94 protein-coding genes and 7 pseudogenes (1 of these 101 only partly in view) are annotated in these 110056 nt (G+C 68.4%); 46 read left to right on the forward strand and 55 right to left on the reverse strand.

Annotation, left to right across the window (positions count from 1 at the left end):
- The 9 genes in view from ACIOHP_RS41780 to ACIOHP_RS41820 are tightly spaced (at most 56 nt apart) and all read left to right on the forward strand, a layout consistent with a single transcriptional unit that may run on beyond the window.
- On the forward strand, positions 1-635 hold the 3' portion of the coding sequence (locus ACIOHP_RS41780; protein WP_401895716.1) for an oligopeptide/dipeptide ABC transporter ATP-binding protein. Its footprint begins 364 nt before the window's first position; the window shows 635 of its 999 coding nt (coding positions 365-999); the start codon falls outside the window, past its left edge; its stop codon occupies positions 633-635.
- Positions 636-684: 49 nt separating this feature from the next.
- A complete protein-coding gene (locus ACIOHP_RS41785) occupies positions 685-3114 on the forward strand; it encodes a beta-glucosidase (RefSeq protein WP_401895717.1) in 2430 nt (809 codons plus the stop codon).
- Positions 3111-5786 carry a family 78 glycoside hydrolase catalytic domain gene (locus ACIOHP_RS41790; RefSeq protein WP_401895719.1) on the forward strand — a complete coding sequence of 892 codons (2676 nt, stop codon included), beginning with the start codon at positions 3111-3113 and terminating at the stop codon, positions 5784-5786. The genes ACIOHP_RS41785 and ACIOHP_RS41790 overlap by 4 nt, the downstream gene beginning before the upstream one ends.
- Positions 5783-6703 (forward strand): alpha/beta hydrolase fold domain-containing protein, encoded by a 921-nt coding sequence (locus ACIOHP_RS41795; RefSeq protein WP_401895721.1) that lies wholly within the window; start codon positions 5783-5785, stop codon positions 6701-6703. Before ACIOHP_RS41790 ends, ACIOHP_RS41795 begins: the two co-directional genes overlap by 4 nt.
- The gene (locus ACIOHP_RS41800) at positions 6700-7629 is read left to right on the forward strand and encodes an alpha/beta hydrolase fold domain-containing protein (protein WP_401895724.1); all 930 of its coding nucleotides are present in this window, start codon (positions 6700-6702) and stop codon (positions 7627-7629) included. Before ACIOHP_RS41795 ends, ACIOHP_RS41800 begins: the two co-directional genes overlap by 4 nt.
- Entirely contained in the window at positions 7626-8519 is an 894-nt protein-coding gene (locus tag ACIOHP_RS41805) for a dioxygenase (RefSeq protein WP_401895725.1), read from the forward strand. The genes ACIOHP_RS41800 and ACIOHP_RS41805 overlap by 4 nt, the downstream gene beginning before the upstream one ends.
- The gene (locus ACIOHP_RS41810; protein ID WP_401895726.1) at positions 8516-9373 is read left to right on the forward strand and encodes a fumarylacetoacetate hydrolase family protein; all 858 of its coding nucleotides are present in this window, start codon (positions 8516-8518) and stop codon (positions 9371-9373) included. The genes ACIOHP_RS41805 and ACIOHP_RS41810 overlap by 4 nt, the downstream gene beginning before the upstream one ends.
- Positions 9370-10977: an FAD-dependent monooxygenase gene (locus ACIOHP_RS41815; RefSeq protein WP_401895729.1), complete on the forward strand. Its 1608-nt coding sequence runs from the start codon at positions 9370-9372 to the stop codon at positions 10975-10977. Before ACIOHP_RS41810 ends, ACIOHP_RS41815 begins: the two co-directional genes overlap by 4 nt.
- A 56-nt stretch (positions 10978-11033) precedes the next feature.
- Positions 11034-12245, forward strand: coding sequence for a glycoside hydrolase family 1 protein (locus tag ACIOHP_RS41820; protein ID WP_401895731.1), 1212 nt, complete (start codon positions 11034-11036; stop codon positions 12243-12245).
- A 287-nt stretch (positions 12246-12532) separates the two neighbouring features.
- On the opposite strand, the gene ACIOHP_RS41825 is transcribed toward ACIOHP_RS41820, so the two are convergent.
- From ACIOHP_RS41825 to ACIOHP_RS41880, 12 genes are all read right to left on the reverse strand, one after another.
- Positions 12533-13105 carry a DUF6069 family protein gene (locus tag ACIOHP_RS41825; RefSeq protein WP_401895734.1) on the reverse strand — a complete coding sequence of 191 codons (573 nt, stop codon included), beginning with the start codon at positions 13103-13105 and terminating at the stop codon, positions 12533-12535.
- Between the two features lie 182 nt (positions 13106-13287).
- A complete protein-coding gene (locus tag ACIOHP_RS41830) occupies positions 13288-13956 on the reverse strand; it encodes a response regulator (protein WP_401895736.1) in 669 nt (222 codons plus the stop codon).
- On the reverse strand, positions 13953-15314 hold the full coding sequence (locus tag ACIOHP_RS41835; RefSeq protein WP_401895737.1) for a sensor histidine kinase: 1362 nt from the start codon (positions 15312-15314) through the stop codon (positions 13953-13955). The genes ACIOHP_RS41830 and ACIOHP_RS41835 overlap by 4 nt, the downstream gene beginning before the upstream one ends.
- Before the next feature lie 25 nt (positions 15315-15339).
- Positions 15340-16218: an ABC transporter permease gene (locus ACIOHP_RS41840; RefSeq protein ID WP_401895740.1), complete on the reverse strand. Its 879-nt coding sequence runs from the start codon at positions 16216-16218 to the stop codon at positions 15340-15342.
- The gene (locus ACIOHP_RS41845) at positions 16218-17147 is read right to left on the reverse strand and encodes an ABC transporter ATP-binding protein (protein ID WP_401895742.1); all 930 of its coding nucleotides are present in this window, start codon (positions 17145-17147) and stop codon (positions 16218-16220) included. Before ACIOHP_RS41845 ends, ACIOHP_RS41840 begins: the two co-directional genes overlap by 1 nt.
- A gap of 480 nt (positions 17148-17627) precedes the next feature.
- Positions 17628-19187, reverse strand: a complete 1560-nt coding sequence (locus ACIOHP_RS41850; RefSeq protein ID WP_401895745.1) for a carotenoid oxygenase family protein — start codon at positions 19185-19187, stop codon at positions 17628-17630.
- 84 nt (positions 19188-19271) lie between these two features.
- Positions 19272-20735 carry an aldehyde dehydrogenase family protein gene (locus ACIOHP_RS41855; protein WP_401895747.1) on the reverse strand — a complete coding sequence of 488 codons (1464 nt, stop codon included), beginning with the start codon at positions 20733-20735 and terminating at the stop codon, positions 19272-19274.
- Between the two features lie 826 nt (positions 20736-21561).
- Complete coding sequence (locus ACIOHP_RS41860; RefSeq protein WP_401895748.1) at positions 21562-22350, reverse strand: IclR family transcriptional regulator; 789 nt, start codon at positions 22348-22350, stop codon at positions 21562-21564.
- A gap of 44 nt (positions 22351-22394) precedes the next feature.
- Positions 22395-23237, reverse strand: a complete 843-nt coding sequence (locus tag ACIOHP_RS41865) for a fumarylacetoacetate hydrolase family protein (protein ID WP_401895751.1) — start codon at positions 23235-23237, stop codon at positions 22395-22397.
- Complete coding sequence (locus ACIOHP_RS41870) at positions 23234-25006, reverse strand: bifunctional 3-(3-hydroxy-phenyl)propionate/3-hydroxycinnamic acid hydroxylase (RefSeq protein ID WP_401895753.1); 1773 nt, start codon at positions 25004-25006, stop codon at positions 23234-23236. The genes ACIOHP_RS41865 and ACIOHP_RS41870 overlap by 4 nt, the downstream gene beginning before the upstream one ends.
- 43 nt (positions 25007-25049) lie before the next feature.
- Positions 25050-25544: a VOC family protein gene (locus ACIOHP_RS41875; RefSeq protein WP_401895755.1), complete on the reverse strand. Its 495-nt coding sequence runs from the start codon at positions 25542-25544 to the stop codon at positions 25050-25052.
- 536 nt (positions 25545-26080) lie between these two features.
- A complete protein-coding gene (locus tag ACIOHP_RS41880) occupies positions 26081-27022 on the reverse strand; it encodes a PDR/VanB family oxidoreductase (protein WP_401895757.1) in 942 nt (313 codons plus the stop codon).
- 1352 nt (positions 27023-28374) lie between these two features.
- Between ACIOHP_RS41880 and ACIOHP_RS41885 the strand changes: the two are divergent.
- Together ACIOHP_RS41885 and ACIOHP_RS41890 are read left to right on the forward strand one after the other, a co-directional pair.
- A pseudogene (locus ACIOHP_RS41885) lies at positions 28375-28781 on the forward strand (TetR-like C-terminal domain-containing protein).
- Positions 28782-28902: 121 nt separating this feature from the next.
- Positions 28903-31137: an MMPL family transporter gene (locus ACIOHP_RS41890; RefSeq protein WP_401895760.1), complete on the forward strand. Its 2235-nt coding sequence runs from the start codon at positions 28903-28905 to the stop codon at positions 31135-31137.
- 119 nt (positions 31138-31256) lie between these two features.
- Here the strand turns inward: ACIOHP_RS41890 and ACIOHP_RS41895 are convergent, their stop codons facing one another.
- The 8 genes from ACIOHP_RS41895 to ACIOHP_RS41930 all read right to left on the reverse strand — a co-directional run bounded on the left by ACIOHP_RS41895 (position 31257) and on the right by ACIOHP_RS41930 (position 41273).
- On the reverse strand, positions 31257-31412 hold the full coding sequence (locus ACIOHP_RS41895) for a hypothetical protein (RefSeq protein ID WP_401895763.1): 156 nt from the start codon (positions 31410-31412) through the stop codon (positions 31257-31259).
- Positions 31413-31649: 237 nt separating this feature from the next.
- The gene (locus ACIOHP_RS41900; RefSeq protein ID WP_401895765.1) at positions 31650-32459 is read right to left on the reverse strand and encodes an IclR family transcriptional regulator; all 810 of its coding nucleotides are present in this window, start codon (positions 32457-32459) and stop codon (positions 31650-31652) included.
- Between the two features lie 971 nt (positions 32460-33430).
- A complete protein-coding gene (locus tag ACIOHP_RS41905; RefSeq protein WP_401895767.1) occupies positions 33431-34633 on the reverse strand; it encodes a hypothetical protein in 1203 nt (400 codons plus the stop codon).
- A 915-nt stretch (positions 34634-35548) separates the two neighbouring features.
- A complete protein-coding gene (locus ACIOHP_RS41910) occupies positions 35549-36964 on the reverse strand; it encodes an aldehyde dehydrogenase family protein (RefSeq protein WP_401895769.1) in 1416 nt (471 codons plus the stop codon).
- Positions 36965-37064: 100 nt separating this feature from the next.
- Positions 37065-38300, reverse strand: coding sequence for a M24 family metallopeptidase (locus tag ACIOHP_RS41915; protein ID WP_401895772.1), 1236 nt, complete (start codon positions 38298-38300; stop codon positions 37065-37067).
- On the reverse strand, positions 38297-39646 hold the full coding sequence (locus ACIOHP_RS41920; RefSeq protein WP_401895775.1) for a Rieske 2Fe-2S domain-containing protein: 1350 nt from the start codon (positions 39644-39646) through the stop codon (positions 38297-38299). The genes ACIOHP_RS41915 and ACIOHP_RS41920 overlap by 4 nt, the downstream gene beginning before the upstream one ends.
- A gap of 41 nt (positions 39647-39687) precedes the next feature.
- Positions 39688-40041, reverse strand: coding sequence for a hypothetical protein (locus ACIOHP_RS41925; protein ID WP_401895777.1), 354 nt, complete (start codon positions 40039-40041; stop codon positions 39688-39690).
- A complete protein-coding gene (locus ACIOHP_RS41930; protein WP_401895779.1) occupies positions 40041-41273 on the reverse strand; it encodes an aromatic ring-hydroxylating dioxygenase subunit alpha in 1233 nt (410 codons plus the stop codon). Before ACIOHP_RS41930 ends, ACIOHP_RS41925 begins: the two co-directional genes overlap by 1 nt.
- Before the next feature lie 253 nt (positions 41274-41526).
- On the opposite strand from ACIOHP_RS41930, the gene ACIOHP_RS41935 reads away from it, so the two are divergent.
- The 3 genes from ACIOHP_RS41935 (at position 41527) to ACIOHP_RS41945 (ending at position 44882) form a co-directional block, all read left to right on the forward strand.
- Positions 41527-42966: a carotenoid oxygenase family protein gene (locus ACIOHP_RS41935; RefSeq protein ID WP_401895781.1), complete on the forward strand. Its 1440-nt coding sequence runs from the start codon at positions 41527-41529 to the stop codon at positions 42964-42966.
- 808 nt (positions 42967-43774) lie between these two features.
- Positions 43775-44608 carry a sensor histidine kinase gene (locus ACIOHP_RS41940; RefSeq protein WP_401895784.1) on the forward strand — a complete coding sequence of 278 codons (834 nt, stop codon included), beginning with the start codon at positions 43775-43777 and terminating at the stop codon, positions 44606-44608.
- 4 nt (positions 44609-44612) lie between these two features.
- Entirely contained in the window at positions 44613-44882 is a 270-nt protein-coding gene (locus ACIOHP_RS41945; protein WP_401895786.1) for a sensor histidine kinase, read from the forward strand.
- A gap of 79 nt (positions 44883-44961) precedes the next feature.
- Here ACIOHP_RS41945 and ACIOHP_RS41950 read toward each other — a convergent pair whose 3' ends face one another.
- Together ACIOHP_RS41950 and ACIOHP_RS41955 are read right to left on the reverse strand one after the other, a co-directional pair.
- The gene (locus ACIOHP_RS41950; protein ID WP_401895788.1) at positions 44962-46641 is read right to left on the reverse strand and encodes a hypothetical protein; all 1680 of its coding nucleotides are present in this window, start codon (positions 46639-46641) and stop codon (positions 44962-44964) included.
- Positions 46638-47078, reverse strand: coding sequence for a hypothetical protein (locus tag ACIOHP_RS41955; protein ID WP_401895789.1), 441 nt, complete (start codon positions 47076-47078; stop codon positions 46638-46640). Before ACIOHP_RS41955 ends, ACIOHP_RS41950 begins: the two co-directional genes overlap by 4 nt.
- A gap of 514 nt (positions 47079-47592) precedes the next feature.
- Here ACIOHP_RS41955 and ACIOHP_RS41960 point away from each other — a divergent pair.
- Positions 47593-48657 (forward strand): alpha/beta hydrolase, encoded by a 1065-nt coding sequence (locus ACIOHP_RS41960; RefSeq protein ID WP_401895792.1) that lies wholly within the window; start codon positions 47593-47595, stop codon positions 48655-48657.
- Positions 48658-48994: 337 nt separating this feature from the next.
- The gene (locus ACIOHP_RS41965) at positions 48995-49666 is read left to right on the forward strand and encodes an alpha/beta hydrolase (RefSeq protein WP_401895793.1); all 672 of its coding nucleotides are present in this window, start codon (positions 48995-48997) and stop codon (positions 49664-49666) included.
- A gap of 590 nt (positions 49667-50256) precedes the next feature.
- On the opposite strand, the pseudogene ACIOHP_RS41970 reads toward ACIOHP_RS41965, so the two are convergent.
- A pseudogene (locus ACIOHP_RS41970) lies at positions 50257-50832 on the reverse strand (transposase); the annotation flags it as partial.
- A gap of 885 nt (positions 50833-51717) precedes the next feature.
- On the opposite strand from ACIOHP_RS41970, the gene ACIOHP_RS41975 reads away from it, so the two are divergent.
- The 6 genes and pseudogenes from ACIOHP_RS41975 to ACIOHP_RS42000 form a co-directional block, all read left to right on the forward strand.
- On the forward strand, positions 51718-52620 hold the full coding sequence (locus tag ACIOHP_RS41975; RefSeq protein WP_401895795.1) for an SDR family oxidoreductase: 903 nt from the start codon (positions 51718-51720) through the stop codon (positions 52618-52620).
- A gap of 1 nt (position 52621) precedes the next feature.
- The gene (locus ACIOHP_RS41980) at positions 52622-53518 is read left to right on the forward strand and encodes an SDR family NAD(P)-dependent oxidoreductase (RefSeq protein WP_401895798.1); all 897 of its coding nucleotides are present in this window, start codon (positions 52622-52624) and stop codon (positions 53516-53518) included.
- Between the two features lie 94 nt (positions 53519-53612).
- Positions 53613-54710: an LLM class flavin-dependent oxidoreductase gene (locus tag ACIOHP_RS41985; protein WP_401895800.1), complete on the forward strand. Its 1098-nt coding sequence runs from the start codon at positions 53613-53615 to the stop codon at positions 54708-54710.
- The gene (locus ACIOHP_RS41990) at positions 54707-55714 is read left to right on the forward strand and encodes an alpha/beta hydrolase (protein WP_401895801.1); all 1008 of its coding nucleotides are present in this window, start codon (positions 54707-54709) and stop codon (positions 55712-55714) included. The genes ACIOHP_RS41985 and ACIOHP_RS41990 overlap by 4 nt, the downstream gene beginning before the upstream one ends.
- Positions 55683-56204, forward strand: coding sequence for a flavin reductase family protein (locus ACIOHP_RS41995; RefSeq protein ID WP_401895804.1), 522 nt, complete (start codon positions 55683-55685; stop codon positions 56202-56204). The genes ACIOHP_RS41990 and ACIOHP_RS41995 overlap by 32 nt, the downstream gene beginning before the upstream one ends.
- 305 nt (positions 56205-56509) lie before the next feature.
- A pseudogene (locus ACIOHP_RS42000) lies at positions 56510-56650 on the forward strand (S-(hydroxymethyl)mycothiol dehydrogenase); the annotation flags it as partial.
- On the opposite strand, the pseudogene ACIOHP_RS42005 reads toward ACIOHP_RS42000, so the two are convergent.
- A pseudogene (locus ACIOHP_RS42005) lies at positions 56644-57443 on the reverse strand (transposase family protein). The pseudogenes ACIOHP_RS42000 and ACIOHP_RS42005 sit on opposite strands and share 7 nt — an antisense overlap.
- A gap of 168 nt (positions 57444-57611) precedes the next feature.
- On the opposite strand from ACIOHP_RS42005, the gene ACIOHP_RS42010 reads away from it, so the two are divergent.
- From ACIOHP_RS42010 to ACIOHP_RS42025, 4 genes and pseudogenes are all read left to right on the forward strand, one after another.
- Entirely contained in the window at positions 57612-58793 is a 1182-nt protein-coding gene (locus ACIOHP_RS42010; RefSeq protein WP_401895805.1) for a hypothetical protein, read from the forward strand.
- Between the two features lie 104 nt (positions 58794-58897).
- A pseudogene (locus ACIOHP_RS42015) lies at positions 58898-59617 on the forward strand (transposase); the annotation flags it as partial.
- Positions 59611-60124: pseudogene (locus ACIOHP_RS42020) on the forward strand (transposase family protein); the annotation flags it as partial. The pseudogenes ACIOHP_RS42015 and ACIOHP_RS42020, both read left to right, overlap by 7 nt.
- Before the next feature lie 243 nt (positions 60125-60367).
- A pseudogene (locus ACIOHP_RS42025) lies at positions 60368-61558 on the forward strand (IS110 family transposase).
- Between the two features lie 136 nt (positions 61559-61694).
- On the opposite strand, the gene ACIOHP_RS42030 reads toward ACIOHP_RS42025, so the two are convergent.
- Complete coding sequence (locus tag ACIOHP_RS42030; RefSeq protein ID WP_401895806.1) at positions 61695-62108, reverse strand: hypothetical protein; 414 nt, start codon at positions 62106-62108, stop codon at positions 61695-61697.
- Positions 62105-67420 carry a DUF6531 domain-containing protein gene (locus ACIOHP_RS42035; protein ID WP_401895807.1) on the reverse strand — a complete coding sequence of 1772 codons (5316 nt, stop codon included), beginning with the start codon at positions 67418-67420 and terminating at the stop codon, positions 62105-62107. Before ACIOHP_RS42035 ends, ACIOHP_RS42030 begins: the two co-directional genes overlap by 4 nt.
- Positions 67421-67856: 436 nt before the next feature.
- Here ACIOHP_RS42035 and ACIOHP_RS42040 point away from each other — a divergent pair, with 436 nt between their 5' ends.
- The gene (locus tag ACIOHP_RS42040) at positions 67857-70169 is read left to right on the forward strand and encodes an FG-GAP-like repeat-containing protein (protein ID WP_401895810.1); all 2313 of its coding nucleotides are present in this window, start codon (positions 67857-67859) and stop codon (positions 70167-70169) included.
- A 532-nt stretch (positions 70170-70701) separates the two neighbouring features.
- On the opposite strand, the gene ACIOHP_RS42045 is transcribed toward ACIOHP_RS42040, so the two are convergent.
- Positions 70702-71616 carry a replication-relaxation family protein gene (locus tag ACIOHP_RS42045; protein ID WP_401895812.1) on the reverse strand — a complete coding sequence of 305 codons (915 nt, stop codon included), beginning with the start codon at positions 71614-71616 and terminating at the stop codon, positions 70702-70704.
- A gap of 321 nt (positions 71617-71937) precedes the next feature.
- On the opposite strand from ACIOHP_RS42045, the gene ACIOHP_RS42050 reads away from it, so the two are divergent.
- Entirely contained in the window at positions 71938-72390 is a 453-nt protein-coding gene (locus ACIOHP_RS42050; RefSeq protein WP_401895814.1) for a DUF6188 family protein, read from the forward strand.
- Positions 72391-72681: 291 nt separating this feature from the next.
- On the opposite strand, the gene ACIOHP_RS42055 is transcribed toward ACIOHP_RS42050, so the two are convergent.
- Positions 72682-73395: a hypothetical protein gene (locus ACIOHP_RS42055; protein WP_401895816.1), complete on the reverse strand. Its 714-nt coding sequence runs from the start codon at positions 73393-73395 to the stop codon at positions 72682-72684.
- Between the two features lie 136 nt (positions 73396-73531).
- Positions 73532-73876, reverse strand: coding sequence for a hypothetical protein (locus tag ACIOHP_RS42060; protein WP_401895819.1), 345 nt, complete (start codon positions 73874-73876; stop codon positions 73532-73534).
- Positions 73877-74203: 327 nt separating this feature from the next.
- Here ACIOHP_RS42060 and ACIOHP_RS42065 point away from each other — a divergent pair, with 327 nt between their 5' ends.
- Positions 74204-74902: a Clp protease N-terminal domain-containing protein gene (locus ACIOHP_RS42065; RefSeq protein WP_401895822.1), complete on the forward strand. Its 699-nt coding sequence runs from the start codon at positions 74204-74206 to the stop codon at positions 74900-74902.
- Positions 74903-75198: 296 nt separating this feature from the next.
- Here ACIOHP_RS42065 and ACIOHP_RS42070 read toward each other — a convergent pair whose 3' ends face one another.
- Together ACIOHP_RS42070 and ACIOHP_RS42075 are read right to left on the reverse strand one after the other, a co-directional pair.
- On the reverse strand, positions 75199-75852 hold the full coding sequence (locus ACIOHP_RS42070) for a hypothetical protein (protein WP_401895823.1): 654 nt from the start codon (positions 75850-75852) through the stop codon (positions 75199-75201).
- Positions 75853-76355: 503 nt separating this feature from the next.
- A complete protein-coding gene (locus ACIOHP_RS42075; protein WP_401895914.1) occupies positions 76356-77003 on the reverse strand; it encodes a TSUP family transporter in 648 nt (215 codons plus the stop codon).
- Positions 77004-77170: 167 nt separating this feature from the next.
- On the opposite strand from ACIOHP_RS42075, the gene ACIOHP_RS42080 reads away from it, so the two are divergent.
- Positions 77171-77503 (forward strand): DUF6233 domain-containing protein, encoded by a 333-nt coding sequence (locus tag ACIOHP_RS42080; protein ID WP_401895825.1) that lies wholly within the window; start codon positions 77171-77173, stop codon positions 77501-77503.
- 204 nt (positions 77504-77707) lie between these two features.
- Here the strand turns inward: ACIOHP_RS42080 and ACIOHP_RS42085 are convergent, their stop codons facing one another.
- Positions 77708-78139 carry a spore germination protein GerW family protein gene (locus ACIOHP_RS42085; RefSeq protein WP_401895826.1) on the reverse strand — a complete coding sequence of 144 codons (432 nt, stop codon included), beginning with the start codon at positions 78137-78139 and terminating at the stop codon, positions 77708-77710.
- A complete protein-coding gene (locus ACIOHP_RS42090) occupies positions 78136-78798 on the reverse strand; it encodes a class I SAM-dependent methyltransferase (RefSeq protein ID WP_401895829.1) in 663 nt (220 codons plus the stop codon). Before ACIOHP_RS42090 ends, ACIOHP_RS42085 begins: the two co-directional genes overlap by 4 nt.
- 74 nt (positions 78799-78872) lie before the next feature.
- On the opposite strand from ACIOHP_RS42090, the gene ACIOHP_RS42095 reads away from it, so the two are divergent.
- Positions 78873-79343, forward strand: coding sequence for a MarR family winged helix-turn-helix transcriptional regulator (locus tag ACIOHP_RS42095; RefSeq protein WP_401895831.1), 471 nt, complete (start codon positions 78873-78875; stop codon positions 79341-79343).
- Between the two features lie 285 nt (positions 79344-79628).
- On the opposite strand, the gene ACIOHP_RS42100 is transcribed toward ACIOHP_RS42095, so the two are convergent.
- Positions 79629-80909 carry an MFS transporter gene (locus ACIOHP_RS42100; protein ID WP_401895834.1) on the reverse strand — a complete coding sequence of 427 codons (1281 nt, stop codon included), beginning with the start codon at positions 80907-80909 and terminating at the stop codon, positions 79629-79631.
- A complete protein-coding gene (locus ACIOHP_RS42105; protein ID WP_401895836.1) occupies positions 80906-82285 on the reverse strand; it encodes a rhodanese-like domain-containing protein in 1380 nt (459 codons plus the stop codon). The genes ACIOHP_RS42100 and ACIOHP_RS42105 overlap by 4 nt, the downstream gene beginning before the upstream one ends.
- Before the next feature lie 87 nt (positions 82286-82372).
- On the opposite strand from ACIOHP_RS42105, the gene ACIOHP_RS42110 reads away from it, so the two are divergent.
- The 6 genes from ACIOHP_RS42110 (at position 82373) to ACIOHP_RS42135 (ending at position 87720) form a co-directional block, all read left to right on the forward strand.
- The gene (locus tag ACIOHP_RS42110; RefSeq protein ID WP_401895838.1) at positions 82373-83050 is read left to right on the forward strand and encodes an ArsR/SmtB family transcription factor; all 678 of its coding nucleotides are present in this window, start codon (positions 82373-82375) and stop codon (positions 83048-83050) included.
- Entirely contained in the window at positions 83047-84228 is a 1182-nt protein-coding gene (locus tag ACIOHP_RS42115; protein WP_401895841.1) for a cysteine desulfurase family protein, read from the forward strand. Before ACIOHP_RS42110 ends, ACIOHP_RS42115 begins: the two co-directional genes overlap by 4 nt.
- Before the next feature lie 49 nt (positions 84229-84277).
- A complete protein-coding gene (locus tag ACIOHP_RS42120) occupies positions 84278-85462 on the forward strand; it encodes a trans-sulfuration enzyme family protein (RefSeq protein WP_401895843.1) in 1185 nt (394 codons plus the stop codon).
- A 78-nt stretch (positions 85463-85540) separates the two neighbouring features.
- Complete coding sequence (locus ACIOHP_RS42125) at positions 85541-86113, forward strand: carboxymuconolactone decarboxylase family protein (protein ID WP_401895846.1); 573 nt, start codon at positions 85541-85543, stop codon at positions 86111-86113.
- A 36-nt stretch (positions 86114-86149) separates the two neighbouring features.
- Entirely contained in the window at positions 86150-87412 is a 1263-nt protein-coding gene (locus ACIOHP_RS42130) for an MFS transporter (RefSeq protein ID WP_401895847.1), read from the forward strand.
- Positions 87409-87720 (forward strand): sulfurtransferase TusA family protein, encoded by a 312-nt coding sequence (locus ACIOHP_RS42135; RefSeq protein ID WP_401895849.1) that lies wholly within the window; start codon positions 87409-87411, stop codon positions 87718-87720. The genes ACIOHP_RS42130 and ACIOHP_RS42135 overlap by 4 nt, the downstream gene beginning before the upstream one ends.
- Before the next feature lie 288 nt (positions 87721-88008).
- On the opposite strand, the gene ACIOHP_RS42140 is transcribed toward ACIOHP_RS42135, so the two are convergent.
- The 4 genes from ACIOHP_RS42140 to ACIOHP_RS42155 form a co-directional block, all read right to left on the reverse strand.
- Positions 88009-88455, reverse strand: coding sequence for a single-stranded DNA-binding protein (locus ACIOHP_RS42140; protein WP_401895851.1), 447 nt, complete (start codon positions 88453-88455; stop codon positions 88009-88011).
- Between the two features lie 17 nt (positions 88456-88472).
- Positions 88473-88871 carry a hypothetical protein gene (locus ACIOHP_RS42145; RefSeq protein WP_401895853.1) on the reverse strand — a complete coding sequence of 133 codons (399 nt, stop codon included), beginning with the start codon at positions 88869-88871 and terminating at the stop codon, positions 88473-88475.
- A 179-nt stretch (positions 88872-89050) separates the two neighbouring features.
- On the reverse strand, positions 89051-89794 hold the full coding sequence (locus ACIOHP_RS42150; RefSeq protein ID WP_401895855.1) for a hypothetical protein: 744 nt from the start codon (positions 89792-89794) through the stop codon (positions 89051-89053).
- 189 nt (positions 89795-89983) lie between these two features.
- Positions 89984-91510, reverse strand: a complete 1527-nt coding sequence (locus ACIOHP_RS42155) for a hypothetical protein (RefSeq protein WP_401895916.1) — start codon at positions 91508-91510, stop codon at positions 89984-89986.
- A gap of 226 nt (positions 91511-91736) precedes the next feature.
- Between ACIOHP_RS42155 and ACIOHP_RS42160 the strand changes: the two genes are divergently transcribed.
- Complete coding sequence (locus tag ACIOHP_RS42160) at positions 91737-92123, forward strand: DUF4440 domain-containing protein (protein WP_401895858.1); 387 nt, start codon at positions 91737-91739, stop codon at positions 92121-92123.
- Between the two features lie 378 nt (positions 92124-92501).
- On the opposite strand, the gene ACIOHP_RS42165 is transcribed toward ACIOHP_RS42160, so the two are convergent.
- From ACIOHP_RS42165 to ACIOHP_RS42180, 4 genes are all read right to left on the reverse strand, one after another.
- Positions 92502-92654, reverse strand: coding sequence for a hypothetical protein (locus tag ACIOHP_RS42165; RefSeq protein WP_401895860.1), 153 nt, complete (start codon positions 92652-92654; stop codon positions 92502-92504).
- 56 nt (positions 92655-92710) lie between these two features.
- Positions 92711-92911: a hypothetical protein gene (locus ACIOHP_RS42170; protein WP_401895862.1), complete on the reverse strand. Its 201-nt coding sequence runs from the start codon at positions 92909-92911 to the stop codon at positions 92711-92713.
- Between the two features lie 202 nt (positions 92912-93113).
- The gene (locus ACIOHP_RS42175; RefSeq protein ID WP_401895865.1) at positions 93114-93371 is read right to left on the reverse strand and encodes a hypothetical protein; all 258 of its coding nucleotides are present in this window, start codon (positions 93369-93371) and stop codon (positions 93114-93116) included.
- A 133-nt stretch (positions 93372-93504) separates the two neighbouring features.
- The gene (locus ACIOHP_RS42180; RefSeq protein ID WP_401895867.1) at positions 93505-93780 is read right to left on the reverse strand and encodes a hypothetical protein; all 276 of its coding nucleotides are present in this window, start codon (positions 93778-93780) and stop codon (positions 93505-93507) included.
- Between the two features lie 234 nt (positions 93781-94014).
- Between ACIOHP_RS42180 and ACIOHP_RS42185 the strand changes: the two genes are divergently transcribed.
- Complete coding sequence (locus ACIOHP_RS42185; RefSeq protein ID WP_401895870.1) at positions 94015-94719, forward strand: PE-PGRS family protein; 705 nt, start codon at positions 94015-94017, stop codon at positions 94717-94719.
- Positions 94720-94863: 144 nt separating this feature from the next.
- Here the strand turns inward: ACIOHP_RS42185 and ACIOHP_RS42190 are convergent, their stop codons facing one another.
- The gene (locus ACIOHP_RS42190) at positions 94864-95229 is read right to left on the reverse strand and encodes a hypothetical protein (RefSeq protein WP_401895872.1); all 366 of its coding nucleotides are present in this window, start codon (positions 95227-95229) and stop codon (positions 94864-94866) included.
- A complete protein-coding gene (locus ACIOHP_RS42195) occupies positions 95226-95489 on the reverse strand; it encodes a hypothetical protein (protein ID WP_401895874.1) in 264 nt (87 codons plus the stop codon). The genes ACIOHP_RS42190 and ACIOHP_RS42195 overlap by 4 nt, the downstream gene beginning before the upstream one ends.
- Positions 95490-96016: 527 nt before the next feature.
- On the opposite strand from ACIOHP_RS42195, the gene ACIOHP_RS42200 reads away from it, so the two are divergent.
- The 5 genes from ACIOHP_RS42200 to ACIOHP_RS42220 all read left to right on the forward strand — a co-directional run bounded on the left by ACIOHP_RS42200 (position 96017) and on the right by ACIOHP_RS42220 (position 99771).
- On the forward strand, positions 96017-96559 hold the full coding sequence (locus ACIOHP_RS42200; RefSeq protein ID WP_401895918.1) for a GNAT family N-acetyltransferase: 543 nt from the start codon (positions 96017-96019) through the stop codon (positions 96557-96559).
- A 184-nt stretch (positions 96560-96743) separates the two neighbouring features.
- On the forward strand, positions 96744-97865 hold the full coding sequence (locus ACIOHP_RS42205; protein WP_401895876.1) for a DUF4037 domain-containing protein: 1122 nt from the start codon (positions 96744-96746) through the stop codon (positions 97863-97865).
- Positions 97866-98092: 227 nt separating this feature from the next.
- Positions 98093-98479 carry a DUF4440 domain-containing protein gene (locus tag ACIOHP_RS42210; RefSeq protein ID WP_401895879.1) on the forward strand — a complete coding sequence of 129 codons (387 nt, stop codon included), beginning with the start codon at positions 98093-98095 and terminating at the stop codon, positions 98477-98479.
- Positions 98480-98705: 226 nt separating this feature from the next.
- Positions 98706-99023: a hypothetical protein gene (locus tag ACIOHP_RS42215; RefSeq protein WP_401895881.1), complete on the forward strand. Its 318-nt coding sequence runs from the start codon at positions 98706-98708 to the stop codon at positions 99021-99023.
- 220 nt (positions 99024-99243) lie between these two features.
- Positions 99244-99771 (forward strand): hypothetical protein, encoded by a 528-nt coding sequence (locus ACIOHP_RS42220; RefSeq protein ID WP_401895883.1) that lies wholly within the window; start codon positions 99244-99246, stop codon positions 99769-99771.
- 367 nt (positions 99772-100138) lie between these two features.
- On the opposite strand, the gene ACIOHP_RS42225 is transcribed toward ACIOHP_RS42220, so the two are convergent.
- The 3 genes from ACIOHP_RS42225 to ACIOHP_RS42235 form a co-directional block, all read right to left on the reverse strand.
- Positions 100139-100282, reverse strand: coding sequence for a hypothetical protein (locus tag ACIOHP_RS42225; protein WP_401895886.1), 144 nt, complete (start codon positions 100280-100282; stop codon positions 100139-100141).
- A 252-nt stretch (positions 100283-100534) separates the two neighbouring features.
- Positions 100535-100786 (reverse strand): hypothetical protein, encoded by a 252-nt coding sequence (locus tag ACIOHP_RS42230; protein WP_401895888.1) that lies wholly within the window; start codon positions 100784-100786, stop codon positions 100535-100537.
- A gap of 131 nt (positions 100787-100917) precedes the next feature.
- Complete coding sequence (locus ACIOHP_RS42235; RefSeq protein ID WP_401895890.1) at positions 100918-101415, reverse strand: hypothetical protein; 498 nt, start codon at positions 101413-101415, stop codon at positions 100918-100920.
- Between the two features lie 314 nt (positions 101416-101729).
- On the opposite strand from ACIOHP_RS42235, the gene ACIOHP_RS42240 reads away from it, so the two are divergent.
- Both ACIOHP_RS42240 and ACIOHP_RS42245 read left to right on the forward strand, forming a co-directional pair.
- Positions 101730-102824 carry a hypothetical protein gene (locus tag ACIOHP_RS42240; protein ID WP_401895892.1) on the forward strand — a complete coding sequence of 365 codons (1095 nt, stop codon included), beginning with the start codon at positions 101730-101732 and terminating at the stop codon, positions 102822-102824.
- A 781-nt stretch (positions 102825-103605) separates the two neighbouring features.
- Positions 103606-104121: a putative immunity protein gene (locus ACIOHP_RS42245; protein ID WP_401895894.1), complete on the forward strand. Its 516-nt coding sequence runs from the start codon at positions 103606-103608 to the stop codon at positions 104119-104121.
- Between the two features lie 192 nt (positions 104122-104313).
- Here ACIOHP_RS42245 and ACIOHP_RS42250 read toward each other — a convergent pair whose 3' ends face one another.
- From ACIOHP_RS42250 to ACIOHP_RS42280, 7 genes are all read right to left on the reverse strand, one after another.
- Positions 104314-104520, reverse strand: coding sequence for a hypothetical protein (locus ACIOHP_RS42250; RefSeq protein ID WP_401895897.1), 207 nt, complete (start codon positions 104518-104520; stop codon positions 104314-104316).
- Positions 104517-104981, reverse strand: a complete 465-nt coding sequence (locus ACIOHP_RS42255) for a hypothetical protein (RefSeq protein WP_401895899.1) — start codon at positions 104979-104981, stop codon at positions 104517-104519. Before ACIOHP_RS42255 ends, ACIOHP_RS42250 begins: the two co-directional genes overlap by 4 nt.
- Positions 104974-105462 (reverse strand): hypothetical protein, encoded by a 489-nt coding sequence (locus ACIOHP_RS42260; protein WP_401895901.1) that lies wholly within the window; start codon positions 105460-105462, stop codon positions 104974-104976. The genes ACIOHP_RS42255 and ACIOHP_RS42260 overlap by 8 nt, the downstream gene beginning before the upstream one ends.
- Before the next feature lie 252 nt (positions 105463-105714).
- Positions 105715-106890, reverse strand: coding sequence for a DUF932 domain-containing protein (locus tag ACIOHP_RS42265; RefSeq protein ID WP_401895903.1), 1176 nt, complete (start codon positions 106888-106890; stop codon positions 105715-105717).
- 117 nt (positions 106891-107007) lie between these two features.
- On the reverse strand, positions 107008-107571 hold the full coding sequence (locus tag ACIOHP_RS42270) for a hypothetical protein (protein WP_401895905.1): 564 nt from the start codon (positions 107569-107571) through the stop codon (positions 107008-107010).
- A 66-nt stretch (positions 107572-107637) separates the two neighbouring features.
- A complete protein-coding gene (locus tag ACIOHP_RS42275) occupies positions 107638-108009 on the reverse strand; it encodes a hypothetical protein (RefSeq protein WP_401895907.1) in 372 nt (123 codons plus the stop codon).
- 961 nt (positions 108010-108970) lie between these two features.
- Positions 108971-109474 carry a hypothetical protein gene (locus ACIOHP_RS42280; RefSeq protein WP_401895909.1) on the reverse strand — a complete coding sequence of 168 codons (504 nt, stop codon included), beginning with the start codon at positions 109472-109474 and terminating at the stop codon, positions 108971-108973.
- Positions 109475-110056 lie beyond the last annotated feature (582 nt).

Below are 110056 nucleotides of genomic sequence, written 5' to 3' on the forward strand. Positions count from 1 at the left end.
TCGCCGAGCCGCTTCGACTGATGGGCGTCGGCAAGGCGGAGGCGGCTAGGCGGGCGCGTACCGCCCTGGAGCGGGTGGGGCTGCCCGGCTCCGCCGCCGAGCGCCGGCCCCGCCAGTTCTCCGGCGGCCAACGACAGCGCATCGCGGTGGCCCGTGCCCTGGTGTGCGACCCGAAGGTCGTGGTGTGCGACGAGCCGGTGAGCGCACTGGACCTGTCCACCCAGGCGCAGGTGCTCAACCTGCTCGCCGACCTGCGTGACGAGCGGAGTCTGTCGTATCTGTTCGTCGCCCACGATCTCGCGGTGGTTCGTTTCCTCGCCCAGCGAGTGGTCGTCCTCTACCGCGGCCAGGTGATGGAGACCGGTGCCGCGGCGGCCGTGGTCGAACACCCCCGTCACCCCTACACCCAGGCCCTCACCGCGGCTGCGCCGGTGCCCCGCCCCGCCGAACAGGCGGCCCGGCGCGCGGCGCGCGAGGCGATGGGTATCGGAGCGGCGGGACTCGGAACTCCCTCGACCGCCGGCTGCCCCTTCGCGTCGCGCTGTCCCCTCGTCACCGGAGTGTGCCGCACCGAGCGGCCCGCACTGCGCAGGGTCGGTGACAGCGATGTCGCCTGCCATCACGCCACCGACTGACCTCCTCCACGACGACTGCCCCACGCTCACGACCCCAGGAGCTGTTCCCATGGACCCCACACTCGACGATCTCGTACGCAAGCTCGACCTGGAGACCAAGCTCCGGCTGATTTCCGGCGCGGGAACCTGGACCACGCAGGCCTGCGAGGAGATCGGTCTGCGGCCGGTCAGCGTCTCCGACGGGCCGGTCGGCGTCCGCGGCCCGATCGAGGACGAGCGGGACTGGTCGGCCACCATGCCCTCATCGAGCGCTCTGGCCGCCACCTGGGACGAGGAACTGGTCCACCGGGTGGGCGGCCTGCTGGCCGCGGAAGCGGTGCGCAAGGACGTCGACGTGGCGCTCGGCCCCACGGTCAACCTGCACCGTTCCCCGCTGGGCGGCCGGCACTTCGAGTGCTTCTCGGAGGACCCGTTGCTGACCGGCCGGATGGCCGCCGCCTACGTCCGGGGCCTCCAGGACAACGGGGTCGGCGCCTGCCCGAAGCACTTCGTCGCCAACGACTCCGAGACCGACCGCACCTCGGTCGACATCCGGGTGGACGAACGCACCTTGCGCGAGCTCTACCTCGCCCCCTTCGACCATCTGGTCGCCGAGGCCGGTCCCTGGACCGTGATGGCCGCCTACAACGGCGTCGACGGCGCGCCCATGACGGAGAGCCCGCTGCTGCGCGACGTCCTGAAGGACGAGTGGGGCTGGGACGGACTGGTCGTCTCCGACTGGGGTGCCGTTTACGGCACCGAGGAGTCCGCCTCCGCCGCGCTCGACCTGGCCATGCCGGGACCGTCGCAGCACTGGGGCGAGCCGCTGCTCGCCGCGGTGCGCGAGGGCCGCGTCCCGGAAGCCGCCATCGACGACAAGGTGCGCAGGCTGCTGCGGCTGGCGGCCCGCGTCGGCGCCCTCGACGGATACCCGGCCGTCGCCGGACGCCCGACCCCTGGCACGGTCGAGCAGGGCGCGGCGCTGGCCCGTGAGGCCGCCACCGCCGCCATGGTGCTCGTCCGCAACCACGGGGACCTGCTGCCTCTCGCGACCGACAACCTGTCCCGCGTCGCCCTGCTGGGCCCCGGCGCTGTGGAAGCCCGGCCACTCGGTGGCGGCAGCGCGACCGTCTTCCCGCCGTATGTCGTGAGCCCTCTGGAAGGACTGCGCTCGGCACTCGGCGACCGCGTCGAACTGGTCACCGCACCGGGGGCCTCCCTCAGCGACGACCTGCGCACTCCCCGGGCCCGCGAACTCTCCCAGCCCGGCACGCTCCGGTGGCTCGACGCGACCGGAGGGTGCCTCAAAGAGGAGCCGACGGAGGGCACCCACTTCGTGCGCGACCTGAAATCCGTCGAGGAGGGCAGCGTCTCGCTGGAACTGCGGACCGTTTTTACCGCCGAATCCACCGGCGACTGGCAGCTCGGCGTGAGCGGTGTCGGCGGGTTCGTCCTCGACCTGGACGGTGAGACCGTCATCGACACGCTCATCGTCCGCGACCCGCTCGACATCGGCTCGGTGGTCGGCGCCGCGCCCCAGGAGCACATCACACGGCGGCTGACGGAAGGCCAGAAGGTCGACGTGCGGCTGCGGTTCACCTGGGGGCAGGACATCATGCTGTTCTGGGTCGGCCTGGTGGTCGGCGAACCCAGGTTGCCCGCCGACCAGCAGCTAGCCCGCGCCGTCGAACTGGCCGCAGCCTCCGACGTCGCCGTCGTCGTCGTGGGCACCACCGAGGCCGTCGAGAGCGAGGGCTTCGACCGTACGACCCTGCGGCTGCCCGGCGACCAGGACGCCCTGGTCCACGCCGTGGCCGCCGCCAACCCGCGCACCGTCGTCGTGGTCAACTCCGGTGCTCCCGTGGAGATGCCCTGGCGGGACGAGGTCGCCGCCGTGCTGCTGGCCTGGTTCCCCGGCATGGAACTGGGCAACGCGCTGGCGGACGTACTGCTCGGCGCAGTGGAGCCCGCAGGCCGGCTGCCCACCACCTGGCCCGCCTGCGACCACGACGTCCCGGTGTGGAACACCACTCCCCGGGACGGAGTGCTGGAGTACACCGAGGGCCTGCACATCGGCCACCGCGCCTACCTGCGCGAGGGCACCGAACCCGCGTACTGGTTCGGCCACGGCCTGGGCTACACCACCTGGGAGTACGAAGCCTTCGACGTACCCGCCCACGTGCGTCCCGGCGAGGACCTGACCGTCACCGTGCGGGTGCGCAACAGCGGGGAGCGGCACGGCAAGGAGGTCGTACAGGTCTATGCCGCTCGGCCCGACTCGGCGGTCGAACGCCCCGAACTGTGGCTGGCCGGCTTCGCCGTCGCCAAGGCCGGCCCCGGCGAGACCGTGGACGTCCCCGTACACATCGCCGCGCGAGCCCTCCAGCACTGGTCGGTGACAGGTCATCAGTGGCAGACCGAGAGCGGCGCGTTCCTGCTCTCCGCCGGCCGATCGGCCTGCTGCCCGCTCCTCACGGACGAAGCGGTGGTCTCCGCATGAACGCGCCCACCTGTCTGCGCGCCGAACAGCTGGAACACGCCCTGGGCATCGGCACGCGTCGACCCCGGCTCTCCTGGTGGCTTCCGGCCGACTCCGGCGTGCAGCTGGCCCATCGGATCAGAACCGGTGAGGGCTGGGACTCTGGCCGCGTCGCGGGGGCCGACAGCCTCCATGTGCCGTACGGCGGTCCTCCGCCCGGCTCTGGTGAACGCATTACCTGGCAGGTTAAGGTCTGGACCGACGCCGGCGAGAGCGACTGGTCCGAGTGGGCCTGGTTCGAGACCGGGCTGCTGGACCCCTCCGACTGGCAGGCCCTGTGGATCGAGCCCGTCGAGACCGAGGTGCCGCCCGCCGGACACCGCCCGGCCCATCTGTTGCGTACCCCGTTCTCGACGACGTCCCCGGTCCGCCGAGCCCGCCTACACGCCACCGCGCAGGGGTTGTACGAGGCGTACCTCAACGGTGAGCGGATCGGCGAGGCCGAACTGACGCCGGGCTTCACGCAGTACGACGCACGGCTCCAGGTCCAGACGTACGACGTGACCGCACTGGTGCGGGAAGGCGACAACGTCCTCGGGGCAGTCCTGTCCGACGGCTGGTTCCGCGGCCAGATCGGCATCACCCGCGCCCACGACCAGTGGGGGGAGCGGGTGTCCTTCCTGGCGCAGCTGCACCTTGATCACGAGGACGGCACCACGACCGTCGTGTGCACGGGGAAGCACTGGCGTTCGGCCACCGCCCACATCGTCGAAGCCGACCTCATCGCTGGCCAGTTCAGCGACCTGCGCCGGACACGCACGGGATGGGACGTCCCCGGGTACGACGGCCAGGGCTGGGAGACGGTCGATGTCGCCGACCACGGCTACGCCGGACTGGTCACCTCACCGGCCCCGCCCGTGCGGCGCGTCGAGGAACTCGTTCCCGTGTCGGTGACCCGGCCGCGCCCCGACCGGCAGGTCTTCGATCTCGGCCAGAACGTCAACGGCTGGGTACGGCTGCGCGACCTCGGCCCGAGGGACACCCGCCTCACCCTCACGCACGGCGAATCACTCGGCCACGACGGCGACGTGACAACGGATCACCTCCGCGTCGACATGCCCTTCCTGCCCGAGCCCCTCCCGGCCGGCCAGGTCGACCACGTCGTTTCGGCGGGCCGCCCGGGCGAGGCCTTCGAGCCCCGGCACACGACCCACGGCTTCCGCTACGTCCGTGTCGAAGGCCACCCCGGCGAGCTGACCGCCGACGACCTGCGGGGCGTGGTGGTCCACACCGACCTGCGGCGCACCGGCTGGTTCGAGTGCGGGGACGAGCGGATCAACCGGCTGCACGAAGCCGCCGTATGGAGCATGCGCGGCAACGTCTGCGACATCCCCACGGACTGCCCCACCCGCGAACGCGCGGGCTGGACGGGGGACTGGCAGCTGTTCGCCCCGACCGCCGCGTTCCTCTACGACGTCGCCGGGTTCTCGGCCAAGTGGCTGCGCGACGTCGCCGCCGACCAGTGGCCGGACGGCACGGTCTCCAACATCTCACCCGCCTGCCGCACCGAAGGCCCGAACGGCCCGGTGGCCCACCTCAACGGCTCGGCAGGCTGGGGCGACGCCGCGGTCATCGTGCCCTGGCAGATGTACCGCGCCTACGGTGACCGGGCCGTGCTGGAGGAGCTGTGGCCGACCATGACCGCTTGGCTCGGGCGGACCGAACGCGCGGCCCGCGAAGGACGCCACCCGGACCGGGTCCTGCGCTCCGCAGAACCCGCCCCGCACGAGCGGTATCTGTGGGACACCGGGTTCCACTGGGGCGAATGGCTCGTGCCCGGCGAGCACATCGGCGACGACCTTCCCCAGTACGCGCAGCTCGACAAGGCCGACATCGCCACCGCGTACTACGCCCACTCCACCCGGCTGGCGGCGCGGATCGCGCGGCTGATCGGCCGGGACGAACAGGCGGCGGCCTACGAAGAGCTGAGCGAGCGGATACGCGACGCCTGGCGAACCGAGTTCATCGCGCCCGACGGCTCACTGCGCCCGGACACCCAGGCCAACCACGTGCGCGCCCTCGCCTTCGACCTGGTGCCGAAGGAGCTGCGAGCCCTGACCGCGGAGCGGCTCGTCCAGCTCGTACGGGACACCGGAACGCATCTGGGCACCGGCTTCCTCGCGACCCCGGACCTGCTCCCTGTGCTCGCCGACACCGGGCACCTCGACGTGGCGTACGAACTGCTGCTCCAGAACAGCGCCCCGTCCTGGCTGCACATGATTGACCGAGGCGCGACCACGATCTGGGAGAGCTGGGAGGGTGTGGCCGACGACGGCACACCCCGCGACTCCCTCAACCACTACTCCAAGGGCGCTGTCGTCTCCTTCCTACATCGCTACACCGCCGGAATCGAACCGGACGCGGACTTCCCGGGCTATCAGCGGTTCACCGTGGCACCGCGCCCGGGCGGCGGCCTTGCTTCGGCACGAGCGGAACACCACTGCCCGTACGGACGGATCGCGTCCGCCTGGGAAGTCGACGGCGACCGTTTCCGGCTCGACGTCACCGTGCCGCCCGGCACCACCGCCGTGGTCGTCCTGCCGGACGGCACCCGGCGCACCGCACTTCCGGGTACGCACACCTACCTGTGCGTCGCGCCCGCTGCCCTGACGACGACGGGAGCCATCGGATGACCCCCAGCACCGAGCGGGAACGAACCGGCTCTCCGCCCGACTTCCTGCCACCTGTCGACCCCGTGGTGCGCGAGGACGGCTCGTTGCACTATTCCGGGATCAGCTATGCCCTCCTGCCCGGCTTCCGCCCGCTCCAGTTGGACCTGTGGGTCCCGGCGGGAGGGGGCACGTATCCGGTGGTGGTGTGGATTCACGGCGGGGCGTGGCAGTTCGGTGATCGTCGCTATCTGCCACCGACCCTGGAGACCGACGCGGTTTACGACGCGCTGCTGGAGGTCGGGATGGCGGTGGCCTCGATCGACTACCGCTTCGCGGGTGAGGCCGTCTTCCCCGCGCAACTGCACGACGCCAAGTCCGCCGTCCGCTATCTCCGCCGGCACGCCGCTCAACTCGGCCTGGACGTCGCGCGGTTCGGTGTGTGGGGCGAATCGGCCGGTGGACACCTCGCGGCACTTGTCGCCCTCACCGCGGGTCGCACCACGCAGGAGGGCGAACCTGTCGTCGCCGAGCCCGTCGACTCGGTGCGGGCCGTAGTGGACTGGTACGGAGTCAGCGACCTGACCACCATGCCCAGGCTGGAGGTCCCCCCGGACGTGTCCTTGCCGCCGGGTACGGCCGACCCGATCGAGCAATTCCTGGGCGGCACCACCCCGGAGCGGGCCAGAGCGGCGAGCCCCATCACCCATGTGAGCGCCGACGCACCGCCCTTCCTGCTCATCCACGGCACCGACGACGTTCCCGTACCACCGGAACAAAGCAGTCTGCTGCACGCGGCGCTGCTCGCGGCGGGAGCGCAGTCCGAACTGGTGACGGTCGAGGGCGCGGGCCACATCTTCGCCGGCGCAGCCGACATCCCCGCTCTGATCGCCCGCTCGGTGGCCTTTCTGGCCATGCACCTGAGGGAGGGCGCGCGATGACAGAACAGCACCAGGACCAGCCGCAGGCGTGGACCCCGCCTCGCTTCCTGCCTCCGGCGGAACCCCTCCGCCGCGCGGACGGTTCGCGGCACCATCCGGGAGTCAGCTATGCCACCCCGCCCGGCTACCGCCCGCTCAAGCTCGACCTGTGGGTGCCCGAGGGCGACGGACCTCGCCCGGTCGTCGTCTTCGTCCACGGTGGTGCCTGGGCGCTCGGAGACCGCGGCGACCTGCTGCCCGCGCAGGACACCTCCGCCGTGATCGACCTGCTGCTGGCAGCCGATCTGGCCGTCGCGTCCATCGACTACCGGCTCTCGCGCGAGGCGACCTTCCCCGCGCAGCTCCACGACACCAAGTCCGCAGTGCGCTACCTGCGCCGTCATGCGGATCAACTCGGCCTGGACAGCGGCCGGATGGCGGTGTGGGGAGAGTCGGCCGGCGCGCACCTCGCCGCGCTTCTCGCCCTCACCGTGGGCCGTGCGGAACTGGAGGGCGACATCGGTGTCACCGGGCCTGACAGCACTGTCGTGGCCGTCGTCGGCTGGTACGGCATCTACGATCTCGCCGCCCTGCCCAAGCTTGTGCTCCCCCCGGACATCACCCTGCCCCCGGACATGGCACAGGACTTGATCGAGCAACTGCTCGGTGGCGTCGCCGACCCCGAACTGGCCGTCCCGGCGAGCCCTGTCACCCATGTCACCGCCGACGCGCCGCCCTTCCTGCTGATCCACGGCACAGCCGACGGGCTGGTGCCCTTCGAGCAGAGTCTTCTCTTGGAGAAGGCCCTGCTGACCCACGGCGTCGAAGTCCAGTTGGTACCCGTCGAGGACGCCGACCACGGACTGTTCGGGGCACCGGAACTCCCCACGCTGCTCCGGCAGACCGTCGCCTTCCTCGCCACCCGCCTATGGGAGGGAAACCGATGACGACCACGTCCCCCGACGGGCAGCTCGACAAGCTGTTGGCCCAGGTACTTGGATCCCTCCAGGGCGAGGACCCACGGCTGCGCGAGCTGGCCGGTGCCTTGGTCACCCACCTGCACGCCTTCGTACGGGAAACCCGGCTGACCGAAGCCGAGTGGCAGCAGGCCATGGACTTCTTGGTCCGCACCGGAGCCGCCTGCACTGACCGCCGCAACGAGTTCATCCTGCTCTCCGACATGCTGGGCCTCACCTCCGCAGTGGATGAGGTCAACCATGCCGGGCCGCCCACCATGACACCCAGCTCCGTCGAGGGACCCTTCCATTCACCGGCGCCGCCACGCCCCATGGGTGCCTGGATCGCGCAGGGTCCCGAGCGGGAACGCGGCGAGGCCGCGGTCGTGCACGGCAGGGTCACCGACTGCGACGGAGTGCCCCTCGCCGGGGCGGTGCTGGACATCTGGCAGGCCAACGACACGGGCCTGTACGACAGTCAGGACGTCGAGCAACCCGACGGCAATCTGCGGGCCCTGCTCACCACCGGCCCCGACGGCGTTTACTGGTTCCGCACGGTCAGACCCAGCAGCTACCCGGTGCCGACCGACGGCCCGGTAGGTGAGTTGCTCCGTGCGCTCGGCCGGCACCCGATGCGCCCCGCTCACGTCCATCTCAGGGTCGAGGCGCCCGGCCACCGGCCGCTCACCACCCACGTGTTCGTCGACGTGGACCCCTATCTCGGCTCCGACGCGGCCTTCGCCGTCAAGGACGCCCTCGTCGTGCCCTTCGTACCGTGCACCGAACCGGCAATGGCCGACCGGTTCGGCATGGATGACCAGGCTGTGTTCCTGGAGGCCCGGTTCGATATCCGGCTCGTGGCGGAAGGACCCGTCCAGTGAAGCTCATCGGATTGCGTCCGCCGTCGGCACGGCGCGGCAGACAGCAGGTCATGGTCGGTGTCGTGGTGGACGACCGGGTGTCTCCGCTCGTGGACGCCGTCGACTTCTACGAGGACCTGCCGCGCTGGCTGGAGCGGGCGCGCAGGGTCCGTCGTGGCTCGGTCCGGCTCGCGGACGTGGTGCCGGAGCCGCCGGTGCCGCCGTCGGCACGGGTCCTGTGCATCGGGCTCAACTACCGCGCGCACGCTGCCGAGGGTGCGTTCCAGGTGCCCGAGCATCCGACCGTCTTCGGGCGCTGGACGGCCTCGCTCTCGGTGAGCGGACGTCCGGTGCCGGTGCCCGCGAACGAACCAGGGCTGGACTGGGAGGGCGAAGTCGCCGCCGTCGTCGGCGCCCGGCTCAGCGATGCGGACGAGAGCGAGGCGGAGGCAGGAGTGCTGGGGTACGCCGCCTTCAACGACCTCACCGCCCGTACGGCGCAGAAGCTCACCGCCCAGTGGACTCTCGGCAAGAACGCCGACTTCAGCGGCCCGCTCGGGCCCATCGTCACGGCCGACGAGACGGGCAGCCTCACCGACGGTCTGCGCCTGGTCACCCGGGTCAACGGCGAGGTCATGCAGGACGGGAACACCCGCGACATGATCTTCCTCGTGCCGGAGCTGCTCTCCCGGATCAGCCGCACCATGACACTCCATCCCGGCGACATCATCGCCACGGGTACACCGGAAGGAGTCGGCTATGTCCGGAGGCCGCCGCGTCTCCTGACTCCCGGTGACGTCGTCGAGGTCGAGATCGACCGGCTCGGCCTGCTGCGAACCCCGGTCACCGACGCCTCGGCGAGGTCCGGCGCGTGACGGACACGAGAGCACAGGTGCTGATAGCGGGTGGCGGGCCGGCCGGACTCGCGGCCGCCATCGAACTCGGCCGGCGCGGGGTGCGCACCTGCCTGGTGGAACCGCGCATCACCGTCGATGACAGCAGGCCCCGCGCCAAGACGACCAGCATCCGGACCATGGAACATCTGCGCCGGTGGGGCCTGGCCGACCGGCTGCGTGCCGCAGCGCCGATGCCCGTCGCCTGGTCCCAGGACGTCATCTTCTGCACCTCCCTGCTCGGCACCGAACTGACCCGCTTCAGCAACGCCTTCGGCCTCCATGAGGGTCGTAGCGAACACTGGGCGGAGGCCGGTCAGCAGGTGCCCCAGCCGATCGTCGAGCGGGTGTTGCGCAAGGCGGTCTCCGAACTGGCCACGGTGGACGTGCTCATCGGTCACACCGTCACCTCCGTCGATCACGACATGGCAGGGGTGCGCGCCACCGTTTCCTCGGGTGACGGATCGTCGAGCGTCGTCGAAGCCGACTACCTGCTGGGGTGCGACGGCGCGGGCGGGATCAGCCGCGCGGCGATCGGCGCCACGTACACCGGGGCGTCCGGTGAACGCCCGAACCTCAACATCGTCTTCCGCGCACCGGGATTGGCCCGGCGGATCAGCCTGGATCCAGCCGTGCAGTACTGGATTGTCAGCCCCGAGGCGTCCGGGCTGATGGGCCGGCTCGATCTGGAGGACCAATGGTGGGCGATCGTCCAACACGCCGACACTCGGGCATCCGCACCTGCCCCCGAGGCGCTGGTGCGTTCGCTCATCGGAGGCCCCGCGGAAGATCTGGAGGTACAGGTCGTCGCCACTGACCGCTGGGTCGCCCGGATGATGCTCGTCGACCGTTACCAGTCCGGGCGGGTCTTCCTGGTCGGCGACGCGGCCCATCTCAACCCGCCGTGGGGAGGTCACGGTTACAACACCTGCGTGGGCGACGCGGTGAACATCGCCTGGAAACTCGCCGCCGTCATCCATGGCTGGGGCGGCCCCCAGCTCCTACGGAGTTACGAACCCGAGCGTCGGCCGGTCGCCGCGCAGACCATCGCCGACAGCGCGGCCCAGGAGCGGCTGCTCGCCCCGTCCTTCACGGACGCCGACGACGCCCAGCTGGCCACCGCAGTGCAGGCCAAGCGCAGTGAATTCCACAGCGAAGGCCTCGTACTCGGCTACCACTACGCCGATTCCCCCGTCATCGTCGACGACGGCTCACCGACACCGGCCCACCAGCTCACCACGTACCACCCCTCAGCACGCCCCGGCACCCGCCTTCCCCACACCTGGCTCCCCGACGGACGCTCCCTCTACGACATGCTTGGCGAGGGCTTCACCCTGCTGCGCCTGTCCGAGAACGCCGACCCTGCCTCGCTGCAACGGGCGGCCCATATCCGCGGGGTACCGCTGACGCTCCTGGATCTCCCGGAACTCGACCCGGCCGATCGGTACGGCGCACCACTGCTCCTGATCCGCCCCGACCAGCACATCGCCTGGCGCGGCGACGCCACGGCGGACGCCATCCGCGTGATCGACACGGCACGCGGGGCACTTCCCAGGCGCTCGCCTGCTCGCGGCCGCAGGCCGTGAGAGAACTCGTCACCTGCTCGCCCTCGCGGGCGGCGCACCCTCTGAAAGGACCATCCATGATTCCCCCTTCCGACGCTCTTCCCTTCCCCGACGGCTTCCTGTGGGGAGCCTCCACAGCCGCCCACCAGATCGAGGGCAACAACACCAACAGCGACTGGTGGGAGTTCGAACAGAGCGTTGGTTCCGCCGCCTTGCGCGTCACCGAGCCGAGTGGTGACGCCGCCGACAGCTACCACCGGTGGCGCGAGGACATGGATCTGCTCGCCGGACTCGGCTTCACCGACTACCGCTTCAGTATCGAATGGGCCCGCATCGAGCCCGCCGAGGGACAGTTCTCCCGCGCGGCGCTCGCGCACTACCGGCGGATGGTCGACGGCGCCCTCGACCGCGGCCTGCGCCCCATGGTCACCTTGCTCCACTTCACCGTACCCCGCTGGTTCGCCGAGCGCGGCGGCTGGACGGCGGACGGTGCCGCCGCGCTATTCGAGCGGTACGTCACCGCGACCGCGCCCGTCATCGGCACCGGCGTCCGGCATGTGTGCACGATAAACGAGCCCAACATCGCCGCGGTCTTCGGTGGCGTTCCGGAGTCGGGTGCCGAGGCACCCGCCGCGGGTCTCCCGCTGCCCGACAAGGCCATCGGCGACGCCCTGATCGAGGCTCACCACCTCGCCAGGGTCGCCGTTAAGGCGATCTCCGCCGACATCCAGGTCGGCTGGTCCGTCGCCAACCTGTCCTACCAGGCTCTGCCCGGCGCCGAGGAGGTGGCAGCGGCCTACCGCCACCCCCGCGAGGACGTGTTCCTGGAGGCCGCCCGCGGCGACGACTGGATCGGCGTCCAGTCCTACACTCGCACCAGGGTCGGCCCGGACGGCCCCCTCCCCGTGCCCGACGACGCCGAACACACCCTCACCGGCTGGGAGTACTACCCGCGAGCCGTCGGCCACGCGCTGCGGCACACCGCCGAGATCGTCGGCTCCGTCCCGTTGATCGTCACCGAGAACGGCATCGCCACCGACGACGACAGCCGCCGCATCGACTACACCACCGGCGCGCTCCGGGAAGTCACGGCGGCTCTGGAGGACGGCCTCGACGTGCGCGGCTACCTGCACTGGAGCGCCCTCGACAACTACGAGTGGGGCTCCTACAAGCCCACCTTCGGCCTCATCGCCGTAGACCCCCACACCTTCGAGCGCACCCCCAAACCGTCAGCTGCCTGGCTTGGCGGCCTCGGCCGCAGCCGGATGCTGCCGCGGGCCGGCTCGTAGGGCGGTACAACGGACACGGATAGCGCAGTGCGACCGGTGCGTACCTCCGGATCGGGCCCTCGGGCGCCGACCCACCAACAGGGTCGCGGGCTGCTGTCGGTCCGCCGCCCTGGACGCCTCGACCGCACCGTCTGCCTGGACGAACTCACCTACCGACTGGCCAGCACATAGCTGGCCGAGCGGCATCGATGGTGGCCCACCAGCGCCAACCGCTACCTGTTCGTAACGGCGCGCACCACGGTCGACGACTCCCACCCCAGAGTCTCCGCGCAGGCTGTCAATCCTGCTTATGACAGGGCCGACGGCTGCTTCGTCCGTGGATGACCTGACGGTTCACGGCTCGGTGGTCCAGTGAGAAGGTTCCCGGTGCGTGACGGCGGAGCGGCTGTGAGTCGGCTTCGGGGCTTGTCGTTCAGGGGCAGGGCGCGGTGGTAGGCGGCGACGGCCACTGCGGCGACCGCGACGTGCATGAGCACCAGTCCGATGATCCCGGCGGCATCGGCGTGCGGAATGTAGTCGCTGACGAACATCAGCAGGTCGGGGACGAGGGAGATGACCACGACGGCGGGGACCAGCCAGTACACCAGGGTGCGCGGCTGGGCCGACCGCCGGCGGATCACCGCCCATCCGGCTGCGCCGACAAGGATGCCCAGGACGGTGAAGGTGACGTATGGCCCGGGCTGGAGGGGCTCGAAGTCGTCGGAGGCTCCGGCCGCGCGGGAGACCAGGGCGATCAGCGCGTCGAAGATGATCGCGGCCACGGTGCCCGCGATCAGCCATCCCGCGGCGGCGGCCCGGCTGGGCTCGGGGCGTATGGACTGCGCCGGTGCAGCGGTGGCGGAGGAAGGCGGGGTGGACATGGGAAGACTCCTTCGGCGACGGGTGGTCGGCCGCTTGGGCCCCTGGTGTTCCGCCCGGGGGTCAGCGGTTTTCGGAAGTGTCTGTCTGGGTCAGTTGCCGAGTGCGTCGGAGAGGGTCGTACGCGGCGGGGTGGGGCCGGCCGGAGAGGCTGGTGTTGCGCGTGCAAGTGGTCATCCCCTGGCTATGGCTTGGCCCTGACCAGCCCGACGTCGTATGCCATGATCACGGCCTGGATGCGGTCGCGGGCCCCGATCGTGGCGAGGACGCGGCCGACGTGCTTCTTGACGGTGGACTCGGTGAGGACGAGCCGTTCGGCGATCTCCGTATTCGTCCAGCCCTGGCCGATGGCGATCAGGACCTCGCGTTCGCGGTCGCTGAGGGTCTGCAGGCGGGGATCCTCCAGGGCCGGGGCGCCGACCGGTGCGAGAACCTGGTGGGCGTAGGCGTCCAGTAGACGGCGGGTCAGGCGGGGGGCCACAACGGCGTCGCCCGTCGCGACCGCGCGGATACCCGCGACGATTTCCTCCGGGCGGGCGTCCTTGAGCAGGAAGCCGCTGGCGCCGGCCCGCAGGCCTTCGTAGGCGTACTCGTCGAGGTCGAAGGTGGTGACGATGAGGACGCGGGTGCGGCCGCCGGTGGCGATGATGCGGCGAGTGGCCTCGATGCCGTCCGTTCCGGGCATGCGGATGTCCATGAGAACGACGTCGGGGCGCAACTCCGCGGCCAGGCGGACGGCTTCCGCACCGTGCTCGGCCTCGCCGACCACGTGCAGGCCCAGGGTGCCCTCAAGGAGCATGCGCACGCCCATGCGCTGCAGGGGCTGGTCGTCGGCGATCAGCACGGTGGTCATCGCAGGAGTTCTCCCGATACTTCCGGCACGGACGTTGCCTCAAGTAGGACGTCCACGAGCCAGCCGTGGCCTGTGTCGCGTGGTCCGATGATGACGGTGCCGCCATACATGGCGGCGCGTTGGCGGATGCCGACCAGGCCGTGGCCCGAGTAGTGGTCCGGTGCTGCCGGCTTCGGCAGCCGCGGTGCCCCGGGGGGTATGCCTGTGTCGGTGACTCGGATCCGTACCTCTCCCGCCTCTGCTGTGATGTCGACCTCGGCGGCTGTGCCGGTCCCCGTGTGCTTGAGCGTGTTGGTCAGTGACTCCTGGACGATGCGGTACACGGTGAGCTGTACGCCGCTGCCCAGCGAGTCGAGATCGCCCACCGTCCGGAAGGCCACGCGCAGGCCTGCTGCGCGCACACGTGCCAGTAGGGGGTCCAGATCCCGGATGCCGGGCTGCGGGCTGAGCGTCCCTTCTTCGTCCTGTTCCGCGCGCAGGACTCCCAGGACCCGGCGCAGTTCGCTCATGGCCTGGCGGCCGGTGTCGGCGAGGATGCGCAGGGCTTCGGTGGACTGCTCGTTCCGGTTGGCGGCGAGGGTCGCGGCGCCGTCTGCGAGGCTGACCATGACGGAGAGGTTGTGACCGACGATGTCGTGCATCTCGCGGGCGACTCGAGAGCGTTCGGCGGCCGCGGTGAGTTGCATGCGTTGGTCCTGCTCGATCTCCAGCCGTCGGGCGCGGTCCTCCAGGGCAGCCAGGTACATCCGTCGGATGCGGAGTGTCAGGCCGACGGCGATGGCCGCCGTGACCGTGCCCAGCAGGAAGAAGCTGCCGACGAATGGGTGTTCGGTCGGCGCCAGCACGAAGACGACCAGGATCGCCTGGACGAGTGTCAGAGCGGCTGCCCAGCCCAGCACCCGCAACGTACCGTCCCGGGCCAGGGTGTACAGGGCGATGAGTGCGCCGGCGCTCGCCGGCAGCCAGACACCCATCGTCCATTGGGCGAGGGAGACCCCCGCGATCACGAAGTACGTGAGCGCCGGGGCCTTGCGGCGCCACCACAGCGGAGCGACGAGGGCGGCGAGGCAACCGAACAGTGCGCCGGAGGTCAGCTGGTCACGGGTGGTGGTGTCACCGAAAGGGGCGTTGCCGTCGCCCCGGAGCAGAACCGGCAGGCTGATCAGGGTGACGACCAGCACCACCGTGGTGTCGAGCAGCCACGGATGTCGGCGGTCCAGCCGCTGTCGGCGGCTCTGGTCGCGCAGCAGCCGGCCAAGCAGCGGGTGCGCCCAGGCGGCGTCGAACCCGGGGGACGGCGGGACTGCTGCCGTCCCCCGGGCGCCAGCCGCGGCGACTGTCGAAGCGTGCGGACTCATGGATACCATTGCCCTCGTACGCAGGTCAGGCGTCGGTCTTGACGAGGCGGTAGGCCGCCCCGGCGAGTGTCAAGGCCACCCAGCCGGCGAAGACCGCGATGCCCGCCCCTGGTGAGAGTGAGTCCGAGGACTGGTGCAGGGCGTAGACGGCCTGGCCCGCGTTGCCGGGGAAGTAGGGGTTGATGCTGTCGTAGAGCGAGTCGGGCAGCAGCGAGGCCAGGCCAGGCAGGATGAGCAGGATGCCGACCAGGGCCGCGATTGCTCCGGCGGAGGAACGGATCAGTACGCCCAGGGCCACACCGAACACGGCGACCAGGCCGAGGTAGACGCCGGCGCCGGCCAGGCTGCGCAGGACGCCGTCGTCGCCCAGGGACAGGGCGATCTTCTCGCCGTCCAGGCCCGGGGTGCCCAGCAGGAACGCAGCCAGGGCGCCGATGCTGGTGAGGGCCAGGGCGATCGGGCCGATCACGGCGGCCTTCGACCACAGGACGGGCAGTCGCCGCGGTACAGCGGCGAGGGTGGAGCGGATCATGCCGGTGCTGTACTCGCCCGCCGACAGCAGCACCCCGAGTACACCGACGGCCAGCGAGGCGAACGTGACACCGGTCAGGGCCAGGCTCACCGCGGTGCTGTCGCCGCTGCCCCCGCCCGGCGGCCCGCCGGGCGCGGTGGCGTCGGGACTGTAGGTATAGGAGGCGATGGTCCCGAAGAGGACCAGCAGGAACACTGCCACGCCCAGGGTGATCCAACTGGAGCGCAATGACCAGAACTTGGCCCATTCCGAGCGCAGCACCCGCAGGCCAGTCACCTTGTAGGCAGTAGCGGACGTGGGGGCGTCGGGTGCTGCGGCGATGTTGGCGCGCTTGCCGGGGCGTCGGCCGGGGCGGAGTGCGGTGGTGGGCATCAGGCGGCCTCTCGTTCGGTGTCGGCCGGAGCACTCTGGTACTCCACGGCGTCGCGGGTGAGTTCCATGAAAGCCGCCTCCAACGAGGCGGACTGCGGGGTGAGTTCGAACAGCGCCACCCCGTGCCGGGCGGCGATCGCTCCGATCTCACGGGCGTCGCGCCCCAGCACCAGCAGCTCCTCGGCTGAGGAGGAGGTGATCGTGACATCCGGGCCGGACAGCAGCGAGCGCAGCTTCGCGGTCTCGGCGGTGGCGACCTTCACACCGCCGCCGCTTGCCTCCCGGGTGAAGTCGTCGACGGTGGTGTCCGCGAGGAGGCGCCCGCGGCCGATGATCACCAGATGATCGGCGATCAGCGCGGTCTCGCTCATCAGGTGCGAAGAGAGCATGACGGCGCGGCCCTCGTCGGCCAAGGAGCGCAGCAGGTTGCGCACCCACAACACGCCTTCCGGGTCGAGGCCGTTGACCGGTTCGTCGAGCATGACGATCGCGGGGTCGCCGAGTAGGGCGGCCGCGATGCCGAGGCGCTGGCCCATGCCGAGCGAGAAGGCCCCCACCCGCTTGCCGGCCACGCTGGTCAGACCGGCCAGCTCGATGACCTCGTCGACCCGGCGGCGCGGAATGCCGTGGGTGTAGGCGAGCGCCATGAGGTGGTTGAACGCGCTGCGTCCGGGGTGGACGGACTTGGCCTCCAGGAGGGTGCCGATCTCGTGCAGTGGTGCGGGCTGCTTGGCATAGGGCCGGCCGCCAACGGTGACCGAGCCTTTGGTGGGGGAGTCCAGGCCGACGATCATGCGCATGGTCGTGGACTTGCCCGCGCCGTTGGGGCCTAGGAAGCCGGTTACCTCACCGGGCTTGACAGTGAAGCTCAGGTTGTCGACGACCGTCTTGTCGCCGTACCGCTTCGTCAGTTCGCATACTTCGATCATGGGAAGGGGCCTTTCCTGCCGCGAACTCGGCCGCGGATGGGCCGCGGCGTCTGCATTCGAAACTACGAGCGCGGCAAGGCCGAACCCTGGGACCACGGGGGAATCTTCGGCAGCCCAGTGGTACCTGAGTACCACTCGGCAGCCCAGTGGTACCTGAGTACCACTCGGCAGCCCAGTGGTACCTGAGTACCACTGGGCATCCCCCGTGCCATGGCGAGCCTCGAAGGGCGTGCGGGGCTGTCTCATCGCTCAGGTCCGGGGACAGGTTGGCGGACCCACGCGCACCGCGCCCACGTTCGGCCGGCGAGTGCCCCTAGCACAGTGGGGATCACGGCACGTGGCGGGTGGCCGATTTTACGTGACGTTGGGCGTGCAACTCTCCTTCACGCCGATTGTCCAGAGCGTCACCGTGGCCGGGCCGTGTCGTTCCCCAGACGCCGAGCGCCCGCCGACAGTTCTTTTTTGCCGCTTTCCAGAGTCTCAGCCGGCGCCGCCGCGCGAGGCCGAGACGGCACGGTCCAGGGTCCCGTGATCGGCCCAGTTGCCATGGAAGCCGAAGGGGACGCGGCTAGGGAGCTTGACCCTTGCCAGAGGAGTGCGGCGCAGGTCGGCGGCGTCATGGACGAGCAGCTCTGACAACCCTGTGAGGCGGTTCCACCACAGCGTCAGCAGGTAACCATCGTCCTCGGAGGTGGCGTTCTCGCGGGCAACGAAGACGGGTTCACCGGGGCTGGTCAGAGCCTCGGGGCCCTCGATCACGGTCGTGGCGTCGCTCAGGAAGTCGTGCTTGGCCAGGCCATCGCTCATGGTGTCCTCGGCCAGTGAGCGCGTGGTGACGAAGTAGCCGTAGCGGTGCTTCCGGCCGGTGTACGCGTCGTTGATCCGCGGGAACTCGCCGGCCACACCGCTGGTCATCTCCTCCGTCGCCGAGCCGGTGGCCAGGTCGACGCGCCAGCGGTGGGGCAGGGACGGCGGGAACCAGGAGTGGGAGGTGACGGGGGTGTCGAGCCGGTCGGCCGGGGTGCCCAGGCGGGTGATGCGGTGGCCGTCGACGATGACCTGTCCGTCGTGCTCGTAGGCGTTGTAGAAGTGGGTGTTGGCCCAGTGGCCGCCTACTTCGTGCCAGGTGACGGTGTGGGTGCGGCGGTCCATGAGCACGATCTGTACGCCGTGCGGGAGCGATGCCTCGTCCCAGACGACCCCGGGCTTTCCCTGCATGATGTGGTCCAGCCGGAACTGGGCCGGGGTGACGAAGAAGATCGCGTAATGGTTGCTGACGGCGAAGTCGTGCATCAGCACGTGCACTTTGATGTCGATGCTGTGGCTTTCCACGACGTGCCCGGTCTCCACGTCCGCCCGATACCAGGTGATGACCGGCCCGGTCGCGGCGAAGAAGAGCATGTCGCCGCTGTCAGGGTCGATCTTGTAGTGGGCGGTGCACAGGACGTCGATGCCGCCGTGGAAATCGTGGGTGCCGTACGTCTCCAGGGTCTCGGGGTGCATCGCGTACGGCAGACCGCCCTCGTAGTAGACGAGCAGGTGGTCACCGAAGACACCGACGTTGGTGTTCGCCACGTTCTTCGCGGGTGGAGCGTCCTGGGGGAGCGGGCCGGGGGTGCCGCCGTTGGCGAATCCGCTGTAGACGGCCTTGCCCTGCTCGACCTCGAACTTCATGGAATCGGTCATCACCCAGCGGGTGCGGAACGCGGCCCGGCCCTCGCGCAGATAGATTCCGCACACCATGCCGTCGCCCTCCCACCAGTGATAGCGGCCGGGATCGCGAGGCTGGAAACGGGGGTTGGACGAGACCCGGAACAGGGCTCCTGCGAGGTCGGCCGGGATCTCTCCTTCCACGTCCAAGTCGTAGGCCTCGGTCTCCTCCGTCCAGGGGGTGAAGGGGCCGTCGAGGAACTTGTTGTGGTGCGCCCAGCCGAAGGCGTCCTGCGCCAGCCGTGGGACCGACGGCCGGACCGCGGCACGCGGCGCGATCGTCATGGGGTCGGGCGGGACCAGACCCGGGCCGGAGGTGACTGAGGTCATCGGAGTGCTCCAAGTGCGGGTGGGAGAGTCGGTCTGCGGGAGCGGGGTTGCCTGGGACGGGACGTCTTGCCGATTAGGCCATGGTCAGAACGGGTAGGAGGGGATCTCCTGGCGGACAGTGACCCACTGCTGCTCGGTGAATGCCTCGAGGTTGGCAGCGGCGCCTCCGTGGCGGGAGCCGTTGCCTGAGTCGCCGACGCCGCCGAACGGGATGGTCGACTCGTCGTTCACGGTCTGGTCGTTGATGTGCACGAGGCCGGTCGGGATGCGGTCGGCCAGCGCCAGGCCCTTGGCCACATCGCGGGTCAGGATGCCGAGCGAGAGCCCGTACTCGCTGTCGGAGGCCAGCCTGGCGGCCTCGTCGAGATCCTGGAAGGTCACCACGGGTGCGACAGGGCCGAAGATCTCCTCCGCGTAGGCGCGGGCGGTGAGCGGGACGTCGGCCAGGACGGTGGGCCGGTAGAACAGGCCTTCATGGGTACCACCGGCAGCGAGCCGTGCTCCCGCGGTGACACTGTCGGAGACCACGGTGTGGGTGGCCCGCAGCTGACCCTCGTCGATCATGGGGCCCATGAGGACGGTGCCGGTCATCGGATCACCCACGGGTGTGGCGTCGGCGCGCTCGGCGAGGCGGGCTGTGTACTCCTCGGCGATCGAGGAGTGCACGAGGTGACGGCTGGCGGCCATGCAGACCTGCCCGGCGTTGAAGAAGGAGCCGAAAGCGCCTGCGGACACGGCCTTGTCGAGGTCGGCGTCGTCCAGGACGACCAGTGCCGAATTGCCGCCCAGTTCCAGGTGCACCCGCTTGAGTCGCTGCGCGGCTGCCGCCGCGATGGCCTTCCCCGCCCGGGTGGACCCGGTGAAGGCGATGACGGGCACGCGAGGGTGGTCCACCAGCGCCGCGCCGACGGCGGTGCCGCCGGGCAGGACGTGCAGGACGCCCTCGGGAAGCCCTGCCTCCTCGAAGACCCGCGCGATGGTGACACCGCCGCAGATCGCGGTGCGCGGATCGGGCTTGAGGACGACCGCGTTGCCCAGGGCCAGCGCCGGGGCCACCGCACGCATGGCCAGCAACATCGGCGCGTTGAACGGGGAGATGACACCGACCACGCCCACCGGGCGTCGCCGCGAGAACGACAGACGGTCCTGGGCTGAGCGGAGCACTTCACCATAGGGAGCCGCAGCGAGTGCGGCGGCCTCGTAGCACTCCTCGGCCCCACCATCGGTCGCCTGGGTGTCCGCGAACAGGCGCGGGGCGCCCGACTCGCGCACGATCCACTCCGCTATCTCCGCCTGGTGCTTCTCGAACAGGGCCGCGGCGCGTCGCAGTACCTGCGCACGCTCCAGGTACGGGACCGCCGCCCATGCGCGTTGGGCCTGCTGCGCGTGCGCCACGGCCCGGCCCAGATCGGCGGGAGAGGCTGCTCCGACGCGGCCCAGCGTCTTTCCGGTCGCCGGCTCGGTGGAGTCGTACGGCTCACCCGAGCCCTTGACCCATCCGCCCGAGAAGATCCGCTCCTGCCAGTCGGCTGCATCGAGAAGGGTCATGGTGTTCCGTTCTGCGTAGGTTGCGTAGGGAGGCACGCCGGCTGCGCCGCCCCTCGGTCCCGGAGGTGTCGCGCCAGGTGGCGCTGGTCGCTCGGTTGGAACCGGGCATCGGTCCGCCCGGGAAGGCTAGAATGTCCCGCTAGGCAGGACACACATCTTGATTAACAGGACATTGCTGCGGAATGTCAAGCGGTATGTCGAAGGTGGCGGCGACGGGGCGTCGTGTCGGCATGCCAGGGGTGCTGCAATGTCGGCTTCGGAAGAGCGCCGGAAAGCGCAAGCTTGCAGCAGGCACAGTATTTGCATGAAATGTGGCAAATTGCACAATGTTGAAGGTGAGTCAGGGGCCGGCCTCATCCGCTGATCCGGAGATCGAGGGAGGACGGTTCCTGGGATGCCCATGGCCAACGACGCATTGTGCCCGCGCTTCGGGCTCCCCCCGCTACGTGGCACTCGACTGTCACACCGGCGTGGTCCAGTGCATCGAGGCGTCCGGCGGCTGTTCACCCCGGCTCGCTTCTTCAACGCCTACCAGAGGTGACAGGTTGCCCAGCGTCATGGGACGACGGCCCGCGACTGCGGCCTGGACCGGGCCTCTCCGAGCGTGACCTCGGTCGAGGCCTCGGCCGGGGGCAACCGCCGGTACCGGGACCGCTGGTGGCGGCCCCGGTATCCGCCGTGGGCGAGCCACTTCGTTCAGCGACGGGAGGAGGCCGCCGCGCCTGGGAGGAGTCCATCGCCGACGACGCAATGACCCCCGTTGGTTCCTGCGCACGAGCCCGAACCTCCGCAGCGTCCGTCCCCCTCGTTCGGCACCACCCAGGTGTCAGCCCCCGACGGCAGTCAGCCGCTCGCTGATCTCCCGTGCCGTCTCCTGAACCTTCCGGGCCAGCTCCGCCTCCGCCTCGGGGAACACGCGAGAGGCCAAGGCCGCAATGCTCACCGCTGCCACTACCTGCTGTTGCTCGTCGCGGATGGGAGCGGCGACACCCATCACGTCGGCGTCGAGTTCGCCACGAGTGACCGAGTATCCGGCGCGCCGGATGTGGGCCAGTCGCTGCATGAGAGTGTCGACGTCCGTGAGGGTAGAGGGAGTGAAACGGCGCAGGTCTGCTGATTCAAGGAGCCGTCGGGCTTCCTCATCGGGGATCCAGGCCAGCAGGACGAGTGCCGCGGCACCCGCGTTGAGGGGGAGAGTGCTGCCCCTCTCGTAGGAGATGCGCACCGCGCCCGTCCCCACTTCGGCCCGATCGACGCACACGACCAGCTCTCCGGTCCGCCGGGTGAGCAGGACCGTCTCCTGCACGCCCTCGGCGAGCGTCGTCATCGCCGGGAGGGCGACTTCGGACAGGCCATAACTGCGGCGTGCCAGCCGTGCGATCTCCATGACGCGCAGCCCCAGCCGGAAGCCCCCACCCGGTGCCTCTTCGAGGAAGCGGCTGCTCACGAGGCTCTGGAGGTACCGGTACGCGGTCGAGCGAGCCACGCCGAGCCGCTCGGCTACTGCGGTGCCGGAGACGACGAGGTGGGTGTCGGTGAACATGAGCAGGATGTCCAGGGCCCGGTCGGCCGTGGAGTTACGCTCGCGATAGCTGGTGGACGCTGTTCCTGACATGCGAGACATCGTAACGGGTGTCGGGGCGTCATGGGCGCCAGGCGTCACAATCTGTCCTTGACCACTGCATTGCGCAGTTCGCCGATCCCCTCGACGACCGTGACGAGTTCCTGCCCTGGTCGGAGAAAGACCTTGGGGTCGCGGCCGGCACCCACGCCTCCCGGCGTACCCGTGGCGATCAGGTCGCCCGGCAGCAGCGTGATGATGGTGCTGACGTACGCGATGATCGCGGCGACATCGAAGAGCAGGTCCGCTGTGTTGGACTGCTGCATGGTGGTGCCGTCCACGAGACAGCTGATCGTCAGCCCGGACGCGCCGCGCGGCAGTTCGTCCGGTGTGACGAGCGAGGGTCCTACAGGAGTGGTGGCCTCGAAGGTCTTGCCGGACAGGAACTCACGGGTGCGATGCTGCCAGTCCCGGACGGTCACGTCGTTGAGGACGGTGTAGCCCGCGACATGCGACAGCGCCCGGTCCGGTGATACGTGACGTGCGCGGTGTCCGATCACCACACCGAGCTCAGCCTCCCAGTCCAGGTCGTCGCTCACCGGCGGGATGTGCACGTCGTCGTAGGGTCCGACCAGGGAGCCGTCGTACTTGGCGAACAGTGTCGGATGGGCCGGGGTCGCGCGGCCCATCTCCTTGATGTGTGTGGCGTAGTTGAGGCCCAGACACACGATCTTGTTCGGGTGAGGGACGACGGGAGCGAGGGACGCGGTCGACAGCGGGATGCGGTCGCCGTCCTCGGCGGCCGCGCGTTGAGGCCAGTCGTCGCCGCTCGACAGCAGATCGCCGACGTCGGAGTAGGACAGCAGAACGAGCTCGTCCCCTTCCTGGCGGGCAGCGGCTGTGCCGCGCTCGTCGTACAGCCGGACGGTGCTGAGCCTCATCGGGGCCCTCCTTGGGTCTTGGAAGCGCTCTTGGTGACGGGGTGCGCGGTCGGTGCGGGCCGCGGTCGGACGACCTCGTGACTGATCTCGGCCGGGCCATCTGATGCGGCAGGGCAGACATCGCGCCCTGCATCGGGCGCGAAGCGACGCAGGCTGTGTGAGACGCGCTCTGCTTGGGCGGCTGGGAACACGGCCGCGATCAGCCGGTCAGGGCGCACCAGCAGGAAGAGTCCCGTGAGCCCGCCGAACAGCGCCTGGAGTCGGCCGTCGGCGTCGGCTACGGCGGTGCGCCCCGGGCGGTCGCGGGGGGTGCGGTCGTCGAGGACGACTGACACCCGCTTGCCTGCGGGCAGACCGGCGTGTGCCGCAGTGTTCCAGTCGGCGTCGGTGACGCCTACGCCCAGCAGGCTCCAGCCACGGCCGAGCACGTTGTCGAGCCGGGTCACCTGGAGGTGCGGACCGTGCAGGACGCGTGGCTGCGGAAGAAAGGTGCCCACCCGTGACCCGTTTTTGGCGTCGAAGGGGACGACGGCGCCCGATCGAACGCGGGTGTTCGGCCGGTAGCGCATCTCGGTGAGGTACCGGCGCCCTTGCGGGGTGTGCATGGCGATGCGCACCAGCAGGTCTCGCAGCCGCGCGCGGCTGCGGCTGGTCGTCATGACGATGCGGCCGAGCCGGACCGAGAAGTCGATGACTGCCTGGGCATGTGGGCGGCGCTCGGTGTCATAGGTGTCGAGGAGGATGTCTCCCGACCGTCCGGCGAGGACGTCGGCGAGCTTCCAGCAGAGGTTGGCCGCGTCTCGCACGCCGGAGTTGAGTCCCTGGCCTGCGAAAGGCGGCATCATGTGGGCGGCGTCGCCCAGAAGAAAGCAGCGTCCGTCGCGCAGGCGGTCGGCCAGCAGTGCGTGGAACGTGTACGTCACGGCGCGCTCGACCTGGTCCGGGGTGATCTCGCGATACGGCCGCAACAGGTCGCGTACCAGTTCAAACGGTGGGGGATCTCCGGGCAGGCCCTCCCCGGCGTGCAGCAGGAACTCGTAGCGGCACCGGCCGTCGCGCCCCGGAACGATGACCGTGGGGCGGCTGGGGTCTCCCATGTGCATGCCGTAGCGCTGGTCGTGGGGATCTCCCACGGTGTCGGCGACCAGCCACACGTCGGGAAAGCTGCGCCCCTGCATGGGGATGGACAGCAGTTCCCGGACGGTGCTGCGTCCGCCGTCGCATCCGAGGACGTACGAGACGGCGAAGTGCTCGACCGGTTCCGTGCCATCGCTCGGTCCGACTCCGACCCGTACCCGGTCGGAGTGCTGTTCCAGCGAGAACAGCCGGGTGCGGAAACGGGTTTCGACGCCGGGGCGGTGGCGCAATTCCTCGATCAGTACCCGCTCCAGGTCGGGTTGGGCGAAGGGGTTCTTGAACGGGTGCCCGAACCGCTGGTCGCCGAGGCCGCGCGCGTGCACCAGGGGTCGGGCACCGGCGTCGAAGTACTTCGTCCCCGTGCCGGGCACGATGATCGGGTAGACCGCCTCGTCGATGCCGGCCGACTGCAGCGTGCGCAACGACTCGTCGTCCAGACTGATCGCTTTGGCGTCGTTGCTCGTTGTCGGATTGCGCTCGACGAGCAGGACGCGTACGCCGAGTGAGCCGAGCAAATGGGCGGCCGTGAGCCCCGTCGGACCGGCGCCGACCACGAGTACGTCGGCTTGCACCTTGGATGCCGAAGCGAATCTTCGCCGCGGTTCCGGATGCGGTGGCTGGGGATTGCTCATGGGCGGGACTCCATCGATCGGCTGCGTGTGAGGGTGCGGTGGACTACTGGACCGGCTGGTATGCCGGGCCGCCCTCGGTCAGCAGCCGCTCCACGTCGGCCATCACGTCGGCGGGCTCCTGGTCGAGGTTGAGGGTCTTGCGGAACGGCTGTCGCACGTCGCGCTGCACCCGCAGATACACCTCGTTGCGGTTGCCCTCGGGGTCGAAGAAGTAGATACCGATCGCGTTGCCGTGGGTGACTTCCTGCTGCACCTCGATGCCCTCGGCGCGGAACCGGTGGTGGAACTCGATGACCGACTCCAGAGAGTCGACCCGCCAGGACACCTGATGCGTGAGCTTGGCGCCGTCGTGGGCGGTTCGTCCGCGCTGCAGGACGAACTCGTGGTGCTCCTCCTCAGGGCAGGAGGAGAGGAAGACGATGCCCAGCTCCTCGTCCTCGTCGGTCACGGTCAGGCCGAGGACCCGCGTGTAGAAGTCGCGCATCGTGTCGAGGTCATGAACCCAGAAACCGGTGTGACCGAGACCTGTAATCGCCACGGTGTGTCTCCTTTTTCAGGATTACAGTCTTGTTTTACAGGACAATAGGTGGATGCTGAGCCAGACGTCAACTGCCGGCTGCGGGACGTGCTCGGCGTGTGGCGCTGATGCCACGGACGGGACGGACTGGTCGGGCGCGTGGCGCTGAACCTCGTCCGACAGGCCTTCGGCCGGTGGTGGGTTCTTCCGAGGCGTGGGCTTGGGGCTGGCGACACAGGGTGTTGATGGCCAGTCTCGACCGGCGGCTCGCGGCTCAGGCCGTGGTCCAGGAGGCCGCGCACGGCTGCGTGCCGCTGCACGGACCGGGGCGTGGGTCGTCATCCAAGGGAGGCGGGTGGACTCGTCACCTCGGGCGCCGCTTTCGGAGCCGGCTCAGGTACCGAAGACACACGTCCATCGCCGCTGATCAGACACTTCACGGCCGTGTCCGGTTGTGGCCCGGCGTCCACGATCTCGGTCAACACGTCCGATGCCACGGCGGGAACACACCCAGGCTGAAGGCTGCCGCGATCGTTTGCAGCGAGTCTTCTCCGTCGTCACAGGTCGAGCAGCAGCCTGGGACAGGCAGCCCGGGACACGCAGATGAACATGGTGTCGTTGCTCGCCTGCTCGGACGGATTCATCAATGAGTCACGATGGTCGACTTCGCCCGCGAGAACACGTGTCTCGCAGGTGCCGCATATCCCTTCCCGGCACGAGGCGAGGACAGGAATCCCGGCCTCCTCGACAACTTCCAGGACGGACTTCTCCGGAGGCACGGTGAGGGTGACACCGGCCGCGGCAAGCTCCACTTCGAATGTTTCGGTGAGCACAGGCTCGCTGACATCTCTCGGGTTGAACCGCTCCAGGTGCAGTGTCCCCTCGGGCCAGTTGGCGCAGTGCTGTTCGACCGCCCTGAGCAGAGGCTCGGGGCCACAGCTGTACACGAGCGTGTCCGGTTGAGGGGTCCCGAGGATCCGATGCAGGTCGATGAGACCGACTTCATCCTGCGGATACGGTGTCACCCTGTGCCCGCTGGCGTCTTCGAGCGCTTGAAGGAACGTCATGGACCGTCGGCTGCGTCCGCCGTAGTGCAGTTCCCAGTCCGCGCTGGCCGCGTCAGCGGCGCGGAGCATCGGCGCGATCGGAGTGATGCCGATTCCGCCGGCGATGAACACGTACCGCGGTGACCGCACGAGTGGGAAGTGATTGCGCGGCCCGCGGAGGCTAACCTCTGCGCCCTCGGTGAGCGTCTCGTGCACATGCCGAGATCCGCCGCGGCCCGTCGGCTCCCGGAGCACGGCGATCCGCCAGGACGACCGGTCTGAGGGGTCGCCGCACAGGGAGTACTGACGCGTCATGCCATCGGCCAGTTCAACGTCCACGTGCGCACCGGGTGCCCACTCCGGCAGGTCGGCGCCGGACGGATCGGCCAATTCGAGGACGATCACGTCGTCTGCGCCGTCCCAACGGGCGGTCACCCGTAGGTCGAGTTCCACTTCGTCATGAGTACTGGACATAAGTTGACTTCCATGAGGAGGGCATTGCGGAGAGATCCGAGCGTTGGCGAGGGGGGTGTCCCGTCGAGTGGTGTAGCGGCGCGGGGTCCGTGACTCCGCAGGTCAGTTGGCCGACGCAGTCGCCTCCGTGCCGCATCGGGGTGCTTACGCCTGCGAGCAGCACGCGCTGCGGCCGGGTGAGCCAGCCGACTATCGCCACCTCGGCCCTGAGGAGCCACACGGCCGGTACGGCTACATCACTTGGTGGGACGCCACCTTGGCGAGGGCTGTCGCGACGCCAGGGGCGCCGCATGCTCCCGGAAGTACGGCCGCTGGATTATGCGTTGAGTGAGAGGGGCAGTGCGGCGAAGCCGCGAGGCATGTTGCCGAGGTGGGGGAGGGGCTCTCCGCCCAATCGGATCCTCTGCGACTTCGGCGAGCGTGAGCGCGACCGCCTCGCAGTCCAGGCGCCCCACCATCTGCCCGACGCGGCCATGTGCGCCGGTCCCGCAACCTACGCGGCCCACGGTCAGGCGGCCCAGGTCGGTGGGTACTGGGTGGGTCTCGGGCCCGCACCGGTAGAGCGTGCCGTTGAGCGTCTCGGGCGCGGCGCCTTGGATGGGCTGCAGGTCCTGGACGTCGACCTCACCAGGCACTGGTTCGTTCAGGCCTCGGGGAGGGTGCGATCGCGGGGCGACGTGTCAGTTACGGCATGGCTGCCTCACGCGACGGCAAGTACAACATATTTCGATGTCCCATTCCTTTGCCTTCGGTGAGCCCGTGGTCCAATGTGCGCCACGCCACGGAATCGCCGGCGTCGTCCGGGCTGGGCGCCCTGGCGCTGGAACGGGCAGGCGTCCACCCAGTCCTACCGCTGCGCACCCCAGACCGACCGCGATCGCGACGCCTCCTTACTGCAGGTCACCGGGGCAGTCCATGGGTGGAACCAGTTACGCGTCAACCGCCATTGCCCCCGAGCGGTCCCTTTCGCATCGGGCGCGGGGCATAGGTGTGAGCGTCCCTGATCCGATTCGGCACTGCGTGGACACCGGCTTTTGCATCGCTGGAGTGGCGCGGCTCCAGGTGTGATGGGCCTTGTGCTCGTCCGCGGCACCGTCCCAGTGACGGCAATCTGCGACGCACGTCAGACGCGATGCGGCAAGGTGCTGAGGTTCGAGTCCGCTCCGGCACGGCGAGCCTTTGGCCCTGCGGTCGATCGGGAGGGGGCGCCATGGCCGGCGAAAGCTCGGACACGTGATGTGACGTACGAAACGGTTTCGTTTTGATTCTGATTGACGTATGGTCATGGGTGCGGTGATCCGTACGAAACCGTTTCGTTCATAGGGGGTGTGATGGCCGAGATTGCAACGCCGCGTCGCGGTCGGATCACACCCGAGCGTGAGGCCGAGCTGTACGCGGCTGTGCTCGATCTGCTTCGTGAGGTCGGCTATGGCTCGCTGACCATGGACGCCGTGGCCGCACGCACCGTCACCTCGGGCGGGCCTTCCGCGAATTGCTCATCGAACCGGAACAGGCCGAATTCAACCGGGTGTTGCAGCGTGCCGTCGACCGAGGCGAGATCCGTGCGGACAAACCTGCGTCGGATTTTGTGCCGCACATGCTCATCGGCTGCTACTTCGCCCGCACTCTGATCGACGAGCGCCCGCCGACGCGGGCGTTCCTGGCTGAGTATGCCGACGCCGTGTTTCTCCCCGCCCTCGGCGTCGGACCCTCCCCATCTCCCAGTCCCCAGCAGTAAGCCGCTCTCCAGCCGTACCTGGCACAACCTCCCCCCTGTCTCCAGGGCATGGGAGGGTCCCCATCGTCGTCGGGCCTGCCCTCTGCCCTGAACCATCCACGACTGACCCGGAGCACGTCCCGTGGCTACCTTCCTGTACAAACTCGGCCGATTCGCCTTCAGGCGACGGCACTACATCGCCCTGTTCTGGGCCGCCCTGCTGGCCGCCGCCTGCGTCGCGGCCTTCAACGCGCCCGCCGCAGGCTCATCGTCCTTCTCGATCCCCGGCATCGAGTCCCAGAAGGCCTACGACCTGCTGGCGCAGCGTTCGCCTGGCTCGAGCGCCGACGGAGGGAGCGCCAACGTCGTCTTCAAGGCTCCCGCGGGCGAGAAGATGACAGACGCCGACAACAAGGCCGTCGTCGAGCAGACCGTCAAGGACCTCGGCAAGGGGCCCGAGGTCGATTCCGTCACCGACCCGTTCACGCAGCGCAACGCGGTGAGCAAGGACGGGACGATCGCCTACGCGCAGGTGAAGTACACCGCCCCGGCCAAGGAACTGACGGACTCCGCCAAGGACTTCCTGGAGAAGACGGTGGAGGAGTCCCGGCACTCCGAGGTGACCGTCGAGATCGGCGGTGACGTGCTCGACGCGTCGCCCGAGACCGGTATCGGAGAGGTCATCGGTGTCGCCGTCGCCGCGGTCGTCCTCGTCGTCACACTGGGCTCGCTCGTCGCCGCCGGACTGCCGCTGCTGACCGCCCTCATCGGGGTCGGTATCGGAGTCGCGGGCATCACGGCCCTCGCCAACGCACTCGACCTCGGCGACACCACCTCCATCCTGGCCATGATGATCGGCCTCGCCGTCGGTATCGACTACGCCCTGTTCATCCTTTCCCGCTACCGGGGTGAACTGGCCGAGGGCCGCGAACGCGAGGACGCGGTCGGACGGGCCACGGGTACGGCGGGCTCGGCGGTGGTCTTCGCCGGGCTGACGGTCGTGATCGCACTCGTCGGCCTCTCGGTCGTCGACGTCCCGGTGCTGACCAAGATGGGTATCGCGGCGGCGTGCACAGTCGTGCTTGCGGTGCTGATCGCCCTCACGATGATCCCCGCGATGATCGGCTACGTGGGCCGGAAGATCGAGCCGACAGGCAAGAAGAGCAAGCGGTTCGGTGGCAGGAAGGCGCAGGAGAACGCCGAGGGCAAGCCCAACATGGGCACCCGCTGGGGAAGCTTCGTCGTCCGCCGGCCCGTCGCCGTCCTGGTGCTGGGCGTGGTCGCCCTGGGGGCCATGGCCATCCCGGTGACCCAGCTGCAACTCGGGCTGGGCGACGACAGCACGAAGCCGGAGTCCACGACGCAGCGAAAGGCCTATGACCTCCTCTCGGAAGGCTTCGGCCCCGGCTTCAACGGCCCGCTGATGGTCGTCGTCGACACGAAGGAAAGCAGTGACCCGAAGGCGGCCGCCAATACGGTGACCGACGAAATCAAGGGCCTGAAGGACGTCGCGACGGTCACGCCCGCGTTGTTCAACAAGGCCGGCGACACGGCGACGATCACCGTCATACCGGACTCCAAGCCATCCTCGACGCAGACCGAGGACCTGGTGCACGCCATCCGTGACAAGGCCGACGGCGTCAAGACCGACACAGACGCCCGGGTGCTGGTCACCGGCACGACTGCGATGAACATCGACTTCTCGCAGAAACTGACCAACGCGCTGATCCCCTACCTGGCGTTGGTGGTCGGCCTTGCCTTCCTGCTCCTGATGGTCGTCTTCCGCTCGATCCTCGTCCCGCTGAAGGCGGCCCTCGGTTTCCTGCTGTCGGTGCTGGCGGCGCTGGGCGCTGTGGTCGCGGTCTTCCAGTGGGGCTGGCTGGCCGGTCTGCTCGGTGTCGAGGAATCCGGCCCGATCATGTCGCTGGTGCCGATCTTCATGATCGGCGTGATCTTCGGCCTGGCGATGGACTACGAGGTGTTCCTCGTGACCCGGATGCGCGAGGCATACGTCCACGGCGAGGAGCCCAAGCAGGCGGTGGTCACCGGCTTCAAGCACAGTGCCCGCGTGGTCACGGCCGCCGCGATCATCATGATGGCTGTCTTCGCCGGCTTCATCAGCTCCAGCGAGTCCATGATCAAAATGATGGGCCTCGGGCTGGCGTCCGCGGTCTTCTTCGACGCGTTCATCGTCCGCATGGCCATCGTCCCGGCCGTCCTCTCGCTGCTCGGGAAGAGCGCCTGGTGGCTCCCCAAGTGGCTGGATCGCGCCCTGCCCAATGTGGACGTCGAGGGCGAGCGTCTCCGCGCACAGGACGAGAACCAGAGCGGGAACACGCAGGCCCCGTCCACCGGGCGGCAGCCAGTGCCACGCTGACACTGACCTCCATGACCGGACGTCAGCTTGGCCGGACCGCCACTTGGTCCGACGGCCGGTACTCGATGCCGACGCCGGGCTCCGGCTCGTACGTCCTGACTACGGGGGGCCGACGGCCATCAACCGCGGCCCGCCACCTTGGAGGTGGGCGAGGAGTCGCTGGCGCACGACATGCTGGGCGGGACCAGCGGGCCGGACGACGAGGGCCTGTCGAGGGCGCGTTGATTGTTGTCACCGATGTGCGCGCAGGCGTGCCGACGACGGTCAGGTCCCATGCCTAGAGTGTCTGCTCCGTCGGCGAACCGCCGGCAGTGACCCCACCGCACGCCACTTGCTGATCGTCAAAAAAGTCACTTCGCCCGGGGGACCGGTCCCCCGGGCGAAGTGACTTACAGCTGGACCTCGCTGCATCACTGGGATTGCGGGCACGATGAGGAAGAACCTGCTCGTCGGCATCGTGCACTTCAGCAGGAGGGCACCCGCGCTGTTCGTCGTGAGGGAGGCCGTGCGTCCTATGTGTCGGATTCGGGCAGCGCGTCGACTGACCGCACCGACGAGACCTGCTCCCGTGCCGTGTTGAGTGCGGCGACGATGTCTTGCTCGCGGCCATGAAAGCGAATGGCGGGGATCGGCACGGAGAGCGCCGCCAGTGTGCCGTAGGTGTCCTGGACGGCGATGGCGATGGCACACACGCCGGGAGTGCTCTCCTCCAGATCGAAGGCAACGCCGGTCCGTCGAACCTGCGTGAGTTCCTCCACGAGGGCGGCCCGTTGCGTGATCGTGGAGGGGGTGAGCCGAGTCAGTCGTGCCGGAAGCAGGCGCGCGATCTCGGCATCGTTCAACTTTGCGAGGACGGCTTTGCCGTTGGCCGTGCAGTGCAGCGGCAAGCTGCTTCCCACCACCGATACGGCACGCAGTGTGTGCTGCCCCTGTATCGAATCGGTGATTCTCAGTCGGCCGGATTCCAGGACCGCGAGGTCAACGGTTTCCTCGAGAGTCTGGGCAAGGTGCTCCATCGTCGGCCTGAGCAGGGCGCGAATCTCCGGCCGGCCGGCCTCGGCCAGCCGCACCAATTCGGGGCCGATGCGGACGCGACCCGCAGCAGAGGCTGCGACCAGCACGCCCTCGACCTCCAGGGCGGAGACCAGCCGGTGAATTGTCGAGCGCGGGAGCCCGGTGCGTTCAGCGAGCTGGGAGAGGCTGAGCCCCTCCCGCTCGCCGGCGAGGGCGCGGAGCACCGCGACAGCCCTCCCGATGATCTTGATTCCGGCGTCGCCACCGTCCTGTGTGGCGGCTTCTGCGTGTGTAGCGTCAGGTGTCACTCGCCCAGTATGCGACTGCTGCGCGGGACAACATCGTCCCGCGTACCGGGCATTCCTGGGTGACGGACTTCCTCTACTCCGTGCACCTGTCCCGTATGGCAGCGCTCTGGTCCGACAATTCCGGACACAGGCGGGCCTGGAGAGGAGGCCCTGCGCGACGAGAGGCCGCGGGCAAGGCCGCGTTCATTTCTGGACCGGTCGCCGGTGGCATCGGTCTTGGGGGTGATGGAAACGCGATGAAGGTCGTCGTCGCCGACGCCAGCACGGCTCACCCGACCAGCGCCAGTGCGTTCGAACATGCTCACGTCCCGGCGAAAATGCGGGGATCAGGGTGCTCAGGCGGATCGCGGATGCGGACCATCGAGACCGGGATCGGACTCTCGACCTCGGCCTGGGCGATGTGGCGATCCCGTGCGACGAGTCCGTACGAAGGTCCTGTTCAGCGCGGGTTCGGGCTGACGTGGCCGTGCACACTCGGAGGCGAGGTGATGACCGACTTCCACGACGAAGGACACTGATTCCGGCTACCTGTCGGGGACGGTCAGCACGTTCTCGCCTCTGAACCGGATGAACGACCTGTAGAGGTTGTCCGTTGGTGGCCGGTTCGAGGCCACCGTTTCGGGTCTTGTGAGTGGGGCTGATTGGCTACGGGGTTGAGAAGCCGCTCGGTGCTGCTCACTGCCGGGCAACCCTCGATCAAGGCCAGGACGCTGGCTGCCTCGCTCCCGATCCAATGTGGGCACCTGCCCTGCCGGGATACGGGGCGCCCTGCTTTGTCGGGAGTCCGTGCTCCGGCCCGCCGGGTCGTGTCGACGAACTCGAATCCGCCCCGCCCGTCGGGCTCAGTCAGGACAACGCGTCATGAGCACAAGTCGCCGCCTTCGAGGACCTCCCGGCGCTCCTCCCGTGGCTTCAACACACAAGGCGGGTCTCGCTACGGCCGCGCGGCACTGAGGGGGCACCTGCAAGTCCTATGGCAGGTTCGGGTGGGGCGACGTCGTGAACTCGCCGTCACATTTCGGGCCCGGGTGAAACGGTGGTGGCAGCGGGGTGATGTGCCGGACGTCCGCGTTGGTGCCGACGCGCTCCTGAAGGGCGCGGTGGGGGAGGGCATCGAGTACGCGCGGTGCCGCGCAGAGCGTCAGCGACCGAAGGTAGCCGTCGGCGATCCACACACCGATCAGCGGCATGACGAAGGAGAGGGGCTGGCCTGCGAGGAGGCTCAGCACCACAGCCGCGGTCAGTACGGTGACCGGCGGATAGAGCAGGATGAAAGCCATGGTGGCCCGGGCGGTCCTCGAGCGGGAGGTGGACGTCTCGTTCCGATGGATCGCGATGCACGCCACGACGAAGATCGCCACGACCGCGCCCGCGCTGAGCGCGGCGTTGAAGCGAAGGTCGACGGAGGCGAGTCCCGTGAGGCCTGACCAGGCGATCAGGTTCGCTCCGACCACGAGGGCGCCCGTCCCAACGATGACCCGCCGGCTTGGCTTGCGGTGTCCGTCCTGGCCAGGGTCCAGGATGGACACGTCAGTGCCGCGCGGCAGTAGCCACAGGCACAGGGCAACGGCGATGATTCCCAGGCCCGCTCCCATGGCTGTGATCAGACGCCACGCGTTCTCGACCGGCAGCGCGCCCGCCGTGTTCTGGGCGACGAATCCCGCGGTGGGTATTCCCAGCGGAACTATGGCGAGTGAACGCCTGGCTCGGGTGGCCGCGTCCGCGCGGGCGCGCCTGCCCTTGGGGGCGGCGTCTTGGCGCGCGGCCCCAATCCTCGTGGCGGAGTCCTTGACGAGACTCAGGGTAAGTGGGAACGCGACGCCTGTGCCGATTCCGGCGAGCATGCTGAGAAGTCCCAGTTGCCAAGGGGCGGTTGCGAGTGCGCAAGCCCCTGACCAGAGCGTGAGCCACAGGAGTGCGGCGAGCGTCGCCTGCCGGAGCCCGAGGCGCCGGGCCAGCACCACTGCGGTGTGGACGCCTGCCAGAACGCCCAGAAAAGCAGTGCTCCCGATCAGTCCCGCAGTCCTCGGTGACAGGTGCCAGCCGGGCTCGGCCTGCAGGGAATCGAGGAAGTTGGGGAACGCGACGAGCTGGTAACTCTGTACGGCCAGGAGAAACAGTCCGAGTGGAACCAGACTGCGGCCAACAGGGGGTGTGACGGTGTCGGACGGCATGCCGGCCTCCAGATGGGGAACGGAAGAAAGGGACCAGCGCCCGGGATGGAACCGGGGCCGCGGTTGCGGGGATCTCGCGGTCGGAGGTTCTGCCGAATGCCGGGAGCGCGCCGGCCATGATTCTGCGGCGTCGAATCATGCGGGTTGATACAGGAGCAGAGCGCGCCGCCGGGGAACTGTGTGCCTCATCCACCAGGGAGTTCGCTGGGGAACGAGAGAGAGTCAGGTGCCGCGCACGGCGGCGTGGAGTTCGGTCGCGGCCGGCGGACGAGGGGCGTGCCGGTGAAGTCCTGGGCTTCGAGGATGATGACCTCGCTGCGATCGGACGCGGGTTCGCCGGGAGCTCAGTACTCCGTCGAGCGTCTGCATCGACGTCTTGCCCGTGACGTGGTTGTGCTCGACCAGGCCGGTTCACTGATCTGGCTGTCCTGCGTCATGTTGTCGGGGTCCCACATGAGCACCCTTCCTTGACGCCATCATTGAGTCCTAATAAGCAGGACAGTAGTCTGCAAGTTGGGACTAAATTAGACCGTATAACCGTACTCGGAGGGGGGTCAAGTCGTGCGAGGGCTGAAGGTGTGAGCTGCTGCAGGGTCTGCTTCTGACGGGATGGGCCACGGGGGGTGACTCTCGAGGCAGGCACATGCGCCTCTTCTTGAGTCCCCTATAGTAGGATTGCTGTCCTACTTATTGTGGGCATTGATGACTGGGTTGCTCCGCAGTCGGCATCCCCGTGTGCCACACCGACGGGGCGACGCCGGCCGTCTACTGCTCGCGGCGTCGCCCCTGGTGAATTCAGCCTGCCTGATCACGACCGTTGCCGCGATCGGTTGCCGATGCTGCGGCTGTCATGAGGACAGGCAGGCGCGGAGTAACAAGTGAATGCGGTACGGGGTGTCCCCGCCGTTCCGGGGCTCAGCTGCCGCGGACGACGTGCAGCACCTTGGTGTCGGTGTAGGACAGCAGGCCGGGCAGTCCGCCGGCCACGCCAAGGCCACTCCACTTGTGCCCGCTGATAGGCACGCCCGGTGCCGGCACGCCGTGCGTGTTGACCCAGGAGGTCCCGCATTCCAGCCGGGCCGCCACCGCCGCGGCCCGCTCCGGGTCCGCGCTCCACACCGAGCCGTCGAGCCCGAAGTGCGTACTGTTGGCCCGGGCCACTGCGTCTTCGATGTCGTCGTACGGGATCACCGGCAGGACGGGCCCGAACTGTTCCTCGTCGACGACGCGCACGCCGTCCCCGACATCCCTCAGGATGGTCGGCGCGAAGAAGTAGCCGTCACCGTCCAGGCGCCGACCTCCGGCGACCGCGGTGGCACCGCTGGCCAGCGCGTCCGACACCAGCTCCTGGATCCTGGCGAACTGCGGCGCTGTGGCGAGCGGTCCCATCTGGACGCCGGGGAGCATGCCGTCACCCACTTCGACCGCCCGCGCCCGGTCCGCCAGGGCGTCGACCACCTCGGTGTACCGGGCGCGTGGAACGTAAAGACGTTTCATCGCCGCGCATATCTGTCCGCAGTTGACGAACGCGCCCCAGAACAACTTGTCGGCCATGGCGTCGAGGTCGACGTCGTCGAGCAGGATGCCCGCGTCGTTGCCGCCCAGTTCCAGGGTGATGCGCTTGAGGTCGGGCGCAGCCGACGCCGCCACGTGCTTCCCGGCGGCGACCGAACCCGTGAACGACACCTTGCGAACCACGGGGTGTTCGGCGAGCTGTGCACCCAGCGGGTCCTGGCCGCTGATGACGTTCAGGACGCCCGGCGGCAGCGCGTCACGCAGGACGACTCCGAGTGCGAGCGAGGAAAGCGGCGTGAAGGGAGACGGTTTCAGTACCACGGTGTTGCCCGCCAGCAGGGCCGGCGCGTACTTCAACGCGGCGAGGATCAGGGGGACGTTCCACGGAGTGATCGCCGCGACCACGCCCATGGGCTGGTGCAGCACTTCGATCCGCTCCTGGCCGTCGTCCCGGATCACCTCCCGGGGCAGGTCGAGGGCGGCCGTGCCCCGCAGGGTCAGCGCGGTCACCATTACCTCGAAATGGGCGTCGGCCAGAGGCTTGCCCTGCTCCATAGTGAGCAAGGTGGCGAGCTCCTCGGCACTCTCCTCAACGCGTGTGGCCGCGGCCAGCAACGCGCTGCGGCGAGCGCCTATGTCGTCGCGCCACAGCGGGAAGGCGTCGGCGGCCGCTTGCACCGCTTCGTCCAGCTGAGCCGGTGAGCAGTCGGGCGCCTGGGCGAACACCCGGCCGGTGGCGGGGTTGCGCACCCCGAAGGTATCGACAGTGTGGACGTCCTTGCCGCCCGCTGTCATCGGGTGGTTTTGCTCGGACACGGTGTCTCCTGGGGTGCGGGGCGGCCGGTGCCGTCAGGAAGGTGAGTAGCGTGGGGGTGAGATCAGCGGATACCGCGGGCGGAACGGGGTCTCGGTTCCGTCAGGACACGACGTGCATGCGGCAGGGCACGGTGTTGAGCTCGTCCGGTCCGTTCTCGCCCACGACGACGGTGCCGCCGATGTTGACACGGTGCTGTCCCGTACAGGCGTTGGGTTCGAAAGCGAACGCCATGCCTGGGACGAGTTCCAGGTCGGAGATCGGCTCGACGGTACGGAAGACACGGTGGCTGTCCTGGCCGGGGATCTGGTCGGCGTTCAGCGCGATGTGTCCCGCGAAGGCCGCGGGAGTGAGACTGTGCACCAGAGGGGTCATGTTGTAGTGGCCGGCCTTCAGGAGGGGCTCGCTCATGGCCCGGGCGACGTCGAGGAAGGCGGCTCCCGGACGCAGGGCTCGAAGGCCCGCGTCGTAGCAGTCACGTGCGACGTCGTGGAGCGTGTGCAGCACCTTCGGTACTGGCTCGACCGCGACGGACATCTGGACCTGTGTCTCGAATCCGCCGTAGCAGGACATGATCTCGGCCTGGACCAGGTCGCCGGGCTGAACTGTCCGGGAGGGGCCGCCTGCGTAGGTCCAGTAGGGCGGCGCCCAACCCGGGTCGTCCGCGCCAACGCTCATGATGACGTGGGGGTAGGTGGTGGTGCACGAGTTGCGGTGGAGGACCTCCACGGCTGCCGCGTAGATCTCGGCCTCGCGCACGCCGGGCCGGATCATCTCCAGCATGGTCTGGCAGGCTTCCTCGGCCGCCTGGGCGGCGAAGCGGACCAGTTTCAGTTCCTGCGGCGTCTTGGGCAGCATGGTCTGGGCGAAGTCGAGGGACATGTCCTCGAATTCGGCCTCGGGCAGGTTGTTGAGGACGTAGTCCCACATCATGTGGGTGATGAGGCCCTCCATTTCCCCTGCCGAGCTCCCGGTCATGCCGACCACGCCGATACGACTGGACGTCAGTCCCTCTTCGGTGAGTGCCTCGACCACCCCGCGGCCGAACGGGCCGACGCGTACATCGTCGATCCAGAAGCGCACATCCCGCATGTTCGCGGCCAGGCGGCGGGTGTAGCGGTGGTGGGTCCAGGTGAGGTGGACGGGGTCGCGGTCGGCGAAGAAGACGACCACGCCGTCGAGGACCTCGTTGGCGAGGTAACCCTCGTACCGTTCGCGGCCCTTGAGCCCGAAGACGAGCAGGCAGTCAAGGTCCTTGTCCCGCATGAAGTCACGCGTGCGCTGCCAGCGCAGCTCGCGGGCGTCGAAGGGAAGGACGGGATACTGCTTCGCGGTCATGCCCCTACCCCCTCGGTCGCCTCGACGAGATCGCTCTCCAGGATCCTCGGATCGGCGCCCGCCGCCTCTGCCACGTCCCGGTAGTACTGCAACCAGTCGGTGCAATCGGGGACGTGACCGCCGCCGGCCATGAGGCCGCGGGTGAGGTCGGTGTCGTCCAGGGTGGCCGGGAGGTCCCCGGTTGTTGCGTACGTGTCGACGGCCTTCAGGAGGCGCCGCCGCGTCCGGCTGACCATCAGGTCCGAGGCGGACAGGTGCTCGTAGGTTCGGTCCACGACTGGTCCCATGCTTTCAGTGATCATCTTGTCCTGGATCTGGATACCTTGCACTCCGGTGTAGTTGCCCTTCGCCTGGGCGCTCCGGTCGAGGAAGTAGTTGTTCTCCTCGGACGGGGTGAGCCGCCACCTGCCGTACCAGTCCTGGTCGTTGTTGGGTTGGAGCAGGTCAGCCATGCGGACCTTGACACCCGGCAGCTCCCCGACGGTGGAGTGGAACGCCGACCTGCCGTCCATCAGCGCCCGAGGCCGGCTGAGCTGGAAAATCATGGAGTGGGTGTCGTCCATCGGCAGCCAGAACCGCACCACGGGTTCCTCGACCTTGAAGGGGTTCTGGCCGGGGATGGTCCAGGACGGCAGCAGCTGCTGGGTGTAGTGCCAGTAGTCGGGGGCGAAGCTCTCCGGTCTGCGGTGGGCCTCCATGGTGCCCCCGACCGTGTTGACGACTTTGGTCTCCACGGCCCTGCCACTGGTGACCCACTTGAGGACGAAGTGCTCGCCGACGTCCTCGGGGTCATGGCCGCCGTGGTGGAGGAAGGCGAGATGGGCCGCGTCGATGTCCCCCTCCATGCCCTGGAGCCAGTTGCACTCGCGCAGCCACATCTGGATCTCCAGCTCCTCGTCATCGGCGACCACGCTGATCGCGGGCAGCGGCGGCGGGGTCGCGCGCGCCCCCATGTAGATCCAGACGAGGCCGTTGCGTTCCTGCACCGAGTAGGCCTTGGCGTGCACACGGGTGGGCACGCGTCCTCCCGCACTGCTCGGAATGTCGGTGACGCGGCCCTCCACGTCGAACATCCAGCCGTGGTAGGAGCAGCGCAGGCCCCCGTTCTCGTTGCGGCCGAAGAACAGGGAGGCGCAGCGGTGCGGACAGCGGTGGTCGAAGATGCCCATCCGACCGCCGCTGTCGCGGAAGCCGACAAGGCGCTCGCCCAGCGCCATCAGGCGGATCGGCGCACCATCGGCCTCGAACTCGGAGGACCGGGCTATCGGCAGCCAGAACTGGCGGAAGAACTCTCCGGTCGCACTGCCGGGGCCGACCTGTGTCAGCTTGGCGAAGGGGTCAGTCATGGAGCGATCCATCTCTGTACAAGGTCGATGGTTCATCTGAATCACCAGGCGCGTGCGGGCCCGACCAGGTTCATCCCGTCCAGCGGATACAGGTCGCTGACCTCTGGCGTGGCCCACCCGAGGTCGACGGGGTGGGTGACCTCGGAGAAGGTCAGGGCGAGCTCGAAGAGGGCCTGCTCCCGCGGGGGCATGTCGCCGAGGGGGAAGGCGTTGAGATGGTTCACCACCGCTTCGATACGGGGGAGCATGGCGGCGCACAGGTCACGCAGCTCCTCGATGTCGGCAGCGACCATCGCCTCCATCCGCTCCTGTGCGTCGCGCAGGCGCCACCGCTCCAGGAAGCGCTCCAGATCGGCAAATCCTTCGGGAAGTCCGGCTTCTGCGGAGGGCTCCATCACTTGGCTCCGATCAGTTCGTCGATGAGTCCGTAGCGGTGCTGGAGCGCGAACTCCTGCAGGGAGAGGTACAGGTCACTGATGGCACCCGACTCGAGGCCGCGTTGCACGTCTTCCATGGCGGCCAGGTCCTCCCGGGCCACCGTGTACTGCAGGGCCCGCGAGTACGCCTGGGCCAGGCGGTCGCCGGCGTGGCGGGCCTTGCGGGCGTAGACGTCGAAGACGACGCGCGTGTGGTTGCGGTCGATCGGCCAGACCGTGACCGTGCTGTACCAGTGCGAGCCGTTGAGGATGGCCACGTTGGGGAACTGCCACACGATGTCGAAGAACCAGGGGTGGTAGCGGGTGCGGTTCACCGCCGGCGGCAGCATGGAGAAGTCGGTCTCGACCGCCGGTGTCTGCTTGCGACCGAGGTCGTACAGGGCACCCTCGACGGGTGGGCTGACGTAGTCGGGGTTGGACGGGTTGCTGGAGCGGATGTGGCGGTCGTACATGTCGATCACGGGCTTGTGCCGCATCGGGTTGCTCTTGCCGGCCAGCTTCGGCTGGGTGCGCCGATGCAGGAAGACGGTGTGGTAGCCCTCCGAGAAGGCGTCCATGGCGATGTTCCAGTTGGCCCGGACGTCGATGGAGAAGCAGCTGATCTTCTCCATCTCGCTGTAGTAGCCGTCGAAGCCCTCGGCGAGCTCCCCCAGCCAGCCGTCGAGCGGCTCGGGGTTGTCGCTGAAGTTGGCGTAGATGAGGCCGTACCGGATCTCGACGTGGATCGGGACCAGTCCGAGGCGGGACTTGTCGACGGAGCGGAACTGCTTCTCGTCCGGCACCGAACGCAGTGATCCATCACCGGTGTACGACCAGCCGTGGAGCCAGCAGGTGTGCGCGGACGACGTCCCTTCGGCGAAACCGCAGGCCGTGGGGATCACCTTCTTGCCGCGGTGGCGGCACACATTGTGGAATGCGCGCACCTCTCCGTCCCGGCCGCGTTGGACCAGCACCGAGATGTTGAAGGTGGGCACGTCCAGGACGTAGTAACTCCCTGGCTTGGGGAGGTCGTTGATGTTTCCGACCAGGAACCAGGACGGACGGAAGACCTTCTCGACGACTGCGTCGTGATACTCCTGCGTCAATTTGTCCTTGACGGACACGACGTCACGCAGGCCGGCGAACGGGTTGGGCGGGGACGGGGTCCCGTCGGTGAGTGGGGAAGCAGGGCTAACAGCGGCTTCAGACATATGATCTCCATAAGGTAGGACGCTAGTCCTGTTATGAGGGACCGTATGGGAAAGGGGGCGCGCCTGGCAAGAGAAGTGGCCCGGGACGCCTTTTCCTGCAGGCAGGTTGGCTGCGCCCGGCATCTGGGCCGCGCTCTGGTCCGACTTGACCTCTTCTGGATGCGGCTATACGGTCCCCATAGTGTCCTAAGAGTGCAGATTTAATTCCTGACTATCAGGACACGCTCAGGTACATGGCAAGGAGGGAACGTCCATGTGGGACCCCAGCAACATGTTTCTCAACGGGCCGTACGCACCCTGGCGCGAAGAGGGCGAGGCCTTCGATCTGGAGATCGAGGGCCGGCTCCCCGACGGGCTGAGCGGTGCCCTGTTCCGGGTCGGCCCCAGCCCGCTGTACCGCCCGGAGAATCCGAGCAGGTACCACTGGTTCGACGGTGACGGCATGGTCCACGCCGTCTTCCTGCGTGACGGCCGGGCGACCTACCGCAACCGCTACGTGCAGACCGCGGGCCTCAAGGAAGAGATGGAACTGGGCCGGGCGATCTACGGCGGTTTCATGAACGGCAGGGACACCCCCCTGCCGTCCGGCAAGTTCCCGAACAACCCCGCCAACACGCACGTACAGCTGTACGGCAGCCGTCTGCTGGCCTTCTGTGAGGGCTACCCTCCGCGCGAGTTGCGACCGGACACCCTGGAGACGGTCAGCGAGCAGTACAACTTCCGTGGCGGGGTCGTCGGCCCCCTGACCGCGCACCACAAGGTCGATCCGACGAACGGTGACTTCCTCACCTTCGGCAACATGGACGGCGCGGTCACGTGGTACCGAGCCGACCGCGACGGGAACATCCTCGACCGTCACTCGGTCGACCTGGGGTTCCCCGCCCTCACCCATGACTACGCCGTCACCACCGACTATGCGATCTGGCTGGTCAGCCCGGCGACGGCACGCTTCGAGCGCATCTTCAACGGTCAGCCTTCGACGGTCTGGGAGCCGGAGAAGCTGGACACATGCCGCTGGGCTGTCCTGCATCGCAGGACAGGCGAGGTGACGTGGGTGGAAGCCTCGGACGCCTTCTCCACGTCGCACTTCCTCAACGCCTACCAGGATGGCACGAAGATCGTCATCGACGGGCATCGCGTCGGCCAGTTCGGCCCCACCCTGAAGGACCTGGAGTCACCGCCGCCGGGCGGGGACTGGAACTGGTGGTTCAAGGAGATCATCACCACCCCCTGGCGCTGGGAACTCGACCTCGCCACGGGGAAGAGCAGGGATATTGAGGTCACCGACATCCAGGGAGAGTTCCCCCGGATCAACGATCAGCGAGCCGGTCTGTCCCATCAGTACGGCTACTACACGACGACACGCGGAGTCGGCGACTGGTTCACCGACGGCCTGGCCAAGCACGACTACGTCTCGGGCGAGACGTCGATGCAGACACTCGACGGTGTCCTGACCTCCCCGGGCGAGCCCGTCTTCGTGCCCCGCCCCGGTGCCCAGGCCGAGGACGACGGCTGGCTGCTGTCGATCTGGTGGGACCCGACCACCGACCGCAGCGAGGTCATCGTCCAGGAAGCCCAGGACTTCACCGGCACGCCCATCGCCCGGATCAAGCTCAACCACCGGGTCCCCATGGGCTTCCACGGGAGCTGGTCCGACGCAGCGGAGCTCGACGCCGCGGTGCACGGCGCCTGAGTCATCGTGACCCTCTGGTCGGCGGGGTGCTACGGCTCCCCGTCGGCCATCGCATGCCCGCACTCGGCTCAGCGACTCGCCCGCAGGATTGCCTGGAGGCCCGGCATATCGTCGAGCGCGCTTGAGTCTTCAGGTGGTACGGCTTGAGAGGTTGCCTCACGCAGTCCTGACCCTATCTCCCGAGCGCCGCGGCCCCTGCCCGGCGCGGTCGGAGTGGCGGAGCTGAAAGTCTGCGGGGAACCTGGTCTGCCTGCTTGCCGGGCCGGCCCTGAGCGCGGGGGGGACCCGACCGGGGCGCGGCGTGAGGTCCACAGCGCGTGCACGCGGCTGCCGCCGTACGCGCCACGGCGGCCAGTACGAATCCGGTGAGTCCGGACAGGTGGACCCCTGAGTGAAGCCCGGCCGTCATGCCTCCCATCTCGCTGCCCATCATGCTCGTTTCGATGTGAGCGGATCCCTGTGCCGTCAGGCCGAGGGGCATCGTCGCCATGCCGGGCCGCAACACCCGAACGCAGTGCGAGCTCTATGTGGCGGCGCAGCAGCGCGTCCGCTTTCTGGTGTGCCGTGCGCACCAGAGTGGCAGCCGTGGCGGCTGCTGCTGGTCGTTCACTGGGAGATCCGGGGGAGTTGGCCGAGAGGCGGAACGGCGACGGTGGCTCGAATCCGTGCCGAGACAAGGACTGGGGGTGGTCCGGGGTCCGCTTCCGCCTGCAGCTGAGGTTCGCCGGGCTGACGCGATATCTCCAGACCGATGAGCAGCAGAACAATTCAGCCGCTGAGTTCCGGTCCGCAAGACATGCATGCTGTCTTGGCTCTGCCGCTGGACACCGTCGACGCCACCACGTCCAAGATTCTCTGGCTGAACGCGGTGCTGCTGGTCGTCACCGTCGCCACCCTGCTCACGCTGGGCCGCTGGGTGGTACGGCTGGGCCTGCTCCCGCTGACTCGTATGGAGCACACCGCGGAGCGCATCAGAGCGGGGCAACTGGATCTGCGGCTCCCCGACATCGATGCGCGAACCGAGATCGGCCGGCTCGGCCGGGTGCTGAACTCCATGCTGGAGAGGCTGCAGTCGGCGCTCCGTGAACGGGAGGCATCGGAGGCGCGCATACGGCGTTTCGTCGCCGACGCAGGCCACGAACTGCGTACTCCGCTCACCGCCATCCAGGGCTACGCGCAGCTCGCACTGCGCCGGGAACGTCTGTCGGCCTATGAGCAGAGCGAGGCCCACCAGCTGATCGCCCAGAACGCGGAGCGGATGGGCCTCCTCGTCGATGACCTCCAACTTCTCGCCCAGTTGGACAGGGAACCGGCGTACGGTAGAAACCCGGTGGACCTGCTGTCCCTGGCGGCGGACGCCGTGCGGACCGCCGTGCGGACCGCCGCCCTGCACGGGGCGAGCCATCCGGTTGATCTGGGCTCCCTGTCGGACCCGGCGGGCAATGGCGAACTTGATGTGGTCGAGGCCGTCGGTGACCCTCATCGACTGAGACAGATCGTCGACAATCTGCTGTCCAACGCCCGTGTCCACACCCCGGCCGGCACTGCGGTCCACGTCAGGGTGGGGGAGACCCGGGGGGGGCGTGGATACCTGCGGTTCCGACCGCCCGGGGGTGGTTGGCGCTTCAGTGCCCATGCCTGACGGTATGCCCGTCAGCGTGGTGGAAGTGGCGGACGAAGGGCCTGGGCTCACGGCCCAGGACGCCAAGCACGTCTTCGAGCGCTTCTACCGTGCTGACCCTTCCCGCTCCCGTACCCACGGTGGTAGTGGCCTGGGCCTCTCCATCGCCGCTGCGGTCGCGCAAGGCCACGGTGGCCGCCTCGAACTCGACACAGCGCCGGGCAAGGGATGTACCTTCCGCCTTGTCCTGCCCGCGCGGCGTTCGGATGGGCGATCCAGTTGCGTCTCCGGCTGATCACCGCCGTCCTGCTACTTGTGCACCGGCCCGCAGATGGGTGGGGAAGAGGGTGACCCTGATGTACCCGGGCCTCTGCTCAAAAACTCTGCTCAGGTTGCTGCCCGGCCGTGCGTCCCGCTGCTACCGCTGTGGCGGCCGTGCGCCCGGCGAGCAGGACAGCGCTGGTCACCGAGGCGTCCACTGCCTGGTGCCTGTGGGCTCGGCGGTGCCCCACGAGGCTGCCGGCCCATCCCAGCAGGAAGGCGGCCGGGACGGAGACCAGAACCGGGGTGCTGTGGTCGAACCAGGCGAAGTCGGAGTTCGGCAGGAAGGCCTGAGAGCTGCCTGAGGCGGAGGGCGAGAACACCGCCAGGCCGCCACTCAGGATGATTCCGCCGTACACGGCCCACAGCAGGCCGGTTCGGTTGAAGCGGTCCCAGTAGAACGTGTAAAGCAGAACCGGGGCCACGGTCGACGCGGCCACTGCCGTAGCCAGCTGAGCCAGGAAAGCGGCTGAGCGTCCCTGCGCCAGTACGGCGAGCAGGATGCCGAGGACGCCGACGAGTAGGACGGCTACGCGCGCCACCATCAGTTCACGCGTGGGGTCGGACTGCCTGCGCTGAACGAGATGGTGGTAGGTGTCCCGGGCCAGGGCGGCGGCCGCTGCCAGCGTGGTGGCGCCCACGACGGCGAGCACGCTGAGAAAGATCGCGCAGGCGAGCGCGGTGAACAGCAGACGGCTTGTGCCACTTCCCAGTCCGTCGTCCAGACTGCCTGCCACGAGCATCAGCGAGTCGTCCGCATTGGACTGTCCGGAGAGAATGGTGTCAGCACCGACTCGAGCCGATGCCCCCATGCCCAGAATGGCCACGGCGACGCACACGAGCGCGACGACACCGGTCGCGTACCGGACGGAGCGGCGTGCTGTGGCGGTGTCCTTTGCCGCAGAGACGCGGCTGAGGACGTGAGGCATGCAGACGCCGCCGAGGACGGTCATGACCTGGCCTGCGGCGAAATCCAGGCGTGGTGTCGGTCCGACGTTGAAGAGGCCACCGGTACTCAGATACTGGCCGGGACGGGTGCTGTGCGCGTCTGCGGCGGTGAGCAGGGCGCCGACATCTCCGTGGAAGAGGCGGAGCACGGCCAGCGATGCGAAGAGCATGGCCGCGAGCGTGACGGCAGCGGCGATCACCTGTATGACGGTGAGCCCCTTGGCCCCGCTGAGCATGCCGCAGGTGACCACCAGGCCTCCGATGAGAACGGTGCACATCTGCTGTACCCCGATGGCGGAAAACCCGAGGAGTGTCGCGGTGACGTTTCCGGCGGCCATGAGCTGAGCCACGAGGTACGGGGCGGTGACCGCGAGGGTGGCCACCGCGGCGGCCACCCGCGGCGCGGTGCCTGGCGCCCGGAGCGAGAAGAGGTCGCCGAGGGTGAGGGAGCCGCTGAGCTGCAGGGGTCGTGCCAGTAGAAGGAGGACACCCAGCGACAGCAGCACGCTGGTGGCGGCGGTGATGCCGTCGAAGCCGACGGTTGCCACCACACCGGTCACGCTGAGCAGCAAGGATGTGGAGACGTAGCATCCCGCCAACGCCAGGCCGTTCTTCAGCGCCGAACGCTGCCGGTCACCGATGTAGAACTCCGGCGGGGAGTCTCCGCGCAGGCCCGCGAAGACCGAGCCGAAGAGGGCGAGGACCATGAAGAGCATGAAGGAGCTGAGGACCAAGGCGTAGGGATCATCGGCCGCCGCCGCGAGGAAGGTGTTGCTGTGATTCATCTGAACCCTCCGATCTGCTGGATGGGCACGGCGGTTGCGTTCGCCTCGGCGGGTGCGTGCTGCAGCGGGTCCAGCAAGCGTGCGCTGCGATGGTCGAAGCGGCGGGCCGTTACCAGCAGGGCCACTGCCTGGAGCAGATACAGCGACAGGCCCGTGGTCATGTCGGTGCTGAACAGTCGTGTGGCGAGCAGATCGCCGGGGAGCGCGATCAGGGTGACCGCGGTGCCGAAGCACAGGGCGTTGGGTGCGAGGAAGACCAGGTCCAGGTGCACTGCCCGTCGACGTGCGCGAGACAGCGGCGACTGGGCGGGGTGATCGGGGAAGCTGTGGTGCTTTGGTGGCTGAGCTGAGGGTCGCATCTCTACCTTCACGTGCTGGTCGGGTGTGGGTTGATCGGCGGCCGCTGCGGGCGCCGACATGGAATCCAGCGTTTCCATGAGGGGCGGCAGCGCCTGTCGTCGTCGAGCGGCCGGGGCGGCGGCATCCGCGGCGGAGAGTCGTCGGCGAGGTGTCGACGCAGGCGCTGACCATACCGGAAGGCTCCGGCGATGTCCTCTATTGTGAAACTTGAGTTCTGCTAGATGGGACAATATTGTTGGGGGTGTGGAGTGTGGGCGTATCACCGTCGGGCTCAGAGCTGAGCTCTTGCCGAGGACCGGTGAGCCGGTCGGATGCGTGGAACCAGCCCCGGGTCGGGGTGAGGAGGGTCTGTGTGACAGGAAGCCATGTCAGCCCCCCTCCCGCAGGGCTCTCGCGGCGCCCCTGGACGCACGGTCGCCTTTCGGTGTCCGAGGCGTCGGGCGTTGCCGCGAGGGCCATGGCGATCGCCTGGAAAGGCGTCCTGCTTTCGCCGAAGCGGCGGAAGGGTCGCCACAGGACCAAGGGCCGTGCTCCCTGCGGTATTCACAGTGCAAGTCGTGCATCGACGCTGTTTGGGAAGTAGGTTTTCGCATGCCTTACCGGTGGAAGGTCGCCCCCGAGGACCTGTTCGTCGAGCGGTACTGGCAGATGGTGAACAACGGTTTGCCCACTGCGGACGTCGACGCTGTCCGATCGGCCGTCACTGACATGTGGCTCGACGAGCCGGGCGGCTGGGTGTACGAGTGGTCGCGGCTGGCCGGCGGATATGCAGAGCGTTGTCAGCATCAACTTGCGGCACTGGCCTACGGATGGGCGAAGTTTCCCACGCTGGCCGACGACGCCAAGCGCACGGCGCTGGAGCGGCAGCTTAAGCAGTACCTGCTCGCCGCTCCCGGTTTCAAGGTCGGGTTCGAGCGGCGGGCCGTCCAGGTGCCTTGCGGAGTGGGGGTCACCGCTGTGCCCGTGCACTTTCTCACTCCGCCGGGCTGGTCCGGGGATGCCCCTGTCCTGCTCGCCAGCGGTGGAGTGGACACCTGGAAAATGGACCTCCACGGGATCTTCGAGGCTGTCGCCCTGCGAACCGGTATGGGCGTGCTGGCCTTTGACATTCCCGGCACGGGCGAATGTGCCGGCCCCATGGACTCGGAGGACGGCGCTGACCTGGTGCGCGCCCTGGCCATCGAGGCGCGGGCGCTGGGCAATGCGCGCGTACTGCATCTGGGTATATCGATGGGCGGCCACTTCTCGGCCTGCTCGGGCCTGGCGGGCGATGTCGACGCGGCGATCGTCATCGGCGGCCCCATCGAAGCGGCATTCGCCCCGGACCGGACCTTCGCACGCGGCATGGAGGGCGTCGCCGGCAATGCGTTGGGGTTCGACCATGAACCGACTGATGCACAACTGGCCCAGATCTGGCAGCCGTTCGATCTGCGCCCGCTGCTGAACCTCGACGCGAACGTGCCGATGCTGGTCATCAATGGTGCCGGTGACGTCCATGTTCCCCAGCACGACACCCTGGTCTTCGATGGCCGCCGGGACACGGAAGTCCACTTGCTTCCGGACACCGGACACTGCGCCGCTTCCAAGATGCCCCAGGTGCTTGAGCTGATGTTCGAATGGATCGACCGCCACGAGTTGTCGTCTGTGCGCAGGTGACGTGCTGGACGGCGGGGGAGGAGGCCTCATCGTGGGCAGTCGCGGCCAGGGTTTCCGAGTGGTGGCCGCCATGCGGTTGAGTCTCGGAGATTAGCTGGGTCCTCAGGGACGCCGCGCAGGTGGCGAACCGACTCCGGTGCCCGCCCCTGTGCGGTCGACGCGCGCCCGCCTGGTCGATCGCCCTGGCCGTGCGTCCACAGCCCCCGTTCGAGGTTGCCCGCAACGTGGCGAGTAGTTGTCTTGCTTCCTTGACGACGCGGCCCGGGGTTCCAAGTCAGCTTGTCGGTTGGGCCGTTACAGATGGCCTCACCGGCCCCAAGACGGAACGAGTCGCACAGTGAAAAAGGTTGTACTGATCCATGGAGCATGGCACGGAGCTTGGTGCTGGGATGGCGTCGTCGCTGAGTTGCAGCATCGCGGTGTCGAGGCGACAGCCGTCGAACTGCCACTGACCGGCTATGCCGCGGATGTTGCCGCAGCCCGCTCAGCGATCCAGGCTGCGGGAGGCGACGTGATCGTCGTCGGGCACTCCTACGGCGGGCGGGTGATCACCCAGGCTGCGACCGGCCTTCCTGTGGCCCGGCTCCTCTATGTCGCGGCGCTTCTCGGCGATCCGCGCGATGAGGACGTGCCGACCACAAGCAGTCTTCTTGGCGCGTCACTCCTCATCGACGGACTGGAGGTGAGGGTGGATCCGCAGGCGGCGGCCGCCGTGTTCTACGGCGACGCCGACGCGCAGGCCGCCACCGCATGGGTCGCGCGACTACGACCCATGCCGCTGGAGGTCCCCAGCGTGTCGGACGCCGAAGCTGCGTGGCGCTCGATTCCGAGCACCTACCTCGTGTGCACGAACGACCAGGCTCTGCCGCTTGTGTCGCAGCGCAAGATGGCTGCGCACGCATCCGAGGTCATCGAGTGGCCCACGGATCACTCGCCGTTCCTGACACGCCCGGCTGAACTCGCGGAACTGATTGTCGGAGGTACGTCTTACGGCCGCGGCCGCCGCTGAACGTACCGTGATGGGACAGCGGAGTGGTAGGGGGGCGATTGCCGACGTATGGACTTCCCCGCAGCTGTGTCCAGACGAATGTCCCCAGCTGTGTGGCGGCTCAGGTCTTCCGCTGGAAGCCAACCCCGCTCTCGACGCGCGTCGTGGGGTGCTTCGTGCTCGCCCTGGCCTTCTTCGAGATCCTCCTGCCAGGCGGTCTCGGCCAAGCTCGCGGCTGAACCGGGCAGCGTGACCGCAGCGCTCTCCGCGCACCTCGTCGCCGGCCCGAGCCAGGTGTGGGCTGAAAGAAGACCGCCGCGCCACCTGTTCTCGATCGTGGCGGGATCAGTGGCCGACCACCGCCAGTCCTGTGCCTTCCACCGTCTTCTACCAGGGCCTACGCCTGGGCGCCGTGGACGGTACCACCCTGTCGGCTCGCCGCGAGAAGGCTCATGCCTGGCACGTTCGCAAACACTGCGGCAGGGTCTGCATGCTCGGCCACCCCTGGTGTGCACGGTGGCCCTCGTGGAGTGCGGGCACAGGTGGACGCGGTCTTCGAAGCCGATGACGTCGGCGCACTCGCTTACGCGCTTACTGACCGTAATAGGCCTCTGAACGTGGCGGTGGGTGATCAGGCAAACGGCGAGTCCGGGGAAGGCGTCATAGATGTCGTCGCGTCGTTCCCAGCGGATGCACAGTCGGCGGAGGCTGTGCAGCCAGGAGGTTTGCTCGACCACCTATCGGAGTGTGCCCGGGCCAGTGCCATGTGGCCAGCCTCGTTTGGATATCGCGGACCGGATGCCGCGCTGCCGCAGTAGCCGGCGGTACTCGTCGTGGCCGTAGCCGCGGTCGGCGACGAGCCTGTCGGGCCGCCTGCGCGGTCGATCGGGCTGGGACGCATTTGGGTCCCTGCGTGCAGCCCGGACATGCGGTGGTCCTGTTCAGCAACAGCTGGTGCAGCTGGTCCCCGACGCCGCCTCGTTCCAGGCGGCCAGGCGGCGCGAGCAGGTCATGCCCGAGCCGAAGCCCAGCTCTTGGGGTAGGTACGCCCACTGGATGCCGGTGTGTATGACGAACAGGATGCCGCACACAACCTGGCGGTCTGCTACTCGTGGCCGCCCCTCGACTTGCTTTGGCGGTGGCTCGGGCAGCAACGGCTCGATCGACCACAGTTCGTCCGACACGATCCAGCCGCGATGATATTCCTGCCGCCCAACGCGGACTACTACGCGCCCGACTGTAAGGCGCTCGCTGCCCGACGGCTCCCACTACACCGCGGTCCTGCCCGCCGCCACCGAGCCAGGGGCGATGGGTGCGGTCGGCGCCCACGCGGGCAACGCGGCTTGTGAGAGCTCCACGCATCCCTGTGACGCGAGACGGTCCCGGGCACCCGCGCCTACAACGACCGACACTTGCCGAATTACGGTGTGCGCGTGGCTCCGCTCAACACCCGCCGCCGGGCCTCTGTCAGCAGCCACCTCAGCCGCACAGACACGAACGCCGATGCCTGCTTCCCCAGTTGCAAGCGGTGACCTACGCACTGTGCACTTCCAGTGCTGCTGCTCCCGGGTGTGCGGCTGTGGCGAGGTTGCCAGCTTCGGGTTGCACCGAAATGGGCGGAAGGCGCGTCGGCACTTCATATGTGTGACGCCGCGCTCGACTGGTGCCTGTGCCGCAGACCGCGCGTGGTTGACGCGTTGCAAGGGGGCATGAGCGCGCGCTCTGTGGACGTCTGGTGGGGCGTCACCTGTGAGCTGGTTCCCATGTGGGTGTGATGGGGCATGGCCAGAGGTGCCCGGTCCGACACCTTCTGGCGAAGGGTCGGAGCAGCACGGTGGTCCACTCGGCGATCTTGATTTCAGTGTCGTCACCGGCCTATGAGGCGGGTTTCGTGCGCGCGGCGTTGGGGGCACTCACTACGGAATGACCGCTGTGCGGGACGGCAGTGTCCCGCACGGCGGTCATCCGCGCTTGACTTGCTGACCCCCCTCGGTTTCACTTGTCCTATCTAGCGACATGGCAGTCCGATTATTCAGGACGCTATGGGGTGCTTGGTGAGGAGGTCATGCACGATGAAAGACGTTGCAGGCAAGGTCGCGTTCGTTACCGGAGCGGCCAGTGGCATCGGTCTGGGAATAGCTCAAGCCTTCGCGGAAAGCGGTATGAAGGTCGTCGTCACTGACGTCAGTGAGGATCACCTGGCCAGGGCCCGCGACCTGCTGACGCAGGCTGGCGGCTCCTTCCACTTCATCCCTCTGGACGTAACCGATCGCATCGATTGGCAGCGGGCAGCGGATGAGGCTGAGCATGTGTTCGGGCACGTCCATGTCCTGGTGAACAACGCGGGGATTAGTGCGCTCGGGCGGATCGCGGACGCGGGCTACGACGACTGGGACCGGATCCTCGGGGTCGACCTGGGTGGGGTCCTGAACGGCGTACAGACTTTCCTAGGCAGGATGCTCGCGCACAGCCAGGGCGGCCACATCATCTCCACGGCGTCCATGGCGGCGCTGACGCCCTTGGACGCCTCCGGGATCTACTCGGTGGCCAAACGCGGGGTGCTGGGCATGATGGAGGCTCTGCGCGCTGAACTGCTCGATTCAGGCATCGGAGTGTCGGTTCTCTGTCCGGGCCTGACACGCAACAACACCTGGGAGGCCTGCTCCCCACGACCGTCAAACAGCCCAGGTGGCCCGCCGCTACCACCGCGGGGCTCGCCGATGGATGCGGGGATGGAGGCCGTCGAGGTCGGGCGCCGAGTGCTTGAGGGAATGCGTCGGAACGACATGTACGTACTCACCCACGCCGAGTTCCGCGAGGACATTGCGCGGTACTTCGATCCTCTGCTAACGGCCTGTCAGGCAGCGCCCGACCGCGTGCTGCCGAGCGGCGGTCCGCCGCCTGACCTGTGGGGCGCTGTCTACACAGCGCAGGGACGGACCGGAAACCGCGGTCCGGTGGGCGAGGGAGGCTGAGGTGCGGGACCTTTCGGGAAAGGTCGCGTTCATCACCGGGGGTGCTTCCGGTATCGGCCTCGGTATGGCGAAGGCCTTCTCCCAAGAAGGCATGAAAGTAGTCGTCGCGGATATCAGGGACGACCATCTGGCGGCGGCCGAGGAGACTCTGGCGCGAGGTGGAGCGGAGTTCCACCTCATCAAATTGGATGTGGCCGACCGCGAGGCCTGGTCCAGGGCGGCCGATGAGGCCGAGCGGGTCTTCTCCCGTATCCACGTGTTGTGCAACAACGCGGGAATCGGCGTCCTCACCCCCATCGCACAGGCCACCTGGGAGGACTGGGACTGGTTGCTGGGGGTCAATCTCGGCGGCGTCGTCAATGGTGTCACCACTGTTCTGCCGCGAATTCGTGCGCACGGGGAGGCCGGTCATGTGATGGCAACGGCCTCGCTCGGCGGCATCACGGTCGCGGGTAACGGCGGAGTCTATTCCACGGCCAAATTCGGTGTCGTCGCGATGATGGAGTGCCTGCGCGAGGACTTGGCGGCCGAGGACATCGGGGTCACGGTCCTCTGCCCTTCGGCGGTCAACACGAACATCCACGATCACGGCGACATGCGCCCGGAGCGATATCGGGGCGACAGTTCCGATCTCGGGCCGCACGACGCGGGCCTAGATCCCGAGATGTTGAAAGGCATACTCGCGTCGTTCGGCAGCGATCCGTTGGAGGTTGGCCGTCAGGTACTGCACGCCATTCGCCACGACGAGCCGTACGTTTTCACCGAACGCATGGCTAAGGGCCTGATCGCACTCCGGCGGGAGGCGCTCCTCGCCCTGATACCGGATGAAGAACCCGATCTCGAACGCCTCGCGGCTGACAGGGCAATGCGCCGCGCCCTCACCGAATTGCTTGGCTGAAGCACCGGTCCGTTCTTGCCGGCCCTGCTCTTAGTCTTCTCGTGTCGGGCTCACACGCGCGACAACCAATAACCAATTTCTCGGAGGCAGCAACATGCACATAGGAATAGCCACAGGTCTTCAGCACTATGGTCCGGACGGCGAGGAGGCCGCCTACCCGGACGGCCAGTTCGTACGCGAGGAAGTCGAACGGTGGGTGCTCGCGGAGGAGCTGGGTCTGGACTCGATCTGGCTCACCGAGCACCACTTCACCCGCCACTCCCTCGCTCCGGACCCTCTGATGTTCCTGTCCTACCTCGCCGGCCGCACGCGGCGGATCCGGTTGGGTACCCAGGTGCTCGTCCTGCCCTGGCACGACCCGGTCCGCCTGGCCGAACAGATCATCACCCTCGACGAGGTGTCCAACGGCCGGGCGCTCATCGGACTCGGGCGTGGCATGGCGCCGCGCGAGTACAAGGGCCTGCGCATTGACCCGGAGGCGGCACGACAGCGCTACGACGAGATGCTGCAGCTCCTCGTGGACGGACTGGAGACGGGCGTGATGGAGGGCGGCGAGTTCTTCCAGCAGCCGCGGGTGGAGTTGCGGCCGCGACCGAGCCGATCCTTCAAGGGGCGGTTGTTCGCGGCCCTCGGCTCCCCCGACAGCCAGCGCCAGGCCGGCCGGCTGGGACTGGGGCAGCTGACGACCACCACACTTCCGTTCAAGGTGCCCGAAGGCGGGCTGCCGATCGACAGCTACCTGAACGCATGGCGGGAAGCGCACGGCCCGGACGACAAGCCTCCGGCGCCTTTCGCCTCGAGCATCATCGTGGTGGACGAGAGCGCAGACCGTGCGCAGGAGATCGCCCGCCTGTACGGGGGCAACGCGCAGCGCGTCGGCATCTGGCACTACCAGATGCGCGGCCGACCGGCCTACGGGCCCATCCCGGCGATCGAGACCGACGAGGACGTGGAGCGCATGGTCGACGGCTTTGTCTCGCAGATCATCGCGGGTACGCCGGACCAGGTGCTGAAGCGCCTGGAGGAGACGCGCGACCAGATCCATCCGCAGGGAATGTTCCCGCAGCTGTTCTTCGGCGGGATGCCTCACGATGAGGCGGTGCGTAACATGCGGTGCTTCGCCGAGCACTGCATGCCAGAGATCAAGAGCTGGCCGGCGTCCAGCAGCATCGACGGGGACGCCACGAGGTGAGCGGGCTCGACGGGACGTTGTTCCGAGCGGAAGCGATCGCGCCCGAAACAGCCGAGTTCAACCTGCGGCTTCGCGAGCTGGTGAAGGGCCTTCCCGGTCCCGAAGCGGGAGGAGGTATTCCGATGCCTCCGACGCAGCCTTCGGAGCGGGCGCGCACCATCCGGATAACGGGACGGGGTGGTCACGAACTGGCTTTGCGGGTCATCGCTCCCGACCGCCCCAAGGGCGTCTACCTGAACTTTCACGGCGGCGGTTTCGTCAGTGGCAGTGCGGAGCAGTCGGATCAGGAGCTGGAGCGGATCGCTCGGAACACCGGGCTCGCCTGCGTCGACGTGGACTACCGGCTGGCGCCCGCGCACCCTCACCCGGCGGCATGGGACGACGCCGAATCCGCGGCGCTGTGGCTGATCGAGAATGCGAAGGCCGAGTTTGGAACCGATGCGCTCGCTATCGGTGGCCTGTCGGCGGGCGCGACACTCGCGGCCTCCGTCCTGGTCCGGCTGCGCGAGCGACGTGGGTCCACCGGGTTCCAGGCGGCGAACCTGGTCTTCGGGAATTTCGACCTCTCGATGACCCCGAGCCAGACTCTGCTCGGCGCCGACGCGGTACCGGTTTCGGTGGACATGATCCGAGCGTGTACGAACGCGGTCGCACCCCGGAGCGAACAACGCCAGGATCCGGATCTGTCGCCTCTGTTCGCGGATCTACGGGACCTTCCGGCAGCGTTGTTCACGGTGGGCACTCTGGATCCGTTCCTGGACGACTCGTTGTTCATGCACGCTCGCTGGATCGCGGCGGGCAACCAGGCCGAACTGGCCGTCCATCCCGGTGGCGGGCACGGCTTCACCGGTGCCCCCATCACCCTCGCGGACCAGGCGAACGACCGCATCGATGCCTTTCTCCGCCAGGTCGGGCGCGACCCTCAAGGAAGTCCGCGATCGGGTGAGGAAGCGAGCACTCGGAGGTGTAGTGATGACGACAATTGCCACGAGGAGCAGCTCTGATTCGGGCTGCCTGTCAGGGATGTTCCGCGGCGCGATGGCCCAAGTCGTCACGCCGGTAACGGTCGTGACAGGAATCGAGGAGGGCGTTCCGCACGGTACAACCGTCAGCGCGTTCGCGTCGCTGTCGCTTTCTCCTCCGATGGTTCTCGTCTCCTTGGACCGCACGAGTGAGCTGTTGGGCATCGTGGGCCGGTCCGGCCGGTTCGGCGTCAATGTGCTGGGCTCGGCGCACTCGGATGTCGCCCTGCGCTTCGCCCGCAAGGGCGGGGCCGCCAAGTTCGCGGACACCCGGTGGCTGCTCGACCATGGACTGCCGCGGCTACCGGACGCGCTCGGCTGGCTGGCGTGTGAGATCGAGTCGATGGTCGACGGCGGGGACCATAAGGTGCTGCTGGGCAGGGTCCTGCACGTCGGCCATCGCGACGGCGCGCCCTTGACCTACCACGCGCGAAGGTTCGGGACCCACAAGGTGCTGGACGGCGGCTCGTGATCGTGGAGGATCCGGAGTGAACTCCGCCCGGAGGGCACTGAAGGCGGCTCGATTCGTCGAGAGAACGCCGGTGGCCGCTTTGCCGCAGGCCGGCAATGTTCGAGGTGCCGCTGCGGATGCCCGCAGCCGTCCACGATGCGGCGGTACCGATCCCTGAATGAGCTGCGCACACCTCCGAACCTCAACATCAGCATCTGGAGTTCTCGAAGGGTGCTGATGAGGTTCGCGAGGTTGCTCGCAGCAGGGGGCGCTCAGCCGATCGCCTTACGGTTGGGTCGTGAGCACCCGGCCCAAAGTGTCATAGGTACTGCTTCAACACGCACAACGCAAGGCAGGAGATGGCGCTCGCCGACGGCATTGAACTGTCGTCGGCGCTGGGCATCGGTGCTTTCGCGGAGAAACCCCTGGCCTGCGCCGGGACAGTGAGCTCTTTCCAACCTCAGGCTGACGCGTGGTGGTGAAGGACGAGGACGGCCTTCACCACGTCGGTGATGTGGTTGGTGCTGCAGCGGAGCTTCCGCAGGAGCCGCCAGCCCTTGAGGGTGGCCATGGCCTGCTCGCCGAGGCAGCGGATCTTGGCGTGGGTGGTGTTGTGGCGGCGCTTCCATCGCTTGAGACGGCGGCCCCGAAACGGGACTCGGACGGTTCCGCCGACACCTTGATACGCCTTGTCAGCCCAGCATTTGAGTCCCGCTTCAGCGAGGGCTTCGATGATCCCGTGCTGTCGCGCGGCGGTGAGGTCGTGAGTGGAGCCGGGCAGCGCGGGCGAGGCCCAGAGCAGTCGTCCGAACGGGTCGGTGAGGACCTGGACGTTCATGCCGTGGCGCTTGTGTTTCCCGGAGTAGTACGGGGTGTCGGCGGCAATCCGGTCGATCGGCAGCAGGGTGCCGTCGAGGATGACGAACGCCTTCGCCCGGATTGCATTCATCGCCTCGGCCAGGGACGGGCGAGGGTGGCCAGGATGTCGACGGCCTCGCGTATGTAGCGGAAGGCGGTCGCGATCCCGATGCCGAAACCGGCCGCGAGCTGTGCGTAGGTGTCACCGCACCGCAGGTGGGCCAGGGCCAGCAGAGCCTGTCGCGCTGCGGGAAGCCGCCGCCACCGCGTGCCGATCTCCCTCCGCCTGGCTGTCAGTTGCCCGGTCAGGAACCGCAGCGTGCGGCTGGACAGATCTATTGACGACGGGTACAAGCACGCGAAGCTTCTGGCGGACACGGGTGATCTTGGTCGAGGACCCATCTACCAGGAGCTTCGTCGTTGCGCAGGACCGTCCAACTCGGGGTCAAGGCCGTCAGCTTGGAATAGGCTCACGGTCGGCTCGCTCAATCCGCTGACCTTCACGGTCGATGTGACCGGGACGGCCGGAGAGACGAAGACGCTGCGCATCACCCTACAAGGAAGGTGATCATGGGTATTCGGGAGAGGCTTACCAGATTCACCCGCGGCATTCTGGCCGGGCTCGGCGCGGCCGTGCTGCTGGTTGCCGGTACGGTCACGACGGTGAAGGCCGCCCCGGCCGCTGCGGAGGCGGCTGCCTTCACGGTTTACATGGCGCCCGCGGGCGCCGGCGGTTCGGACGCCAACGACGGGCTAAGCTCCGGCAAGGCGGTGGCCACGCTGCCGCGGGTGCAGCAGGTGCTGCAGCAACAGAAGCCGACCACCGACGTCGAGGTGCGCATCAAGCAGGGCACCTACATTGCGCCGCCGTTCCACGAGTGGCGCTTCTACGTGCCCGGGCACAAGGTGTCGTTCATGCCGATCGACTACGTGCCGGGGCAGGGGGTCCCGGCGGGCGGGCTGCCGCTCTTCAAGAACGCCACATGCGGCACGGCGTACTGTGCCGGCTTCTGGCTGCAGCCGCGGCTGCCCAGGGACACCGGCGACCCGCTGTACGGCGGCGGCGACAGCAATCTCGACTTCCGCTATCTGCGGGTGGAGTACTACTCAGCGGGCGGCGTCTCGGTCTACGGCGACTCCGAGCGTGACGTCACCGACGAGAACTACAACCCGCCACTCCAGGTGCGCGGCAGTAAGGGCCTGAACCACAACACGTTCTTCGGGATGCAGTTCCGCAACCTGGGCAGCAAGTGGAGCGGCGGCTCCACCTTCGGCTACGGCGGCATCGTCCTCACGAACTCGTCCAACAACCGGGTGGAGAACAGCCACTTCATCAACATCGAGAACGCCGCCCCGTATCAGGGGAACATCCACGGCCTGTACATCACGCACTTCAGCTCGAACAACCAGGTGGTGCGGAACAAGTTCTCCTACGTCAGCGGCTATGTGGTGAAGTCACGGAACATGAGCAACTACAACTCGATTGAGTACAACGACATCACGCGCGCGGGGCGGGCGTCGTACTATCGTGGCGAGTTCTGCGACACGCAGTGCGCGATCGACAACGAGATCTCCCGGCAGTGCGCCTCGTACCACGACCGCTTCTTCAACAACACTATCCACAGCGGCTACTCCGGCGGCCAGATCTCGACCTGGTCCCTCAGCCCGGAAGGCCTCACCAACGCGGGCGGCACACCGTGCGCGATTCCGGCGGGCGAACAACGGGTGCTGACGGGCGGAAACTCTTCCTAGAAGGCTCATGAAGATCTTGAGTTCTGGCCCTGCCGCGTCAGCGGCAGGGCCAGACTCGTTGTGTGGCGAGGGGCGAATGGGTCGGTGAGACCGTCGGTCCGGACGTGTGGGAGACCTGCCGGGAACTGATCCCGGCGGAGAGTGTCGCGTTCCTGGCCGAGCACCGTGGCGAGTTGTTCCCGGCTGAGATGTTCGCGGACATGTACCCGTCGGCGAACGGACGGCCGAGCATGCCACCGCAGATCCTGGCCGCCGCGATCACCTTGCAGGCCTTGCACGGGCTGTCGGACTTCGAGACGGTCCAGGAACTGCGGTGCGACCTGCGCTGGAAGGCCGCATGCGGCCTGGGTCTGCACGACATGGCATTCGACCCTTCACTGCTGGCCTACTTCCGCCGCCGACTGTCCCGCTCCGCCCGCCCCAACCGGATCTTCGAGGCCGTGCGCGAGGTGGTGAAGAACACCGGCGTACTCAAGGGTAAGCACCGCCGGGCGCTGGACTCCACCGTGCTGGACGACGCGGTCGCCACCCAGGACACCGTCACCCAGCTCATCACCGCCGTCCGCGCGGTGATCCGCGAGGTCCCCGGCGCCGACGAGGTCGCCACTGCCCAGTGCGCCGCGCACGACTACACCGGCCCAGGCAAACCGAAGATTGTCTGGAACGACGAGCAGGCCCGCGCCGAGCTGGTCGACGCGCTGGTCGGCGACGCGCTGCGGCTGCTGGGCCACCTGCCCGACCAGCAACTCGGCGAGAAAGCCGCGAACGCGGTGGGCATCCTGGCCCTGGTCGCCGGCCAGGACGTCGAGCCCGCCGAAGTCTCGCCCCGACCCTGACCGAGGCGATGAATACCATTCGGACCAAGGCGTTCGTGATCCTGGACGGCACCCTCCTGCCGATCGACCAGATCGCCGCCGACACCGCGTACTACTCCGGGAAACACAAGCGCCATGGCATGAACGTCCAGGTCCTCACCGATTCGTTCGGACGGCTGCTGTGGACGTCACCCGCCCTGCGCGGGTGACGTCCACGACCTGACCGCCGCACGGCCCCACGGGATCATCGACGCGCTCGCCGCGGCCGAGCTGAAGTGGTGGGCGGACAAGGCGTACCAGGGAGCCGGCCACCCCGTCCGCGTCCCGTTCCGAGGCCGTCGCCTCAAGCGGTGGCAGCGTCGGCACAACAGCATGCACGCCAAGATCCGCTGCCTCGGCGAGCAGGCCATGGCCACTCTGAAGGGCTGGCGCCTTCTGCGGAAGCTCCGCTGCAGCACCAACTGCATCACCGCGATCGTCCAGGCCGTTCTTGTCCTTCACCACGCGTCAGCGTGAGGTTGGAAAAGGCTCCCTACGTTGTTCTGCGGGACGCGGTGAGCCCCTCGTATGGTTCACCCACCCAGGGGTGGCGGATGTGGCTCAAAAGGCTCTGCCGCTTGTGGCTTTCAGTGATTGGCCGCCCGGCGCCCCACGACGACTCGGCTGCCAATTAGGAATTGCGAATGATCGCTCTGTAGGGAATCGACAGCGAGGTCGTCCGTCGGGAGGCACCAGCACCACACCGTACGGAGGCACCACATGGCCGCGATCTGGGCCGGCATCGACGCAGGCAAGACCCACCACCACTGCGTCGCGATCGACGAGAGCGGCCACCGGCTGCTGTCCCGACGCGTCGCCAACGACGAACCCGAACTCCGCCAACTCCTCACCAATGTCCTGGCTTTGGGCGACGACGTGACCTGGGGCATCGACCTGGCCGACGGCGGGGCCGCTCTGGCCATCGCGATCCTCTTCAACCACGACCAGCAGGTGCACTACATCTCCGGCCGGGCCATCCACCGTGCCGCCGAAAGCTACCGCGGCGAAGGCAAGACCGACGCCAAGGACGCCGCCGTCATCGCCGACCAGGTCCGCATCCGCCGCGACCTGCACCCCATACGCACCGGCGACGACACCGTCACCGACCTCAAGATCCTGACCGGTCGGCGCATGGACCTGGTCGCCGACCGCACCCGCACCGTCAACCGGCTCCGCGCCCAACTCACGGATATCTTCCCCGGCCTGTAGCGGGCTCTGGACTTGACCAACGCCGGCCCGCTCATGCTGCTGACCGGCTACCAGACCCCGGCCTCCCTCCGCCGGACAGGCAAGAAGAGGCTCGAGACCTGGCTGCGCAATCGCAGGGTCCTGCGCGCTGACCGACTCGCCGAGACAACTCTGGAGGCCGCCGGCCGCCAGCACACAAGCCTGCCCGGCGAGAAACTGACCGCCCAGCTCGTGCACACCCTGGCGGCGGAGGTGATGGCCCTCAACCAGCAGGTCGCCGAGCTCGACAAGGCGATCGAGACCAGGTTTCGCGAACATCGGGACTTCGAAGTGATCACCAGCATGCCCGGCATGGGCGTGATCCTCGGTGCCGAGTTCCTGGCCGCAACCGGCGGCGACATGAGTCTCTTCGGCACTCCTGACCGCCTCGCCGGCTTCGGCGGTGTTGCTCCCGTTCCCCGCGACTCCGGCAAGATCAGCGGCAACCTTCGCCGCCCGCGACGCTACAATCGCCGACTCCAACGAGTCTTCTACATCTCCGCGTTGTTCAGCATCCGACACTGCGAGGACTCCCGCCGGTTCTACGACCGCAAACGCTCCGAGGGCCAGCGCCACATCCAGGCCGTCTTGGCCCTGGCCCGCCGTCGCGTCAACGTCCTCTGGGCACTCCTACGCGACGGACGAACCTACGAAGCCGTGCCTCCCACCACTCACGCGACTTGACAGACAGCATTAGGAATCACTGTGGATTCGAATCGATAAAATCCTAGGCACGTAAAATCGCTTCGGAAGCAGTGATCATCTCTCTAATTCGCCCAAGCCCTTCGCACTCGCTTTATCGGCTGATTAATGCGTCTCGTCAGTCGACCAGCGTCAGTTCCACGCCGTATCGCTCCTTCACATCACTCACGAAATCCCCCCGCCCTGCAGCAGGGAACGACCGGCGCCACCACCGGCGCTCTTCGGTTCGAATGAGTGGACCGTTCGCCAGAACCGTCCTGAACCCTTCATCAATTCTGGCAAGCTCGGCCGTGAACCATGAAAACTCGGGGAGTGACCGAACTTTTGCGTCGTCTGCAACCAGCTGGAGCAGATCACGCACGGATAGATCGTTCAAGTACTCCGAGACATCCAGATCATAACCGTCCGCACATTCATCGACCATCTCTTCCCAACTCCGCAAAGCCTCACCAGGAAGCAATGCAACAGTCCATCCGGCCTCCCTTGCGATCCGCCGGAAATGGTCAGCCAGGGACCCTTCGCGCACCATCACTTGAATTGCTCCCAGAAGTATTCCATCGGATCCTTGTGCGGGCGGAAGAAGGTTGAAATCGTTCCCCCGGAGTTCATATATCCAAAGTATCCCGTACTCGGGTCCACCCGGAAAAACGATCCCGGCATATCACCGGGCAGGGTGATTGATCCGGCAGGACCGTCACCCGACATGAAAGTGCGGGCTGCTTTCCTGTACTTTTCGAACCCTCCCACTCCTCGGAATTCCGGCATGTTCGCCGGCAGCTTGGACGGGCCGGTCACCTTTCCCTTGCTGTTTACTTTCACACCAAGAACGTGATCAGTGTAGTGCCTCGTCGCTGAGAGTTGAGAGTTGAAGTCGGGCAATAGCGCGAGTTCCTGTGTCCCTCTGAAGGGGACTCCAGGGCCGGCAAGTTGATTACCAGGCAAGGTCTTCGCGCTACCAACCGTTCCCGCCGGTACCTTCGGCCCTGGCAGGAGAAACAGCCCGAACTGTCCGACTCCACCGAGACACTGAACTGTCCCGGCGGCTACGTCGCCCTGCTGGAATGAGTCCACCCCGCGGCGTGCCGAACCGACCCCTGTGAACTCGTCGATGCAGCCCGTCCAGCCCCATCGGCCGTTCGCCCTGGCGTAGTCGGCTCCCGAGGTGCAAGTGTCCGCGAATGAGCTTCCGATCTTGTCCAGCGCCGGTTCCAAGGGGATGAATTCAGTGCCTGGCAGTTCGGCGGTCCAGCAGCTTTCGTCGCCGCTGCCGGGGATCCACCAGCAGGTACCGGCCGGGTCATAACGGTTCGTCGGACTGTTGCCGACGTACGTGTAGGAGGACTCGGCCGGGGTTTCCTGTCCCGGCGTCAGTGGGTCCTTGGCAGTGAAGCGGCCCTGTGCCGGATCGTAGGTGCGGGCCCGCATGTTGTAGCCGAGAGCGTTGGCGAGGCTGGTGTCCTCACCGCCCACGGGTTCCTTGTACTGGCCGGCGTAGCCGAAGTTGTTGTTCGGCTGATTCGTGTCGACGCCCGGGCCTCCGGTACCGAAGGCGCTGGTGTAGTCGTACGTCTTGGCCTGGGCGCCCGTGGCGGTGGTCAGGTCGGTGATGGAGCCGACGAGATCGCGGTGGTAGTAGTACGCCGTGTCCGTTCCGGAGACCACGCGGTGTTCGGACTCGATCTCGTTGTACGGGTTGTACTGGTAGTCCGCGTACAGGGCTCCGGTGGACGTGTACTCGGCTGCGAGCTGCGGGAGGCTGTTGTTGGTGTCCCAGGCCAGGGTGACGCCGGTCTTTGTGCGCTTGGTCCGGTTGCCGTCGGCGTCGTAGGTGAATCCCCACGTCTTACCGCCTGCGGTCATCGACGTCAGCCGGTCATTGGCGTCATAGGCGTAGGCGCGGGTGCCGGCCTTCGTCTGGTTGCCGTCGGCGTCGTAGCCGTAATCCGTCGTGGTGGACGCGAGAACGGACTTGGTCAGCTGGTCGGCTGCGTCGTAGTCGTAGGTGGTGGTGCCCTTGGCGTCGGTGCTGGTCTTGCGGTTTCCCACCTTGTCGTACGTGTACGAGGTCGTCGGCGAGCCCGCCGGGCAGGTTTCCGCCTTGGTGGCCGAGGTGCATTCGGTCTTGAGGCGGCCCGCCTCGTCGTAGGTGTAGTACAGCGACTCGGTGGTCAGTTTGCGCTGTGAGTCGATGCGCTTGGGCTGGCCCGCCGCGTCGAGGAGCGCGTGCCATCCGGTGAGGGTGGTGCCGCCCTTGGTGCTGGTGATGTCGGTGACGCGGCCTGCCGTGTCGTAAGTGCGGGCTTCGCTGTAGCCGTTGCCGCCGGGCAGGAGGGTACTTGTCAGCCTGCCTGCCGGGTCGTAGTTGTACGTGGTGGTCGCGCCGGCGGTGACGGCCGTTTTGCGGTTGCCGTCATCGTCATAGGTGAAGGCGGTGACGCGACCGTGAGGCAGGGTTCGGGCGCTGAGCCGGCCCGTGTCGTCGTAGTCGTAGACGAATCCCTTTGCCTGACCGGGTACCGAGGCGGTCTTGAGGCGATTGGCCGCGTCGTAGGTGAAGGTTCGGGTGCCCGTGGCGTCGGTGACCTGCTTGCGGTTGCCGACCGCGTCGTAGGCCGTGGTCACGTCCGGTGTCTCGTCGGAGTAGGTCGTACTCGTCGGTCGCCCCAGCGCGTCATGGATGCTCGTGGAGACGACACCTCGCGCGTTGGTGACGGTTTCGCGGTTGCCGTCGGCGTCATAGCCGTAACGGACGGTCCGCTGCAGCGGATCGGTCACCGACTTCAGCCGGTTGGCGGCGTCGTAGTCGTACGTGGTGGTGTGCTGGTTGTCGTCGACGCGTGCCTTGGCATTGCCTGCGGCGTCGTAGGTGTACGAGGTAGTTCCGCCGTCCGGCGCGGTGACCAGTTTGATGCGGCCCAACTTGTCGTATTCGGTGCGGGTCGTCTTCTCGTTCTGGTTGGTGGCAGCGATCTGCAGACCCAGCTCGTCGTAGTCGAACTTCTGGGTGTGGCCGAGCGGGTCGGTGATCTGCTTGAGATTGCCGGCCGCGTCGTAGTCGTACGCGGTGGTGTACTTCGTCGCGTCGGCGCCCGCTTCATTGCCCCGTGGGTCGGTCTCGGTTTCGAGGCGCCCGTCCGCGTCGAAGGTCCAGCTCTGCTTGCGTCCCAGAGGTGTCGTGACGCTGGTTCGGTGTCCGTCGGCGTCGTAGCCGTACGTGGTGGTCTTGCTCAGGGGGTTCTTGACCGTCTTGAGGAGGTCGTCCGACGTGTAGGTGAAGGAGGTGCTCTTGTTGAAGGGGTCGGTCACCTTGCTGACGTTGCCGTTGGCGTCGTAGTCCGTCTTTGTGGTGTGCAGCAGCGGATCCGTCACCAGCGTCGGCCGGTTCAGGGAGTCGTACTCCGTAGTTGTCAGAGCGCCCGTGGGATCGACGGTCCTGGTGAGGTTCCCGTTCGCGTCGTAGCCATACGTTGTCGTGTACTGCGAACGGTTCGCGCCCTCGATGTTGCCTCGCGGCGTCGTCGTCGACACCAGCCGGTTGGCCGCGTCATAGCCGTAGGTGGTCTTCGCGCCGGTGGGGTCGGTGACGGCCTTGACGTTGCCCACCGCGTCGTAGTCGGTGTGAGTCGCCGCATTGCCAGGAGCCAGGACATCGGTGACGCGGTTGAATTTGTCGTACGTGTACTCGGTGACCCGTTGCGCGGCGTCGATGGTCTTCTTGAGGTTCCCGTTCGGGTCGTACTCATGCGCCGTCACACGGCCGAGCGGGTCGGTGACACTCTCCAGGAGTCCGGCGGCGTTGTACTTGTTGACGGTGGTGTACTTCGCCGGATCGGCGTCCGCGACGTTTCCACGGGGGTCGGTCGTGGTCAGCGGTCGGCCTGCGGCGTCGTAGCTGTACGTGGTCTTGGCACCGGTAGGCGTGGTTTCCGATTTCAAGTTGCCTTTGGCGTCGTACTCGAAGCGTGTGACCTTGCCGCGGGGAGAGGTGGCGGTCTCGACATTGCCGAGAGCGTCGTAGGTGTAGGACTGCTTGCCCGCTTGGTTGTTGACCTCGACCAGCCGCTGCTTGTCGTTGTACTTGTACGTTGTTACCGCGTTGCGGCCGTCGGTGTATGTATCGATGTTGTCGTCGGCGTCGTACGTCCATGACTGCGTTAGCGCGCCTTCGACCCGGGTCCGCAGGTTTCCGCGCGCGTCGTAGGTCATCTTCGTGTGGTTACCGCGCGCGTCCACAGCGTCTGTCAGCCGCAACTTCGCGTCGTAGGTGAACGAGGTGACGTTGCCCAACGGGTCAATCCGGTTGCGCAGCAAACTGCCGTGGTACAGGTCCGTCCAGATACCGCCGTTGCCGTCCTTGTAGCTGGTCTCCAGCGTGGCTCGCGTGTACGTGGTGGTCTTGCCGTCGGCGTCGATCTGCTGGGTGACTCGGCCGGACCCGTCGTACGACGTCTGCATCACCAGGCGAACCGCGGCGTCAGTGATGCTCGCCAGCCGTCCTGCCTCGTAACCGTAGGTCACTGTGCCGCCGTCGGTACCCTTCACGGACGTCAGGTGCCCGGCGGTGTAGCCGTACGCGACGCTCCGATTGCCGGGCAGATCAACCTTGGTGAGCAAGTGGCTGGTCGGATCGACAGTGACCGCGATCGTGTTGCCCGCGCCGTCGGTGATCGAGCTGAGATCGCCACCTGCGTAGGCGAAGGAAAGCCCGATGCCTGCTTCGTCCTTCCAGGAGGTGAGCTTGCCCCCGCCGTCGAACGTGAGCTTCCCGTGCTTGCCGGTCGACAGCGTGAATCCGTCCGCCGCTGAGCCCGTCAAGGTGGCCGTGACGCCCCGAGAAGATGCCGTGTAGCCGCCCGTGGTCGTGTCCTTGGTGTACACAACGCGCGATCCGTTGTCGGCCACGTAGGTGACCTTGGCATCGGTCACGATAAGGCGTGCGTCGTAGGCCGACGTCCAGCCCTCTCCCAGCATTCCGGCACTGGTGTTGTCCGAGGCGTAGGTCCGCCTCAGTGTGAAGGGGACACCGGGGGCCGACACGGTGCCGTCCACGGCCGTTTCGTTCAGTGCACCCGTTGCGGTGTTGACGGGATCGCCCAGATAGCCCTGGACCGGGGTTCGGCCGGTGGTGTCCATGCAGACGCAGCCGTACGTCTCGCCAGAGGAGAGCGACACCGGCCGTCCCAGAGCCGCGATGTTCGGGCCCCGAGCCTCGGCGCTCCAATCAGTGGCGCAACCCCATCCGGATAGGTCCGATAGCGTTCCCCGATCCGCCGAAACGGCGATCTTCACGTAGTACTCGACGCCCTCAGTCAGAATCGTGGGGTCCGATACACCCCAATTTATCGTTTTGCCGGACCAGTCAGTCGATCCGTCCGGGTCGGAGTCGCACCACTGCTTGATCAGCGCATTGTCAGAGGCCCGGTACAGGGCCCTGTGCATCGACTCCGTACCTGTCGGGGTGTCAAATTTGACATTGCCCCATTCCACGTCGAACCCGAACCAGCCGTGCGGAGCCGTCCGCAGGTTGGTCGGAGGGCCAAGAGCCAGCGCTCCCACCCGGCTCTCAACTTCGCCATTCTGAACCTTGGCGTCAGGCGCCGGCTTGCTGCTCTTCAGGGTCTTACGCCCCGGAAGACTGATGATCGCGCCCGGCTCTTTGGGTGCGCGCATCTCGTCGACTTGGGCACGACGTTCCTTGAGCGTCATCGGGCGCTCGGGCTTCAGCGGCTTCGAGGAGCGTACTTTCGGGGTGGCCGTGGTCGGAGAATCTGGTGCTGCCGAGGCGGCTTGTCCGGTGAAGCCGCCACCTGCCAGCAATGTGGCCGTCGCGGCAACAGCCGCCACGACACGGCCTCCACGTAGGCGTAACCGCACAACACCCTCCCCAGCCGACGGACGCAAGCTGCTTGATCCTTCCCGATGTGCGGGACATGCCAAGCCCGTTTCCGGGAGTCGAATGTGAGGCGACTGTCACATGGCTGCACGTGCAACCGTTCGGGGTCCTCGTGCGTCAAACCATGATCGTCCCGCCAGCGAGAGTCAGGAGGCACGCGTGGAGAGAAGGCAACGGACGGTCTTAACTCGCCCGGTCAGGATGCTAGTTGGGGTGGCCCTGGGGGGATTGCTGCTTGGCGGGCTCTTCTCTGTGAGCGCCGTACCCGTACATGCTGAGAGCAGGGCAGAGCACGAGACCTCCCGGACCGCCGTGCACTCCCTGTCTATGGAGCGGGAGTCGCGCTTCAGACAGAGGCTGCCCCGTACCGTTACGGAGCCGTTCTCAATGGTCGGCGCCGTCTGGACTGGCGGTGCGGCATCGCTCGAAGGCACGACGCAGGTACGCGTGCGCAGTGTCACGACGGGCAAGTGGTCTGACTGGCTGGATCTTCATGTCAACAGCAGCACCGCGTCCGAGGCCTCGGCTCACAGGCGCATGGTGTCCGGGCGGACCGAGCCCAGGTGGGTGGGGCAATCCGACGCCGTGGAAGCCCGTGTCGTCGCTGCGGGAGACGGGCAGGAAGTGCCCACCGAAGTGAGCGTCAAGCTCATCGAACCGATGGTTGATTCCGTGCGACAGCGCGGCACGTCAACGCCGCTCACCACGTTCAGCGGCCCTCTCACTACCACCGACGCCGACGCCGCAGCAGCGGTCGCTGCCCGTCCCCCGATCACCAACCGCGCCGGGTGGGGCGCGAACGAGGACCTCCCCGAAACAGCCAGTTACGGCACGGAGGTCAAGGCCGTCTTCGTCCACCCCTCGGGTGGAACGAATGACTACAGCTGTGCCGACTCTCCCGCCATGGTCAAAGGCATCCAGGCTTACCACATGACCGATCCGGACCACATGTGGAACGACATCGGCTTCAACTTCCTCGTCGACAAGTGCGGCACGATCTTCGAAGGCCGTGCCGGCGGCGTCGACCGCCCCGTCAACGGGTTTCACACAGTTGGCTTCAACAACGACTCCGTCGGTGTCGCCCTTCTCGGAGACATGGGTTCCGGTAAGCCGACCCCAGTCGCCTTGGAGGCGCTCGCTCGACTCGCGGCATGGAAGCTCAGCTCCTCCGGACGAGACCCGCTGGGCAGCGTGGTCATGACCGCGACGACCTCCAACGGCAAGTACCAGGCGGGAGAGCAGGCGACGCTTCCGGTCATCGCCAGCGCGAGCGACGCCATGCCTGCTTCCAGCCCGGACGAGAACCTGGCGACAAAGCTGCCTAGTATCCGCTCCTATGCCGCAAGCCCGGCGGGAAGCTCCGCCATCCCCACAGCGGACTACAACCGGAACGGTGTCAACGACCTCGTTGTCGGCACCCCCCAGTCGCCCGTGGGCACTCTCACCGGGGCGGGAGCCGTCACCGTCATACCTGGCAACACAACCGGCCCGAACTCGGCAGCCAAGCGGGTCCTCTCCCAGGACTCGACCGGCGTGCCAGGCAGCGCCGAAGCAGGCGACGCATTCGGCGCTGACAGCGCCTACGGAGACCTAAACGGCGACGGGTACGCCGACCTCGTCGTCGGCGCACCCGCTGAGGACGACACCAGCGGCCACACCGACGCCGGCTACATGGTCGCCCTCTACGGTCCTGCACTGGACACGGGCGCCGGCTACAGCCTGGCTACCGCCGACCGCGTCAACGGAGCACGGTTGGGGGATGCAGTGACCGTCGGCGACTTCAACAGCGACGGCAAGGCCGACATCTTCGCCATTGCCCCCGGCACACCGACCAGCTGGTGGGTCTACGACAGCGCGTCGGCCGCAGCAAAGAGCGGGCGCCTGCTGACCAGTGCGACGGGAACGGTGACCAACCCCGATGCCGCAACAGGCGACTTCAACAAGGACGGTTACGCAGACATCGCCACTACTTACCTCGATCCCGACGGAACAGGGCGCGTGATGTTGTTCAAGGGATCCGCAACCGGCCTCCAGCCCAATGGCCTGCTCGGGGCCAAGGGCGGCCGGTCCATTGCATCCGGCGACATCAACGGTGACGGAATCGCAGACGTAGTCGTCGGCCAGCCCTACACCGCCGAATCCGCGGCTTACTCCGGAGGACAGGTCACCGCCTTCTACGGCTCCCTCAACGGCCTCACCACCACCGGCGCCACCACCATCCACCAAGACAGCACCGGCATACCCGGATCAGCCGAAGCCGGCGACGCCATGGGCGCCTCCGTCTCCATCGGCGACTACAATCTCGACGGCTACGCCGATGTCCTAACAGGACTGCCCAACGAGGACATCACGCGGGCCGAAGTCGCCAGAGCCAACGCCGGCGCCACCCTGCTCCTGCCCGGCGGATCAATGGGATTGACCGGCACCGGATCTCTGGCGATCAGCCAGGACACCACGGACATCTCCGGTGACACGGAAGCAGGCGACCGCTTCGGTTCCGCGGTGACCCTCACTGATCTACGCGGCACCGCCCGAGCTGACCTCGCCATCGGCGCCGAAGGCGAGAACACCGGCGACGGCACACTGTTGCAGATCGACACCGACGCCACCGGCGTCATCTACACCAGCGGCCTCAACTACGGACCCGGCACACTCGGCCTACCAGCCGCATCTCACATCGGCCAGGCGCTGGCCCCGTAAGTGCGGGCGGGGCTGCCGCGAGGCGCATTCGCGGCAGCTGTGCCGACATCGCCTTGGCCTCGTAGGGCCTGCCAAACGAACGTTTGACAGGCCCTTTCGCGGGAGTGAGTATCCGTGTGTCGTCGTCCCCATGCTCCTCTGGCCGGGAGGATGCTTTTTCAGCGCAACCTGCTCTACAGCACCGTCACCCGCACCCGCACCCGCACCCGCACCCGCCAAGGCATCATCGGTCAAAGCGAGGCCGACGAACGAGCAGTCGCCAACAACCGCACCCAGCCGGCGCCGCCACACGACCCTGACCCACCGCATCGCCCACGCGATGCGCCAAGCCGACCCCTCGAGGTCAGGCGCCCAGGCATCCGCCGCCCGCACGGTCACGGTACCTGGGCAGTCCACAGCGATCAGCGAGCGCGCGCAAGCGGCCCTGTGCGGAACCGACTCCGAGGGGCTGGAGGTTCTCGACGAGCGTTTTCGCAGACGACAAGGAGCCTGACTTCCCATCCCCCCGGGTACACGCACACGGCCGACGTGGTTACAGGTCGGTCCACGGGCGGGGTTCGCCCCCGGTCAGCGGCACCCAGACCGGCCCGGAGGGAGCGTGCTCCTCGATGTCCTCGAGGACGGCGGCGCCCAGCTGCACCTCGCGGGCGAGGGCTGCCACGAGCGGGTGGTGGGCAACCATCGCCTGCAGGTCGCTGATGCGGTCGTCCAGCCGGGCGCGGGAGGCGCCGGTGAGCACGAAGAGGATGCGGGGGAAGACGGGATACCAGCGCAGCCACGCCGGGCCGGGGGAGACAGATCGGCGGCGTCCGACCGGCTGGGCTTCGTAGTGGAACAGTCTGGCGTACTCGATGAGCTTCACGGCCAGGCGCTCGCTGCTCATGGTGGTGCGGTCGACTTCCACGAACGCGCGCAGCTTGCGACGGCGTTCGCTGTCGATGACGGTGTAGTGCAGGACGGCGTCGGCCACGAGCCGCTCGCCCTCACCGATGGAATGCGCCACCTCGGGAGTCCAGTCCCATGGGCCGTGCTCGTGCCCGAGGCGGCGTGCGTCGGCCGCGAACGGCAGGTGGGCGCGTACGACGGTCAGCGTGTGCGGCGTCTTGAGCGACGCTGCTGTTGCCGAGGTGATGGGGTACGGCGGCCGTCCCCGCAGGAGGGGGTGATCGCGGGTCAGAAGCGCCCCTTCCGGGGTGAGGTACCAGGCGTGCGTACGCGATCGGTCCGAGTCCGGCAGCGGGGTGAGGTCCACGAGGCCTGCGGAGCGCAGCTTGTTCAGCGCCCGGGAAACCAGTTGGCGGGAGCCGGTCGGCCGCAGCATCTGGAGCAGCTGGCCGGTCGTGGCCATCCGGTGCAGCGCGAGCACGGTCAGAGCCTGCAAGCGCAACGGCTCAGCAGGGCTGGGGGCCAGTTCAGCGGCCGGAACACCTGAAGAGGAACGGGTCATGAAAGACAGACAACCGGCTGGCCCAGACCATGGCCCCGACCACGAGACCCCGACCACGGTCACGATCCCAAAACGACCTCGTGGTCGGGGTTATGGTCTGGGTTCTAGCGATCGTTGCAACACCTCGGCTCAGAGGTGGCGATGGACGTCGAATTTCGTGAGAAGCGAAGGTCCCAGGGCATCAGGCCGTTGGTGCAAGAACGAGACGTACTTCCTACTTGTGGATCAATGAATGGTTGCCGCCGAACTGAACGGCAGGCCCCGCAGGACGCTCTGCTGGGAAAGGCCGACCGAGCGCCTGTCTACACTGCTCAAGGCCCAATGGAGCCGGTCGTCGGTTTTCCGTCGACACACGGCACAACCGCGGCAGGGGGAGCGGTGAGAGCACCTGCGGAACTGGTCGGCACCCGTGTCACACGCACGGCTTTCGACCACCAGGTCCGGATCAGCTTCACCGATCACGCCCCAGACGGCCGCATCCGCATCGAGGGCGAGCTCGTCATCGAGACATCGTTCACCCTGACGGACTCCTCAGGCCATCAGGCCCTACTGATGCCGGCCAGTGGGCCGTCCCTGGCGCCGGTACTCGGCCTGTTCGCCAGGCGCGTCACCGAAGCCGAGGTCACCGGGCAAGGCACCCTGTCCCTCGGCTTCGACGACGGCACTCGGCTCAGCATCGAGCCAGACCCCGACTACGAGTCGTGGAACCTCACCGGCTCAGGAATCGATCCCGTCCTGGTTGGCCCAGGCGGCGAAACAGACTGGCAACACTGATCATCGCCGGAACCGAAACCGTTGCGGCACTCAACCTGTTGCAACGACCGCTGGAATCCGCCTGGTCGGGCCGACCACGCCGCTGGCCGGACGGGGCTTTGGAACCGCCCCCGCGAGCGGTTGAAAGACGGGGCGATGGCCGGTCCGCAGCGGCAGGTGCTGCTGCGGGGCGTGGTGGCGATCCACGCCATGCCGGCCATCGTGCGGCCCCCGGTCTGCAAGGGACCAACTCCCCATACCGGGAGCCGCGTTCATAGGGGCGGTGCGCGGTAGCCCGCTCACTGCCAGGTGCTACCTACTGGAGCGCTGTGCGGCCTGGTCCAGGATGCGCCGGCGTGTCCACCGCCGGCGCCCCTTCTGACGGCCCGCTTCGGCGATGCCGTCCACGGTCTTCAGCAGCGGCAGGTTGCCCTGCGACAGGGCGCTGGAGAAGGATCCGACGCTCTTGTATCCCAGCAGCGCGGCCGCCTGGCTGGCCCCCAGCAACTCCTCAAGATCACCGTCGGCGGAGACCTCGGGCAGCGGCGGCGCCGGCTTGGCTCCGGCTCGCCTTCCGCGGCCGGGCCGGCTGGCCATCCACTCCTGCAACGTCGCCACCTTCCACAGCTGGCGGCGGTAGGGGTTGTCGGCCGTGCCCATCTCTTCGACGACGTCCGGTTCGGGGAAGTAGCCGGGGTGGTCCCGCACGAAGGTGTTGACCTGGTTGGCGTTCTTGTAGCCGAGATACCTCGAGGCGTCCGAGGCGTTCAGCAACGTCTCCGGATCGAGGGAGGGCGGCCGGTGCTGGGTGAGCCGCGCCGCGGCGCGATGCGAAAACCACTCGGTGACCTCCGCGTGGTCCCACAGGCGCGCCCGGCCGCGCTTGTCGACCGGCTCGGGAAACGCCGTGCCGGCGGTGTTTTCGGTGCGCTCGGTGTAGAACTGGCTGATCCGAGCGGACGTCAGACCGTGTTCAGCCGCGATCTCGGCAGCGTCGGCCAGGCGAGGTTCACGGTGCGAGGACATGGCAGAACCGTCCCCTTCTGTTCAGCAGTGTGCCAGCCAACCCGGCACACAAAGCAAATAATGGCAGAAGTTCCGGTGGGGGGTCCAGCCCGCGGCACACAAATTCCCCACGGTGGCCGCGCTGACAGCTCCCGGCCTACTCCTCGGGGATCAGGCGGACTCCGCGGCGCGCGGCGGCCTCGGCCATGTCGATGAACGCCATGGCGGCCGGCGACCTCTCCCACTCGGCCAGAGTCAGCAGCAGGATCACCCCGTCGCGGTCCTGTGAGGCATCACAAGGCATCCCGGCCGCCTGCGCAGCGGCCAGCAGGTCCGCGGTGGCCCGTCCGGTGAGCCGGTCTGCCACCTCCCGGTGCAGATCCTTAAGGCCCTGCTGGTACAGCTCGTTCGCCTCGCCCAGGAGCAGCACCAGGTCCTCGCCGTGGCGGGCCGGTGCCGCCGCAGCGAGGTCGAGGATGCGCTGGGTCGTCGTCATCGTCATCGAGTATCGCTCCCGGATGGGCGTGAGCGGCGGTGTGGTGGTCAGCTGTGGCCATCGCATCCGGCGGCACGGTGCAGGAGCTCGCCCCGGCCCGGTAGGGGCGTTGGAGTCCCAGGTGGGTGGCTTGTACAAGGCGGCGTGGACGTCGCGCTCCATCCGCTCGAAGTCCTCGCTCTCCTCAACTGTCCTGCCTCTGTGATGTTCGGGCAGTCTCGGAGATCTCTGGGCAAGTGGGCCGACGTCTCCGTCAGGTCCGGGCGCCGCCCCCTCAAACAAGAGATGCAAGCGAGTCTTGACAGTTTGGAAATGTCAAGGCGTACTTGCCTCATGACTCTTCCAGATCTGGACGATCTCATCGCGGAAGTCGACCGGAGGTGCGACACCGCACACCGCCCCGGCGGTCAAGAACAGCCCGACTGGCTCGCCCTGCTCACGGTCGCCGCCCAACTCGCGGGTCAACTTCAGGCCCTGGCAGACGACTTGGTTGAGGACTACGTCGAGCACTGCCGGATGCACGGCAACTCGTGGACGGACATCGGCGCGTCCCTGGGTGTGACCCGACAGGCGGTCCAGCAACGCTTCCACGCACCGCACAAGCGCTACAGCCCCGAGACGATGACCGACGACCTCCGCCAGGCGATGGTCCACGTCAAGCAAGCGGCGGTGCATCACCGCAACAACTACATCGGCACCGAGCACCTGTTGTGGGGCCTGACCGCGGAGGATAACAGCGCCACCCGCCTCCTGCAGACTGCAGGCGTCTCCCCTGAAACGGTCCACCAGGCCGTCAGGGCCCGGCTGAGCATGGGGGCATCCCAGGCGGCCGAGCGGATCGCCTGGACTCCTTACTCCCGCAAGGCCATCGACATCGCGGAGGCACGGTCCGAGCAGCACAGATCCGACCGCATCGACTGCGACGACCTGCTGATCGGCCTTGCCCAGGTCGGCCGCGGCGTGGCCGCCGACGTCCTGACCGAGGCCGGCTTCGACCCGGCCGCCCTCGACGCGACACCCGCCGACGCCTGAACCCATCACGGCTGGCACCCGCCACTCGTTGGACAGCGAGAGTACGGCTCCCTGCCCGGACCGAGTGAGACACCGCCGAATCCCATCTCACTCAAGTCCGGGCACCGCACGTCAGCGCAGCACAATGCCCGGACTTGTCCGAGACAGGACATCAACCTCGAGGCCAGGGTCTGGGGCGTCGCGCCGACGGGACAGCGCGATGAGCTCGGCCATGGTGATGTTGGGATTGAACGGCACCTGGCGGACTCGTTCGACCGGCGCGCACAGCTCGGCCAGCCGCGGCCGGCGCCCGGCCATCAGCAGCAGATCACGGTGGTTGGCCAGGGTGCAGGCCGAGCACGAACAACGACGGGAACCAGCCCGGTCCTGGGCGCCGGGATGCGAGTCGTAGCACCAGTGATACGCAGCCCCGCACTGACCGTGCGTGCCCAGACCTCCCCGGTGCTCACCTGGTGGGCGGGCAGCCACTCGTCGACGACCCGGGCCGAGTTGTCGGTCGTACGGCGCCACACCTCCCGGTTACGGCGCTCCGCGCTCTCCTCGGCCCGCATCCCGAGCACGTTGGCGAACAGCAGCGGGCTGTCCGTCTCCTTCCTGAGCGCGCGGACCTGCGGGGTGAACGCCTGGTACACCATCCGCGTCTTCCACGGGCCGGTGCAGGTGCGGGCCCTGCCGAGCCAGGGCCAGTCGAAACACGCGAGGGAAGCCCAGCCGGTGACGCCTCGTTGGGGGTGCGGGTATTCCGTGCCGCCCCCGAGGACGACGCTGCCGATCGATACGAGCAACTTGTTCTGGACGGTGTCGACGGCGTGGATGCTGTATCGGGTCCGGTTCCCGGGCAGCGTCGACCAAGGGGCGGTGTCCTTGGGGCCGTGCGCGTGGCCGATCACGGGAAAGCCTTCGAGCTGGTGCACTGAGAGGGTCGGCGGCGGTTTCCAGAGGTCGGGCATGGGTCTCCTCCTGAGGGAGCACGGGACAATGGGCGGTGAGAGGGGCGACCGCGTCGGGCGGCACGGACCGCGCGGCTGGACAGCCCTCAGACCGCGATCGGTTCGGGGTCGGGCTGTTTGGGATAGGGCCGTTGGGCGGGGAGGCCGAGCTTGATCTGCTCGCGCTCGCGCCGGCTGCGCCCGAGCCGCCATACGGTAGCGGTGCGCTCCGCGGTGCCGTACGTTGCGGGCGCCGACCGCGACCAGGGCCTCCCGGAGCCAGACGGCCGGGTTGCACCCGGCCCGGGGCACCGGAGCTCCGAGCGCGATGAGTTGGGCTTCGGCGTATTGGTGGCCCTGTTCCTGGCGGCGGATCTTCTGTGCCGTGCGGTCGGAAGCGCGCGGGTTCGCGGATTCCCGGACATGATGACGCCGGAACCGGATCGTGTGCGGCGCTCAGATATGGACGAGCGCGTGGGTTCGGGCTGGCGGGGCCTTCCTCGCCTCAGCCGGCTGTCTCGGGGTCAGGCCAGGGCCTGGGTGGCGTACACCGCGCCGAGGGCGCCCGCGAGGGCTCCGAGCAGGAGCCGGAGCGCGGTTTCGGGAAGGCGGGGCTGGAGCCGTGCGCCGAGGTAGCCGCCTATCAGCCCTCCGGCGCTGCAGGCCAGACCTAGCCACCAGTCGGGCGCGACGGGCCCGGGACTCGCCAGGCCCAGCGCGGCGTACGCGGCGGCCCCGGCGACGGAGGTCGTGAAGGTGGCGGCGAGGGTGGCCGGTGCGATGCGGGCCATGGGCATGCCGCGCGCGGCGAGGATGGGCCCGAGCAGGGAACCGCCGCCGATCCCGTAGATCCCACCGACCCCCCCGACCGTCATGGCGAGAGCAGCGAGCACGCGAGCCGACGGCTCGGCCGCGTCCGTCCGCCGCCGGGCGGGGCGCAGGGTGCGCAGGCACAGCCACACGCCGAGCGGCAGCAGGAGCGCGGCGACCAGGCCTTCCGCGCTGGCTACGAACGCGGGCGGTAGCCACTGGGCCAGCATCAGTCGTCGCAGCGTGTGTCCGCGCAGCAGCAGGCCGGCACCGTGCAGGCTTGCCCGGACGGCCCCGCCATCGCCCCGAGCGCTGCCGGGTGTCCCGCCGATCTCTCCCGGCTGCAGCCGGGGTAGCCGGATGCGGACAGCGAGTGCGCAGCCGAGGTAGAGGGCGGCGCTTACTGCGAGCGCCCGCCGCTGTCCTCCCGGCTGTTCTTGATCACCACGACGCTGGCTCCCACCGCCACCGCGGCGGCCAGAGGATCGGCGCCCTCCTCCGCCCGAGTGGCTGCTGGAGCGGGGTATGGGTGCCGGGAGCCCGCCCGCGCTGGTTCACCAGGGCGGTTGCACCACGGCGAAAGGCGTCCGGATCCAGCCGATCAGCATCACCACGACGCTGGCTCCCACCGCCACCGCGGCGGCCAGAGGATCGGCGCCCTCCTCCGCCCGAGTGGCTGCTGGAGCGGGGTATGGGTGCCGGGAGCCCGCCCGCGCTGGTTCACCAGGGCGGTTGCACCATGGCGAAAGGCGTCCGGATCCAGCCGATCAGCGAAGGCCAGGCGCGGAGGGCGTTGTACGAGCATGTCGAGGCCTGCCCGTTCTGCAATCCGGACACGGCACTCCATGTCATCCCGGAGTAGGCCGACGGGCGGGCGGCCGTTCGTGGGCGGAGGCTGAGCACGTGGAGTTCCCCGTGGAGGTCGCGCTGGCCGAACTGGCTCCTGTGGTGCCCGCCATGCCGGGATGGTGGGTCGAGATCAAGTTATGAACAGGGTTGGAAGTTGTCCGCTTGTCCCTTCGTGCGGCGGCCGCCGTTGACCCCAGAGGGAGCGCCGACCTCGTGCTCAGAGGCTCCGACGGTTCTTGATCCGGATCAAGGTGCGCACTGACTTGGAGCCGACGACACCGGCCAGCAGGACCATTGGAGGGAGAACCACATCCGTCAAAGGGTCGCGTATGGGCTTGTAGACGGCCGTGCCGTCTTTGATCTCGATGAACCCGAGAGGTCGGGCCTCCGCTCCGCCCCCTCCTCCGCCGCCTTCGCCGGTCTTGGTGGTGCCGATCTCGCGTCCGGCGCCGCCGCCGAATCCGAAGCCGACGCGGGCGACAGGGATGACGGTGATGCCGTCCCGGGTGATGGGTTCGCCGTACACCGCGGTCACGGAGGCGCGGCCGCCGAGCTTGTCGGCCAGGCGCTCCAGCAGTGTGACGGAGGCGTGAGCGGCGGTGAGGTCCCCGAGCGGGACGGATGCGGGGGGATTTTCAGTGCTGCTCATCGCGGGCCTGCTTCCTGGGTGCGCTCGGCGGTGCCGAGGATGTGGGTGGCGGCCGGGGAGGGGAAGCGCGTGGGGGGAAAGGCGAACTTCTCCATCTGAGTGAGGGTGAACCCGGCTGCGGTGATGGCGGTTTGGGTGTTGCGGCCGGTGTGGCAGCCGCCGCACAGCACCGGCCAGATGGTGGCGTCCACGATGCGCTGGGCGCGGCGCATACCGGGCGTGTCAGCTTGTACGTGCTCGAAGAAGCGCAGGTGTCCGCCGGGTCGCAGGACGCGGTGGATCTCGGCCAGCGCGGCCGTCTGGTCGGCCACCGAGCACAGGGTCAGGCAGACGACGGCCGCGTCGAACGAGGCGTCGGGAGCGGGGAGTTGTTCGGCCCGGCCGTCCACGACCTCCACATCTGCTGGTGCGGTGCGCGCTGCTTCCTCGGCGAGGGCGCGCAGTCGCGGCTCCGGCTCGATCGCCAGGAGGCGTTTCACCTCGGGCGGGTAGTGCGGGAAGTTCAGTCCGTTGCCCGCACCGATTTCGATGACCTGCCCGGACAGGCCGGCCAGGAGGCGCTTTCGGTGCTGGGTGATGCCTGCCTTCGCCAGACCGGGGCCTGCGACTTTGGCGTAGAAGCGGGCGAACAGGGGGTGGCGGACGCTCTGCGCGGCCATGACAGGTCACCGGCTTCCTCTGGAGCAGTGCTGGTAGATCGTCGCGGTACGATTTTTAGCGGAGGTGCTACATAGTGAAGCCACTTCACGATATGTCAGACTCTGCTGCTTCTGCCAGCGTCTCGCTGGACCGGCTGTTTGAGCTTGCCGAGGTGCTCGGCGCGATGATGCAACGCGGCGTGGCGGAACGCGGCCTGACCACGGCGCGCGCGGGCGTACTGTGGGCGCTGTTCCACGAAGGCCCGATGACGCAGCGGGATCTGGCCCGACAGCTGCAGGTCACTCCGCGCAATGTGACCGGTCTCCTGGATGCGCTGGAGAACGACGGTCTGGTCGCGCGGGGCTCGCATCCGACCGACCGGCGCGCGACTCTGGTCTCCCTGACCGAGGAGGGGCGCTCGACTACGAGGGCACTGCGCGGAGGGCGGGACGAGTTGGCTGTCGCCCTGTTCGGCGACATGCCGGAGTCACAGTTGGACGTCGTGCGGCAGGGACTGGAGACGGTGATCGGGAGGCTGCGGGCCATCGATCTGACTGGCCGCTGACCCGACAGTCGGGCCTGCCACTACACATGTATATGCCGCACGGCAGCACGGCCGATGACTCGCTTGACCGGACGGCGCGAGCGCCGCTGTGCAGCTCACTCGCAGCAGGTCCAGCCCGGCGTACAGCCGCACTCGTCCGACTCGGCGCCAGCCGGGGCTGCGACTGCGGCGCCGACGGGTGCACAGCAGCCGCTGCCCTGCAAGCGTCACAACCCTCCTTGGTCGCAACAGCGGCGATGACCGTCCAGAAAACCAAAACCCCGTACTAGTCGCCCGGGTGCGGACTCAGTGGGCGTCTGGGCGGTGTTCGCTGATCCAGCGGGCGGCGAGCAGCCCGGAGGCTGCGGTGAGGACGGCGGCGGCGACGACCGTGGCGTTCAGGCCGAGCCAGTCGGCGAGCACACCGGCCACGAGAGCGCCGGCGGCGTAGCCGATGTCGCGCCAGAACCGGTACGTCCCCAGGGCGTTGGCCCGCCAGGCGGGGTGGGCGTGGTCGGAGATGGACGCGATGAGGGCCGGGTAGACCATGGCGGTGCCCAGGCCGAGGAAGATCGCGGAGATGATGCCCGCGAGCAGCGGGCGCTCCAGCAGGGCGAGGGCGAGGACGAAGCCGACGGCCTGGACGAGCATGCCGTAGACGATGAGGGGTTTGCGGCCGATGCGGTCGGCGAGGTGACCGGTGGGGATCTGCCCGAGGCCCCACAGGATCGGGTAGAGGCCCTTGATCAGGCCGACGGCGGCAAGTCCCAGGCCGTGGTCGGTGAACAGCAGAGGGAAGACGCCCCAGGTCAGGCCGTCGTTGAGGTTGTTGATCAGCCCGGCCTGGCTGGCGCCGCGCAGGGATCGATTACGCCAAGAGGTCCGGACGAAGGTGGCCTTGAGGCCGGTGTCCTCGCCGGTGGGCAGCGGTTTGGTGTGGTGGGCGAGTTCGAGGGCGACGTGGGCGGCGGTGTCGCGGACAACCAGGGCCAGCGCGAGGCCCGCGACGACGAAGATGACGCCGATGAGTTCGGGGACCGGGCGCAGGCCGTAACTGGTGGCGAGGTAGCCGGTGAGCAGGGCAGTGACGCCGACCGCGGTGTAACCGGCGGCCTCGTTCAGGCCGGTCGCAAGCCCGCGGCGGGCAGGGCCGACGAGGTCGATCTTCATGTTGACGGTCATCGACCAGGTCAGGCCCTGGTTCAGGCCCAGCAGCACGTTCGCGGCGACGATCCACCCCCACGACGGCGCGTAGGCCAGGGCAAAGGGGACGGGAATGCCGAGGACCCAGCCGGCCACCAGCAGTTGCTTGCGGCGGAAGCGGGCGGTGAGGGCGCCGGCGGCGAGGTTGGTGAACGCCTTGGTGAGGCCGAAGGCGATGATGAAGGAGAAGACGGCCAGGTCGCTGGTCAGGCCGAAGGTCTCGGAGCCGATGAGCGGGACGGTGGTGCGCTCGAGGCCGACCAGGCCGCCGACGCAGATGTTGACGATGACCAGCAGGGTGAACTGCAGGCGGTTCTCGCGCAATCCGAGCCGTACGGGCCGGCCGTGGGCGTCGGTTGTCGGGGTGGGGTGCGTGGTGCTCACGAGGGGGTGTCCCCGGTTCCCTGGATGAGCTGCTGGCCGTGGGCCTGGGCGTACTCGGTGGCTCCGCCGTCGAGGACGGCGATGTCGGTGTGGCCGGCGCGTTCCAGGACGCTGGCGGCGGTCATGCCGCGCTCGCCGTGGGCGCAGGCGACGACCGCGCCCTCGGGGGCGTCGACGGCGGCTGCGGCGAGGGCGCCGAGTTCGATGTTCAGGGCGCCGGGGACGTGTCCGGCGGCGAACTCCGTGTCCTGTCGGACATCGACGTAGGGGCGGCCCTTGGCGTGGTCGGGGGTGAGGAAGGCGGTGGTGGTCTGCGGGTTGCCGTCGGCGATCCAGGCGGCCATGCCGCCCGTGAGCCGTCCGGCCAGACGCTCGTAGCCGATCTTGTACGACTGCCACACGATCTCGGCGAGGTCCTGGCCCTCACTGGTGACGAAGACGACTGGGTCGGGGTTGGGCAGGAGCCAGCCGAGCCAGGTGGCGAACTGGCCGCGCAGCGGGATGGAGAGAGAGCCGGGGATGTGGCCAGCCGCGTAGTCGGCCGCCGCGCGGACGTCGACGACCTGCGCGCCGTCGGCGAGCAGCGCCTTGACCTGGCCGGCGTCGAGCGCGGGCAGCAGCGGGGCGGAACTCAGGACGGCGGGGCCGCGCCGGTTGGCTTCGCCGAGGCGGTCGAAGTAGTCGGGGTAGCTGCCCAGGCCGGCCACCAGCTGCTTGACGAAGGCGTCCTCGTCCGCGGCAGCGAGGAGGGGGTTGGTCTGCTTCTGCGCGCCGATGGTGGAGGTGCGCTCGTTTCCGCGGACGGCGGAGCAGAAGGAGCCGGCGCCGTGGGTGGGCCAGACAGCGGTGGCGTCAGGCAGGGTGATCAGCCGCTGGAGCGAGCGGTACTGGGCCCGGGCGAGTTCCTCGGTGCGGCCGGCGCCGAGGAGATCGGTGCGGGCGGCGGAGTTCACGATCATCGAGCCGCCGGTGAACACCCCCAGTTCCCGGCCGCCGTCGTGCAGGAGGAAGGAGAGGTGCTCGTCGGTGTGGCCGGGGGTCGCCAGGGCCCGCAGAGTCAGGCCGCCGAGATCGACCTCGTCGCCGTCACCGAGGCCCCGGTGGCCGAAGGCCCGCCGCCCGGCGGCGGAGGCGAGGATTTCGGCTCCGTCGTCGTGGGCGAGCTGGACGGCGCCGGAGAGGAAGTCGGCGTGCAGGTGGGTGTCGGCGGCGAACGCGACGGTGAGACCGCGCCGGGCGGCCGCTGCCTTCAGGGCCCGCAGGTCGCGGCTGGCGTCCACCGCGAGCGCGCGGCCGTCGCCGAGATCGACGAGGTAGGCGCTGTTGCCCAGCCCCTGGTCGACCAGAGGTATGAGGTGGTCGTCGGCGAAGCCCATCCTGTGTCCTTCCAACGGAACAACCTGGCGGGCAGCCATTGCCGCCAGCTTTCAGTTACAATAATCCATAGATTATTGGAGGAAGCAATGCGGGATGCCACCACGAGCGGCGCCAAGGCCGCCCTCTACGACGCCTTCGCGACCAGCGGCAAGGCGCTGGCCAGTGGAAAGCGCCTGGAACTGCTGGACCTGCTGGCCCAGGGCGAACGCACCGTCGACGCCCTCGCCAAGGCAGCCGGGCTGAACCTGACCACCGCGTCCGCGCACCTGCAGACCCTCAAGCAGGCCGGGTTCGTCGCCACCCGCCGCGAAGGCGTGCGCATCCACTACCGGCTCGCCGGCGACGACGTCGCCCAGCTGTTCGCGCTGCTGCGCAAGGTCGCCGAAGCCCACCAGGCCGCCGTCCCCGCCGCCCGCGACGCCTACCTCGGCGAGGACACCACCGGCGAGATGAGCCACGAGGAACTGCGCACCCGCGTGGCGGCCGGCGATGTCGTGATCCTGGACGTGCGGCCGGTGGAGGAGTACCTCGCCGGACACATCCCCGGCGCCCTCTCCATCCCGGTCAACGAGCTGGCCGAGCGGATCAACGAGCTGCCTGAGGATCTGGAGATCGTCGTCTACTGCCGGGGCGAGTACTGCGTTCTGGCCTACGACGCGGTCCGGTTGCTGACTGACCGCGGCCGCCGCGCGATCCGCCTCAACGACGGCATGCTGGAGTGGCGTCTGTCGGAGCTGCCCGTCGACGCCTCGGACCTGACGTGAACGCTCCGGGCGGCGACCTGCCGCCGCACCCGGGACTGGCCGGCGGGCCGGTCTACCTGGACTACAACGCCACCACTCCCGTCGACCCGCGCGTCGCCGCGGCGATGTGGCCGTACCTGACCGACTTCTTCGGCAACCCCTCCAGCAGCCATCCCTACGCCGACACCCCCCGCCGGGGGCTGGCCGGGGCCCGCGCCCAGGTCGCCGACCTGCTCGGTGCCGGGCCCGGCGAGATCGTGTTCACCGGCTCCGGGTCCGAAGCCGACTTGCTCGCTCTGCGCGGCGCGGTCCTCGCCTCGGGCCGTCCGCACCCGCAGGTGATCACCCAGGCAACCGAGCACCCGGCCGTCCTGGAGGCCTGCCGGGCCCTTGAGCGGCTGCACGGCGCCCGGGTGACCGTGCTGCCGGTCGACGGCAACGGGCTCGTCGCCCCGGCCGCGCTGGCCGCCGCGCTCACCGAGGACACGGTGCTGGTATCGGTGATGGCGGCGAACAACGAGACCGGCGCCCTCCAGCCGATCACGGAACTCGCGGCCCTCACCCACGAGCGCGGCGCACTATTCCACTGCGATGCCGCCCAGGCCGTAGGCAAGATTCCCCTCGATGTCGGCGAGCTGGGCGTGGACCTGCTGACGGTCGTGGGGCACAAGATGTACGCGCCGAAGGGCGCGGCCGCCCTGTACGTGCGTGACGGGGTGCGGCTGGAGCCGGTCGTCTACGGCGGTGGACAGGAGCGCGGCCTGCGCGCGGGCACGGAGAACGTCGCCCTGGCCGTCGCGCTCGGCACCGCCGCACAACTCGCGGCCGGCGAGCTCGCCGACGGCGCCCCGGCCCGCATCGCAGCCCTGCGCGACGACCTCCACCAGCGGCTGACGGCCGCTGTGCCTGGCCGTGTGCACCTCAACGGCCCGGGGAAGAACCGCCTGCCGAACACCCTGAACGTCAGCATCGACGGTGTCCTCGGGCATCAGCTCCTCGCCGCCGCCCCCGAGGTCGCGGCCTCGACCGGCTCGGCCTGCCACAGCGGCACCCACACCCCTTCCCCCGTGCTCACCGCCATGGGCCTCGAGCAGGAACGCGCGCTCAGCGCGCTGCGGTTGTCCCTGGGCCGCTGGACCACGGCCAGCGACATCGAGACGGTGGCAGCGGCCCTCACCCAGGCGGCTGCCGCGCAGTGACCGGGCCGACCGGCCCGAAGCTAGAAAAACCGACGCGAACAGGAGAGGCATGACCGAGAACACCGCGCACGGACTGTCCACCCGCAGTGTCCACGCCGGCGAACACCGCGACGGCGAAGGGGCCATCCACACCCCGCTCTACAACCACTCCACCTTCGCGTTCGACACCACCGCCGACCTCCTCGACGTCGTCGAAGGCCGCAAGCCCGGGAACCTCTACACCCGCTACGGCCTCAACCCCACCATCCGCTCCACCGAGGCCAAGCTCGCCGACCTCGAAGGCGCCGAGCAGGCCCTGGCGTTCTCCTCCGGCATGGCCGCCGAAGCCGCCACGTTCCTCGCGCACTGCCGCACCGGCGACCACATCGTGTGTATCGGCGAGGTCTACGGCGGCACCTTCGAGCTCCTCGGCGACAACCTGCCGCAGGTCGGCATCACCACCACGTTCCTGCGCGCCGACGAGGTCGACCGGCTGCCCGAGGTGCTGACCGGCCGGACCCGGATCGTGTTCTTCGAGACCCCGGCCAACCCCACCCTGACCGTCTTCGACATCGCCGCCATCGCCGAACAGGCCCGCACGGTCGGCGCGCTGACGGTGGTGGATAACACCTTCGCCACCCCCGTCAACCAGAACCCCCTTCAGCACGGCGCGGACCTGGTCGTGCACTCCGCGACCAAGTACCTTGGCGGCCACTCCGACCTGACCGCCGGCGTCCTGACCGGCCCCGCCGAACACCTCGCCCCGGTGGCAGGGTGGCGCAAGAACCTCGGTCAGGTCATCGCCCCCGAGACCGCCTTCCTCCTCGCCCGCTCCATCCGCTCCCTGCCCGTCCGGGTCCGCGCGCAGAACGACACCGCGCAGGCCGTCGCCGCCTTCCTCGCCACGCACCCGCGCGTGGCCCGCGTCCACTACCCGGGGCTGGCAACCGGCGAGCAGAAGCGCATCGTGGACGCGCAGATGCGCGGCGGGGGCGGCATGCTTAGCGCCGTCCTGGACGCGGATGCCGATCAGACCGCCGCGGTGGTGGACCGGCTGCGGCTGTTCGCCATCGCGCCCAGTCTCGGCGGAGTCGAGTCCTTGGTCACCCAGCCCATCACCACCACCCACCACGGCCTGGACCCGGCCGAGCGCGCCAAGCGGGGCATCGCCGACAGCATGGTCCGCCTGTCCGTCGGCCTCGAAGACGCCGATGACCTGATCGCCGATCTCGCCCAGGCCCTCGACAGCGACTGACAGCCCTCTTCCTTCCGCCCACCGGACCTGTACGAGGGCCCGGTGGGCGTCCCGTACGACCTCTGCACGAAAGGCTCCATGTCCGTGACCGGCTTCCCCCTCCACGACGAGGCCACCGCACCCGCCGAGGCCCTCCCGCACCTCGCCGCGGCCCGCGAACGCATGGGTTTCCTCACCACCCTCAACGCCGTCATGGCCGAATCCCCGCAACTCCTGGCCGGCTACACCGCCCTGGCCCAGCAGTTCGCCGCTTCCTCCCTGCCGAAGCCCGCGCAACAGGTCGTCCTGCTCACCGCGAGCGTCGCCAACGCCTGCCCGCACTGCGTTGCCGCGCACTCCACCCTCGCCCTGCGCGCCGGTCTCACCCCGGACGACGTCAACGCCCTACGCGACGCCACCACGTTGAAGGACCCGTCACTGGAAGCCGTACGCCGCCTCACCCAGGCCATCGTCGACAAGCGCGGCTGGGCCGACGAGCAGGACATCGCCAGCTTCCTCGCCGCCGGACACACCCACCGCCAGATCCTGGACATCGTCCTGGGCGTCGGCATGAAGACCCTGTCCAACTACACCAACCACCTCACCCACACACCCGTCGACCCGGCGTGGCACGACCAGCAGTGGACGCCACCAGCAACCACAACCCACTGACGCACCCACTGCCAACCGCCGCACGCAGGAAGAGACATGACCAGCACCGCACCCGCCGTCCCCGCCTCCATATCCGACGCCGCCCAAGCGCAGCGCCGCATCCTGCGTGTCCTGGTCGCCTCGCAGGTCCTCAGCGGCGCCGGTCTCGCCGCGGGCGTCACCGTCGGCGCCCTCCTCGCGCAGGACATGCTCGGCTCCACCAGCCTCGCCGGACTGCCCAGCGCCCTGTTCACCGCCGGATCCGCACTCGCCGCCATCACCGTCGGACGCATCTCCCAGGCCCGCGGCCGCCGCCCCGGCCTCGCCACCGGCTACCTCACCGGCGCCATCGGCTCCGCAGGCGTCATCACCGCCGCCGTCCTGGACAACCCGGTCCTGCTGTTCATCGCCCTGTTCGTCTACGGCGCGGGCTCCGCCACCAACCTCCAGGCCCGCTACGCCGGAGCCGACCTCGCCCCAGCCGGCCACCGCGCCCGCGCCGTCTCCACCGTCCTCGTCGCCACCACCCTCGGCGGCGTCGCCGGACCCAACCTCGCCGCCCCCGCCGGCACCCTCGCCGAACACCTCGGCATCCCCCACCTCGCCGGACTCTTCGTCATCTCCGGCGCCGCCTACGCGCTCGCCGCACTCGTCCTCGCCCTCTGGCTGCGCCCCGACCCGCTGCTCCTGGCCCGCGCCGTCGCCCAGGCCAAGGAAGCCGACGCCGCAGCCAACCCGGCCGCCCCCGATACCGCCGACACCAGCGAGGGCCGCGGGGGTGTGGTCCTGGGCGCGCTGGTCATGATCCTCACCCAGCTCGTCATGGTCGCGATCATGACGATGACACCGGTCCACATGCACGACCACGGCCACTCCACCGCCGCCTCCGGCCTCGTCATCGGCATCCACATCGGCGCCATGTACCTGCCCGCACCGCTGACCGGGTGGCTCGTCGACCGCTACGGCCACATGAAGATCGCCGCCGCCTCCGGAACCACCCTCCTGGCCGCCAGCGTTCTCGCCGCAGCTGCGCCCGGCGACTCCGTAGCCCTCCTCGCGCTCGCCCTGGCGCTGCTGGGCCTTGGCTGGAACTTCGGTCTTGTCTCCGGCACCGCGATCATCACCGACACCGTCCCGCTGGCCACCCGCGCCAAGACCCAGGGCCTGGTCGACGTCTCCATCGCCATCGCCGGCGCCACCGGCGGCATGGCCTCCGGCATCATGGTCGCCGCCACCAGCTACCCCGCCCTCGCGCTGACCGGCGGAGCCCTCTCCCTCGCCCTCCTGCCCGCCGTCGCCGCCACCGCCTACCGCCGATGAACCCCACGATCCCCGACACACCCGCGCCGGACATCACCGTCGACGGCACCGGCCTGCTCTGCGTCACCCTCCTGCTGCGCCTGCGCAAGGAGATCGACAGCGCCAAGCCGGGCACCGTCGTCCACGTCATCGCCACCGACCCCGCCGCCCCTCTCGACCTGCCCGCCTGGTGCCACATGACAGGCCACCACTACCTCGGTCCTGTACCGAACGCCGCCGACCTACCTGTGTATGCACTGCGGATCGCTGCCGGTGCGCGCGCTACCCGAGCAGGCGCCCCGTGGCATGCGGATGACACGGAAGGCTGAAGGCCGCCTCGTCTCGGCAGCTTGGCCGTGCGTTCGGGATGGGCGGCCCCCACGTAGCGCATGACAGTCTTCTCGGTAATCCCGAACAGACGCACACCTCCACCGGGGTGTATTCGGCGAGGTCGGCGGCGAGCTGGCTGGGGGTGAAGTGGGCGGCGAGCGCGGCGCGTGCGGCTCGTTCGGGCAGGGCGTGTGCGGGCATGGATGGCGGGCCTTTCGGGCAGGGCGCGGCACCGGCAGGCGAACCGGTGCCGCGCCGGGGCGGGCGAAGGGGGAAGTGATCAGCGGCTAGGGCTGGTGGGCGGTCTGCTTCTGCTCCCACCAGGCAGGCGGGTGGGAGGTGGCGGCGGGCTGTGGCGCCGGGGGAGCGGTGTAGGGGCGGGCGGCGATCGGGCTGGGCAGGCTGGTCTCGGTGTAGGCGATGCGTCTGCGCAGGCTGATGCCGAGGTCGTCGACGCTCAGGTAGAGGGCGTTGTCCCTGACTCCGGTGATGCGGCCCTTGGTCAGGATGCTGACCCCGTCGACGAGCGATTCGGCGGCGTTTGTGGCCAGGTCCCGCCAGGCGGTGCAGATGTACGGGATCGGGTCCAGGTCACGCCACTGCTGCGCGGCGGTGTCCCACTGTGTGGGGGTCTCGGTGAGGCGGAACCGGCAGACAGCGATGCCGTCCTGGGTGAAGCGGACTTCCACGCCACCGGCGACGGTGCCGCTCACGTGCGTGACGGATGGGGCCATGCGAACACCTCCTACATCTAATAATAGTGTGTTCTGTGTGAGGGGGGCAACCCCCCTGTCGGCACGTCCCAGTGGGTACGGCGGGTGAGGCGCCGGAAGCGGGCTTTCCATCCGGTCGGCTGTGCCGGGGCCGGCGGCGGGGTGAGGTTGTCGAACACCGTGGTGTCCCCGATCTCCACCACCGTCGGCACTGTGCCGTCGGCCCGGACCAACTGCTCATCCGTGGTGTCCGGATGGGCGGAGACCCCTACGGCCTCCCGGTCGGCGTCGAGGTAGGCGAACACGAGGATGCCCGTGATCTCCAGGCAGGGCAGGCCCTCATCGTCAGGCCCCCGCATCGCGTGGAACACCGCCGCGCTGTTCGCCTCCGCGCACTGCTCGGCGTCCGAGAGGCTGGGATTTCGGGGCGCGAGCACGCAGCGGGAGATGTCCGCGTCGTACAGCGTGTAGCCCTCGATGTCCTCCCGCGACGTAGAAGAGGTCCACGGCCCTGCGGTCGCCGGCGGGCGGACGGAACGGGACGCCGTCTTCCCTCGCCACGTCGTCCCAGGAACTGCGCACGTGCTGCGCCAGCGAGGCAAGGGCGGAGGCCTCGTCAGCCCAGAGCGTGACATCGACAGTGTGCCGGTCCCGCTGGCGCAGCACCCACGCGCGGCCGGTCACCTGCGGGCTGAGGTTCTCCTCGACGGCGAAGCTGAAGCGGCTCAGCCACCCTTCGAGGATGCTGAAGAACGGTTGGCAAACCAGCAGCCTCTACTTCTTCCGCGCTGGAGAGGCGGAACCCGCACAGTCCGCACAGGAGACCTTCGGTCTTCAGTTCCAAGTCGAACAGCGGGGAGTCTCCTACGGCCAGGAACAGAACGGCTGCCTCCCGGCGACAGGCAGGGCACCGGCTCAGGGTCTGGAACAGCGCCCTTGCCGGACCCACCTCGACCACGGTCAGACCGCGTTCGCTCACCGCCTGCTCAACGCCGTCGACTGCTGCCTCGGGGAGGTGCGCGATGCGCGTCCTTAACCGGTGGCGGGCCTGGTTCATCCGCAGGCGCACGTACTTCTGCAGGCGGTCCGCCCGGTCGTCCTGGATCATTCGGACCGTGTCCGACCAGGCCTCCCAGAAGGAGTCGGCCTCCTGCCTCAGGTGCTGCAAGAGCTTGTCCATAGTCGCGACGAAGGTCGCGAGGTAGTCGTCCACGTTGTCTGTCCCGAGGCGAGCGACACCGTTGCGCAGCTCGGTCAGACCGTCCAGGTCGTCGGCTTCGCTGCTGGATTTCTGTTTCTGCGGGAGGACGTCCATCTTCCGCAGACGGCTGATCGCCGTCGACGCGCTGATGGTCCTCATCCGTGCCCGGGCGTGCCGGTGAGGGGCGGTGCGCAGGTTGCGCAGCTGCGCGGCGGTAGCTCTTGGCTATGTAGGTGACTGCCGGATCTCGGCTCCCAGTGGGGTCAGTACGAATACGTGTCGAGCATCGGCTTCGCCGCCTGAAGGACAACATGACGCCGCACCGTGCCGAACCGTGCTGCGTCGGCCCTACGTCCTGGTGAACTCCGATATCAACTCCGCCATGACGGTCGGTGGCAGGGATGGGTTCGAGGCAGCGGCTTCTACCACTTGCCAGTCGTGGTCGGTGAGAAGTTCGACGATGGCCTCTGGCGGCAGGGCTGGGTGCCCGGCAGCCCAAGACCGTGCCTGTCTGTCCGTCAAGCAGGCGAGCAGCGCTGGACCGGTCGCGTTGCGGTGCCGGGCGACCTCGCGCAGTGCTTTGCGGACCGGTGTCATGTATCCCGTCAGATACTCCAGCAGGGCAGACGGCGTCTCCGGGTTGGCTGCCACCTTGGCGATGACCCTGGATCCGTGGCGTCCCACCATGGACCGAAGCTGAGCTTCCGACAGTCCCGGGTGCCGGGCGATGGACTTGACCACCTTCGCGTCAAGGTCGTCGGCCAGCAGATCGCGGATCTTGGCTGGCAAGTCACGCCGTTCGGCAAGGAGCGTCCGCACTACCGGATTCGACGACCGGGACAAGTCCTCGACCTCGGAGGGGGAAGCGGAGGCGATCCGTGGCAGCAGCGTCGAGCCGATCTTGGTGGCGGAGGCCAGATCGGAAAGTACGTCGAGCGGTACGCGGGGGTTGTGCGCCAGTCTGCGCTGTACGTCGTGGCCACGGTCAGCCGCGAGCACGTGGATGAGGGTGCTGTCGATCGCCGGATTCTCCGCAAGATCGGCCCGCACTCCGGGAACAGGGTCACTGGCCAATCGCGCCGCTGTCTGTGGCGGCAGGTCGGGGCGGGCAGCCAATCGGCAGCGCAGCAGCGCCGAAGGGTGGTCGGCGAATCGCAGGAGCGCCTCGACCGGCGTGGCGGGGTTCCACAGAGCCTGCTCCGCCAACTCGTGAAGGGTGGACTCGTGTGAGCCGGTGCACGAGGCACCGGTCCGCAGGTCGCAGTCCAGCCGCGGACAGTGCGGATCGTGCGCAAAAGGCGTCTCCTCGCTGTCGCAGACCAGGCACCGCTCTGCTGGCGGCAGCCCCTCGCTGGTGATCAGCATGGACAGCACCTGCGGTGGTGTTGCCTCGTTGGCCGCCACCGCGCGGCGGACCTCGGCATGCGGGTGGCGCGCGAGACGGGCCGCCAGGTCCGCCGTGGTCCACAACGCGAGCTCCGCGACGACCCGTACGTCTGGATCGGCGGCGAGCATCTCCCGTACATCGGCCGGAAGGTGGGGACAGGCGGCCAGCTTCACCCGATGCTCGACATCGGGGTCCTCAGCGAACAGCCGCGCCCACTCCAAGTCACCAGAACGCTCCTCAAGTAGGGCGAGTGCGGCCTGCGGCTGCGTGAGGGGATCGACGTCGGCAGCGGTCAGCAGACCCGCGTACGCAAGAAGAACGGCGCTCTCCTCGACCTGCGTGGCCAGGCTGACCGCCTGCTGGCGGCTGAGGTCCGCGCGACTGGCGAGGCCGTCGGCGATGTCCGCGTCCGCGACCGAGATCAGGCGATCGACCAACTCGACGGGCAGAGCCTCATTGGCCGCGAGGCCGCACAGTGCATGGTTCACAAGATGGCATCCTGCCCGGATCGCAGTCGAACGGCCGCTGGATTTCAACGTCCCCGAGCCGCTGCCGGTGATCATCCCCGGGGACGTAGTTCGGCGCACTCCTCAACAAAAGCGCAGAGCCGGCGCCCCAGGCGGTCCAGCGTGATCACTGATCGGGGGACGGTTCCGTCTGGCGGCAGAAGAAATCAGTTGCCGCGGTACCTGCGAGCTTGGTGAGGATGTGTTCATGGACGGTGCAGCAGACGATGTGAATCAGGCGATCGCGGGCGAGTTGCAGCTCATGGATCCGCGTGTCCGCGCCTCGCGGGAACGCGCCGGGGAGCTTCTTGACCCGGAGTTCGTGGAGGTCGGTGGGTCGGGGCGGCGATGGACGTATGAAGCCATGCTCGCCGAGCTGCCTGACCATCTGGGCAGTTCGGCGGATGGTCCTCGCTATGAGCCCTCGGAGATCTCAGGGATGCTGCTCGCGCCGGGTCTGGTGCATCTGACCTTCGAGACCACGCTGGGCGAGCGCAGGACCAGGCACAGCTCGATCTGGCGCAAGGGGGACCAAGCCGCAGGCTGGCGAATGTATTACCACCAGGCCACGCGCGTGCCGCCCGGAGTGAACTGAGACCACCGGCACCTCGCCGACGAAAGCGACGCCTTGCCGACAGCCGCCCGTCACGGGCGGGGTGGCGTCGTCATCCTTCGTCGGCATCGTGAACGTCGCCCGCGTCAGCGTTTTCAACGCTGGGCAACATCGGTGACCGTCTCCAGGGTCTTGGGTGCAAGGGTGCGCAGCGCGGCGTGCATCAGGGGAGCGGTCGGCTTGGCCGGCGGCGTGATCAGTGCCGTGTTGTGACCCTGGGGAGTGGCCTGCCCGCCCTCTCGTATCGCCTGGGGTGCTGAGAAGGCGGGTGGGCGCTTGTGCGGCGGCCGCCCTGTACGGGGGACGACACGGCGGCCGCCTTGACCCACGGCCGAGACCGTGACTCGGCGGCAGGGGCGCTTACGGGGACATCGCCGCCCGGTAGATGCTCCACAAGTCCTCCGCCGTGGCGCAGGCGGTGCTGTCGACCGCGCAGGTCTGGCAGTGGTGGCTGTGGTCGATGCAGGCCCGATATGCCCGCTGCATGCGGTTGAACTGGGTGCTGCTGGCCACGCGTTGCAGGTGGCCCGCTCCGGTGCCGGCTGCCACGTATACCCAGCACGCGGTGCTCACTGCCGCCTCCGGAGGGGCTGCATCTGGTGGTGGTTGCGGATCTCGACGGTCAGGTCGCAGACGCGTGACATGTCGCCGGACCCGGTTGCCTCGGTCCGCTGCCGGGCCGGCGCGGTACATACCCCGCAGTCCGCGGGCGGCTCGGGATCGTCGAGCGGGAGCCCGAGTGTGATCGGCGGGTCCAGGTGCGTTCTCATCCGAAGGTCTCCCGGGCAGGGTGGCTGCCCGGGCCGAACGCGGCGCCGAGCAGCAGGGGATCAGTCAGCCGGCCCGACCCGTCCGGGCCTTCCACAGTCGCCTGGTGGTCACGGGGGGATCCCTTTCGCCGGTCGCGTGGACCGGCGCACCGTATCCTCCCGCACTCCGGATGCAACTGGGCGCCGGGTCTGGCCAGTTGTGTCACTGCCAGTCGTTGCCGAGCACCTCACGCCGTGCTGCCTCGGCCCGCCGGTTGAGCGCGCCCGTCATCCGGAACAGCGCCACCGTGAGCGCAAGGAAGACGACGACGAACAGCACTTGCGTCACTACGCTGACGATGGCGATGTCCTGCGTGCCGTTCGCGATGATCACCATGATGACGTTCCCGGCCAGCCACCCGGCCCAGATCCGGAACTTCTCGACCCGTACGGCCTTCTGTACTTCGCTGTAGCTCGCCATGACGCCCCCTGAGATGAGTCGGTAGGGACGTGAGCATGCCGCGCGTGACGGCGGTGCGGGCGGTGCGTAGCCGTGTTGTGACCGGGTGGGTGACGGGCCCACCACCCACTCAGGACGGTGGGCCGCACGCTGCTCAGGCCGTACGCTGCGCAGCGAGCCCGACGAGAAGCGCCGCCCGGGTGAGGGTGAAGACGTGGCCGCACCGGTCGAAGTCGACACGGGTGGTGTCGCCCTCGATGACGATCTGCCGCGGGCGGCGCCAGCAGGCAGGGCAGCGCGGCAGGGGGACGGACGGGGTCTCGTCCAATGCGGTGCCTGCTGTGGCGATCTCGTCGAGGAGGTCGCGCTGTTGGGCGTCGAGGTCGGCGAACAGCCGCGCGGTACGCGCCGGGCTGAGGGGAATGGTCATCGCTGAACCTCTCCATCGTGAGTGCGTGGTGCACTCCCTGGTTCGGCGCGGACCGTCGTCAAGGTAACGCGATCAGTATTGGGAAGACAGGCCGCCGACGTCTGCCGCTGCATCTCGCGAGCGCAAACTGCCGGGCAGCCTGCACTGGGAGGCGGCGCTGCACCGCCCCACGGCTTTCGGCGAGAGTCGTCCCAACGCTCACCGGAGATGGGAAGGGGAGCCAGACTGTCCGCCATGGACACTTCCTCAGCCCACCAAGACCGTGAAGAAGCAGAGCGGCTGAGCACCGCGGTGGGGGTCCTCGCCGACTTCCTGAACCGTCAGCCGCTCACCCAGGCCCTGGCCTCGCTGGAGCACCGATTGGAGGGCGCCGACGGGATGACTGTCATGCGGGTCGCGGAGAACGGCCACGTCGTGCCGGAGCTGCTTGCTTCAGCGCTCACGGTCCGCGAGAGCCTGGGCCGGATCAATGACCTGGTCCACGCCTGCGGCATCCTCCTCGTGCTGCCCCACATCCTCGGGGATGAAGAACGCATCACCGTCCGCCCCTCCCTCGGCGCCGGCAACGACCCGAGCCGCCCGTACGACCTGGAGACAGACCAGCGCATCGCGGAGTTCAAGCTCGCTCGTTGGCGTGGCGCGGACGCCATGCGCAAGCGCCAGACCTTCAAGGACCTTGTGATGCTCGCTGCCGACACCTCCGGCCGCCGGGCAGAGCTGTTCGTGATCGGCCCCGAGCCCCGCCGCTTCCTGACCAGCAGCACTTCAACCGCGGCCTGGGCCCTGGACCGCACCCCAGGGGCACTGCGAACCTTCACCACCGTCTTCGGCATACCGAACATGTCCGTCGCCCAGTTCACCGCGACGCATGCCGCCCACGTTCAGATCACCGATCTTCGGGATCTTCTCCCCGCGTCCGTCGCGGCCCTCCTGCAGTGAACGTCCTCGGCCTGAAGGCGCCAGCCTTGCGACGAGCCGTATATTCACGCCCCCCAGCCGTGGCGGCGTGTTCCGCCACAGTTGGCTGCGCCGACGAAGACCCGGGTCCACGACGGCAGTCTCCCGTGCTCAGACAGAGAAGGGTCAGCTGGTCCACGTCTTGATCTGGGCCGCGACCTCGCGTACCGGGAGTCCGTCCCGGGCGGCCCGGGCCAGGGGGATGACGGTGTCGAGACCGGGGCTGACCGGCAGCCCGCATGCGGCCAGATACGCGGCGGTCACGGTGGCAGCGAACAGCAGGTTGCGGACCTCCAGGCTCGGCTGCCGCGCCAGCTCGCACAACAGGGCTGCGGCCTTGTGGTGCGGCTCGGGGTAGACCTCCTGGCCCAGGATTTCCGCACGGTGGCGGGCCTCGGCGGCGACCGGCACGCCGTAGTCGACGACCTGGGGATCCCCCGGGATCTGCTGGCCCACCGCCAGGATCCACGCGAGGTCGACCTTCAGGTTCACGCGGCGTCCCTCGGCGCGTCCTTCGCCAGCCCGTCCGGGAGTCCCGGGTATCGGTCTTCCCCGAACTCCGCCTCGAACCGCTGCGCGTAGGAGGCCAGGAAGCCGGCGGCGCCGGCCATGAACGCAGACCGGGACTCGTTCACGTCCTGCTCGATCAGATCGGCGACGTACCCCTGCAGGCTCAGCCCGCGCCGCTTGGCCCGCTCCTCGGCCGCCGCCCGCACGGCCTCGTCCAGCCGGATGTTCGTCTGCTTACTCATAGGCCCCAGCATAGCTAACAGCTGATACCAGCGGCTAGCAGCCTGCGGCGACTCAACCGGACGACTCGGATCAAAGAGACTCCCATTCCCCAGTTCGACGCCCTGGTCCGTACCCGGTGGTGGATCGTCGACGAGGAACGCCGCGAGGCCGAACGCCGGCAGGGTATCGAGGCCCGGCCGCCGGCGCCGGACTGGCTGATCGAGCAGAGCATCGGCCACCACGCCCCGCCGGTGTACGTACACGTCGGCGGGTGTCACATGGCGGCCATGGATACGGGGAAGCAGCAGAAGGTTTCCCTGTGAAGTCTGGCTGTGTTGTGTCGATCTGCCTCTCATTTGACTCCTGGTGTTGGTTGTTGAGGTGACTTTGCGGAATAGCGGGGAGGGTGGCTCTATTCGTGAATCCCGAAGGCCGATCGGCACTTCGGGATGGGGTCCGCCCCATTGGCGAGGATGGGGCCTGGGCTGGTGTCTTGATCGGTCTGCGAGTCTTGATTGCTGCCGAGCGCGCTGATTGGCTGGCCGACATGACTGAGCTCGGACCCGTCGCCTGGCCCTCTGCACCGATCAGGACCGAGAGGCTCGTACTCCGTGAGCCCGAGGCCCGGGACCGTGCGGCGTTCATTGAGCTGCTCGCCTCGCCAGAGGTGCACACCTACCTCGGCGGCCCCCGCCCGCGTGACGAGCTTGAGCGCGAGACACCTGAGGTGCCCGAGCAGTGGCCCGGAAGTTTTGTCGTTGATCTCGACGGGGCGATGATCGGCCAGATCCTGCTCAGGAGAACACCGGAGCACAGTCGCCCGGCTGCCGCGGGGAAGGTCGATCTCGGATATCTGTTCCTGCCGCGTGTGTGGGGATTCGGGTATGCCGCCGAGGCGTGCGCGGCGGCACTCGACTGGTTCGATGGCGTCCTTCCCGGCGAGTCGGCAGTGCTCGCCACTCAGACCGCGAACATCGGCTCGATGCGCCTCGCGGCAAAGCTGGGGTTCACCGAGGTAGAGCGGTTCCATGCTTGGGACGCTGAGCAATGGCTCGGCATGCGGTCCCCCGTGGCCATGCCCTCTGATTGAGTTCGTTTCCGCGTACGCCACGACGTCGCCAGGCGCCTACGGATGAATGCGGTCGGCTTTTGATGCCGGGCGCCGGGTAGTTGCCGTTGGCGGATCGGGCCGGCCGTACGCGTAGTCGGCCGTTGTCTGCCGGGAGTGGAAAAGCCTTCGACCGGTCACACGCCGATTTGGCACCCTGCTCAGCATGACCACACCGTCCTTCATCCCCGGACTGGAACTCTCACGTCGCTTCTACCTCGAAGCCGTACGGGCCCTGTTGGACGAGGCCGTCCCCGGGATGACGCACTCCGCCGCCCGTCTCGGCAGTGGCTCGGAAGTCCTCGGATTCGACACCGCCCGCTCCGCCGACCACGAGTGGGGGCCCCGCCTGCAGGTCTTCCTGGACCCGCAGGACGTCACCCGCCACGGAACGAGAATTACGGCACTGCTCTCCGAACGCCTGCCGAAGACCTTCAGTGGCTACCCGACTCACTTCGCGGCCACCGGCGAATCGGGCATCGGGGTCATGCGGACGACCGATGGGCCGGTGCACCACCGAGTCGAAGTCACCGACCTGAGCACCTGGTTCACCGCGCAACTGGGCTTCGACCCGAGCAAGGACATCACCTTGGCGGACTGGCTGGCCACCCCCACCCAGCGCCTCGCCGAGGTCACTGCCGGTGCCGTCTTCCACGACGGACTCGGCCACCTCGTACCGGGCCGAACCGCCCTCGCCTGGTACCCCCATGATCTATGGCTCTACCTGCTCGCCTGCCAGTGGCTACGCATCTCCCAGGAGGAAGCCTTTGTCGGGCGCTGCGGCGAAGTGGGCGACGAACTCGGCTCCGCCGTCGTCGCCGCCCGTCTGGTGCGCGATCTGATGCGGCTCTGTCTGCTCATGGACCGCCGCTACCCGCCCTACAGCAAATGGACCGGCAGCGCCTTCGCCCGTACCCCCCAGGGACCCGCCCTCACCCCGGTCCTCACCGCGGCCCTCGCCGCCACCGACTGGCACGCCCGCGAACATCACCTCGCCCGCGCCTACGAGACCGTCGCGGCCGCACACAACCAACTCGGCCTCTCCGACCCTGTCGACCCCGCCACTCGGCCTTACCACGACAGGCCGTTTCAGGTCCTGCACGCCGAACGCTTCGCCGGGGCGCTGACCACCCGCATCACCGACCCGGCCATCCGCGCCCTGCCGACGATCGGCACTGTCGACCAGTTCATTGACAGTACCGACGTCCTCAGCCGTCCGGAACTGACACGCGCCGCCACCCGCGCAACGGTCAGCTTTCCCCCTGGGAACTCCGCCTCCAAGCAATAGGCGAAGAGCGCGAAGGGGCCTGCTCGGCGTGCGGGGGCGGGCACGCCCGGCTCCGGGCGGCGGTCAGGCCCCTGGGCAGGGGCTGAGTGTGCGGGCAGCACGGGCATGGTGCACCTTCGTGCGGCGCCCCAGGCGGTCCAACGTGATCACTGGTTGAGGGACGGTTCTGTCTGGCGGCTGAAGAAGTCAGTTGCCGCGGTACCTGCGAGCTTGGTGAGGATGTGTTCATGGACGGTGCAGCAGACGATGTGAGCCAGGCGATCGCGGGCGAGTTGCAGCTCATGGATCCGCGTGTCCGCGCCTCGCGGGAACGGGCCGGGGAGCTTCTTGACCCGGAGTTCGTGGAGGTCGGCGGGTCGGGGCGGCGATGGACGTATGAAGCCATGCTCGCCGAGCTGCCTGACCATCCGGGCAGTTCGGCGGATGGTCCTCGCTATGAGCCCTCGGAGATCTCAGGGGTGCTGCTCGCGCCGGGGCTGGTGCATCTGACCTTCGAGACCACGCTGGGCGAGCGCAGGACCAGGCACAGCTCGATCTGGCGCAAGGGGGACCAAGCCGCAGGCTGGCGAATGTATTACCACCAGGCCACGCGCGTGCCGCCCGGAGTGAACTGAGACCACCGGCACCTCGCCGACGAAAACGACACCTCGCCCACGGCTGCCCCGCCGGAACACCCACCGGTGGGGTGTCGCCGTCACAGTGCGTCGGCATCATGAACGCCGCCTTCGCCGGCACTTTCAGCACCGGGCATCGTCTGAGGGCTGAATACCAAGCTCCGCTGCGGCGCCTGAAGCTCCGCCCGCGTGAACCGTCAGGAAGCCGACGAGGTTGGATGGCTCCATGGTGAGACGAAAGTGGGAGAAGAAGAGGCGTCCTCCCTTCGGCATGCCGAAGGGCATCGTCCTGCTCGCGACGCCGGAAGGCTGGCGCCACACGGTCCTCACCGTGGAAGGCGGGATGCTCTGTGGGCGCCTCGTCGACGTTCCGGTCAATGCCGGCCCAGCCGAGGCACGGGCCGCCGCGGCGGCCGTGGTGGTAGGACTCGCACACGACTTCCACGAGGAACGCGTGGACGTGACCTGGGATCCGCCCCGGGATCCGGGGTCTTGGACCGCTCAGGTCACCGTTGCCGCGGCCCCATCGAACGCCTGTGGTTGAACGACAAGCTCACGTAGCCGCCCCGTTGGGTGTCGAGGCGGACCGGGCACGCCTGCCCATTCCCACAGCGCGATGCGTTCCGTCGGGAGGTTGTCGATGTCGTCGGCCTCGACCTGTACGGGCCAGGCGGTCAGTTTCTCCCCGTAACTGGTTCGAGGGCAGCGCCGGGCCTGTCTGGGAGAGAGGCGTCTCAGCTCTTGCTGCCTCATAGGGTGTGCTCATGCACAGCGGCGACCAGCGAATAGTTGATCTGCTTCAGAGTCTGGACCGGCTGCCAGGCCCGTACCACCTTGAGTTTCCCGATGGGTTCGACTACCTGTTGGCCAGGTCGCGTGCGATCCAGCTGCGAGACCGGCTGAGCAAGGACTTCGAAGGGCGCGTCCTTCTAGACGATGGCGTACAGGACGCTAGTTACTGCTTCGAGGTGAGGATCCCGCCACAGGTGGCAGAGGCTCACGAGTGGATCTGGGTGCGCCTGAGCAATTACGGCAGCCTCGCTGTCATCACCACGCCTCGTCCAGACGGCCATGGTGACGACGGGGCCGTGGCCGACGGCGCGCTGTCCGCAAGTGATCGCCGGCGGATCGAATCCGCACTCGAAGACCTGGGTTACGAGCTGGTCCCCTTGCGGCTGCTTCGCCGCATCTACGACGGTGTCACCCCACTCGCCGATGAGATCGCTGGCGCAGTGGTCGGCTACGGACACCCTGGTGCGACTTGGTGGACCAGGTTCTTCGACTACCTGTGATGCTCGCTTTGGGTGGTCGGGCCATGACCTTGTGCACCTGTTCTCGGCATCCGTCCCCATGTGTTCCGCAGATGTACCGCCAAGGTTCATGCTAAAGCTGTCTGCGCAGGTCAGCACGCCTAAGTACCCGAAACCACACCCCTCTTGAAAACCGTCGTGGCGCAGGTCGCCGTGGGTGCAACGCGACCGCCAATACTCCTGCCGCCACTCCTTGAGGGCGGTGAAGAGGTGGGCGAAGTCGTCGACCAGGGCCAGGGCGCGCGCCTGGTCGGGGGCGGGGTCCTCGGCGTAGGTCGGTTGGTCGGGGCGGGTGCGCTCACTGAGGCTCATCAGCCAACGCATGGCTCCTGTCTTTGGTGTCGGGTGGTCACGCGGCGGGACGGGCGGGTGCGTTGCCCATGCGGGCGGTGTCGATCTCGGCGGGCCACTCGCAGTCGACGCACGGGCGGTGCTCGCACCGCCGCCAGTCGTGGCCGTGGGGGCAGCGGGGCGCCCGGTAGGTGACGTGCACGACGGCTGAGTACGTGTAGTGCGCGTGGTCGACCGGGTCGGCGTACTGGTGGCGGACGGAGGTGGAGTCGTCGAGGTGCTCGGTGACGGTGGAGACGGTGACCTCGTGGCGTGTGTTGTCGAGATCGGTGGTGATGTAGCGGTCGCCGGTTTCGAGGTGCGGGCGTACTGCCAGCCGGTACTCAGGGCCATCTCGGGATCCTTCGTGGTCAGGCAGCGATCACGGGCGGGGCGGTGGGCGAGGGGCGGTGCGTCAGGGGCGGCCGGACGGCTCGGGCATGCGGTAGCTGTAGCGGTAGAGGAAGCGCGCGGCCCACGGGCGGCTGGTGAAGCCGGGGATGCCGTCGCCGCTGCCGGGGCGGTTGCCGGGGTACTCGGCCACCCACCCGCAGACGCCGTTCGGGTCGTGCCAGACCACCCCGTAGCAGGCGCTGTGATCTTGAGTGTCCAGCACCCGGCGGCCGAACGAGCCGGTGTTGGCGGCGAACGTGAACTCCTCGGTCACGGTGGCTCCTTGGGTCGGGTCCGGGTGCGAGAGGGGGCGGGGCAGGACCAGCGGAGCCCCTCTCGCACTTCAATAATAGTGTGTATTGAAATGGTGTGAACCCCACTCTGACCTGCGCTTTCCTTCTTCTGTCAGGGGGTGTCGACCAGGGTCGGGCGGCGGCCGCGCGGGCGCCTGCGCTGCTGGGTGCGCAGGGAGTCGGCTTCCGCGTGGGCGTGGCGGGCGCGCTCGCGCTCCTCGGCGGCCGCGTCGACGCAGTAGGGGGCCCACCACTGCAACCCCCGGATCTCTTGTGTCAGCGAGTCGGGGCGGTCGGCCAGCATCAGCAGCAGGACCGGATGCAGGCAGAGGGTGAGCCACCGTGCGACGGTCCGCCATGCGGCTTCGGTGGCCTTCCGTGCGGTGAGGGCGGTACGGGCTTCGCGCTCCAGACGGGCGGCTTCAGCCTGGTGGTAGGAGGCGGACCAGGTCAGGAAGCGCAGCAGGCCGGGGGTGTCGCGCTGGCGGGAGGCCTCGAGGATCGCGGGCAGGCCGGCGCGCTGCGCGACGTGCTCCGCGCAGGCGCGAAGGACGGCGGTGAGTACTGCGGCCGTCTTCTGCGACGGTGGGTGGTCAGCGGCGGGCGTCATCGGGGACAGCGACTGTGCGGGGCGGTCGGTGTAGCGGTAGAGGGTGAGGCTGCCGCGGTAGCCGGTGTGGCTGCGGGCGAGCTTGGGAGGTCCTCGGCGGGGGCGGTGGTCGTGTAGGCGTTGACGGGTCTGGCTTTGTCCACGAGAACGGACAGCAGATGTTCACCACTTCGGGAGGGACTAGAGCCCGCCGAGGATTCGAACGGTGATGCTCAGCGTCGTGGCTGTGCTTCGGCCCCACAGCGGATTGAAAACACGTTGGGCGGTTTGCCACGGACCTGCGACGATGCCCCTGTTTCCCGAGCGGAGGACGTTTGTTCGTTTTCGTGTGTGTGCGGTGTGGCTCCGAGCTGACAGCCCCGTTGTCCCAGGTCGCTCTGCCGGTCCACGCTCGCCAGCAGTACGGGAACGGGCTTCAGCTCCCGGTGCTCATGGAATCGGGGACGTTCGCTGTGGAACTGGAGCCCTGGGGGCCGCCGTGGCGAAGGTGGGAGGAGATCGATCCGGACGAGGCGGCTGCCCGCGGCATCTACGCGCCGGTCCACCCTCTGTCCGACGGCGTGTCCGGCGCGGTTGTCATCGCACCGGGAGACACCCGTGGCGCCGTGCTGATCCCGGAGAAGCGCGGCGGCGCCTGCTGCGGCTTCGACGGGGGTGACGGCCCCAACATGGCCTGCGCGGCGTGCGGTCTTCCCGTGGCGAGCAGGATCGACGACTGCTCGCTCTGGCAGGCCGTGTGGCTCGCCCCGAACGCCGTGCGCCGCCTTCCCGTCGAAGGCGCCGACGCCGGACCGCTGTCCTGGGCGGACCTGCTCGCGGAGGGGACGGGCGTGCCCCCGTCCGAGCCGATCGCCTCGTGGGGAGAGCCGTTCCGGGCGAGCGACCGATGGCACTGGAGCCCACAGTGGGTGGCGGCAGCCGGGCAGGCGCTCGCCCATCTCCTGGTGGCCTCCGACGGCCGGGCGGTAGCCGTGCCGGACGGACTGACCGCCACGATGTTCCAACGCGCCCTCGACACCCTGCTGCCGGACGGCGGGCCGAGGCGGCGCGCCGTCCTGGCCGGGCCGGGACAGCCAGCCCACGACGGCGCCGACATCCTCCTCGTGCCGTCCCACCCGCAGACCGGGAAGGCATGGATCTCGGGGACTCCGGCGCGCTTGGTCCCGTTGCCGTTCGGGGTGTGGCTCCGGCTGCTCTTCCCCGAGCGGCAACTGCCCGCCTCCTCATCGGGTCCAATACTCGACGGCGTCCTTCGCGACGACCCGCCCACGCCAAACGTCCATGACGTGTTCCGGATCGACTGGGGAGTCTTCCAACGGACCCTGGTCCGGCTGCCTGCCGTCCGCACCCCGTGGCTACGCGAGATCCACGACAACCTCACGCAGCACATGCGCGCCGGCCTCCTCTAGCGGAGTGACAGCTGATCGAGGCGGCCGTCCGCTGCGGCGACCGTGTCCTGGCCGCCTCGACCCTGGGTGTCCTCGCCGCCCGGGTCGCGGCCACCGACACCCCTTGGAGCCGCGGTCTGCTGGCGCGCTGCCACGAGCAGCGCCGGACAGCGGTGCCTCCCGAGGTGGTGAACATCTGCTGTCCGTTCTCATAAACAAAGCCACGGGTCCGAGGCAGGCGCGTAGGGCGGTGAACTGGTCCCAGTGGTGGGGGTCGGTGGTGCCGGTGACGTGCACGCTGCCGCACATCGCCCCCCCAGCTCGAGCACGACGGCGTCGTGCTGGCGGGGGCCGGCGGTGGCGCGCACGGGGCCGGCGGGCGTGTCGATGGTCAGGCTCGGGCTGGTCATGGGCTGCGACTCCTCGGGACTCGACCGGGGTGGGCTGGGGGGTGTGCCGCCCCGCGCTCGCTGAAGGGGGGTGCGGGCGCGGGGCGGCAGTCGGCCAGTGGTGCGCTGGCCGGTGTGGCCGTCCCTGCCCTGTTCAGCGACGCTCAAGATGCCTATGTAGGCGGTGGGTTGAGGGCATGCTGTGCTCCGATGGATTCGGATGTGTGCCCGTGAGTCGTGGGTCTTCGTCGGCGGCGGAACCTTGCCGATGAGGCCGCCGCCCGCGCATCCGTGAGCGAGGTGGTCGGCGACTGACAACTCGGCCCCTCTGGCCGGGAGATGGCAGCCGGGCTTGCGGACCGAGCACCGGATTTGCAGGCTTCACTTCATACCAGCAGGAAGGAATGCCAACCATGATCCTCCCGAAGGTCAGGGACCCCCGCTTCGTGACGATCCGCCGCGGTGGCACCCTCACCGATTCGGATCACCACCTCCTCGCCCTTTGGGCGGCAGCCTGCGCGGAGCACGTCCTTGACCTCTTCGAGTCGGCTCAGCCAGAGGACCCACGGCCGCGCCAGGCGATCGGGCATGCCCGCGCATGGGTGTGTGGCGAGGTCAAGATGATGCAGGCCCGCGCGGCGGGCGGCCATGCAATGGGCGCGGCCCGAGACCTGCGTGGCGCAGCACGGCATGCCGCCTACGCCGCCGGCCAGGCCGCTGTCGTCGCCCACGTCGCCGCGCACGAGCTCGGTGCCGCTGCCTATGCGATCAAGGCCGCACGCGCAGCCGCACCACAAGACCAGGCTGAGGCCGCAGGACGACTCGAGTGCCAGTGGCAGCGCGACCAGCTCCCGGAGACGATTCGCGAACTCGTACTTGACGACCAGCGACTGCGGAACGACATCTGCTGGTCGGTGTTCGACTGCTGAGGCCGATCCACCGGCACCTTGCCGAAGAAAACGACACCTCACCGACGACGGCCCCGCCGGAACAGCAACCGGCGGGGCCTCGCCGTCAGAGTTCATCGGCATCGTGAACGCCGCCTTCGTTGGCATTTTCAACGCCACGCAACACCCCGCCCCCGCACCTGGGGGGAGGGGCGTGGACGGCGTCTGCGGGGGCTACTCCTTCGGCGGCTTGTGCCGGTGCAGGTTGCCCCGGTCGGTCAGGCTGGGACGGCGGCCACAGGGACAGTGCGCGTAGCGGCGGCCGTGCATCTTGACGAGCTTTCCGCCGAGTGCGTGGCCGTTGATCTGCCTGGTGGTGCTGGGTATCGGCTTGGTGTTGGTGCAGTAGCCGTCCGCGGTGATGGCGGGCTTGTCGCTCATGAGCGCTGCTCGGTGGTTCCGTGGGGGCGGTGCAGTACGGGGGCGTGGCAGACCACGATGGGTGCGGCGTCGTCTGCGGGCAGGGACGTGACGGTCTGGTGGAGTTCGGCTGTGTCCATGGGGTGCAGCCATCCGGCCCGTACCTCCCATCCGCATACGCGTGGGCGTGCGTCGGTGGTTGTGGCGACCAGGACGGCGTCATGCACGGTGCTGTTCTCCAGGGCGAACGTCAGCAGGACGAAGAAGCGCCCGTACTCCTCAGGGGAGTGCTCCACGCGCACCGCACCCGGTTCGATGGTCACGTACAGGTCGGCGCTCACCTCCGTGCCGTCTGTCCGCTCGGCGTTGATGTTGAGCGCGTGGCTCCCCTCGCCGAGGGCCGGGAACAACGCGGTCAGCGCGTGCAGGGCGCGGCCCATGGCGGCGGCGTTGTCGGGGCGGGGGAGCTTGGGCTCAGGCATGCGGGGCCTCCTCGTCGGAGTCGGGGAGCTGGAGGAGAACGGGGGCGGGGTAGACCTCGCGCTCTACGGCGGTCACGTCGGGGCACGGAATGACGGCGGCCTGGAGGGCGTCCGTGTCCAGGGGGTGCAGCCATCCGTCACGCACGGACCAGCCGCACGCGCGGGGGTGGGGCTCGGCGGCCGTGGTGGCGACCAGGACGGCGCTGCGCATGGTGCTGCCCTCCAGCGCGAACACCAGCAGCATGCGCAGGGCGCAGAACGCGTCTTCGTCCAGGACGGCCAGGCGCAGCGGCTCCATGCCGATGGACAGATCGGTACGGCCCGCAACGAACGCGTGGTCGGTCCGCTGGGCCACGAGGTTCAGGGTGTGCTCACCGTCTCCCAGGGCCTGGAACACGGCGGACAGGGCGGTCAGGGTGCGGCTCATGGCGGCCGCGATGGCGTTGTCTCCGGGGTGGGCGAGCTCCGGGCGCGCAGACATGAGGACTCCTTGCGGGGCGGGGCGGTGGGCGTCGGAGGCCGGCCGCACTGCGCTTCTGGGCGCAGTACGGCCTTTTGTTGGCGCGTGGTCGGCTTCGCCGACGCGTCGCGCGGGCTGCTCCGCGGCAGCGGCGGGGCGGGCGGGCGTGCTCCGCGCTCTCTGCGGGGCTGGGCGGCGTGTTCCGCTCTGGGGCCGTTAGGGCCCGTGCGGGTCGGGCTGGGGGGAGTTGCCCGGCCCGCACGGGGGTCTGTGTCAGCCGTGCGCGGCGGCGGCCGTGAGGGCCGGAATCGCGAGCGCTTCCAGGGCGGCGGCCTGGTCGGCGTCGGTGAGGGTCTGCGCGGTCGACGTGACGGCCTGCATCACGCCTCCGGCGGTCATCTGACCGCCGCGGATGAAGTGGGAAAGGATGCGGTCCTTCGTCTCGTTGCCGATGCTGAGCGACTTGGTGACGTGCTCGATGGTCTTCGTCGGCTCGTCCAGCGTCTTCCCGGCGGCAGCCTCCATCGCGTGCACCTTCGCCTCGACGTACTCCCGTGACAGGAACGTGCGAACAGCGTCGGTGGTCTTGGAAGTGATCAGCTCCAGCGTCTTGCGCTGGGTCTGGCCGGACCAGGACACAACGCCCTCGTCCTGCCTGCCTCCGAGGTGCACGGCGCGCATGACGTCCTTGGTCTGGGTCAGACCGTTGCGGCAGACCTGGATGACCGCGCGCGGGGTGATGGTGTACGCCCCCGCGCCAACTTCGCTGTTGGTGATGACGAACCCGGCCGAGATCATCGGGAGTTCGTCACCGCTGCGGCCGTCGAACGGGGAGCGGTAGCCGCGCAGCAAGTTGCGGGCCTGGATCGCGACCGCTTCGGACTCGACGCGCACGTACATGCGCCGGTCGGTCAGGTCGCATCCCGTGATGCGGGTGGGGTGCCCGGACTTCTGCACGCCGTCCAGGGCGGCGAGCAGCATGTCCAGGTTGTCCATCAGCTTGTAGCTGTCGGACAGCAGCGCGCGGGCCACGCCCTCGCCGGGCATGCCGGGGCCGTTCTCGCTCCGGAACGCGCGGAGCAGGAAACGGCGCTCCGGCTCCTGCTGCATCCACGCGTTGACGTTCTCGTCGAGCAGCGGGACGTTCTCCGTGCGCATGCGGCGCAGGTAGGCCAGCGGGATGCGGAGCTTGTCCGAGATCCCCTCGTCGGCCACTGCGGTGGGGCGGTAGATGCCGTCCACCTGCGTCACGCCGCTGGTCGTGAGCTGGGACTCGACGCCTTCGACGTGCACGTTTCCCTCGTGCATCCGCAGTGCGGACGCGGGGGCGATGACGTCCAGCTTCCGGCGCTGCCCGTCCTCCAGGATGCGGACCAGGTCGGACGCGTCGGCGTTGCGGGCACCGGTGGGGGCTACGTTCGTAGCGCGCTCGGCGAACTGCTGAGTCATGCGGTGTTCCCCTTCGCTGTTGGTCTCTGCGGGCCGGGGGGTGGAGCCACCATCCCCCGAACAAAATTAATAATAGTGTTTGTCAGGGGTGAGTGAACCCACCCCTGACCTGCACACTTACACCAGCGGCGCGCGAAAATCCGGAAGCGGCGTCAGACTCCGCCGCCGTACGCGCGTGACAGCGGGCACCGGCATGCCGCCGACCATCTCGCACAGGTCGTAGCGGACGCTGTGAGCCGCTCCGACCGGTCCGGCCTGCGCCGTGATCGCCTGCACCCAGTAGTGGCCGTGACGGCGCGTCACGCTGCCGTGATACCTGACCTTCTGCCACAGCACCGGCCCGCAGTCCTGCGGGTCAAGGCTGCGCGCCACCGCGAGCGCAAGCTGATTCGCCACCCGCTCGGACAACAGCAGGTCGATGAACGCGCGGTCAACCGTCCTCCGGTCGACCGGCACGTCCGCCATGGCCGGGCCCGTGTGACCGGTGCGCACACCCATCGCCCAACCCAGCTCGAAGAACGACCGGACCACGTTTAACTGCTCGTGCGACACCCGCATGGCGTCCGGGTCCCGCTCGCTGCGCGCCAACTCCCGCAGCGCGTAACGAGCCTGCTCTTTTTCGGCGTCCGTGAGCGGCGCTTCGACTTCCCGGGCCAGCTCCGGAATCCGCGTGTTCTCCATGGCGTCCTTTCTCCTTTTCGGTGATGCCGGGGGAGGGGCTCCTCAACCGGGGTGCCTCCGTGCGGACTACTTCAGGAACCCGTTCGACCGGAGGAAATCGGCCGCGATGTACGCGACTCCATGAGGCTTGTAGATCTGCGGGAATCGCCGCAACTCAACTTCCGTGCGCCCCGCCTTGTCCGGGTCGATGAACTCCTGAACCAGGCGGTAAGGCTCGTCACCCGTCGGCATTTCCAGGACGACCGGACCAGCGGCCATGGTCTCGAACCGAATTCCGGTGTAATTCCGGTCGGCGTTGTGAACGATCTTCACCCCTGCCCGCGCGCACAGCAGCGGCAACAGATTCGCGATCGTGCGGGCACGAATCGCACGCTCGGTCATCGGAGCGTCCGCGCCGCGCACCCCGCGCACGATCCCGTCACTGATCGTCAGTTCCACGTCTTTCCCCTTCGTCGGCCCCTTGCGGTTCCCGGGGGCCACCTTCCCTAGACTGCAAATAATAGTGTGTCCATCGTTCGGGTGGAACCCCTGTTGCGCTGGGAGTTGCGCTGGAGGTTGCGCCAGGGTGTTGCGCTGGGGGTTGCGCCAGGGTGTTGCGCTGGAGGTTGCGCAGCCTCCAGGAACCTCGCCGCGTCACCCCTGGTCACTCCAACAATCAGGCTTGGTACGCCTGCTGACATCCCCCTCTGCACACCCCCACGCACCCCAGACGAGACAAGGAGAAAGGAAAGGGAAGGGCGGGGACGGGTACGGGAGCACATCGGAGGATCGGGGCGCCGTCCTCCTCTGCTTGCGCGTCGGCGGGGCCTCCGCGCTCCGGCGCCGGACACAGCCGACGCAGCACACGAGTGCGGGGAGCGGGGCGCAGCGCGCGGCCGGCACCCAGCGCGATCACAAGGCACGCACCAACCCTGCGCCGCGAAGACATCACCTACGATAGAAGGTGCTTCGAGAGAGAAGCGCTGCTGGCGGGGAGTTCCGGCATGGTTTGCCGACCTACCGGATCCGCCGTTCCCCGTCAGCAGACAAATTCAGCAACATAATGGGCGCAGCGAAATACGGCACCAATAAAGGTGCTGAACATTTCCCGCTCAACTTCGAGAATTCTCTTGCGCGCGGTCTGCTCCGCAGACGCGACGCGCCGCCGCTACGCGGCGGACACCCCGGGCCGCTCCGCGCCCGGACGGGAGCAGCGGTGGCATCGCTACGCGATGCACGTCGGAGGGGCGGCCCGCTGATGCGGGCCGCCCCTCCGACGTCTGTCTACGACGCTCCGCGTCGTTGTGGGTGGGGGTGCCGGGGTCCCTTGGCCAGCACCCCCACCCGCCCTGCCCCGCCCGGCGGGTGCACGGGGCAGGGCGCGGGCCAGGTCGCCATCCCAGCCCGCCCCAGGGGGCAGCTACAGAACGGTGTAGGCGACGGGCGGGTAGACCGCCTCGCCCTCGTCGTCCTCGTCGCTGCCGTGCAGCCCGAACGCGTCCACGAACGCGGCCGGTTCGCGGTCGCCGATCAGCTCGGCCGCCTCGGACGCGGTGCACTCGTTGAGCGTGCAGTAGGCCAGATGCCAGGCCCGGACGACGGGCGCGCTCTCCGCGCCCTGCGCGGGCGACCGCAGGAACAGCGTGCCGTACGACAGCGGCTGCGCCAGCCCGACCATCAGCAGAAACGCCATGTTGTCCAGGTACTTTTCCTCGGCGCCCACCAGATCCTCCGGGCCGCCCTCACCCTCCACGCTCAGCGGGAGCGCCGCGCACAGCGGCTTCTCCTGGCCGTCCATGGTCACGCCCAGCCGCACCACATGCTCGCCCGGCGCCAGTTGGCCCATCAGGCGGGCCAGCACCGCGTAGGCCTCCTCACGGGCCTCCGCGATCCGGGCCGGAGAAATCGGCTTCAGCTTCGCCATTGCATTACCCCTTCATTTGCTTCGAGAGATTTCCCGTTCGGTGAGGTTGCCGCCTCACCGAACGTAGTAATTCTATTACGGCCCCAGGCCCATCGGAATAGAGTGAGCGGAGCAAGCAGGGGCGTAATTAGGACAGTTACTGTTCGTGACTCTCAAGCGGGTTCGGAGGGCATCCGAAGTAAACCCAGAATGCAGCCGAGGCGCGAAATGACGCACCGCACAAGGAAGCTGAGCCCACGTCAAATACCAGACACTGAAGAAGGGAGAGAGGGTACCTCTTTACCCCAGAACTCATCCAGTCCCAGATTTTGACGCACGGTCCGATGCTGCGAGGACTTGTGACCCTCTCCCCAACTCCCCAGGAGGCGCCCCCTCTTGTAGCCAGCCGCTTTTGCGGCAGGCCCGGAGGGCATGCCGAGTCTCGTACTGGACTGCGGAGCAGGCCGGTACGAGACGCATCTGACCGAAGGTCAGATGCCGGATCACGGAGTGATCCGGCAGGCGGAACGGAGTTTCGCCCCTCCCGGGCGAAGCCCGGGGGACCGCCGCGTAGCGGCGGCGCGTCGTGTCTGCGGAGCAGAC

Source organism: Streptomyces sp. NPDC087859 (genome assembly GCF_044742595.1).
Classification (GTDB): Bacteria; Actinomycetota; Actinomycetes; order Streptomycetales; family Streptomycetaceae; genus Streptomyces; species Streptomyces canus_F.

Bases quoted from the DNA above. Each gene is read 5' to 3' on its own strand.
- ACIOHP_RS42070 (WP_401895823.1), bottom strand. From the start codon at position 75,852: ATGCCCGACCTCTGGAAACCGCCGCCGACCCTCTCAGTGCACCAGCTC.
- ACIOHP_RS42150 (WP_401895855.1), bottom strand. From the start codon at position 89,794: ATGAGGACCATCAGCGCGTCGACGGCGATCAGCCGTCTGCGGAAGATG.
- ACIOHP_RS41925 (WP_401895777.1), bottom strand. From the start codon at position 40,041: ATGGAGCCCTCCGCAGAAGCCGGACTTCCCGAAGGATTTGCCGATCTG.
- ACIOHP_RS42280 (WP_401895909.1), bottom strand. From the start codon at position 109,474: ATGGCGAAGCTGAAGCCGATTTCTCCGGCCCGGATCGCGGAGGCCCGT.
- ACIOHP_RS41830 (WP_401895736.1), bottom strand. From the start codon at position 13,956: ATGACCACCGTGCTGATCGCCGACGACCAGCCCCTGCAGCGCATGGGC.
- ACIOHP_RS42250 (WP_401895897.1), bottom strand. From the start codon at position 104,520: ATGAGCGACAAGCCCGCCATCACCGCGGACGGCTACTGCACCAACACC.
- ACIOHP_RS41800 (WP_401895724.1), top strand. From the start codon at position 6,700: ATGACAGAACAGCACCAGGACCAGCCGCAGGCGTGGACCCCGCCTCGC.
- ACIOHP_RS42045 (WP_401895812.1), bottom strand. From the start codon at position 71,616: ATGACCCGTTCCTCTTCAGGTGTTCCGGCCGCTGAACTGGCCCCCAGC.
- ACIOHP_RS42120 (WP_401895843.1), top strand. From the start codon at position 84,278: ATGACCGAGAACACCGCGCACGGACTGTCCACCCGCAGTGTCCACGCC.
- ACIOHP_RS41955 (WP_401895789.1), bottom strand. From the start codon at position 47,078: ATGGAAACGCTGGATTCCATGTCGGCGCCCGCAGCGGCCGCCGATCAA.
- ACIOHP_RS41785 (WP_401895717.1), top strand. From the start codon at position 685: ATGGACCCCACACTCGACGATCTCGTACGCAAGCTCGACCTGGAGACC.
- ACIOHP_RS41805 (WP_401895725.1), top strand. From the start codon at position 7,626: ATGACGACCACGTCCCCCGACGGGCAGCTCGACAAGCTGTTGGCCCAG.
- ACIOHP_RS41905 (WP_401895767.1), bottom strand. From the start codon at position 34,633: ATGCCGTCCGACACCGTCACACCCCCTGTTGGCCGCAGTCTGGTTCCA.
- ACIOHP_RS42180 (WP_401895867.1), bottom strand. From the start codon at position 93,780: ATGACCATTCCCCTCAGCCCGGCGCGTACCGCGCGGCTGTTCGCCGAC.
- ACIOHP_RS42200 (WP_401895918.1), top strand. From the start codon at position 96,017: ATGACTGAGCTCGGACCCGTCGCCTGGCCCTCTGCACCGATCAGGACC.
- ACIOHP_RS42040 (WP_401895810.1), top strand. From the start codon at position 67,857: ATGGTCGGCGCCGTCTGGACTGGCGGTGCGGCATCGCTCGAAGGCACG.
- ACIOHP_RS41790 (WP_401895719.1), top strand. From the start codon at position 3,111: ATGAACGCGCCCACCTGTCTGCGCGCCGAACAGCTGGAACACGCCCTG.
- ACIOHP_RS42125 (WP_401895846.1), top strand. From the start codon at position 85,541: ATGTCCGTGACCGGCTTCCCCCTCCACGACGAGGCCACCGCACCCGCC.
- ACIOHP_RS42170 (WP_401895862.1), bottom strand. From the start codon at position 92,911: ATGAGAACGCACCTGGACCCGCCGATCACACTCGGGCTCCCGCTCGAC.
- ACIOHP_RS42235 (WP_401895890.1), bottom strand. From the start codon at position 101,415: ATGACGCCCGCCGCTGACCACCCACCGTCGCAGAAGACGGCCGCAGTA.
- ACIOHP_RS41935 (WP_401895781.1), top strand. From the start codon at position 41,527: ATGTGGGACCCCAGCAACATGTTTCTCAACGGGCCGTACGCACCCTGG.
- ACIOHP_RS42160 (WP_401895858.1), top strand. From the start codon at position 91,737: ATGGACGGTGCAGCAGACGATGTGAATCAGGCGATCGCGGGCGAGTTG.
- ACIOHP_RS42110 (WP_401895838.1), top strand. From the start codon at position 82,373: ATGCGGGATGCCACCACGAGCGGCGCCAAGGCCGCCCTCTACGACGCC.
- ACIOHP_RS42215 (WP_401895881.1), top strand. From the start codon at position 98,706: ATGGTGAGACGAAAGTGGGAGAAGAAGAGGCGTCCTCCCTTCGGCATG.
- ACIOHP_RS42050 (WP_401895814.1), top strand. From the start codon at position 71,938: ATGGAGCCGGTCGTCGGTTTTCCGTCGACACACGGCACAACCGCGGCA.
- ACIOHP_RS41975 (WP_401895795.1), top strand. From the start codon at position 51,718: ATGAAAGACGTTGCAGGCAAGGTCGCGTTCGTTACCGGAGCGGCCAGT.
- ACIOHP_RS42060 (WP_401895819.1), bottom strand. From the start codon at position 73,876: ATGACGATGACGACGACCCAGCGCATCCTCGACCTCGCTGCGGCGGCA.
- ACIOHP_RS42135 (WP_401895849.1), top strand. From the start codon at position 87,409: ATGAACCCCACGATCCCCGACACACCCGCGCCGGACATCACCGTCGAC.
- ACIOHP_RS42140 (WP_401895851.1), bottom strand. From the start codon at position 88,455: ATGGCCCCATCCGTCACGCACGTGAGCGGCACCGTCGCCGGTGGCGTG.
- ACIOHP_RS41930 (WP_401895779.1), bottom strand. From the start codon at position 41,273: ATGTCTGAAGCCGCTGTTAGCCCTGCTTCCCCACTCACCGACGGGACC.
- ACIOHP_RS42255 (WP_401895899.1), bottom strand. From the start codon at position 104,981: ATGCCTGAGCCCAAGCTCCCCCGCCCCGACAACGCCGCCGCCATGGGC.
- ACIOHP_RS41825 (WP_401895734.1), bottom strand. From the start codon at position 13,105: ATGTCCACCCCGCCTTCCTCCGCCACCGCTGCACCGGCGCAGTCCATA.
- ACIOHP_RS42270 (WP_401895905.1), bottom strand. From the start codon at position 107,571: ATGGAGAACACGCGGATTCCGGAGCTGGCCCGGGAAGTCGAAGCGCCG.
- ACIOHP_RS41920 (WP_401895775.1), bottom strand. From the start codon at position 39,646: ATGACTGACCCCTTCGCCAAGCTGACACAGGTCGGCCCCGGCAGTGCG.
- ACIOHP_RS42055 (WP_401895816.1), bottom strand. From the start codon at position 73,395: ATGTCCTCGCACCGTGAACCTCGCCTGGCCGACGCTGCCGAGATCGCG.
- ACIOHP_RS42090 (WP_401895829.1), bottom strand. From the start codon at position 78,798: ATGGCCGCGCAGAGCGTCCGCCACCCCCTGTTCGCCCGCTTCTACGCC.
- ACIOHP_RS42195 (WP_401895874.1), bottom strand. From the start codon at position 95,489: ATGAGTAAGCAGACGAACATCCGGCTGGACGAGGCCGTGCGGGCGGCG.
- ACIOHP_RS41960 (WP_401895792.1), top strand. From the start codon at position 47,593: ATGCCTTACCGGTGGAAGGTCGCCCCCGAGGACCTGTTCGTCGAGCGG.
- ACIOHP_RS42220 (WP_401895883.1), top strand. From the start codon at position 99,244: ATGCACAGCGGCGACCAGCGAATAGTTGATCTGCTTCAGAGTCTGGAC.
- ACIOHP_RS41865 (WP_401895751.1), bottom strand. From the start codon at position 23,237: ATGAGGCTCAGCACCGTCCGGCTGTACGACGAGCGCGGCACAGCCGCT.
- ACIOHP_RS41820 (WP_401895731.1), top strand. From the start codon at position 11,034: ATGATTCCCCCTTCCGACGCTCTTCCCTTCCCCGACGGCTTCCTGTGG.
- ACIOHP_RS41835 (WP_401895737.1), bottom strand. From the start codon at position 15,314: ATGAGTCCGCACGCTTCGACAGTCGCCGCGGCTGGCGCCCGGGGGACG.
- ACIOHP_RS42105 (WP_401895836.1), bottom strand. From the start codon at position 82,285: ATGGGCTTCGCCGACGACCACCTCATACCTCTGGTCGACCAGGGGCTG.
- ACIOHP_RS41915 (WP_401895772.1), bottom strand. From the start codon at position 38,300: ATGACCGCGAAGCAGTATCCCGTCCTTCCCTTCGACGCCCGCGAGCTG.
- ACIOHP_RS42085 (WP_401895826.1), bottom strand. From the start codon at position 78,139: ATGAGCAGCACTGAAAATCCCCCCGCATCCGTCCCGCTCGGGGACCTC.
- ACIOHP_RS41995 (WP_401895804.1), top strand. From the start codon at position 55,683: ATGACGACAATTGCCACGAGGAGCAGCTCTGATTCGGGCTGCCTGTCA.
- ACIOHP_RS42265 (WP_401895903.1), bottom strand. From the start codon at position 106,890: ATGACTCAGCAGTTCGCCGAGCGCGCTACGAACGTAGCCCCCACCGGT.
- ACIOHP_RS41895 (WP_401895763.1), bottom strand. From the start codon at position 31,412: ATGGGACCTGACCGTCGTCGGCACGCCTGCGCGCACATCGGTGACAAC.
- ACIOHP_RS42260 (WP_401895901.1), bottom strand. From the start codon at position 105,462: ATGTCTGCGCGCCCGGAGCTCGCCCACCCCGGAGACAACGCCATCGCG.
- ACIOHP_RS42010 (WP_401895805.1), top strand. From the start codon at position 57,612: ATGGGTATTCGGGAGAGGCTTACCAGATTCACCCGCGGCATTCTGGCC.
- ACIOHP_RS41850 (WP_401895745.1), bottom strand. From the start codon at position 19,187: ATGACCTCAGTCACCTCCGGCCCGGGTCTGGTCCCGCCCGACCCCATG.
- ACIOHP_RS41855 (WP_401895747.1), bottom strand. From the start codon at position 20,735: ATGACCCTTCTCGATGCAGCCGACTGGCAGGAGCGGATCTTCTCGGGC.
- ACIOHP_RS41845 (WP_401895742.1), bottom strand. From the start codon at position 17,147: ATGATCGAAGTATGCGAACTGACGAAGCGGTACGGCGACAAGACGGTC.
- ACIOHP_RS41795 (WP_401895721.1), top strand. From the start codon at position 5,783: ATGACCCCCAGCACCGAGCGGGAACGAACCGGCTCTCCGCCCGACTTC.
- ACIOHP_RS41870 (WP_401895753.1), bottom strand. From the start codon at position 25,006: ATGAGCAATCCCCAGCCACCGCATCCGGAACCGCGGCGAAGATTCGCT.
- ACIOHP_RS41945 (WP_401895786.1), top strand. From the start codon at position 44,613: ATGCCCGTCAGCGTGGTGGAAGTGGCGGACGAAGGGCCTGGGCTCACG.
- ACIOHP_RS42175 (WP_401895865.1), bottom strand. From the start codon at position 93,371: ATGGCGAGCTACAGCGAAGTACAGAAGGCCGTACGGGTCGAGAAGTTC.
- ACIOHP_RS41985 (WP_401895800.1), top strand. From the start codon at position 53,613: ATGCACATAGGAATAGCCACAGGTCTTCAGCACTATGGTCCGGACGGC.
- ACIOHP_RS41840 (WP_401895740.1), bottom strand. From the start codon at position 16,218: ATGCCCACCACCGCACTCCGCCCCGGCCGACGCCCCGGCAAGCGCGCC.
- ACIOHP_RS42205 (WP_401895876.1), top strand. From the start codon at position 96,744: ATGACCACACCGTCCTTCATCCCCGGACTGGAACTCTCACGTCGCTTC.
- ACIOHP_RS42210 (WP_401895879.1), top strand. From the start codon at position 98,093: ATGGACGGTGCAGCAGACGATGTGAGCCAGGCGATCGCGGGCGAGTTG.
- ACIOHP_RS42130 (WP_401895847.1), top strand. From the start codon at position 86,150: ATGACCAGCACCGCACCCGCCGTCCCCGCCTCCATATCCGACGCCGCC.
- ACIOHP_RS41860 (WP_401895748.1), bottom strand. From the start codon at position 22,350: ATGTCAGGAACAGCGTCCACCAGCTATCGCGAGCGTAACTCCACGGCC.
- ACIOHP_RS41950 (WP_401895788.1), bottom strand. From the start codon at position 46,641: ATGAATCACAGCAACACCTTCCTCGCGGCGGCGGCCGATGATCCCTAC.
- ACIOHP_RS42185 (WP_401895870.1), top strand. From the start codon at position 94,015: ATGGACACTTCCTCAGCCCACCAAGACCGTGAAGAAGCAGAGCGGCTG.
- ACIOHP_RS42065 (WP_401895822.1), top strand. From the start codon at position 74,204: ATGACTCTTCCAGATCTGGACGATCTCATCGCGGAAGTCGACCGGAGG.
- ACIOHP_RS42245 (WP_401895894.1), top strand. From the start codon at position 103,606: ATGATCCTCCCGAAGGTCAGGGACCCCCGCTTCGTGACGATCCGCCGC.